The sequence below is a fragment of the Streptomyces sp. NPDC096193 genome, assembly GCF_040302905.1.
In the GTDB taxonomy this organism is placed as follows: Bacteria; Actinomycetota; Actinomycetes; order Streptomycetales; family Streptomycetaceae; genus Streptomyces.
This window is the reverse complement of record NZ_JBEOSJ010000004.1, coordinates 1-112,346: the sequence shown is the minus strand read 5'-3', so window position 1 is coordinate 112,346 and position 112,346 is coordinate 1. Positions and strand designations below refer to the sequence as shown.

At 68.9% G+C, this 112,346-nt stretch carries 99 protein-coding genes and 7 pseudogenes (1 of these 106 running past the window's edge); 55 read left to right on the top strand and 51 right to left on the bottom strand.

What is annotated here, in order from left to right; all coding sequences use genetic code 11:
* Together ABTX78_RS08255 and ABTX78_RS08250 are read right to left on the bottom strand one after the other, a co-directional pair.
* Window positions 1-477, bottom strand: partial view of a response regulator gene (locus ABTX78_RS08255; RefSeq protein ID WP_352205991.1) — the 5' portion only. Its footprint begins 189 nt before the window's first position; the window shows 477 of its 666 coding nt (coding positions 1-477); its start codon is at window positions 475-477; its stop codon lies beyond the left edge, outside the window.
* Between the two features lie 244 nt (window positions 478-721).
* Window positions 722-1,933, bottom strand: coding sequence for a DUF418 domain-containing protein (locus ABTX78_RS08250; protein WP_352205990.1), 1,212 nt, complete (start codon window positions 1,931-1,933; stop codon window positions 722-724).
* Window positions 1,934-2,624: 691 nt separating this feature from the next.
* On the opposite strand from ABTX78_RS08250, the gene ABTX78_RS08245 reads away from it, so the two are divergent.
* Window positions 2,625-5,408 carry a Pls/PosA family non-ribosomal peptide synthetase gene (locus ABTX78_RS08245; protein ID WP_502993831.1) on the top strand — a complete coding sequence of 928 codons (2,784 nt, stop codon included), beginning with the start codon at window positions 2,625-2,627 and terminating at the stop codon, window positions 5,406-5,408.
* Between the two features lie 205 nt (window positions 5,409-5,613).
* Window positions 5,614-6,402: a hypothetical protein gene (locus tag ABTX78_RS08240; RefSeq protein ID WP_352205988.1), complete on the top strand. Its 789-nt coding sequence runs from the start codon at window positions 5,614-5,616 to the stop codon at window positions 6,400-6,402.
* A 157-nt stretch (window positions 6,403-6,559) separates the two neighbouring features.
* On the opposite strand, the pseudogene ABTX78_RS08235 reads toward ABTX78_RS08240, so the two are convergent.
* From ABTX78_RS08235 to ABTX78_RS08225, 3 genes and pseudogenes are all read right to left on the bottom strand, one after another.
* Window positions 6,560-7,204, bottom strand: a pseudogene (locus ABTX78_RS08235) (class I SAM-dependent methyltransferase); the annotation flags it as partial.
* Between the two features lie 92 nt (window positions 7,205-7,296).
* Window positions 7,297-7,659 (bottom strand): hypothetical protein, encoded by a 363-nt coding sequence (locus ABTX78_RS08230; RefSeq protein WP_352205987.1) that lies wholly within the window; start codon window positions 7,657-7,659, stop codon window positions 7,297-7,299.
* An 81-nt stretch (window positions 7,660-7,740) separates the two neighbouring features.
* Window positions 7,741-8,382, bottom strand: coding sequence for a TetR/AcrR family transcriptional regulator (locus ABTX78_RS08225; RefSeq protein ID WP_352205986.1), 642 nt, complete (start codon window positions 8,380-8,382; stop codon window positions 7,741-7,743).
* A 65-nt stretch (window positions 8,383-8,447) separates the two neighbouring features.
* Between ABTX78_RS08225 and ABTX78_RS08220 the strand changes: the two genes are divergently transcribed.
* From ABTX78_RS08220 to ABTX78_RS08175, 10 genes are all read left to right on the top strand, one after another.
* The gene (locus tag ABTX78_RS08220; RefSeq protein ID WP_352205985.1) at window positions 8,448-10,079 is read left to right on the top strand and encodes an FAD-binding oxidoreductase; all 1,632 of its coding nucleotides are present in this window, start codon (window positions 8,448-8,450) and stop codon (window positions 10,077-10,079) included.
* Between the two features lie 210 nt (window positions 10,080-10,289).
* The gene (locus ABTX78_RS08215; protein WP_352205984.1) at window positions 10,290-10,916 is read left to right on the top strand and encodes an NADPH-dependent F420 reductase; all 627 of its coding nucleotides are present in this window, start codon (window positions 10,290-10,292) and stop codon (window positions 10,914-10,916) included.
* A 218-nt stretch (window positions 10,917-11,134) separates the two neighbouring features.
* On the top strand, window positions 11,135-11,713 hold the full coding sequence (locus ABTX78_RS08210; protein WP_352205983.1) for a hypothetical protein: 579 nt from the start codon (window positions 11,135-11,137) through the stop codon (window positions 11,711-11,713).
* Between the two features lie 247 nt (window positions 11,714-11,960).
* A complete protein-coding gene (locus ABTX78_RS08205) occupies window positions 11,961-12,896 on the top strand; it encodes a metal ABC transporter solute-binding protein, Zn/Mn family (protein ID WP_352205982.1) in 936 nt (311 codons plus the stop codon).
* A 9-nt stretch (window positions 12,897-12,905) separates the two neighbouring features.
* Complete coding sequence (locus ABTX78_RS08200) at window positions 12,906-13,796, top strand: metal ABC transporter ATP-binding protein (protein WP_352205981.1); 891 nt, start codon at window positions 12,906-12,908, stop codon at window positions 13,794-13,796.
* Entirely contained in the window at window positions 13,793-14,713 is a 921-nt protein-coding gene (locus ABTX78_RS08195; protein ID WP_352205980.1) for a metal ABC transporter permease, read from the top strand. The genes ABTX78_RS08200 and ABTX78_RS08195 overlap by 4 nt, the downstream gene beginning before the upstream one ends.
* Window positions 14,714-14,810: 97 nt before the next feature.
* Window positions 14,811-15,110: a DUF1490 family protein gene (locus ABTX78_RS08190; RefSeq protein ID WP_352205979.1), complete on the top strand. Its 300-nt coding sequence runs from the start codon at window positions 14,811-14,813 to the stop codon at window positions 15,108-15,110.
* A 2-nt stretch (window positions 15,111-15,112) separates the two neighbouring features.
* Entirely contained in the window at window positions 15,113-17,299 is a 2,187-nt protein-coding gene (locus tag ABTX78_RS08185) for a heavy metal translocating P-type ATPase (RefSeq protein WP_352205978.1), read from the top strand.
* A 72-nt stretch (window positions 17,300-17,371) separates the two neighbouring features.
* Window positions 17,372-17,542 carry a 50S ribosomal protein L32 gene (rpmF, locus tag ABTX78_RS08180; RefSeq protein ID WP_030223410.1) on the top strand — a complete coding sequence of 57 codons (171 nt, stop codon included), beginning with the start codon at window positions 17,372-17,374 and terminating at the stop codon, window positions 17,540-17,542.
* 5 nt (window positions 17,543-17,547) lie between these two features.
* Entirely contained in the window at window positions 17,548-18,738 is a 1,191-nt protein-coding gene (locus ABTX78_RS08175) for a GTP-binding protein (protein ID WP_352205977.1), read from the top strand.
* Between the two features lie 116 nt (window positions 18,739-18,854).
* Here ABTX78_RS08175 and ABTX78_RS08170 read toward each other — a convergent pair whose 3' ends face one another.
* The 3 genes from ABTX78_RS08170 to rpmB form a co-directional block, all read right to left on the bottom strand.
* Window positions 18,855-20,075 (bottom strand): GTP-binding protein, encoded by a 1,221-nt coding sequence (locus tag ABTX78_RS08170; RefSeq protein ID WP_352205976.1) that lies wholly within the window; start codon window positions 20,073-20,075, stop codon window positions 18,855-18,857.
* 575 nt (window positions 20,076-20,650) lie between these two features.
* Window positions 20,651-20,956, bottom strand: a complete 306-nt coding sequence (gene rpsN, locus ABTX78_RS08165) for a 30S ribosomal protein S14 (RefSeq protein ID WP_352205975.1) — start codon at window positions 20,954-20,956, stop codon at window positions 20,651-20,653.
* A complete protein-coding gene (gene rpmB / locus ABTX78_RS08160; protein WP_352205974.1) occupies window positions 20,956-21,192 on the bottom strand; it encodes a 50S ribosomal protein L28 in 237 nt (78 codons plus the stop codon). The genes rpsN and rpmB overlap by 1 nt, the downstream gene beginning before the upstream one ends.
* Before the next feature lie 69 nt (window positions 21,193-21,261).
* Here rpmB and rpmG point away from each other — a divergent pair, with 69 nt between their 5' ends.
* The 4 genes from rpmG (at window position 21,262) to rpsR (ending at window position 23,168) form a co-directional block, all read left to right on the top strand.
* Complete coding sequence (gene rpmG / locus ABTX78_RS08155) at window positions 21,262-21,426, top strand: 50S ribosomal protein L33 (RefSeq protein WP_352205973.1); 165 nt, start codon at window positions 21,262-21,264, stop codon at window positions 21,424-21,426.
* Window positions 21,427-21,463: 37 nt separating this feature from the next.
* A complete protein-coding gene (locus tag ABTX78_RS08150; protein WP_352205972.1) occupies window positions 21,464-21,709 on the top strand; it encodes a type B 50S ribosomal protein L31 in 246 nt (81 codons plus the stop codon).
* Between the two features lie 17 nt (window positions 21,710-21,726).
* Window positions 21,727-22,860, top strand: coding sequence for a CobW family GTP-binding protein (locus tag ABTX78_RS08145; RefSeq protein WP_502993802.1), 1,134 nt, complete (start codon window positions 21,727-21,729; stop codon window positions 22,858-22,860).
* A gap of 71 nt (window positions 22,861-22,931) precedes the next feature.
* Window positions 22,932-23,168, top strand: a complete 237-nt coding sequence (gene rpsR, locus ABTX78_RS08140) for a 30S ribosomal protein S18 (protein ID WP_352205970.1) — start codon at window positions 22,932-22,934, stop codon at window positions 23,166-23,168.
* Between the two features lie 293 nt (window positions 23,169-23,461).
* Here rpsR and ABTX78_RS08135 read toward each other — a convergent pair whose 3' ends face one another.
* The gene (locus ABTX78_RS08135; protein ID WP_352206284.1) at window positions 23,462-23,962 is read right to left on the bottom strand and encodes a DinB family protein; all 501 of its coding nucleotides are present in this window, start codon (window positions 23,960-23,962) and stop codon (window positions 23,462-23,464) included.
* A gap of 36 nt (window positions 23,963-23,998) precedes the next feature.
* Window positions 23,999-24,625 carry a class I SAM-dependent methyltransferase gene (locus ABTX78_RS08130; RefSeq protein ID WP_352205969.1) on the bottom strand — a complete coding sequence of 209 codons (627 nt, stop codon included), beginning with the start codon at window positions 24,623-24,625 and terminating at the stop codon, window positions 23,999-24,001.
* Window positions 24,626-24,723: 98 nt separating this feature from the next.
* On the opposite strand from ABTX78_RS08130, the gene ABTX78_RS08125 reads away from it, so the two are divergent.
* Window positions 24,724-25,317 carry a helix-turn-helix domain-containing protein gene (locus tag ABTX78_RS08125; protein WP_352205968.1) on the top strand — a complete coding sequence of 198 codons (594 nt, stop codon included), beginning with the start codon at window positions 24,724-24,726 and terminating at the stop codon, window positions 25,315-25,317.
* Window positions 25,318-25,437: 120 nt separating this feature from the next.
* Here ABTX78_RS08125 and ABTX78_RS08120 read toward each other — a convergent pair whose 3' ends face one another.
* From ABTX78_RS08120 to ABTX78_RS08100, 5 genes are all read right to left on the bottom strand, one after another.
* Window positions 25,438-26,835: a DUF1996 domain-containing protein gene (locus ABTX78_RS08120; RefSeq protein WP_352205967.1), complete on the bottom strand. Its 1,398-nt coding sequence runs from the start codon at window positions 26,833-26,835 to the stop codon at window positions 25,438-25,440.
* Window positions 26,836-27,165: 330 nt separating this feature from the next.
* A complete protein-coding gene (locus ABTX78_RS08115; RefSeq protein ID WP_352205966.1) occupies window positions 27,166-28,026 on the bottom strand; it encodes a glycosyltransferase family 2 protein in 861 nt (286 codons plus the stop codon).
* Complete coding sequence (locus ABTX78_RS08110; protein WP_352205965.1) at window positions 28,008-29,027, bottom strand: glycosyltransferase; 1,020 nt, start codon at window positions 29,025-29,027, stop codon at window positions 28,008-28,010. Before ABTX78_RS08110 ends, ABTX78_RS08115 begins: the two co-directional genes overlap by 19 nt.
* Window positions 29,024-30,100 (bottom strand): glycosyltransferase family 4 protein, encoded by a 1,077-nt coding sequence (locus tag ABTX78_RS08105; protein ID WP_352205964.1) that lies wholly within the window; start codon window positions 30,098-30,100, stop codon window positions 29,024-29,026. The genes ABTX78_RS08110 and ABTX78_RS08105 overlap by 4 nt, the downstream gene beginning before the upstream one ends.
* Entirely contained in the window at window positions 30,097-30,963 is an 867-nt protein-coding gene (locus ABTX78_RS08100; RefSeq protein ID WP_352205963.1) for a glycosyltransferase family protein, read from the bottom strand. The genes ABTX78_RS08105 and ABTX78_RS08100 overlap by 4 nt, the downstream gene beginning before the upstream one ends.
* Window positions 30,964-32,009: 1,046 nt before the next feature.
* Here ABTX78_RS08100 and ABTX78_RS08095 point away from each other — a divergent pair.
* From ABTX78_RS08095 to ABTX78_RS08075, 5 genes are all read left to right on the top strand, one after another.
* A complete protein-coding gene (locus tag ABTX78_RS08095; protein ID WP_352205962.1) occupies window positions 32,010-32,426 on the top strand; it encodes a CBS domain-containing protein in 417 nt (138 codons plus the stop codon).
* Window positions 32,427-32,645: 219 nt separating this feature from the next.
* Window positions 32,646-34,304 (top strand): catalase, encoded by a 1,659-nt coding sequence (locus tag ABTX78_RS08090; protein ID WP_352205961.1) that lies wholly within the window; start codon window positions 32,646-32,648, stop codon window positions 34,302-34,304.
* 322 nt (window positions 34,305-34,626) lie between these two features.
* On the top strand, window positions 34,627-35,031 hold the full coding sequence (locus ABTX78_RS08085) for a hypothetical protein (RefSeq protein ID WP_352205960.1): 405 nt from the start codon (window positions 34,627-34,629) through the stop codon (window positions 35,029-35,031).
* 245 nt (window positions 35,032-35,276) lie between these two features.
* Window positions 35,277-35,981, top strand: coding sequence for a GAF and ANTAR domain-containing protein (locus ABTX78_RS08080; RefSeq protein ID WP_352206283.1), 705 nt, complete (start codon window positions 35,277-35,279; stop codon window positions 35,979-35,981).
* Window positions 35,982-36,026: 45 nt separating this feature from the next.
* Entirely contained in the window at window positions 36,027-36,767 is a 741-nt protein-coding gene (locus ABTX78_RS08075; RefSeq protein ID WP_352205959.1) for a GAF and ANTAR domain-containing protein, read from the top strand.
* Between the two features lie 23 nt (window positions 36,768-36,790).
* On the opposite strand, the gene ABTX78_RS08070 is transcribed toward ABTX78_RS08075, so the two are convergent.
* The 3 genes and pseudogenes from ABTX78_RS08070 to ABTX78_RS08060 form a co-directional block, all read right to left on the bottom strand.
* On the bottom strand, window positions 36,791-37,021 hold the full coding sequence (locus ABTX78_RS08070) for a DUF6480 family protein (RefSeq protein WP_352205958.1): 231 nt from the start codon (window positions 37,019-37,021) through the stop codon (window positions 36,791-36,793).
* 97 nt (window positions 37,022-37,118) lie between these two features.
* Window positions 37,119-37,808, bottom strand: a pseudogene (locus ABTX78_RS08065) (GAF and ANTAR domain-containing protein).
* 229 nt (window positions 37,809-38,037) lie between these two features.
* Window positions 38,038-38,414: pseudogene (locus ABTX78_RS08060) on the bottom strand (DNA topoisomerase IB-related protein); the annotation flags it as partial.
* Between the two features lie 239 nt (window positions 38,415-38,653).
* Here ABTX78_RS08060 and ABTX78_RS08055 point away from each other — a divergent pair.
* From ABTX78_RS08055 to ABTX78_RS08015, 9 genes and pseudogenes are all read left to right on the top strand, one after another.
* Window positions 38,654-39,469, top strand: a complete 816-nt coding sequence (locus tag ABTX78_RS08055) for an SDR family NAD(P)-dependent oxidoreductase (protein WP_352205957.1) — start codon at window positions 38,654-38,656, stop codon at window positions 39,467-39,469.
* A gap of 106 nt (window positions 39,470-39,575) precedes the next feature.
* Window positions 39,576-40,814: an FUSC family protein gene (locus ABTX78_RS08050; protein WP_352205956.1), complete on the top strand. Its 1,239-nt coding sequence runs from the start codon at window positions 39,576-39,578 to the stop codon at window positions 40,812-40,814.
* A 107-nt stretch (window positions 40,815-40,921) separates the two neighbouring features.
* Complete coding sequence (locus ABTX78_RS08045; protein ID WP_352205955.1) at window positions 40,922-41,122, top strand: hypothetical protein; 201 nt, start codon at window positions 40,922-40,924, stop codon at window positions 41,120-41,122.
* Between the two features lie 202 nt (window positions 41,123-41,324).
* Window positions 41,325-41,651, top strand: coding sequence for a plasmid stabilization protein (locus ABTX78_RS08040; protein WP_352205954.1), 327 nt, complete (start codon window positions 41,325-41,327; stop codon window positions 41,649-41,651).
* A 105-nt stretch (window positions 41,652-41,756) separates the two neighbouring features.
* A pseudogene (locus ABTX78_RS08035) lies at window positions 41,757-44,266 on the top strand (molybdopterin oxidoreductase family protein).
* On the top strand, window positions 44,263-44,757 hold the full coding sequence (locus ABTX78_RS08030; RefSeq protein ID WP_352205953.1) for a hypothetical protein: 495 nt from the start codon (window positions 44,263-44,265) through the stop codon (window positions 44,755-44,757). Before ABTX78_RS08035 ends, ABTX78_RS08030 begins: the two are co-directional and overlap by 4 nt.
* A gap of 577 nt (window positions 44,758-45,334) precedes the next feature.
* Entirely contained in the window at window positions 45,335-47,614 is a 2,280-nt protein-coding gene (locus ABTX78_RS08025; protein ID WP_352205952.1) for a catalase, read from the top strand.
* 292 nt (window positions 47,615-47,906) lie between these two features.
* The gene (locus ABTX78_RS08020) at window positions 47,907-48,137 is read left to right on the top strand and encodes a DUF5133 domain-containing protein (RefSeq protein WP_352205951.1); all 231 of its coding nucleotides are present in this window, start codon (window positions 47,907-47,909) and stop codon (window positions 48,135-48,137) included.
* 128 nt (window positions 48,138-48,265) lie between these two features.
* A complete protein-coding gene (locus ABTX78_RS08015) occupies window positions 48,266-48,802 on the top strand; it encodes a cysteine hydrolase family protein (protein ID WP_352205950.1) in 537 nt (178 codons plus the stop codon).
* Window positions 48,803-48,905: 103 nt separating this feature from the next.
* Here ABTX78_RS08015 and ABTX78_RS08010 read toward each other — a convergent pair whose 3' ends face one another.
* The 3 genes from ABTX78_RS08010 to ABTX78_RS08000 all read right to left on the bottom strand — a co-directional run bounded on the left by ABTX78_RS08010 (window position 48,906) and on the right by ABTX78_RS08000 (window position 56,534).
* A complete protein-coding gene (locus ABTX78_RS08010) occupies window positions 48,906-53,750 on the bottom strand; it encodes a DNA repair ATPase (RefSeq protein WP_352205949.1) in 4,845 nt (1,614 codons plus the stop codon).
* A gap of 82 nt (window positions 53,751-53,832) precedes the next feature.
* On the bottom strand, window positions 53,833-55,878 hold the full coding sequence (locus ABTX78_RS08005) for a flotillin family protein (protein WP_352205948.1): 2,046 nt from the start codon (window positions 55,876-55,878) through the stop codon (window positions 53,833-53,835).
* Window positions 55,879-55,928: 50 nt separating this feature from the next.
* Window positions 55,929-56,534, bottom strand: coding sequence for a hypothetical protein (locus ABTX78_RS08000; protein WP_352205947.1), 606 nt, complete (start codon window positions 56,532-56,534; stop codon window positions 55,929-55,931).
* A gap of 270 nt (window positions 56,535-56,804) precedes the next feature.
* Between ABTX78_RS08000 and ABTX78_RS07995 the strand changes: the two genes are divergently transcribed.
* A complete protein-coding gene (locus ABTX78_RS07995) occupies window positions 56,805-57,866 on the top strand; it encodes a PucR family transcriptional regulator (protein ID WP_352205946.1) in 1,062 nt (353 codons plus the stop codon).
* 96 nt (window positions 57,867-57,962) lie between these two features.
* Here the strand turns inward: ABTX78_RS07995 and ABTX78_RS07990 are convergent, their stop codons facing one another.
* Window positions 57,963-58,730, bottom strand: a complete 768-nt coding sequence (locus ABTX78_RS07990; protein WP_352205945.1) for a GNAT family N-acetyltransferase — start codon at window positions 58,728-58,730, stop codon at window positions 57,963-57,965.
* A gap of 402 nt (window positions 58,731-59,132) precedes the next feature.
* Window positions 59,133-59,444: a hypothetical protein gene (locus ABTX78_RS07985; protein WP_352205944.1), complete on the bottom strand. Its 312-nt coding sequence runs from the start codon at window positions 59,442-59,444 to the stop codon at window positions 59,133-59,135.
* Between the two features lie 335 nt (window positions 59,445-59,779).
* On the opposite strand from ABTX78_RS07985, the gene ABTX78_RS07980 reads away from it, so the two are divergent.
* Complete coding sequence (locus ABTX78_RS07980) at window positions 59,780-60,709, top strand: ADP-ribosylglycohydrolase family protein (protein ID WP_352205943.1); 930 nt, start codon at window positions 59,780-59,782, stop codon at window positions 60,707-60,709.
* Between the two features lie 24 nt (window positions 60,710-60,733).
* Here the strand turns inward: ABTX78_RS07980 and ABTX78_RS07975 are convergent.
* The 3 genes and pseudogenes from ABTX78_RS07975 to ABTX78_RS07965 all read right to left on the bottom strand — a co-directional run.
* A pseudogene (locus ABTX78_RS07975) lies at window positions 60,734-61,036 on the bottom strand (PP2C family protein-serine/threonine phosphatase); the annotation flags it as partial.
* A gap of 796 nt (window positions 61,037-61,832) precedes the next feature.
* Window positions 61,833-62,564, bottom strand: a pseudogene (locus tag ABTX78_RS07970) (GAF domain-containing protein); the annotation flags it as partial.
* Between the two features lie 151 nt (window positions 62,565-62,715).
* On the bottom strand, window positions 62,716-63,231 hold the full coding sequence (locus ABTX78_RS07965) for an STAS domain-containing protein (protein ID WP_352205942.1): 516 nt from the start codon (window positions 63,229-63,231) through the stop codon (window positions 62,716-62,718).
* Between ABTX78_RS07965 and ABTX78_RS07960 the strand changes: the two genes are divergently transcribed.
* The 4 genes from ABTX78_RS07960 to ABTX78_RS07945 all read left to right on the top strand — a co-directional run bounded on the left by ABTX78_RS07960 (window position 63,223) and on the right by ABTX78_RS07945 (window position 66,781).
* On the top strand, window positions 63,223-63,588 hold the full coding sequence (locus ABTX78_RS07960; protein ID WP_352205941.1) for an iron chaperone: 366 nt from the start codon (window positions 63,223-63,225) through the stop codon (window positions 63,586-63,588). The two genes, ABTX78_RS07965 and ABTX78_RS07960, sit on opposite strands and share 9 nt — an antisense overlap.
* A gap of 292 nt (window positions 63,589-63,880) precedes the next feature.
* Complete coding sequence (locus ABTX78_RS07955; RefSeq protein ID WP_352206282.1) at window positions 63,881-64,318, top strand: VOC family protein; 438 nt, start codon at window positions 63,881-63,883, stop codon at window positions 64,316-64,318.
* Window positions 64,319-64,712: 394 nt separating this feature from the next.
* The gene (gene ctaD, locus ABTX78_RS07950) at window positions 64,713-66,437 is read left to right on the top strand and encodes an aa3-type cytochrome oxidase subunit I (RefSeq protein WP_352205940.1); all 1,725 of its coding nucleotides are present in this window, start codon (window positions 64,713-64,715) and stop codon (window positions 66,435-66,437) included.
* Window positions 66,434-66,781: a hypothetical protein gene (locus ABTX78_RS07945; RefSeq protein ID WP_352205939.1), complete on the top strand. Its 348-nt coding sequence runs from the start codon at window positions 66,434-66,436 to the stop codon at window positions 66,779-66,781. Before ctaD ends, ABTX78_RS07945 begins: the two co-directional genes overlap by 4 nt.
* Before the next feature lie 52 nt (window positions 66,782-66,833).
* Here the strand turns inward: ABTX78_RS07945 and ABTX78_RS07940 are convergent, their stop codons facing one another.
* Together ABTX78_RS07940 and ABTX78_RS07935 are read right to left on the bottom strand one after the other, a co-directional pair.
* Window positions 66,834-68,192, bottom strand: a complete 1,359-nt coding sequence (locus ABTX78_RS07940; RefSeq protein WP_352205938.1) for an APC family permease — start codon at window positions 68,190-68,192, stop codon at window positions 66,834-66,836.
* A 457-nt stretch (window positions 68,193-68,649) separates the two neighbouring features.
* Window positions 68,650-68,775 (bottom strand): hypothetical protein, encoded by a 126-nt coding sequence (locus tag ABTX78_RS07935; protein WP_352205937.1) that lies wholly within the window; start codon window positions 68,773-68,775, stop codon window positions 68,650-68,652.
* 485 nt (window positions 68,776-69,260) lie between these two features.
* Between ABTX78_RS07935 and ABTX78_RS07930 the strand changes: the two genes are divergently transcribed.
* Genes ABTX78_RS07930 through ABTX78_RS07920 form a run of 3 tightly spaced genes read left to right on the top strand, consistent with a single transcriptional unit; the run spans window position 69,261 to window position 71,709 of the window.
* Window positions 69,261-70,064, top strand: coding sequence for an alpha/beta fold hydrolase (locus ABTX78_RS07930; RefSeq protein WP_352205936.1), 804 nt, complete (start codon window positions 69,261-69,263; stop codon window positions 70,062-70,064).
* On the top strand, window positions 70,064-71,374 hold the full coding sequence (locus ABTX78_RS07925; protein WP_352206281.1) for a PP2C family protein-serine/threonine phosphatase: 1,311 nt from the start codon (window positions 70,064-70,066) through the stop codon (window positions 71,372-71,374). The genes ABTX78_RS07930 and ABTX78_RS07925 overlap by 1 nt, the downstream gene beginning before the upstream one ends.
* Window positions 71,371-71,709: an STAS domain-containing protein gene (locus ABTX78_RS07920; protein WP_352205935.1), complete on the top strand. Its 339-nt coding sequence runs from the start codon at window positions 71,371-71,373 to the stop codon at window positions 71,707-71,709. Before ABTX78_RS07925 ends, ABTX78_RS07920 begins: the two co-directional genes overlap by 4 nt.
* Before the next feature lie 146 nt (window positions 71,710-71,855).
* Here ABTX78_RS07920 and ABTX78_RS07915 read toward each other — a convergent pair whose 3' ends face one another.
* Window positions 71,856-72,629 (bottom strand): class I SAM-dependent methyltransferase, encoded by a 774-nt coding sequence (locus ABTX78_RS07915; RefSeq protein ID WP_352205934.1) that lies wholly within the window; start codon window positions 72,627-72,629, stop codon window positions 71,856-71,858.
* 1,474 nt (window positions 72,630-74,103) lie between these two features.
* On the opposite strand from ABTX78_RS07915, the gene ABTX78_RS07910 reads away from it, so the two are divergent.
* Both ABTX78_RS07910 and ABTX78_RS07905 read left to right on the top strand, forming a co-directional pair.
* A complete protein-coding gene (locus ABTX78_RS07910) occupies window positions 74,104-74,535 on the top strand; it encodes an Hsp20/alpha crystallin family protein (RefSeq protein ID WP_352205933.1) in 432 nt (143 codons plus the stop codon).
* Window positions 74,536-74,629: 94 nt separating this feature from the next.
* The gene (locus ABTX78_RS07905; RefSeq protein WP_352205932.1) at window positions 74,630-75,025 is read left to right on the top strand and encodes a DUF2267 domain-containing protein; all 396 of its coding nucleotides are present in this window, start codon (window positions 74,630-74,632) and stop codon (window positions 75,023-75,025) included.
* Between the two features lie 472 nt (window positions 75,026-75,497).
* Here ABTX78_RS07905 and ABTX78_RS07900 read toward each other — a convergent pair whose 3' ends face one another.
* The 4 genes from ABTX78_RS07900 to ABTX78_RS07885 form a co-directional block, all read right to left on the bottom strand.
* Entirely contained in the window at window positions 75,498-76,616 is a 1,119-nt protein-coding gene (locus ABTX78_RS07900) for an amidinotransferase (RefSeq protein WP_502993830.1), read from the bottom strand.
* Window positions 76,617-76,889: 273 nt separating this feature from the next.
* Window positions 76,890-77,765, bottom strand: coding sequence for a cytochrome c oxidase assembly protein (locus ABTX78_RS07895; RefSeq protein WP_352205931.1), 876 nt, complete (start codon window positions 77,763-77,765; stop codon window positions 76,890-76,892).
* A gap of 11 nt (window positions 77,766-77,776) precedes the next feature.
* Complete coding sequence (locus ABTX78_RS07890) at window positions 77,777-78,340, bottom strand: DUF2243 domain-containing protein (RefSeq protein WP_352205930.1); 564 nt, start codon at window positions 78,338-78,340, stop codon at window positions 77,777-77,779.
* 311 nt (window positions 78,341-78,651) lie between these two features.
* Window positions 78,652-78,780 (bottom strand): hypothetical protein, encoded by a 129-nt coding sequence (locus ABTX78_RS07885; protein ID WP_352205929.1) that lies wholly within the window; start codon window positions 78,778-78,780, stop codon window positions 78,652-78,654.
* A 137-nt stretch (window positions 78,781-78,917) separates the two neighbouring features.
* On the opposite strand from ABTX78_RS07885, the gene ABTX78_RS07880 reads away from it, so the two are divergent.
* Together ABTX78_RS07880 and ABTX78_RS07875 are read left to right on the top strand one after the other, a co-directional pair.
* On the top strand, window positions 78,918-79,397 hold the full coding sequence (locus tag ABTX78_RS07880; protein ID WP_352205928.1) for an SRPBCC family protein: 480 nt from the start codon (window positions 78,918-78,920) through the stop codon (window positions 79,395-79,397).
* 10 nt (window positions 79,398-79,407) lie between these two features.
* The gene (locus ABTX78_RS07875; protein ID WP_352205927.1) at window positions 79,408-81,030 is read left to right on the top strand and encodes a phytoene desaturase family protein; all 1,623 of its coding nucleotides are present in this window, start codon (window positions 79,408-79,410) and stop codon (window positions 81,028-81,030) included.
* A 65-nt stretch (window positions 81,031-81,095) separates the two neighbouring features.
* On the opposite strand, the gene ABTX78_RS07870 is transcribed toward ABTX78_RS07875, so the two are convergent.
* Window positions 81,096-81,965 (bottom strand): SDR family oxidoreductase, encoded by an 870-nt coding sequence (locus ABTX78_RS07870; protein WP_502993799.1) that lies wholly within the window; start codon window positions 81,963-81,965, stop codon window positions 81,096-81,098.
* Between the two features lie 97 nt (window positions 81,966-82,062).
* Entirely contained in the window at window positions 82,063-83,247 is a 1,185-nt protein-coding gene (locus ABTX78_RS07865) for a zinc-dependent alcohol dehydrogenase (RefSeq protein ID WP_352205925.1), read from the bottom strand.
* Between the two features lie 664 nt (window positions 83,248-83,911).
* Between ABTX78_RS07865 and ABTX78_RS07860 the strand changes: the two genes are divergently transcribed.
* The 3 genes and pseudogenes from ABTX78_RS07860 to ABTX78_RS07850 all read left to right on the top strand — a co-directional run.
* Window positions 83,912-84,517: a flavodoxin family protein gene (locus ABTX78_RS07860; RefSeq protein ID WP_352205924.1), complete on the top strand. Its 606-nt coding sequence runs from the start codon at window positions 83,912-83,914 to the stop codon at window positions 84,515-84,517.
* Window positions 84,518-84,590: 73 nt separating this feature from the next.
* On the top strand, window positions 84,591-84,779 hold the full coding sequence (locus tag ABTX78_RS07855) for a hypothetical protein (RefSeq protein ID WP_352205923.1): 189 nt from the start codon (window positions 84,591-84,593) through the stop codon (window positions 84,777-84,779).
* A 620-nt stretch (window positions 84,780-85,399) separates the two neighbouring features.
* Window positions 85,400-86,059, top strand: a pseudogene (locus tag ABTX78_RS07850) (DUF6766 family protein); the annotation flags it as partial.
* Between the two features lie 561 nt (window positions 86,060-86,620).
* Here ABTX78_RS07850 and ABTX78_RS07845 read toward each other — a convergent pair.
* Window positions 86,621-87,550: an AraC family transcriptional regulator gene (locus ABTX78_RS07845; RefSeq protein WP_352205922.1), complete on the bottom strand. Its 930-nt coding sequence runs from the start codon at window positions 87,548-87,550 to the stop codon at window positions 86,621-86,623.
* A gap of 312 nt (window positions 87,551-87,862) precedes the next feature.
* Window positions 87,863-88,936 (bottom strand): alkene reductase, encoded by a 1,074-nt coding sequence (locus tag ABTX78_RS07840; RefSeq protein WP_352205921.1) that lies wholly within the window; start codon window positions 88,934-88,936, stop codon window positions 87,863-87,865.
* 112 nt (window positions 88,937-89,048) lie between these two features.
* Between ABTX78_RS07840 and ABTX78_RS07835 the strand changes: the two genes are divergently transcribed.
* The gene (locus tag ABTX78_RS07835; protein WP_352206279.1) at window positions 89,049-89,456 is read left to right on the top strand and encodes a MerR family transcriptional regulator; all 408 of its coding nucleotides are present in this window, start codon (window positions 89,049-89,051) and stop codon (window positions 89,454-89,456) included.
* Between the two features lie 61 nt (window positions 89,457-89,517).
* Here the strand turns inward: ABTX78_RS07835 and arsM are convergent, their stop codons facing one another.
* The 7 genes from arsM to ABTX78_RS07800 all read right to left on the bottom strand — a co-directional run bounded on the left by arsM (window position 89,518) and on the right by ABTX78_RS07800 (window position 97,921).
* The gene (gene arsM, locus ABTX78_RS07830) at window positions 89,518-90,282 is read right to left on the bottom strand and encodes an arsenite methyltransferase (RefSeq protein ID WP_352205920.1); all 765 of its coding nucleotides are present in this window, start codon (window positions 90,280-90,282) and stop codon (window positions 89,518-89,520) included.
* A 462-nt stretch (window positions 90,283-90,744) separates the two neighbouring features.
* Window positions 90,745-91,647 carry an anchored repeat-type ABC transporter permease subunit gene (locus ABTX78_RS07825; protein ID WP_352205919.1) on the bottom strand — a complete coding sequence of 301 codons (903 nt, stop codon included), beginning with the start codon at window positions 91,645-91,647 and terminating at the stop codon, window positions 90,745-90,747.
* The gene (locus ABTX78_RS07820) at window positions 91,644-92,399 is read right to left on the bottom strand and encodes an anchored repeat-type ABC transporter ATP-binding subunit (protein WP_352205918.1); all 756 of its coding nucleotides are present in this window, start codon (window positions 92,397-92,399) and stop codon (window positions 91,644-91,646) included. The genes ABTX78_RS07825 and ABTX78_RS07820 overlap by 4 nt, the downstream gene beginning before the upstream one ends.
* Complete coding sequence (locus ABTX78_RS07815) at window positions 92,396-93,943, bottom strand: TIGR03773 family transporter-associated surface protein (protein ID WP_352205917.1); 1,548 nt, start codon at window positions 93,941-93,943, stop codon at window positions 92,396-92,398. Before ABTX78_RS07815 ends, ABTX78_RS07820 begins: the two co-directional genes overlap by 4 nt.
* 5 nt (window positions 93,944-93,948) lie before the next feature.
* Entirely contained in the window at window positions 93,949-95,502 is a 1,554-nt protein-coding gene (locus ABTX78_RS07810; protein WP_352205916.1) for an anchored repeat ABC transporter, substrate-binding protein, read from the bottom strand.
* A 104-nt stretch (window positions 95,503-95,606) separates the two neighbouring features.
* Window positions 95,607-97,274, bottom strand: coding sequence for a choice-of-anchor M domain-containing protein (locus ABTX78_RS07805; protein ID WP_352205915.1), 1,668 nt, complete (start codon window positions 97,272-97,274; stop codon window positions 95,607-95,609).
* Window positions 97,274-97,921: a choice-of-anchor M domain-containing protein gene (locus ABTX78_RS07800; RefSeq protein WP_352205914.1), complete on the bottom strand. Its 648-nt coding sequence runs from the start codon at window positions 97,919-97,921 to the stop codon at window positions 97,274-97,276. Before ABTX78_RS07800 ends, ABTX78_RS07805 begins: the two co-directional genes overlap by 1 nt.
* A 623-nt stretch (window positions 97,922-98,544) precedes the next feature.
* Between ABTX78_RS07800 and ABTX78_RS07795 the strand changes: the two genes are divergently transcribed.
* Entirely contained in the window at window positions 98,545-99,594 is a 1,050-nt protein-coding gene (locus ABTX78_RS07795) for a zinc-binding dehydrogenase (RefSeq protein ID WP_352206278.1), read from the top strand.
* Window positions 99,595-99,860: 266 nt separating this feature from the next.
* Here ABTX78_RS07795 and ABTX78_RS07790 read toward each other — a convergent pair whose 3' ends face one another.
* The 4 genes from ABTX78_RS07790 to ABTX78_RS07775 form a co-directional block, all read right to left on the bottom strand.
* Window positions 99,861-100,253 (bottom strand): SCO5389 family protein, encoded by a 393-nt coding sequence (locus ABTX78_RS07790; RefSeq protein ID WP_352205913.1) that lies wholly within the window; start codon window positions 100,251-100,253, stop codon window positions 99,861-99,863.
* A gap of 68 nt (window positions 100,254-100,321) precedes the next feature.
* Entirely contained in the window at window positions 100,322-101,281 is a 960-nt protein-coding gene (locus tag ABTX78_RS07785) for an ATP-binding protein (protein ID WP_352205912.1), read from the bottom strand.
* Between the two features lie 388 nt (window positions 101,282-101,669).
* On the bottom strand, window positions 101,670-102,497 hold the full coding sequence (locus tag ABTX78_RS07780) for a class I SAM-dependent methyltransferase (protein ID WP_352205911.1): 828 nt from the start codon (window positions 102,495-102,497) through the stop codon (window positions 101,670-101,672).
* A 468-nt stretch (window positions 102,498-102,965) separates the two neighbouring features.
* A complete protein-coding gene (locus ABTX78_RS07775) occupies window positions 102,966-103,415 on the bottom strand; it encodes a DUF1931 family protein (RefSeq protein WP_352205910.1) in 450 nt (149 codons plus the stop codon).
* Between the two features lie 243 nt (window positions 103,416-103,658).
* Here ABTX78_RS07775 and ABTX78_RS07770 point away from each other — a divergent pair, with 243 nt between their 5' ends.
* The gene (locus ABTX78_RS07770; RefSeq protein WP_352205909.1) at window positions 103,659-104,006 is read left to right on the top strand and encodes a hypothetical protein; all 348 of its coding nucleotides are present in this window, start codon (window positions 103,659-103,661) and stop codon (window positions 104,004-104,006) included.
* 183 nt (window positions 104,007-104,189) lie between these two features.
* Here the strand turns inward: ABTX78_RS07770 and ABTX78_RS07765 are convergent, their stop codons facing one another.
* The 3 genes from ABTX78_RS07765 to ABTX78_RS07755 are packed head-to-tail and all read right to left on the bottom strand — an operon-like array spanning window position 104,190 to window position 107,731.
* Window positions 104,190-105,341, bottom strand: a complete 1,152-nt coding sequence (locus ABTX78_RS07765) for an acetate/propionate family kinase (RefSeq protein WP_352205908.1) — start codon at window positions 105,339-105,341, stop codon at window positions 104,190-104,192.
* A gap of 51 nt (window positions 105,342-105,392) precedes the next feature.
* Entirely contained in the window at window positions 105,393-106,031 is a 639-nt protein-coding gene (locus ABTX78_RS07760; protein WP_352205907.1) for an MEDS domain-containing protein, read from the bottom strand.
* Window positions 106,028-107,731, bottom strand: a complete 1,704-nt coding sequence (locus ABTX78_RS07755; RefSeq protein ID WP_352205906.1) for a PucR family transcriptional regulator — start codon at window positions 107,729-107,731, stop codon at window positions 106,028-106,030. Before ABTX78_RS07755 ends, ABTX78_RS07760 begins: the two co-directional genes overlap by 4 nt.
* Before the next feature lie 236 nt (window positions 107,732-107,967).
* Between ABTX78_RS07755 and ABTX78_RS07750 the strand changes: the two genes are divergently transcribed.
* The 5 genes from ABTX78_RS07750 to ABTX78_RS07730 form a co-directional block, all read left to right on the top strand.
* The gene (locus ABTX78_RS07750; RefSeq protein ID WP_352205905.1) at window positions 107,968-108,450 is read left to right on the top strand and encodes a YflT domain-containing protein; all 483 of its coding nucleotides are present in this window, start codon (window positions 107,968-107,970) and stop codon (window positions 108,448-108,450) included.
* Window positions 108,451-108,506: 56 nt separating this feature from the next.
* Entirely contained in the window at window positions 108,507-110,411 is a 1,905-nt protein-coding gene (dnaK, locus tag ABTX78_RS07745; protein WP_352205904.1) for a molecular chaperone DnaK, read from the top strand.
* A 9-nt stretch (window positions 110,412-110,420) separates the two neighbouring features.
* Window positions 110,421-110,996 (top strand): nucleotide exchange factor GrpE, encoded by a 576-nt coding sequence (locus ABTX78_RS07740; protein ID WP_352205903.1) that lies wholly within the window; start codon window positions 110,421-110,423, stop codon window positions 110,994-110,996.
* 6 nt (window positions 110,997-111,002) lie between these two features.
* On the top strand, window positions 111,003-111,989 hold the full coding sequence (locus tag ABTX78_RS07735; protein WP_352205902.1) for a DnaJ C-terminal domain-containing protein: 987 nt from the start codon (window positions 111,003-111,005) through the stop codon (window positions 111,987-111,989).
* Window positions 111,986-112,346, top strand: a 361-nt coding sequence (locus ABTX78_RS07730) for a chaperone modulator CbpM (RefSeq protein WP_352205901.1), incomplete at its 3' end; no start/stop codon positions are given. The genes ABTX78_RS07735 and ABTX78_RS07730, both read left to right, overlap by 4 nt.

The following is a 112,346-nucleotide window of genomic DNA, read 5'->3' as shown; positions in this document are numbered from 1 at the left end:
TACGTCGCGCTCACGGTCGGTCAGCCGGGCCACGCCGCGGGCGGCGTCCTCCTGTGATCCGGCGTCCAGATAGGTGTCGACGACCGTCCGGGTGACCTTGGACGACAGCACCTTGTGGCCGCCCGCGAGGTCGCGCACCAGGAAGGGCAGTTCCTCGGGATCGGTGTCCTTGAGAAGGAAACCGGCGGCACCCGAGCGCAGGGCGGTCGCCACGTATTCGTCCATGTCGAACGTCGTGAGCATCGCCACGACGGGAGGCTCCGGCAGCCGGCGGAGAGCGGCCAGGACGGTGAGTCCGTCCACGTCGGGCATACGGATGTCCAGCAGCACGACGTCGGGACGATGCTCCTGCACGGCCTCGACCGCGTAGGCGCCGGGAACCGCCGCCACGACCGTGATGTCGTCCGCCGCGTCGAGGATGCGCTGGAAGCCCGTACGAATCAGGGCCTCGTCGTCGACCACCATTACCCGGATCACGTGTGCTCCATTCGCCACCGGGCCACTGTCCGATTCGTACCATGCCGAGAGGCGCCGCGCGGGTGCCGGAGGCCGAATGCGGCCACGTGGCGGGGGGCGCCGGCCAGTCGGCGGGGGGTGCTCCGGCGCTCTGCCGTCGTGCGGCGCAACGACGGCAACCGCGTGCTCGACCCGGTGACACCCGGCGATCACGGCCGCCTTCTCCGACCGACAGGCTCCTGCCGTCAGGACGCCCGGCTGTCCATCAGGTGATCCGGCGGGCCGGAGCAGTGGCGGCATGGAGGAGGTACTCCAGCGGTCCACGCCGGTAGAAGCGGGTCCACAGGAGGGCGAACAGCATGGCCGCAACCGTGAAGCCGAGGAACACCGGCAGCGGGACCCAGCCGTCCAGGTCCTCCAACTCGTCGGCACCCAGGAAATGAATCGCCACGATATGGGCGACGTAGGCGGTCAAGGAGATCGACCCGACGGCGGCCAGCGGAGCCAGCAGTCGGGGGTGGTCCTCGGTGAGCTGAACCGTGAGACAGCAGACGGCCAGGACGGCGAGCGCGACACCGGTGTTGCCCACGATGGACCAGGTGGTCTGGCTGTGCGGGACGGCCACCAGCAGCCAGGCCGGATACCCGGAGGCGAACTCCTCACCGACAGCGTCCGACCACCACGCGGAAGCGGGAGGTCCGCCGCCCGCGGCGGCGCTGACCGCTGCTTTGGCTCCCGGGACGCTGTGCAGAGCGAGCCACGATCCCCCGTAGCCGATCACGGTGAGGCCCGCGCCTGCGCAGGCCAGCCTGACGAGGGTGTCACGACGCGAGAGGTCCAACTTGGCCAGCGCCATACCGGCGACGATGAAGGAGAACCAGGTCAGTGCGGGATACTCACCGGTCACGAACAGTTCGAGAATCCCGTCGGAGTCGGTGATCCGGGCCAGCGGGTCGAGGTCGATCAAGGTGACCGCCCAACTTCCCCCGTCGACCGCGGCCCTCAGCAGGTACAGCACCTGAGGCAGGACGAGCGCGGTCGACGCCGCGATGATCGCCAGCGTCCTGGCTCTCAGCCGGTACAGGGGGAGGGCGAGGACGAACAGCAGCCCGTAGAAAGCCAGGATGACGTCGACATCGGTGTCGAGCAGGACCAGCGCGTAGCCCAGGACGATCAGAATGGCGGCGCGGATCACGACACGGCCCGCCGCCTGGCGTCCACTCCGCCCTGTGCGCGGCTGTGGACGGCCCATGAGCAGGATCAGGGTGAATCCGGCAAGGAGCGCGAACAGGGCCGCCGACCGGCCGTGCGCCACCTCCATGAGCCAGCCCACCGGGCCGCCGATCGATGGCTCGGGGCCGATGTGGGCGGCGAACATCCCGAAGATCGCCAGGGCGCGCGCAACATCGAGACCGAGCATCCTCCCTGTCGACGGGGTGCGGCCGGGTACATCGTCCGCGGCTGTCGCGGACGGCATGCCCGGAGCTGAGGCGCGTCTCATTGCGCACCAATCTGCGGGAAATCCGCGGCGTCAGCCATCCGGCAGGTGACCGGAGCGCCCCCGCCGACCGGCGGGGGTGCCTGTCGTCTGTCGGCGATTCGTGCGGGCGTCGACCGGTGGTTCCTCTGCCGCTCGGGGCCGCGATGCGCGACCGCATGCGTTCGCCCTGCCAAGTGCGTTGCAAAGGTGCGTTGCAAGGTGCGATGTCAGGTCCCGAAGTCCTGCACCGGATATATCGAGTCCGGCCGGACTCGATGGGTTGAGAAGTGTTTACACTGGGGAATTGCCTTGACTACCACATCTGTTATCAGCCTCGATATGCACGGTCCGGTGGGGCCGGGGGAAATCTCGGCGTGAACCGCACCGACTGCAGGTGAACGACTATGTACTCGCTGTGCGACGAATCGACAACAGATCATGTCTTCGTGGCAGGAGGATTGCCTGTCCCGGCTCCGGGCCGAGCTCGAATCCGCCTGACGACGGCGGCCCGGGCCGAGGCTTTCCGTACGCCCCGGGAGGAACTGTTGTGAAACGCAACAGCTTTGAGGGGCAGGCTGCTGTATCCGATTCCTCGGCCCGCGCGGACACTTCTGCCAGTGCCAGTGCCAGTGCCGGTGCCGGTGCTAGTGCCAACGGGCAGTCCGGCACCGAGGCTCAGTTGGCCGAGATACTGGCCGGGGTTCTGCATACGGACCGGGTGGCGGTGGACGGTGATTTCTTTGCCGATCTGGGTGCGGATTCGTTGGTGATGGCGCAGTTCTGTGCTCGTGTGCGTAAGCGGGATGATCTTCCGACCGTTTCGATGAAGGACATCTACCGCACCCCGACGATCGAAAGCCTGGCCGCCGAGTTTTCCGCTGCGGACTCCGGTTCGACGGCGGCGGTCTCCCGTGGTGTGACTGATGCGCCGTCACAGGACGTGGAGGCTGAGTTGGCCGAGATACTGGCCGGGGTTCTGCATACGGACCGGGTGGCGGTGGACGGTGATTTCTTTGCCGATCTGGGTGCGGATTCGTTGGTGATGGCGCAGTTCTGTGCTCGTGTGCGTAAGCGGGATGATCTTCCGACCGTTTCGATGAAGGACATCTACCGCACCCCGACGATCGAAAGCCTGGCCGCCGGTCTCGTTGTGCCACAGAACGAACTCGCTCCGCCCGACGTCGCTCCGCAAACCGGTGACGTGAAGGCTGCCGAGCCCTCCCCACCAAGCACCGACGTGCCGGCCGGTGTCATGTCCTCGCGATTCCGTACGGGGAAGTACGTCCTGTGCGGGATGCTGCAACTCCTCTTCTTCCTCGGTGTGTCCGCCCTCGCCGCCCTCGTCGCCGTGCGGGGCTACGAGTGGATCCAGGGCGGCTCCGGAGCCCTCGCCCTCTATCTGCGAGTGACGCTGTTCGTCACCGCCACCTTTGTGGGTGCCTGCGCCCTCTCCGTGCTCGCCAAGTGGCTGCTCGTCGGCCGCTTTCGGCCCCGCCGGATCCCGGTCTGGAGCCTTGCGTATGTGCGTTTCTGGTGTGTGAAAACGCTGATCCGCATCAGTCCGATGCGCCTGTTCGTCGGTACACCCCTGTACGTGCTCTACCTCAGGGCACTTGGCGCGAAGATCGGCCGCAACGTGGCGATCTTCTCGCGCAACGTGCCGGTGTGCACTGACATGCTCACCGTCGAGGAAGGCACCGTCATCCGGAAGGACGTGTTCTTCTCCTGCTACCGGGCGTACGACGGGGTGATCGAGACGGGTCCCGTCACGCTCGGACGGAACGCGACCGTCAGCGAGCAGACCGTTCTCGACATCGACACCGCGATGGGCGACAGTGCTCAACTGGGCCATGTCTCCTCGCTGCACAGCGGCCAGCGAGTACCCGCGGGGGAGGCCTGGCACGGGTCCCCGGCCGAACCCACCACCACCGACTTCCGGGCTGTCGAGCCCACCCCGTGCGGCGGACTGCGCAAGACCCTCTACACCGCTGCCCAACTCCTGCTGCTGCTGGGCGTCTATTTGCCGCTGTCGCTCGGCGGTCTGGCTCTCGTGTTCTCCGCACTCCCGCAGCTGGATGCGCTCCTGAACCCCGAACCGGCTTTCACCAGCCCCGGGTTCTACATCGATGCCCTGCTCGCCTCCCTGGTGGCCTTCTTCGGTGGCCTGCTGGCGGGCCTCGTAGCCGTGAACGCGGTGCCGCGGGCGTTCCGCCCGGTGATCAAGCCGGGCAAGATCTACCCCTTGTACGGCTTCCACCACGGTCTCCAGCGAGCCATGACGCGGTTGACCAACATCCGGTTCTTCGTCCTGCTCTTCGGGGACAGCTCCGCCATCGTCCACTACCTGCGCTGTCTGGGGTACGACCTGTGCCGGATCGAGCAGACCGGCTCGAACTTCGGCTCCCTGGTCAAGCACGACAGCCCGTACATGAGTCGGGTCGGCAGCGGGACGATGGTCGCCGACGGCCTGTCGGTCATCAACGCCGACTTCTCCAGCACGTCCTTCCGCTTCTCCCCGACCTCGATCGGAGCGAACAGCTTCCTCGGCAACAACATCGCCTATCCCACCCGCGGCCGCGTCGGCGACAACTGTCTGCTCGCGACCAAGGTCATGGTGCCCATCGACGGGCCGGTCCGTGAGGGCGTGGGGCTGCTGGGCTCGCCCAGCTTCGAGATCCCTCGCACGGTGATGCGCGACAACCGGTTCAACGATCTGGCGACCGGCGACGAACTGCGCCGCCGCCTGTCGGCCAAGAACAGGCACAACGCGCTCACCGCGACCCTGTACCTGCTGATGCGCTGGTTCCACTTCTATGTCATCGCCCTCATCGCGATGGCCGCCGTCGACCTCTATCACGTCCACGGCGTGGCGCCGATCGCCGTGGCGAGCCTGCTCACCCTGGTGTTCACCGTCCTCTTCTACTCGCTGGTGGAACGGACCATCACCCGGGTGCGGCCGCTGAAACCGCTGTACTGCTCGATCTACGACCTGTCCTTCTGGCGCCACGAACGCTTCTGGAAACTGACGACCCACCGGTACATGCAACTCTTCAACGGCACCCCGTTCAAGAACGTCGTCTGGCGGCTGCTCGGCGTCCGGATCGGCCGCCAGGTTTTCGACGACGGCTGCTCACTGATCGAGCGAGCCCTCGTCACCATCGGCGACCGCTGCACCCTCAACGCCGGAACCGTGATCCAGTGCCACTCCCAGGAGGACGGCGCCTTCAAGTCGGACCAGGCGACACTCGGTGCCGGTGTGACCCTCGGGGTCGGTGCCTTCGTCCACTACGGCACCGCCGTGGGCGACAAGGCGTACCTGGCGGCCGACTCCTTCCTGATGAAGGGCGAGGAAGTGCCTCCGCGAGAGAGGTGGGGCGGCAACCCGGCTCGGGAGGGAGTCGCCGTCATGGGCCGGCCTGAGGGCGGAAAGGCCTCGGTGCCGCAGACGGCGGGGCAGAGGATGTCTGTCTGACCCGCTCCGATGCGGTCTCGGAGCGCCGCGCAGAGGTTGCCCATGCGGCACAGAGCGTAGTGGTCCGCCTGGATCAGCCGTTGCGGGATGCCTGTTTGTGCCCCCTTATGGTGAGTGCGCGTCACCGAGAGTCATAGGTGTGCGTCGCTTCGGTGGGGCACCCGGCGCACGTGGGGCGCCCTTCGGCTACGTGGAAGGACTGAGTGTGAGCACTCGCTTTGGCATGACCCGGGGGAAGGCGCTCGTCATCGCGGCAGTGGCCGCGATCGTCGCCTCGACACTCTCCGCATCGATGTCGACTGCCGCAGACGGAAACGACGGAAACGAAGCGCGCCCTGATCACTGGGGCGTGATCGCCCGCAACACGATCGGCTCTCCCGTCGCCGATCTGCGGAACGGCCCGTACGGCTCGTTCGGCGTGACGGGCACCGCCGCCAGGCCGCCCTACGGACGGGGCAGCCTCGGCATCGAGGTGGCGGACGCATCCACCTCGCTGAGCCCTTCCAGCGAGAAGGTCGACTTCGGCAATGAGGTCGACTTCTTCGGCGATCCGGTGCAGGGGCTGCGGAGGCTCGGGTTCCACGTCTTCCAGACCGGCGAGAACGTGTCGTACGGCGGTGCCGATAACCTGCCGAACATCCGGTTCGAGATCGATCCGAACCTGACCGCGCTGACGACCGACAACTACTCCACGATGGTGTGGGTGCCGGATGCCTCCCCCGTGACGAACGGCTGGAGTCCCTTCCTCGACGCCACCTCGACCGGCTACTGGTACCTCACGGGCAACGAGACGACCTGCAACCCTGCCGCCGAGTGCACGTTGGAGGAGCTCAAGACCTCGCTCAACGACGGTGGCGAGGGAGCGACCATCCTCACGGCCGCGGTGGGCAAGGGCCGCGACAACATGTGGATCGGGGCCGTCGACGGCCTCCGTATCAACCAGACCGTCTATGACTTCGAGACCAGCGGCGTCAGGGGGCGTCGAGCCGGCTGACGCGAACGGCCGAGCCCTGGACCCCGTCGACCATCGGTTGGCCCAGGGCTCGGCCGGCTGTGCGAAGGCGCTGGGTGTGTGTCGGACGATGCGTGTGTGTCGGACGACCGGATGCGCCACCGCGGCAGACCAGCAGTGGACGGGGGCGCCAAGCCCCGGCGATCAGCACGTAGCGTTCGTCGGTCACCGTCCCGCCCCACAAGTCGGCATGGCCGCTGAGGTCTTCGACGCGCAGGTGGGTGACGAGAGGGCTGACGGCGGCAGTGAGGTCGTCGGCGCCGATGCCGCGATGCCACGGCAGGGTGTCGGCGCCGGCCACGTAGGGAACTCCGCTCTGCCCGGCTTCGCGCCACCGTCCCTCGACCAGAACGAGTGTGCCGCCGGGGCGGAGCCGGGCGACCCACTGGCGCAGCGCGGACTGCGGGTCGGGCAGGGTCCACACCAGATGGAGTGAGAGCACGATGTCGAACATGTCGTCGCCGGTGGGCGGAGCGGCGGCATCACCCACCAGGAAGCGGCCGTCCAGGCCCGCCGCGGCGAGCTTGGCCCGGGCCTGTTCGGCCATGCGCGGTGCGAGGTCCACGCCGGTGACCCGGTGTCCGGCCCCGGCCGGCAGCAGCGAGAGGGATCCGGTACCGCAGCCGACGTCCAGCACGTTCGCCGGGCCGGGCGGCAGCCAGGAGGAATGGCACGTCGACCACGCCTCGCGGGTCCTGTCCTGGCGCAGACCGTGATCCGGCTCGTCGTCGAAGGCGGGGGCGGCGGCATCCCAGTAGGCCCTGATGGCAGCGGAGTTGGTCATACAGCCGATGCTTTCACCCGGCACTGACAGCCCCGTGTCCGGTTGGCACGGCTGCCCACCGCCGGCCGACGGTTCGTGCTCGGTCCGGCTCCCTACCGCCGGGCGCCGCGGGTGCGCAGGGCGAACGCGCCGGCCACAGCCAGGGCGCCCACGCCGACCGCGGTGAGCGTGCCGGGCGAGGCGAAGGGGCGGTACGAGCCTGCGGCCATCAGGGACCACCGCGTCTGGACGGACAGCGCGCTCCCGACGCTCTGCAGCGAACCGAACGACAGCACCGACATGCCGGACCCGATCGAGCCGATGGACAGCGAGGAGCCGATGGACCCGATGGACAGCGCGCTGCCCACCGAGCCGATGGACAGCACGGAGCCGACGGAGCTGATCGACAGGAAGGAGTCCTTCGACCACAGGGAGAGAGTGGAACCCCGGACCGCACGGGACGGAAGACGCGTCATACGGCCATTGTGTCGTGAGCCGGCGCGGCTCGCGCCGCATCGCGCGCCGGTGGCCGAAGAACGGCAGGAGCACGGCTGTTGTCAGGATCGCTCGGGGTTCGGGCGGTCCTGACGGAACACGGCCGCCAGGACCCGCTGGAATCGCGAGGTCATCTCGTCGGCGCTCTGCTCGGGATGGTGCCGCCACCATGCGACCGCAGAGCTCACCGTCCCGTACCAGAGGTGCGTGACGAGGTCGGCGTCGAGCGGCTCGGTCGCCTGTGAAGCGCTGAGCACCTCGGCCACGCCGACGGCTCCCATGCGGTTGAACGCGCGCCGGTACTCGATCGCCCTGGCGTGGAGGTCGCTGTTGGCGGCCACGGTGGTGTCGTAGACGAGTTCCCAGTCGTGCAGGCGGGACTCGAGCGCCCGGAAGAGGGCCTCCATGGTGCGTGCGGCTCGCGCGACGTCCGGTGACCCGTCCTGCGCCGATTCGATCGCCGCGGCGAGGCGGGAGCCCGCGCGGTCCAGGCAGGCCAGGTAGAGACCGTCCTTGGACCCGAAGTACTCGTAGATCATGGGCTTGGTGATCCCTGCCCGCGTCGCGATGTCCGCAGTCGAACCGCGCACGTAGCCCTTGGTGCCGAACTCCTCCGCCGCCGCGTCCAGGATCAGTTGTTCCCGGTCCCTGCGGGGCATGCCCTTGGTGCCCACACCGCGCGTGGTCTTGTCCTGCTTGCTCATGGCGGCATCCTATGCCAATCTGACCGCTCGGTAACTTACCCATCATTCAGATCGGTGGTCGGGGGATGCAGAGCAGGACGCGTTCGTGGTGGGGATGGGGCCATGTCGAGGACGCGGTGGCCGGCCCGGAGCGTGACGCACTGACCCGAAGGGTCTCCGATCTGCTGCCCGGAGCGGACCTGAGCGCGCACACGGCGCCGCCGATCGAGGCGTTCGGTGTGGGCGCGAGCAGGGTCCGCGCGCCGCTGGCTCTGGCGCCGATCGTCTCCGAGGGCGTACGCGACCGTTTGGCGCACAGCCACGGACAGGCCTTCCGCGACGTGGTCCGGGCCCTCTTGGGGAAGCTGCCGCACGTGCCGGACCTCGTCGTCCGCCCTACGTCGGAGGCCGAGGTTGTCCAGGTGCTCGACTGGTGCAGTGACGCCGGCATCGCGGTCATCCCGTTCGGTGGCGGCTCCTCGGTCGTGGGAGGTGTCGAGCCGCGCGTCGGCGGAGACTACGCGGGGGCGGTCAGCCTGGACCTCACCGCGATGAACCGCGTCCTCGAGGTCGACCCGACCAGCCGCGCCGCGCTCGTCCAGGCCGGGGTCCTCGGCCCGGACCTCGAGGACCAACTGCGGCCCCACGGTTACACGCTCCGCTTCTTCCCCCAGTCCTTCGAGTTCTCCACGCTCGGCGGTTGGCTGGCCACTCGTGCCGGGGGACACTTCGCGACGGTCCTCACCCATATCGACGACCTCACCGAGTCCCTCCGGGTCGTCACCCCCGCAGGTGTCGTCGAGTCCCGGCGGCTGCCCGCCTCGGGTGCGGGCCCTTCCCCCGACCGGATGTTCCTCGGCTCCGAGGGCTCGCTCGGCGTCATCACCCAGGCATGGGTCCGTCTCCAGGACCGTCCCCGGTGGCGGGCAGGCGCGTCGGTGGCCTTCCGGGACCACGACGCCGGCGTGAACGCCGTGCGCGCGCTGTCCCAGTCCGGCCTGCATCCTTCCAACTGCCGCCTCCTGGACCCCGTGGAGGCTTTCATCAACGCCGGCTCCCCGACGGCCGTCCTGGTGCTCGGTTTCGAATCCGCGGATCATCCCGTCACCTCCTGGATGGAACGCGCGCTGGAACTCTGCCGCGATCACGGAGGCACGCTGCCCGAGCCCGCGCGCTACAGCGACAGCGCCGACCGGTCCGCGCGCAGCGGAGCCGCCGACACCTGGCGGTCCTCGTTCGTACGGATGCCCTATCAGCGCGACGCGCTCGCGGCCCAGAGCATGATCGTGGAAACCTTCGAGACCGCGTGCACATGGGACCGGTTCGAAAGCCTGCGCGCAGCCGTCGACGACGCGGCCCAGGACGCCATGCGCAAGGTCGGCGCCACAGGCGTCGTGACGTGCCGGTTCACGCACGTCTACCCCGATGGACCCGCACCGTATTTCGGGATCTACGCCACCGGTGACTGGGGCAGGACGGTGGAGCAGTGGGACGAGATCAAGGCGGCGGTTTCCGAGGCGCTGATCGCCTCCGGAGGCACGATCACGCATCACCACGCGGTGGGCCGCGACCACCGACCGTGGTACGACCGGCAACGCCCCGACCTGTTCGCCGCCGCCCTGCGGGCAGGCAAGGCGACGCTCGACCCGGCGGGCATCCTCAACCCGGGCGCGGTGATGGACCCTTTGCGTCGGCCGCAGGACCGGCCGCCGGTGTGAGAACAGGTGAAAGTGGTGGGGTACTGACCCGTCGCAGGCGTACCGCTCTGCCTGCTTCGGGAAAGCATGGGCCGCAGCAGAGGCGCGATCCGCGCCCCTCGGGCATCAGCCGCTCACACGCCACGTCCGATGACCCTAGGTCTTAGGTACCGGTCGACCTGGGCCTCAGGCCCGATTCGCAGGGCCTCCGACAACAGTTGGCGTCCCACCATGCGCCTAGGACTGTTTGGCACCGGCAACGTCGCTCGAGCACTGGCCCACGGCTGGAAGGCCGCAGGGCACGACGTGCTCCTCGGTTCACGTCGGCCCGAGGAACGGACCGATCTCGGGCTCCCCGTAGCGAGTCTGGACGAGACAGCCGCCCACGCGGAAGTACTCGTCAACGCAACCCCGGGGACCGTCTCCGTGGACCTGCTGCACTCCATCGGGGCACCGGCGTTGGCCGGCACCCTGCTGATCGATGTCGGGGTCGGCCTCTCCGACGACTTCACCGAGCTCTCACACCCCAACAGCAGCCTGGCGGAACAGATCCAGCACGCCTTCCCCCTGACACCCGTCGTGAAGACGCTGTGCACCATGGACTCCACCGTCATGACCGCGCCGGGCGCTCTGGACGGCCCGAGCACCGTCTTCCTCTCCGGTGACGACGCCGAGGCCAAACGCGCCACCGGGCGGCTGCTCACCGACCTCGGCTGGCCCCCCTCGTCCCAACTGGACATCGGCGGCATCACCACCGCACGCGGACAGGAGCACTTCGCCCTGCTCTTCATGGGCATCGCGGGCGGTCTGGGTTCTCATACCTTCAACATCAACGTGGTCACCCGCCCTCCGGCGTAGAGCTCGCCGTCCACGTGCCACCGTCCCGCGGGTTCATGGTCCGGGACACGACGCCACGACTGCCCGACGGACCCGGCCGGCCGCGAGGAGAGCGGTCATCCGCACATCCGTACAGGGGAGTGGCCTGACCGGTTTCGCGTGCGACCGCCGGCCGCCGGCGCGAGACTGAGCGACAGGCCGCCGGGTGATGGTCGCCGGCCGGACAGAGGGAGAGTCTGATGGGGTGGATCACTGAGGAGTTCGGCGAATCCCACGAGGGCATTACCGGGGCGGTCCTCGCGGACGGCCATGAACCCAAGCCCGTCTACCTGGACTTCGGCAGTGGCAGCGGGTCCGTGCACGAGACCAGCGAGTGGTGGGCCTACAACGGGGAGCTGAACCGACCGAGAGCGGCAGCCGTCCGAGCGGCGTGCGCGTGCGGCTGGCGCAACCCCGACCATCCCATCGCCTGGGACGAGTTGCATGACGGCGGCCTGAACGACGTGGATACGTCGGGTCCGTACCGCGACTGGAGCGGGCACATCGCCACCGTCGACCGCCGTACGGTGCCGCTGCCCGCCGAAGTGGCCGAGTCCATCGAGCGGTTGGACGAGCAACTCACCTCCCTCGCCGAACAGGCGCCGGTGGCCGCGCTGAGGGCGGCGGCCGCTCTGGAGCGCATCACCGCTGCGGTTGGTCTGGAGGCCGCGCACGCGATCCAGGCGGACGAGCTGTCCTTCGACACGATCGCCACCGCCCTCGGCGTCAGCCCGGCGGCCGCCCGCGCCCGCCTGACGCGTTACCTTCTCAGCCGTTGATCCTCAGCCGCGGTTCATGGGGCTCCCAGGACACTGCACCGAGCCGTTCGCGGTCTCACGCGCGTGACCTGCCCGTCCCGGGCCGTGCAGGCGTCGACCAGAGGCCACGGCCCGGCCTCCCGGTCGCAGGCGACTGACGTCTCTGTGCGTCGACCCAGCCATCACGCCGCCGAGTGGAGAGCCCGACGCCCCGGGGGGATAATTCAACTGATTATCGTTTCGTTTTCCCCACCGGCAGGAGGACGGCATGCGAGCGATCCGTGCTCGCGCTCCGAGCGTGGTCATCGGATGCACGGCGGTTCTGGTCCTCGGACTGGGCGGATCCGCCTGTGCCGATCCCGGGACCGGCAGCCGGCTCACGGTCCAGGAACCGCCCGTCCCTGTGGTCGCCTCGACCAATGTCTACGGCGATGTCGTCAAGCAGATCGGGTCGGACAAGGTCGACGTCGTCTCGATCATCAGCGACCCGGCGCAGGACCCTCACTCGTACGAGGCCAGTACCCGCAACCAGCTGGAGCTGGCCAAGGCGAAGGTCGTGGTCGAGAACGGCGGCGGCTACGACGATTTCGTCGGGCGCATGCTGCGCGGTTCCGGCAATTCCTCGGCCGAGGTGGTCGATGCCGTCGATGCCTCCGGGAAGCGGCCCGCTGCCGACGGGGCATTCAACGAGCACGTCTGGTACGACCTCCCCACCATGGGCAAGGTCGCCGACCGGATCGCGGACGCGCTGGCGAAGGCCGCACCGGCCGACGGCGCCGAATTCCGGCAGAACGCCAAGACGTTCAAGGACGACCTGGCCGGTCTCCAGGAGGAGACGAAGCAGATCAACTCCCGTCACGCGGGAACCCCCGTGGCCGTCACCGAGCCCGTCCCCCTCTATCTGACCGAGGCGAGCGGCCTGGTGAACAAGACGCCCGCGGACTTCAGCGAAGCCGTCGAGGAAGGCGACGAGGTGTCCCCGCAGAGCTTGCGGGACACCCTCGCGCTGTTCACCGACAGGCAGGTCGAAGTGCTGGTGTACAACGAACAGACCGCTGGTCCCCAGACGGAGAAGGTCGAGAAGGCCGCCGTGGACAACGACATCCCCGTGGTCGCGGTGACCGAGACCCTCCCGGAGGGGGAGGACTACGTCAGCTGGATGGCGTCCAACATCGACGCGCTCAAGAACGCTCTGGACAGGTGAGAGACCGTGATGGACCGCACGGAGGCTCCCGCACCGCTCTCTCCGCCAGGACCGGTGGATCGCGAGACCGGCCCGGCGGCACCGGTGATCAGCCTGCGGTCGGCGACGCTCGCGTACGGGGGCCGGGTGCTGTGGCGTGACCTCGATCTCGATGTACGGCCGGGGGAGTTCCTGGCGGTCCTGGGGCCCAACGGTTCGGGCAAGACCAGCCTGTTGCGCGTACTGCTGGGCCATCAGCCGCTCACGGCGGGGTCGTTGACCGTTCTGGGCCGCGGCCCGCACCGCGGTGGCAGGCACATCGGCTACGTACCGCAGCACAAGTCCCTTCCCGCGCACACGATGCTCCGCGCCCGGGACCTCGTACGGCTGGGCGTGGACGGCCATCGGTGGGGGCTGCCCCTGGCTCCCGGCGCGGCCCGTCGCCGGGTGGACGAGCTTTTGGAGTCCGTCGGCGCGAGCTCGTACGGGGACGTCGCTGTCGGAAGGCTCTCGGGCGGCGAACAGCAGCGCGTCCGCATCGCCCAGGCCCTGGCCACCGACCCGCAGATCCTGCTCTGCGACGAGCCCCTGCTCTCCCTCGACCTCCAGCACCAGCGCACGGTCACCACCCTGGTGGACCACCGGCGCCGGTCGGCCGGTACCGCCGTGATCTTCGTGACGCACGAGATCAACCCGGTACTCGGCCTGGTGGACCGGGTGTTGTATCTGGCTCCCGGCGGATTCCGGGTCGGGCCCCCGGACGAGGTGATGACCACCGCCTCCCTGTCGGAGCTCTACGGCACCGAGGTCGATGTCCTCCGTGTCCGCGGCCGCGTCGTCGTCGTGGGAGCACCCGACGCGGCCACCGCCCACCACCATTCCCACGAGACGGACGGGACGGACGGAGGGGAAAAGTTGTGAGCGGAAGCCTGCCGATCGCGAACGGGGAGGACGGCGGGTTCTGGCAGCAGATCTTCGACTTCACCAACTACGGTGAGCTGCTGTCCCTCGTGCACAACTCGCTTCTGGCGGGAGTCCTCCTGGGCCTGGTGGGCGGCTTGGTCGGGGTGCTCGTCATCATGCGCGATCTGCCGTTCGCGGTGCACGGGATCAGTGAGCTGTCCTTCGCCGGCGGGGCCGCGGCGCTGCTGGCCGGCGTCAATATCGTCGCCGGTTCCATCGTGGGATCCCTCATGGCGGCGGCCGCGATCGGGATGCTCGGCGTCCGTGCCCGTGACCGGAATTCCGTGATCGGGATCATCATGCCGTTCGGGCTCGGCCTCGGCGTGCTCTTCCTGTCCCTGTACAAGGGGCGGGCCGCAAACAAGTTCGGGATCCTCACCGGTCAGATCGTCGCCGTCGACACCCCGCAGATGGCCTGGCTGCTCGGTACGTCGGCCGTGGTTCTGGTCGCCCTCGCGGTCATCTGGCGACCGCTGACCTTCGTCAGCGCGGATCCGGAGGTCGCCGAGGCGAGGGGCCTCCCCGTCCGTGCGTTGTCCCTGTCGTTCATGCTGGTCCTCGCCCTGGCCGTGGCCCTCTGCGTGCAGATCGTCGGCGCCCTGCTGGTCCTGGCGCTCCTCGTCACGCCCGCGGCCGCGGCCGCCCGGATCACTGCATCCCCTGTGCTGTTGCCGGTGCTGAGCGTCGTGTTCGCGCTCGTGTCGATGGAGGGCGGGATTCTGCTCTCCCTCGGCAGCACTGTCCCCATCAGTCCTTACGTCACCACTCTGTCGTTCCTGATCTACCTGGTCTGCCGGCTGGCCGGTTCGCGCCGCACCGCGAAGACGACCCGGGTGCCTCTCGCCGCGGGGCCGCGGCCCTCCGCGCACGTCTGAACGGGCCCAATGCCCCAGGTCGACCCATCGAGTGGAGAGGGTCACACTGGAAGGGAGGACCGTCGCGCCGACTGGGCGCTGACGGAAGGAGCGGTTCATGCATCCCCTCGCCATCGTCGGCACGGCCGCCGGCAAGTTTGCTCACTACGCGGTGTCCGGCGTGGTGGGCGCTCTGATCATCAAGAAACTCCCGGCCGCGAAGCCGGTCGCGCGCAAAGCCGTCGTCGGCGGGCTCGCAGGCGGGATCGTCGCGAGCCGGTGGCTGAACGAGGCCGCCGAAGAGGCCCGTCTCAAGGCCGGTGACGTGCTGGCCGAGGCCCGTACCTCGCTCGGCGAGGAGGTGCCGCCGCCCTCCGCGGTCAAGGTCGAGGGCGACGATCACGGACACGAGCACTGATCATGCCGACCGTGCTGGTGCGCTCCGTGGCGTCGGGCCGAGCGCGCCTGATCGTTCCGTGGCTGCGTGACCGGCCGGGTTGTGCGGGGCTCGTCGACGAGCGGCTCATGGGGGTCAGCGGCTTCCGCGCCCTGCGGATCTTCCCGCGCACGGGCAGCGTGGTGATCTGGATGGCCCCCGACAAGCTCGACATCGACCGTCTGGTCGCTGCGCTGGAGGAAGCCCCGCCCGCCTCCGTCGTGGCGGCCAAGCCCTCCCGGTCGCTGCCCGACTCCTCCACCGGGGAGGTCGCCCGACTGGTGGTCGGAGGCGCCGTACTGGCGCTCGTGGCACTGCGCCGCCTTCTCGGCCGGCCCCGCATCAGCTTCGGCTCCTCGGGATTCCTCGGAGTGGTCACGCTCTTCACGGGGCTGCCGTTCTTCCGGGGCGCGTTGCGCTCGCTCCGAGGACGCAGCAGCCCGGGCACGGACACCCTGGTCACCGCGGCGACGCTGATCTCTCTGTTCCTGCGCGAGAACGTGGTCGCGCTGATCGTGCTGTGGCTGCTGAACATCGGCGAGTTCCTCCAGACCATGACCCTGCGCCGCACCCGCCGCGCCATCGAGGACCTGCTCACGATCGGCGAGGAGCGCGTCTGGCTCGTACGCGAGGGAACCGAGGCCGAGGTGGCACTGGAGGAACTGGAGCCGGGCGACGTGGTCGCCGTGTACGAGCACCACCGCATCCCCGTCGACGGGCACGTGCTCTCCGGCGAGGCCCTCGTGGACCAGGCGGCCGTCACCGGCGAGGCCCTGCCCGTCTATGCCCGGGAAGGCGCGCATGTCTATGCCGGCACCATCGTCACGTCCGGCTCGCTGACCGTACGCGCGGACTCCGTCGGCGGCGACACCACGGTCGGCCGGATCATCAGCCGGGTCGAGGAGGCCCAGTCCGACCGGGCCCCGATCCAGACCGTGGCCGACCGCTTCACCCGGCGCTTCGTCCCCGTCTCCTTCGCCCTTGCCGCGTTGACCTACGTCGCCACCCGCGACGCCCGCCGAGCCATGACCATGCTGCTGATCGCCTGCCCCTGCGCAGCGGGTCTTGCCACACCGACGGCCATCAGCGCGGCCATCGGCAACGGCGCCCGCCGCGGCACCCTCATCAAGGGCGGCACCCATCTCGAAGGCGTCGGCCGGGTCACCGCGGTCGTCTTCGACAAGACCGGCACCCTCACCTTCGGCAGACCTCTGGTCACCAGCGTCGTCACGCTGACCGACGCCTTCAGCGCCGACGAGGTGCTGAGCCTGGCCGCCTCGGGTGAGCTGCACGCCCGGCACCCGCTGGCGCAGGCCATCGTCGCCCGCACCGAGGAACAGCATCTGCACATTCCGATACACCAGGCGTGCGAGGTCGTCCTCGGGATGGGTATGCGCGCCGAACTCGACGGTACGCGGCTGCTCGTGGGCAGCCCCGCTCTGCTGCGCCAGAACGGCGTGGGGCTGACCGAGGAGGCCCAGGGCTGGACCGATCGCTTGAGGAGCGGTGGCGAGACCGTCATCTGCCTGGCCCACGACCAGGATCTGATCGGCATGCTCGGGGTCTCCGACGCGGTACGCGCCGGAGCCGAGACCGTCATCCAGCAGCTGCGCGAACTCGGCGTCGGCCGCCTGATCCTGCTCACCGGCGACGCGCCGGAGACCGCCCAGGTCGTCGCCGACACGCTCGGTATCACCGAGGTGCACGCGCACGCCCTGCCGGAGGCGAAGCTCCAGTTGATCCGCGACCTCCAGGCGGAGGGGCACACGGTCGCGATGGTCGGCGACGGCACCAACGACGCCCCGGCCCTCGCCCTTGCCGATGTCGGTATCTCCATGGGTGAACACTCCTCGCATGTGGCCCTGGAGACGGCCGACATCGCCCTCGCGGGAAACGATCTGCGCCAGGTCGCCGCCGTGGTCGAACTCAGCCGCCACACCCTGCGCGTCGTACGCCAGAACTACGGCCTCGCGATCGGCGTGAACCTGCTCGGCCTGGTGGCCGGAGCCGGCGGCTCCATGAACCCGGTCCTCGCCGCCCTGCTCCACAACACCAGCAGCATCGCCGTGGTGGGCAATTCAGCGCGGCTGGTCAACCACACCCCGCACCTGCCCCGCGTGGGCGACGACATCCCGAGGGCAGCCCCTCTGGAGGACCGCAGGGTGCGCTGAACCCGTCTTTGGTAATGGAATCCATTTCCATGTACGGTGATGGCCGTTCCTTGCTCCCCTCGGAGGTAGATCATGGCTGTCCCCAAACGGAAGATGTCCCGCAGCAACACCCGCCACCGCCGCGCGCAGTGGAAGGCCACCACTCCCCAGCTCGTGCCCGTGACCGTGGACGGCTCCGTGTACCAGGTACCGCAGCGGCTGGTGAAGGCGTACGAGCGCGGTCTGCTGCGTCCCGAGGGATGAGCGTGATGGGCGATACCGCCGATCGGCGGTTGCCGGTGACCGTGTTGTCGGGCTTCCTCGGGGCAGGCAAGACCACCCTGCTCAACCACGTGTTGAGCAACCGTGAGGGCCTGCGGGTCGCGGTCATCGTCAACGACATGAGCGAGATCAACATCGACGCGGCGCTGGTGCGCGGTGGTGAGGCGGCGCTGTCGCGCACGGAGGAGCGCCTGGTCGAGATGACCAACGGCTGTATCTGCTGCACCCTGCGCGACGACCTCCTCGAGGAAGTCGACCGTCTCGCCCGCGAAGGGCGCTTCGACTATCTGCTCATCGAGTCCAGTGGGATCTCCGAGCCGATGCCGGTCGCCGCCACCTTCGCGTTCCCGCGCGACGACGGAGCGACCCTGGGCGATCTGGCCCGCCTCGACACGATGGTCACCGTCGTCGACGCCGCGAACTTCCTCCCCGAACTGGCGGGCGGCGACGGTCTCGCCGAGCGCGGCCTCGACCAGTACGAGGAGGACGAGCGGACGGTCAGCGATCTGCTGATGGACCAGATCGAGTTCGCCGATGTCATCGTCCTCAACAAACTCGACCTGGTGGACCCGCAGGACGCTTCGCGTCTGCGCGCCGCCCTGACGCGGCTGAATCCGGCGGCCCGCCTGCTGACCGCCGTCCGTGGGCAGGTGGCGCCCGGTGACATCCTGGGGACCGGACTCTTCGACCTGGAGCGCGCGCAGGAGGCGCCGGGGTGGGTCATGGAGCTCAACGGCGACCATGTGCCGGAGACCGAGGAGTACGGGATCTCCAGCATCGTCTTCCGCTCCTCACTGCCGTTCCATCCAGGCCGGTTGTTCACGTTCGTGACCGAGGGTCTCGACAGCGGCGCATTCGGTACGGTCCTCCGTTCGAAGGGCTTCTTCTGGCTCGCCGGCCGACCGCACGTCACGGGGCTCTGGTCGCAGGCCGGCTCCGTCGCCCGCTTCGAACCGTCCGGTGTCCGTGACGCCGACGGTCAGGGGCAGGAACTGGTGTTCATCGGCACGGGATTGCGCGCCGAAGCGCTGCGGGCGGCGCTGGGCGGCTGCCTGATGACCGAGGGCGAGAGCGTGCCGGCCGTGGACCCCTTCCCCGCCTGGGACACGTACGGAATCGAGGACGCCTGCGAGCACGAGCAGGAGCGCGAGCGCTCCGCGCTTGCGCAGTCGGCCTGACAGACTCCGGGTCGGGCGGTGGTCGCAGCCACGGCACCGCCCGACCCGGGCGAAAACATGGAGGCACCTCGCTGTTGCGAGGTGCCTTCAGGCGTTGGCGCGGGCAGCCAACCGGCTCAGTGGTCTTCGGTGTCGCTGAGAAGCGGATCGTTGATGCCGCTCCAGCCCTCGGGGCCGAGCGACAGTTCGGTGTCGGTCAGCAGGGCACTGTCCAGCGCGCCGGCGATACGGTTCAGGTCGAGGCCCGCGCCCGTGAACGCGATCTCGTTACGGCGTTCCCCGTAGTAGTCGTCCCAGAACCAGCAGGCCAGCGTACGCCGTTGTGGTGAGGCGGTCTCCCAGGCCGGGGATGCCGGTGCCTCCAGCCAGCGGTCGGCCTCGCGGATCTCCAGGTGGCTTCCGGCCGAGCGCCAGGTGACGACGGCATCGGGCCGGCTGGCGAGCCAGAGGAAACCTCGGCTGCGCAGTACACCGAACATGGCGTCGACGAGGGCGTCGGCGAGCCGCTCGGGGTGCAGGGGACGCCGGGAACGCCAGACGACGGTGGAGACCGACTGGTGGGTTTCGGGGTACGGGTACGGCGGGGCCACGGCATCGAGCCGCGCCTCCCACGCTTCCCGCGCCTGCGCCGGAACCTGCGGGCGGGTCAGGACCCTGCCCGAGGCCGGCTGCCGGACGGCGACCCGGCCGAGGGTGATCATGCCGGCACGGGGGTTGAGATGCCGCATCAGCGCGGCGGCGGCCTGGCCCGCGCTCTCGATCTCCGGTGAGGCGTCCGTCAGGACGAGGGCATCGGCCGCCTCCACTTGCCGGGCGGCGGCCTCCGCCGGAGTGAGCGGCTCGCCCTGGGCGTCGCCGCCCCAGATGCGGACGGCCCGGTGCACACAGTCGATGTCCGCCAGGAAGACGGCCGGTTCGACGCCGACAAGGACCGGCGCGGCATCGTAGTGGTCCTCCAGGTTGTCGCCGTCGATCCGGACCCGCCACAACTGGTGCAGGAAAGGCAGGACGTCGACGTGCTCGGGCAGAGCCAGGACGACATGGACGTCCTTCCTGGCCCGGCGGAGTGAGACAAGGTCCTGACGCAGAATTACCACGGGGTCGCCGGTCGCGCCCAGGGAGTCCGGCGCCGCCGACCGGGTGCCGGTGGTGGTCATCAGGCGCTGGACCACCGGATAGCCGCCCGAGGGACCGTCCTCGACCGACACGGAGAGGACCACCGCCTCGGGGCTCGTGCGCAGCAGCTGTTCGACCAGACCCCCGCGGATCTCGGGCGAGTTTCCGGCGACCACGCTCAGCAAGCCCTTCGGCGTACCGGTCGCCCGATGGAAGATCATGCGGAGACCCCTCAGTGAAAGTAACGTCCGTACGAATGTCATGTCTTGCCCCGCAGGCTTCTGCGGCAGGCCCGGTCACGCTCGCGGCCACTCGACGAGTGCAGCGGAGCTGAGCAGGACGCCCCCTGCGTACACGCGGCGTTGAAGGCGTTGGCGCGGGAATGGCAGGCAGGCGGCACGGATTCCCGAAGGGGCGGGCACGACCTCGATCACACCGGCGTCCTCGGCGGTTGGCGGGATTCGCTGAAGCGTGGAAGGACCTGTGCGGATCCCTGGATCACGCCGGGAGTGTGGAGTTGGCGGGGCGGGGGGAAGCAGCCGGGCCGTTCGAGGATCTTCCAGGCCCGGTTCGCCGGTCGGCGACCCTCCGGCGGTGGTTGACGCCGAAGCCGCGTAAGAGCAGATCCGCGGCGTGTCGTGCTCATGGCCCCTCTTTGCCTGCCCGATGTCAGGGCGTCCTGCCGGATGGTCGGCATCGGAGCCGGTTCGACCGCGCCTCGGGGCCGATGGCTTCGGCCGGACACCCCAACGGCGTCCTTGCGAAGGGGTGTCCGGCCGTGCTCACCCGGTTGGGGTCACCAGGAGGACTTCGTCACTCCGGGCAGGAAACCGGCGTGAGCCTGCTGCCTGGCACGCACCCGGGAGAGGCCGAACTTGCGCAGGTAGCCGCGGGGGCGTCCGTCGACGCTGTCACGGTTGCGTACGCGCGTGGCGCTGGCGTTGCGCGGCTGCCGGCGCAGTTCCGCCAGCGCGGACCTCCGCTCCTCCGTGGTGGACGAGGGGCGGCGGATGATCTCCTTCAGTGCGGCCCGCCGGGCGGCGTAGCGCTCGACGATCTCCTTGCGCTTCTCGTTCTGCGCGATCTTGCTCTTCTTTGCCATCAGACCTTCCCCCCTCGTGCCCGGATCCGGACCACGGCTGCCTCGATGCCGATTGCGTCGACCGTCTTGATCGCCTTGGTGCTCAGGGTCAGGCGCACGTTGCGCCCCTCGCTGGGCAGCCAGTAGCGCTTGCGCTGGATGTTGGGGTCGAAGCGGCGCGAGGTGCGCCGGTGGGAGTGGGAGATCGTGTTGCCGAAGCCCGGCTTGGCGCCGGTCAGTTGGCAGTGGGCGGACATGGGTGTTACCTGCCTCTCTCGCTGCGGCCCTCATGTTGGTAATGAAAACCGTTCCCATATACTAGCCTCATGGCACGCAACGAACTCCGCCCGGTCATCAAGCTGCGCTCCACCGTGGGCACCGGCTTCACCTACGTCACCCGTAAGAACCGGCGCAACGACCCGGACCGGCTGGTGCTGCGCAAGTACGACCCCGTCGCCGGTCGTCACGTCGATTTCCGCGAAGAGCGCTGACTCAGACCCGCCCCCGACCCCAAAGGACTCCACTGCCATGAAGCCCGGCATCCACCCGGCATACGGCCCCGTCGTCTTCCGCGACACCGCCTCCGGCACCGCTTTCCTCACCCGCTCGACCATGACCAGCCAGAAGTCGGTCGAGTGGGAGGACGGCCACACCTACCCCGTTGTCGACGTGGAGATCTCCTCCGCGAGCCACCCCTTCTACACCGGCACCGCCCGCGTCATGGACACCGCCGGCCGCGTCGAACGCTTCGAGCGCCGCTACGGGGCCCGCTGATGTCGCAGGACCCCCGCATGCCCGTCGTCATCGTTGCCGGGATCCATTCCGACGCCCGCAAGGAGGTCGTCGACCGCCTCCTGCGGGCGGTCCCGGGCAGCGTCGCCCTTCACCACGACCTGACCGGCGCGGCGGACGGTGCGGTGCGCCGACTCGTCCGCGACGCGGGCGGGCCCGTGTCCGAGGACGGTGCGCCCCTGGTCAACGACTGCGCGTGCTGCGCGCTGCGCGAAGACCTCGTACCGGAACTGGAGCGGCTGGCCGCCGGCGGCCTCACCCGGCTCGCCGTGGTCGAACTGTGGGACTCGGTCGAGCCCAAGGGGATGGCCGAGGTCGTGGCCGCACACGGGGGAGACGACCTGGTCCTCACCAACGTGATCACAGCCGTGGACCCGGCGCTCGTCCTGCCCTACCTCGCCAACGGCGACGACCTGGCCGAAGCCGGCCTGGCCGCCGCCCCCACCGATCAGCGCACCGTCGGGGACACCTGGGCCCGTCAACTGGAGTACGCGCCCGTGCTGGCTCTGGTCGACAACGAGGAGGCCGACGGCGAGGACCATGCGCTGCTCGCGCAGTTGCACCCCACCGCCCGCCGCGTGGCCGCCGATTCGGCGGACCTCGCCGCGGCGGCCTTCGCCGGCTTCGACGTGGAAGCCGCTGCCGCGGCGCAGCACCCCGCCTGCGCACTCCTTCCCCAGGACGCGGACGACGCCGGCGTCGCCACACTCGTCTGGCACCGCCGTCGCCCCTTCCACCCCGAGCGCCTGTACCAGGCCCTCGAGGACCTGTGCTGCGCGGCAGCGCGCAGCCGCGGCCGGTTCTGGCTCGCCGACCGCCCCGACACCCTGCTCGCCTGGGACGCTGCCGGCGGAGCGCTGTGCGTCGAGAGCGCCGGGCCCTGGCTCGCCTCACTGCCCGACGCCGCCTGGGAGATGGTCCCGCCGGTGCGCCGCGCCGCCGCGGCTCTGGACTGGCATCCCGAACACGGCGACTGCTGCCAGCACCTCGTCTTCACCTCGCCCGGCCTGGACCGTGACGGATTGGAACGGCTCCTCGAGTCCTGCCTCCTCACGGACCAGGAGTACGCGGCCGGGCGCGACGGCTGGAAGCGCCTCCCCGGCGCCTTCGACTCCCTCCTCGACGCCGTCTGACCCACCCTCTCGTCGCCGCGCCGCGCCGCGCCGCGCAGCGAGTACCGACTACCCGATCAAGGAGAGCCCTCATGGCACGCCGTCAGGAAGCCAGGAAGCCCGTGAAGTCCCGCCCCAACCCGCTCGACGCAGCCAAGATCACGTACATCGACTACAAGGACACCGATCTGCTGCGGAAGTTCATCTCCGATCGCGGCAAGATCCGCAGCCGACGCGTCACCAGGGTCACCGCCCAGCAGCAGCGGAAGATCGCGGCCGCCATCAAGAACGCCCGCGAGATGGCGCTGCTGCCGTACGGCAGCCGGTGAGCCTCGCCTCGTCACCGGCGATCACGTTGCGATGAGGCGGCGCTCCGGCAGGGCGTCGCGGGTCACGCGAAAGGCCCTTGGTAGTGGTCATGCCCACCACCGGGGGCCTTCGTCATCAAGCCGTGCAACCGCGGACATCGCACGGGTCGCGGTTGCTGGGCCTGATGACGAGCGTCCGGTCGCGGACACGCGCGGCTCCGGGTACCGGGCGGCGTCCGGGCGAAGTCGGCCGTTCAAGACGTGCGGGCACACAACGATGGCGGCGGCCGCCCGGCATCCGAAACGCGGTGGAGTCAGCGCCCGGTCGCGCCGTCGATCAGTTCCCGCAGGATGTCCGCGTGGCCGGCGTGGCGGCCGGTCTCCTCGATCATGTGAGTGAGTGCCCAGCGGACGCTGGGGGCGGGGCCGTTCGGCCGCGGGCGGGAAACCGGTGCGCCGAGGTCGGCGCACCCGTCGAGAACGTCGTTCGCGCGCTCGACCGTCGCGCGATAGCGGGCGACGACATCGGCCACGCTGTCCTGCGGCGCGGCCCGGAACGTCCCCGGCCAGTCGGTGACTTTGTCCCCGTGGAACGTCGCGCGCTCGACGAATGTCAGGTGATGGAGCAGGCCGAGCAGGTTCGTGCCCGACGGCACACCGGCTGTTCGGACCTGTGGCTCCGGCGCACCCTCGACCTTCGCGGCAATCGAGGCCCGCAGGTAGTCGAGGAAGCCGCGCAGGGTTTCGAACTCGCTGCCGCCGGTACGGGGTGGCGGGGTGTCGCCGCGTCGGTTGCGGCGGGGGGCGCTCGGCATGACGGTCACCTCTGCATGCGTCGGGGAGTGCGTCGGTCAGGCGGCGCGACTGACGAGCAGGACGTGGTCGGTGACCTCGGCGGTCTGCCCGCCTGGCCCGGTCGCGATCCGGCGCGGTGCGTCGGCCCGCTCGACCGTCCACGTCGCCGGGTCCAGGTCCATGTCCGTGACGACCTCCCGCGGGGTCGGGTATCGGACGTCGGGATCCTGGTTCCACGACCACGGCGCGGTCGAGCCGTGATCGACGACCAGCAGGTGCCCGCCCACGCGCAGCGCGTGCGCGGCTGTGCGCAGGACGGTCGCCCTGTCCAGGGCGAAGGGGGTTTGCAGGTAGTGGGCGCAGATCAGGTCGTACACACCGTGAGGGAACGAGTCCTGGAGATTGTGCCGCTCGGCGACGACCCGGTCGCCGAGACCGCGTGAGCGGGCAAGGCCGGCGAGGCGCTCGACCGCCACGGCCGCGATGTCGACGGCGGTGACGTGCCAACCCTGGCGGGCGAGCCACAGTGCGTCCCCGCCGTCGCCGCATCCGAGGTCCAGCGCCTCGCCGGGTGGCAGGCTCGTGACCGTCTCGGTGAGCCTGGGGTTCGGCCGCGGGTCGGTGGTTGCCGGCCGGCCCGCGTAGACGTCTTCCCAAAAGGTGACCGCATCGGTGGTACTCATGAAGACTCCCTGTATCGGATGCCCTCAGTGTTGGCCGGTGCACCGTGACCTGGCACGGAATCTTGCGGTTCCGGCAAGATGGTCCCGTGGACCCTGGAATGGAAGACGTACTCGATGCCGTGGGCCCGCGGTTGCGTGCGCTGCGTCGCGACCGCCGGATCACTCTCGCCGACCTCGCTGCGACGACGGGGGTGTCGGAGAGCACCCTGTCCCGGTTGGAGAGCGGGCAGCGGCGGGCGACTCTGGAGTTGCTGCTGCCGCTGGCCCGTACCTACGACGTTCCGCTGGACGATCTCGTCGGTGCGCCGCGCACGGGCGATCCGAGGATTCATCTGAAGCCGATCGCGCGGTTCGGGATGATCTTCGTGCCGCTGTCCAGGCGGCCGGGCGGGGTGCACGCCTTCAAGATGATCATTCCCGCACGCCAGAAGCCCCTCGAACCGACCCTGCAGACACACGAAGGCTTCGAATGGCTGTATGTGCTCAACGGCCGCCTGCGGCTGGTGCTCGGCGAGCGCGACCTGACGTTGCCGCCCGGTGAGGCGGCCGAGTTCGACACGTCCATGCCGCACTGGCTGGGCAGTGCCGACGGCGGGGTGGTCGAGCTTCTCATCCTGTTCGGCCTGCAAGGCGTCCGTGCGCACGTACGCGCCGGCAACCATCCGCCGGCTCACGGCGGGAGCGGGCAGTGAGCTCGGCGATCCGACAGCCGGCGCCCCGCCGATCCGAGGAGAGGGCTCTGTGCAGTGCCGGGGGAGCGGAGCGCGTCCCGACCCCCGGGGGTCGGGACGCGCGGAATGCCGTAAGGCTGATCAGCCGCAGCGGCGGCCGGTGTTGATGCAGGCGACGGCCTTCCTCATCAACGGATCGGACATGGCGTTGATGAAGTCACCGTGGTCGGTGATCGGCTTGTGGAACGACTCGGGAAAGCTGTCGAGCGCGAAGCGGGTACTGCCGGCGAGACCGTTGTAGGTGACGCGCTGCACGAGCTGGGGGATCGCGCGGAAGCCCTCGGGGCAGTTGCCCCGGGCGTCGGCGAAGGCGACATGGGAGCGGTGGTTGGCGCTGTCGGTGTTCGCACCGTCCCAGCAGCTCTGGAACTTCGAGATACGTACGACCTTGCTGCCCTGCGGGCAGATCGGGTACTTGTCCCTCAACTCGACCCGGGATTCGAAGCCGGTGCAGCTCCAGCGGGCGTTGGCATTGGCTCCGCCATTGGCGTTCGCCTTGGCGTCTCCGGTGATGATGCGCAGGAACCGGGGCATCGCGGTGACCTTGGTGCGGGGGCTTCCGACGAACCGCAGGCTGACGGATAGCGGTGTCAGGATCTCGCCGACATTGCCCTCGGCTCCACCGCCGGGCCGGTCGGCGTCGGACTGCTCGACGCCGTCGCGGTCGCGCAGGACGGGCCAGTAGTACGTCGACCGGTCTCCGTTGGTGCACGTGGTTCGGCCGGCAGCGAGGGTCTCGTTGGTCGTGAAGGCGTCCACCCCGAGCGCGCCCACGTAGTCATGGGTGTGGTGTGCGCCGTTGCCCACGCCCGGAGCGACGATGACGTTGTCGGAGTTGAACTGCCCCTTCCTGTTCACCCCGCACCGTGACACGAAGCTTCCTGTCGAGGCGTTGCGGCCCTTGCCGATTCGCTGGACGTTGGGCGCGACGCTCGTGATGTCGACGAAGTCCTCCGCCGAGGGGCCGTTGTCGCCCGGCCGCTCACCGCCGTCGGCGTTCCCGCCCGCTTGCTCGCTGCCGTCCGTGTTGTCGCCGGCCGCCCTGACGCGGTTCGCGTCCTGGTCGCCGACCGTGCAGAGGGCCAGGCTCTGAAGCCCTCGGGGACGTTCGGTTCCCGCGCGCTCGATGGCGATCTCGATACGCTCCAGGGCGGCGGCGCGTTCCGTTCCCAGGGGCTGGAGGACGACGCGGATCCTCTTGTCCGCACGGCCCTCGACCCGGGACATCCTCGCGTTGGCGCGCTCGGTCTGCTGGGTCAACAGAGCCAGTTCGCGGTCCACTTCGCCGCGCGCGGGAACAGGTATCCGTGGCAGCCGTTCGGCGACCGACGGGCAGGTGACGGCTTCCGACTGCCTGGTGGCCGTCCCGGCGTTGGCGATGGCGTTGGCCGTCACCAGTCCTCCGCCGCCCAGGAGCAGCCCGGCGACCGCCAACAGGGCGTTGCGTCGGCTGCGTTTCACTTTGTGCCGCTGGTGCATGATGGTCCTCACCTCTCGGGCGGTGCAGGCAGCGCCGCGTGTCCTCGGCCGTCCCCAGGGCGCCCTGATTTCGGGCTCCCGACCGCGCTCACACTGGCAGAGCAGACGCCCCATCAACACCGTTGACCATCTGACGTCACAGAGTGGTAAGGACCCTCCCGCGACGAAAGACGGCCGACAGACAACGGGCATTGACCTGGCGTCAGCACGTCTCGCCGCGGGGCGTAACAGGTATCCGGTGATGCTGTACGCGGCCCGAGTCCGAGGGCCGTTTCACCTCGGTGAGCAGACCGAGCTGGGGCGCGCGCCGGCAGCGGAGCAACCGTCACTTCAGCCGAGCGCGGTGCTGGATCCGGCCGGTTCCGGGAGCTGTTTGACCCATGTGTCCGTCGACTTCTCGTGGCGGACCAGCCCCCGGCGTTCGAACTCCTCCAGCCACCCACGCATCGGCCACGTACCCCACCGCCGTCGGAACAGCTCGCCATTGCGCAGGATGGCGTCGAGATGCTCCACCGGGGGGTGACTGACGGCGTGGTATTGGTGGTACGCGGGTGCACCGCCGAGCCAGGCCACGCCCACACCGGCGCGACGGGCGAGAAGAGCGAAGTCGGTGTCCTCGCCGCCGTAGCCGACGTACTCCTCGCAGAAGCCGCCGATGTCGTGCCAGGTCCGGGCCGTTGTCGCGAAGGAGAGAGACCAGAAGAGTTCGGCGTCGCCGCCGTATACGACTCGTCCCGGAGCCGGATCGGGACGCGCTGCATGCGGTGTGGCCAGGACTGGGAGGTCTTCGAGCCGATAACCACCGACCGGCGGGGGTGGCAGATAGCTCACCGCTCCGCAGAACAGCTCGCCATCTCGTACCGCACTCGCATAGCGGGCGATGGTGTCACGGCCCGGGACGCAGTCGACATCGAGAAAGATCAGGCAGTCAGCCCCCCGCTCCACAGCGCTTCGGGCGCCGGCGTTGCGAGCCGAGGCGAGAGGAAGGCCGGCGGGCGCGCTCGGGCACGGCACGGCAACGACATCAGCCGGCGGCTCGCCTCCTGCCGCGAGCCGGCCCGCGCGCGCGTCGTTCATGGTCACCACGATGTAGTGGTCGGGGCGCAGGCTGCCCGCGGCCAGGCCGTCCTGTTGGAGGGCGAGATGCCCGTGTCGGCCGGAGACCAGTGTGATCACTGCCGTGCGAGGCATGAGGAGGACCCCTTCCGAGCACTGTGCACGAGTTCGTCGAGGCATGCGGCTGCACGTTGCGCGCCGTCACCGGGAGACCATCGCGACCATCCTTCGCCCCCGAGGCGGCGCGCCTCGGCGAGTACCCCGGGCCATTCGTGCGGTGCCGGCCACGACTCACGTACCACTGCCAACCGGCCTCGGGTGAGTGCGCGCCCGGTGGCCAGCTGTTCACCGAACGGCCGCTCCTGGGGGAGCACGACGGTCGGCTTGCGGGCAGCGGCGCACTCGGCGACGGCGTTCTGCCCGGCGTGGGTGACCACGACATCCGCCGCACACAGAGTCGGCCAGGGATCGTCGCTCCAGGCGGTTGAGCCGCCCAGGACCTGCCACTCCCACTGGGGCGTCGCTTGCTGCGCGATGTCGAACTGCCGAGGGCCGATGTGTGAGCCGCCGTTGCCGAGCAGCACGAGTACGCGGGGCCGGGTGCCCGTGCGTACGACGTCGGTCGGGCGCCGGTCGTGTCGGGAGAAGGCGCCGGTGTGGACGGCCTTGCTGCGCCAGGCGTCGGGCCAGCCGGGCTCGGCCAGTTCGGCCGGCCACGGGGCGAGGAGAGCTTGTGCGAGGTCGTAGGCGAAGCGGTGCGCAGCATCGAAACGGTCGCCGCGCATGGCCGCGACCACCACCGGGACGCCGAGCAGGCGCGTCAGGCCCGCTACTTCGACCGATACGTCACTCACCAGAAGGGACGGTCGTGTCTTCGCCACCCACTCGGCGATGCGGCTCATACGGTCCTGATACCCGGGGTGTCGCAGTGGCGCCCAGTGCAACCGTCCGCCGCCTTCGAGGTCTTCGTACGCGGTGGCGCCGGTGTCCAGCGGCAGGTGTACCCACGGGCCGGTCCACTCAGGTGGCCTTTCGAGGCTGGACAGGCCTGTCACCGGGTAGCTCGCATGCGCGGCGATACAGAGCGCGCGGTGCAGATGGCCGCGGCCGTGGTGGTGGATGTAGTAGCCGATCATGCTGGGCCCATCGCCGTGTACACCTCTTCGTACCGGGTGATCATGACGTCCAGGGAGCAGTGCTGTTCGGCCCGGTCACGGCAGGCTCGTCGACTCAGCGCCATGGTCCGCGGAATGACGTCGGCCAGCGCGGCGGCGTCCGTCTGCGGCACGAGGCGCCCGCAGTCCGGCGTGAGGATTTCCGACAGAGCGCCCCGGTCGAAGGCACATACGGGAGTTCCGCACGCCAGCGCCTCTGCCACGACGAGTCCGTAGGGTTCGTCCCAGCAGGGAGTGACGATCGCAGCCGCGGCTTGCCCGACGAGGCGGCTGAGGTCGCTCCGGCCGAGGTGACCGACGTATTCGATCTGGTCGTCGAGGAACGGACGGAGGGCTGTCTCGAAGTATTCGGTGTCCGGTGTCGGTCCGGCCAGGCGCAGGCGGACGCCCGCCTTGCGAGCCGCTTCGATGGCCAGGTGCGGGCCCTTTTCGGGGACCAGCCGACCGAACCAGACCAGGTCCTCGCCTCCAGGCCCCGGCTGCCAGCGCTCGGTGTCGATGCCGTTCAGGACGACCCGGGCGTCGGGGACCACGGGTGCCCACGCCCGGGCGGTGCAGGCGCTGACGGCCGTGTACTGCACAGCTGTGTGCCCGCCGGTCTGGATCGCCGATTCCAACCACGGCGTCGGAGGGGTGTGCAGGGTCGTCACGATGGGCGTACGAACCGCCGGCGCCATGGCAATGGGCAAGTAGTGGAGGCTGTTGTTGTGAATGATGTCGAACGAGCAGTTCTCCTCGCCCTGCGAAAGTTCGATCATCAATTGCAAGTAGGCGTGATGCTCGGCCAGGAAGGTCGGCGCGGTCATGCTCACGTCCGAGCGGGCGGCCGGGCTGAAGTCCGCACGGGCCACGGGCAGTTCGCGGATGCCCAGTGAGGGGTCGGACCCTTCTCCGGCGAAGAGAGTGACATGATGACCGCGCTGCCGCAGTGCTGAGGCGAGAGCCCAGGTGTGTGCCTCGAGTCCTCCTGCGAAGGGCTCGCGAATCGGGTAGCGCGCCGACGCGATGAGGGCCACTCGCAGGGGCCGGGTCATCGAAGGACTTCTTCGTACAGAGCCCGGTGGGCTGCCGCGATCTGCTCGCGTTCGGCCGCGCGTGCCTCGGGCCGCGCGCGAGGGGCGGGGTTCTCGTGCCGAGCGCGGAGTACCGCAGAGCGCAGCGTGTCCGCGTCCGGCCCGTCGTCCTCCATGTGGTAGCTGAAGCAGGGTCGTTGCTGCGCGTAGTAGCCGCAGTCGGGGGCTGCGACGGCGGTCCCGAGGTCGTAGCAGGCCTCCAGCCATCCGGAGTGCGTCCCGAAGGCGTAGGGCAGTACGGATAGGTCGAGGGAACGCAGGTAGTCCCACAGCTGGGTGTCGTCGAAATAGTCGTGGATGCGCAGGTCGATCAGGCCGTCGTCCGCCAGCGATCGCAACGCTTCGAGGGTGTGAGGCGCGTAGGCGTAGGCGTCGGGGTTTCCGGTCTCTGTATGGATGTCGACGCGGAGCGAGGCATCGGGTAGTTGTTCGATGATCTCGGCCAGAGCGTGGATGACGGACAGTGGCCGCATGTTGGGCCGGATGCTTTTGGCGTGGACGCCTACGACGAACCCGTCGTGAGGGGGCCGGGGCATGGAGAGTTCAGGTTCCTCCACGACATGAGGATGGGGGAGCACTCGTGCGGTACGGCTCCACCGGCGTTCGATCTCGTCGGCAGCGCCCCGGGTGAGTGTGATCAAGCGGTCGGCGGCCGGTATCAGCACGTCCAGCGCGGCGTCATGGGGGCCCGGATCGAGATGGTGGGGGTTGCGCAGGTCATGCACTGTCTGGACGAGGGGTTTGCCATGCCGGCGCAAGGCCCTGATCAGGGCGCGCAGTTCGTCGGGGCTCTGAGCGTCGAACCCGAAGTGGAGGTGATACACGTCGAATTCGGTGTGATGTGCCTCTACCCATGCGGGATCGAGCATCACCGGCGGCCACCAACGCTGGGAGGTACTGGGAGCGCCATTGGGGCGGGGGTCCGGGAGCACGAGAACGGCTTCCGGATCCTGCGCCGACCGGAGGTGCGACACGTAGGCGTGACCCGCGGGGACCGACGCAAGGCGTACCGGCAAACGCGTCGGAATCGTACGGTGAAAGGTTCCTCCGGCATTGATGACAGTGCTCATGCACACCTCCGAAGAAGGCCATGGTGCGGTGCGGGTTCTCCGCCCGAGGGAGGTACCCGGGCCGCCCTGATCAACACATTCCCCGGCGAGTGAATCCACGTAGAGCAGGAAGCTGATTTCCGCAAGTTTTCCGGTCGTTCAGCAGGACACGGAACACGACACGGAAGAGGAGAGCGGCGCTTTGCCTCACGCCCTGTATTCCGGGGCAGCGGGCCGCGCCACATGACCTGCCACGGTAATTGAAGGGGGAATTGGCCAGTCGCTCAAAGGCCGGTAACGCATCGCAGTCGCTCGAGCGCCGCTCGAGCGCCGCTCGGGCTCCTGCGGATTCGACACGTCGGTCCCGGCAGGGAGCAGGTCACCTGAGCGCGTCACCCGTACGTGTTACCCCGACGGCCGTGGGTACTCGCCACGCATCAGTTCGGATCTCGGCGCGGAGAACCGAGGGTCCTGCGAAGGAGATGACGGCCGTGGATACGCGGACCGAGAGCCCTGTCGACAGCGGAATCATGATGTCGGGAGAGGACGTCAACCAGCGGATACGTACCTGCCGATCCGCCACGGTGGATGTGAGTGGCCCGGAGCGCCTGGACGAACCGGAACCCGAATGGAACATCGTTCGCGGGGAGGACTGAGGGTTACGGACGCAAGGCGGGTATTCGGAAATTTCTCCCGCAAGTGACTCACAGCGGCCGTTAACGCCGCCGGACACTGGGCACTCGTACATCGTCACCGCGGAGTAGCGGACACATCAGCGGATTCGAATCAGAGCCAGTAACCCACAGACAGGAGGTGTGGTCATGACGACGGCCCGGGAGATCATGACCGGCGGTGCGGAGTGCATCGGCGCGGAGGAAAGTGTGCTGCAGGCGGCGCGGAAGATGACAGACCTCGGTGTTGGCGCCCTGCCGATCTGCGGCACCGACAACAGGCTGAAGGGTGTCCTGACCGACCGGGACATCGTCGTGAAGGTTCTTGGCGCCGGCAAGGACCCGGCCGACTGCAAGGCCGGCGAGCTTGCTCAGGGCGAGGCCGTGACGATCGGAGCGGACGACGACGCGGAGGAGATTCTCCGCACCATGACGGAGCACAAGGTCCGTCGTCTGCCTGTCATCGATGGACACGACCTGGTCGGCATGGTGGCCCTGGCCGACGTCGCTCGCGCCCTGCCCGACCCGAAGGTCGGAGACCTGGTGGCGGCGCTCTCGACCGACTGATGCCCTGACGGCACCGCACGAGCCCGGCCGCCATGCGGCCGGGCCCTCGTGCGGTGCGGAGGAGGCCAGGCGCCACGCGGATTCATCCGAAGCTTCGACCGCAGAGCGGGGCCGCGGTTGCCGAGCCGGGTGGGCATCCGTCCGTGTCCCCACACTCCCGACCATCCACCGTGATATATCGGCAGTAAAGCGAAGATCGAGATCGAAAGGCTGAGAATCGTGACGGACGTGTCGAGCAAAGGGTCCGCTCCCGACGATGACCGCGAGGTCCTCACGAATCGGCAGGGCCATACGGTATACGACAACCAGAATCAGCGCACGGTGGGGGCGCGGGGCCCGGCAACGCTGGAGAACTACCAGTTCCTGGAGAAGATCAGCCACTTCGACCGGGAGCGCATTCCGGAGCGTGTGGTTCACGCGCGCGGAGTGACCGCCTATGGATTCTTCGAGGCGTACGGTTCCTGGGGTGATGAGCCCATCGGCAGGTTCACCCGCGCGAAGTTGTTCCAGGAACGTGGGAAGCGGACTGATCTCGCTGTTCGCTTCTCCACCGTGATCGGTGGTCGTGACTCGTCGGAAGCCGCTCGCGACCCGCGGGGCTTCGCCGTGAAGTTCTACACCGAAGACGGCAATTGGGACCTGGTCGGCAACAACCTGGGCGTGTTCTTCATCCGGGACGCGATCAAGTTCCCCGACGTGATCCACGCGCTGAAGCCGGACCCCGTGACCTTCGAGCAGCAGCCGCGACGCATCTTCGACTTCATGTCGCAGACGCCGGAGTCCATGCACATGCTCGTCAACCTGTTCAGTCCGCGAGGGATCCCGTCGGACTACCGCCACATGCAGGGCTTTGGTGTCAACACCTACAAGTGGGTCAACGACGAGGGAAACACCGTCCTCGTCAAGTACCACTGGATGCCCAAGCAGGGCGTGCGCAGCATGACCGAAGAAGACGCCGCCAATGTCCAGGCCCAAGGGCTCGGTCACGCTACCAAGGACTTGTACGAAGCGGTCGGGCGCGGTGACTTTCCGGAATGGGAACTCCTGGTCCAGATGATGGAGGACCACGACCACCCGGAACTCGACTTCGATCCGCTGGACGACACCAAGACCTGGCCGGAACAGGATTTCCCGCCCAAGCCGGTCGGCAGGATGGTCCTGGACCGGATGCCGGAGAACTTCTTCGCCGAAAACGAGCAGATTTCGTTCGGCACGGGCGTCCTGGTGGACGGCCTGGACTTCTCCGACGACAAGATGCTGGTCGGACGCACCTTCTCCTACAGCGACACGCAGCGGTACCGCGTGGGTCCCAACTACCTGCAACTGCCCGTGAACCACGCGAAGAACGCCGATGTACGCACCAACCAGCGCGACGGCCTGATGACCTATCACGTGGACGGAGCCGGGGAGAACCCCGGCGTCAACTACGAGCCGTCGATCACCGGCGGCCTGCGGGAAGGCCAGTACCCCACACACGACGAGCAGGGGCCGGAGATCCGGGGAAGGCTCACCCGGAAGAGGCTTCCGCGCACCAACGACTATCAGCAGGCGGGCCAGCGCTACTTGCTGATGGAGCAGTGGGAGCGTGACGACCTGGTGAACAATTTCGTCACCCTGCTGGGCCAGTGCGATCGGCCGGTGCAGGAGCGTATGGTGTGGCATTTCCTGCTGGTCGAGAACGAGCTCGGACGCAAGGTCGGTGAGGGGCTCGGCATCGCCCCGCAGGACGTTGCGGGACTTGAGCCCCTGGCGAGTCAGGACCTGACCGAAGAGGACCGCAAGCGGCTGTCGAACCTGGGCGAGAACCCACCGCGGGAGGTCACCGGCCTCACGATGACGCACTGCGTGCCCAATACGCGGCACGTCGTGACCCGCTGAATCCGAAGACGCCCGATGTGAGCCTTCGGGAGGCTGCCCGGTCCTCCCGAAGTGCTCGCTCGGCCGGCGGTCGAGTACGGTTCGGCACCAGCGGCGTCCGCCAATGATCCCCGCGAGGCACGCAGGCGTGGGATCCTGGAAGGGATCGAACAGCCTGGTTCTGTCGATTTGAGGCTTCGGGCGGCTACCGCGTGAGTGGTCCGTCAACGGTATGCGTCGCACGCCCGTCGCGGCTTTGGACGTTGGACTTCGCGCGGATCCCGCGCGCCGGGCAGCGAAACGGCTGCTCAGGGCTGCAACCCCACTCGCTTTGGGGGAGCCCATGACGAAGCCGCTCACCATTCACACCCAGGTTCTGGGCAGTACCGTCCTGGTGACTCTGTGCGGAACATTCCTGACTGCGGACAGCTCGGAGCTTCGGGCGGCATTGTCCGGTCTCCCGCCAGGTATCCGGACGGTTGTCTTGGATGTCGAGTACATGAGGGACATGAGCGGTGACGCGATCTTCTTCGGCTTGATCCATGACTTCGCCGTGGTCCGCGCCGCCTACCTCGTCACCATTGGTCTGAAGGTGTACAAGCGTTCTGGCCCAGCCCTTGAGCACGCGCACTTCGTTCCGTCGGCAATGGCTGGTGAACGAGAGCACGAGGCGCCGGAGGCGTTCCGCCGTCGGTTGAACGCACGTTCGCTCGCCCAGCAAGCTGCGGGAATCCGAGTCGCTCGGTGAGACTGTCACCCCTGCGAGGGCTGAAGGGCAGCCGCGTCGTCGGTTCGGGCCCGTCCGCCTTCCTGCCGGGCTGCAGCCGCGGCGGGCGGGGATCACGGTCGGTCATTGTCGGGGAGAATACGGTGGCGAAGGGGGGAGAATGGGGACTGTGTCGGTGTTGCCGGAGGTGATCACCCGTGAGTTCCGCTCACCCGGAAGAGGATGACGAACGCGACCTTCCTCCCTCTCTCACTGCCGACGATGCCATGAGGCGCCTCGCGCACGTTCTGGGTGACGCAGTCGCGGAAGGTGAGGGCGACCACGTCCCGGCCCGGCTGTGCAGTGCTTGCGTGGATCTCCTCGACATCACCGGGGCCTCCCTCTCGCTGTCAGGCGGCACTGATGCACAGACGCTGTGGTGGTCCAGCGATCCAGTGGCCAGCAGGTTGGCCGAAGCGCAGTACACCCTCGGCGACGGCCCGTGCCGCAGCGCGCTGCGACTCGTGGCGCCGGTCCTGGCCGCCGACCTGACGCAAGGCCAGGACATGCGGCGATGGCCCGTTTTCGCCGGCCAAGCGGTGGATCTGGGTGTTCGGGCAGTCTTCTCGCTCCCCCTGGGCAGCACGGCCGTGGCCATCGGCACTCTCGATCTGTATCGCGACAGGCCCGGCCCGCTGAGTGAGCAGGATCTGGCCTTCGCCCATCCTGTGGCCGAGGCCATCGCCGGAGCGCTGCTTGCCCTGCAGACAGCCTCGGCAGCGACGGACGCGCCCGGGATGGCGTCCTGGCTCGACGCTGCCGAGAGCGACCACGAAGAGGTGCACCATGCGACAGGCATGCTGATGATCCACTTGAACCTGGAGCCGCAGCAGGCCCTTGCCCGGCTGAGAGCTCATGCCTTCGGCGCCGGGAAGAACGTCACCGACGTGGCGCGCGACGTCGTCAGCGGGAAGCTCAGGTTTCATGACTAGGCCCGCAATCCGGATCGGTCTGCAGCAGGGAAACGGTGAACCGGCATGAGTCGCGAACAGCGCATCATCGAGGCGTTCGTCAGCCTCACCGACACGTTCGGCGACGAGGTTGATCCTCTGGTTCTCGTGCACCGTCTGGTCGAGACCTCGGTGCAGCTGACTGCTGCCGACGCCGCAGGCGTCATGCTCGGCACCGCTCGTGGACAGTTGCGCAGCGTAGCGGTGTCGGACCACCGCGCAGGTTTGCTCGAGTTGTTCCAGAACCAGACCGACCAGGGGCCGTGCATCGACTGCTGGCGCACCGGAGAACGCTTGAGTGCTCCGGACTTTTCCCGGCGCCAAAACGAATGGCCCTACTTTGTGCCCCTCGCCCGTGCTGCCGGTTTCGAAGGGGCGTACGCGATTCCCCTCCGCATCCGCCGCCGGACTGTAGGCGCGTTGAATCTGCTGACGTCCGCACCGGCGCCTTTGCCGGCTGAAGAACTGGACCTGATGCAGGCCCTGGGCGACGTCACGGTCACGGCGCTGATGCAATGGAACGGGGATCCGCTGCGGCCGGAGGACATCCTGACCCGGACCCAGGCAGCAGTCTCCGCCAAGGCCACGGTCGATATGGCTGCCGGCATGATCGCAGCCAGTGCCGGTCTGTCCGTCCCACGGGCGGCCATGGCACTGCATGACTACAGCCATCAGCACAGCCGGCGCCCCACGGACGTGGCAAGGGCGCTCATCAGCCGAGAAATGCCTGCCGCCTCGGTACTGGCGGCCAGCGGGCAGAGCGACTGAGAGCGGGCGTCACCGCCGCACGCTCACAGCATCAGAATCAGCGCGTACGCGAGGAAGAAGGCCGCGATGAGGCCGACGACCACGAGGATCGCGATCAGTGGACCCTTGGCCCACCCACGGGGCGGATCCTGACGGGGGCCGGCGCCGGATGCGGTACTCGCCTCGGCCGGCGGGGTCTCACCCGGAGGGACGGACCCTCCGGGATCGAGACCAGGGGTGGTACGGGGGTCGGGATCAGGGGTTTGTGCACTCATATGTGGCGAGTGCCCCCGGACAGGTGTCTCAACAGTCGGAGCCGACGGCGAGTGGACCTGCCGTGTGTGGCGTGCTGCGCCGCGTTCGGGACGAGGGTCAGGGCCGTGGCCGTACCGTGTTGTTGGTGGGCGGCTCGCCGGACAGAGCGGTCAGTAAGTCGGCACACAAGTCCCGCATTTTGATGTTGCGATGCTGCGAAGCGGACCGCAGGAGCGCGAAGGCCTCGTCCGCGGTGCATTGCTGCTGGCCCATGATCACCCCGATCGCCTGATCGATGACCGTGCGTGATTCGAGGGCACTCTGCAGGTCGTGCGTGAACTCCTGCACATCGGCGATGCGCTGCGCGAGGGCCACACCGCCGGTTGCCTGAGCTGCCAAGGACCGAAGGACCTGAAGGTCGACGGTGCCGAACGCGTGCGGCCGGGATGCGTAGAAGTTGAGCGCGCCCGCCGTGTCGGTGTGCTAGGCGATGGGCAGTGACAGTGAGGAAAGCGTTCCGATCCGAACGCCGAACGCCGGGTAGTCGCCCCAGCGCTTCTCGTTGCGCATGTCCGGCACGCTGACTTCCTCTCCCTCGCGAAGGGCCTGCAGACACGGGCCGTCGTCCTGGCCGTACTGCTTCTCGTCAAGTCGGGACGCGCTCAATCCGGCGCTGACCACAGTCACCGGCCGCCCCGTGCGCAGCAGCGTCACTCCACAGCCCTGGGACTGCGAGGCCGCCAATCCGGCTTCCGCGACCGATTGCAGAAAGGTGTCGAGCGAGCCGGTGTCCAGCAGGAGATCCATGACGGAAGGAAAGGTTCGAGGCCGGTCGACCTTGGCGGTGTCCCTTCGGGGCAGCCGAGTCCGTTCCCTCGGCTCGTGGCAGTGCCACCGGGGACCACGGAAACCCCGGCCGTAGCCGTATCTCCAGCGCTTGCGACCGTCCCGCCACACGGACACAGCGGTGATGACGGCCGACTTCCACTATGCCTCGCCCAGTGCACGTATTGGGCCGATGCGCAACCTCAGTTCGTGCCGTTGCCAGAACCCGTCTGCGGGTCAGGCCGCGTTCGCCGAGATCCGCGTCGATGCTCTCGCGCGGGCGTGGCAGTCGCGTGGCGATCTCAAGGACATGTTCGTGTTTTGCCTGCTCCTGCTCGGCGCGGAACTGGGGGTGGTAGAGGTACTGGCGGCGCCCCGCCGAGTCTGTTCCCACCGCCTGCAGATGGCCGTTGGGACTCGGGCAGATCCACACGTCCCGCCAGGCGGAGGAATGACGAGCGCCTTGATGCGGCTCAGCTGCGCGGGATCGTTCATCGCACGTCCCGAGGCGTCGAAGTAGCGGAACCCGCGTCCCTGGCGTCTGCGGACATAGCCGGGGTCCGTGGGCCTGGTATGACGCAATCGCAACTGCTCCTCCTCCGCCCCCGAGGTCACTCGGCACCTGCGTGGCTCGCGCAAGTCAGCGGGTTTCCTGCGCAGACAGGCCGCAAACAACCCCTCGACACCCTGGGTTCCTCTGTCGCGCACGGGGCGGTGGCTGACAGTCCTCCGTGGGCCTTCGACACGTCCGAGGCCTTCATCAGGATGTCTGGCGGCAGCCGCCCGAGGACCGCGTTTGCCCCAGTGCCCACGGGTACCCGGTGGCCATGAACGACATCAAGCCTCTGGCCCTCGTCACGGGTGCCTCGAGCGGCATTGGTTTCGAGCTGGCCAAGCAATTCGCCGAGAACAACCACAACCTCCTGCTGACCGCCGAGGACAACGAGCTGCATCAGGCGGCGGACGAGATCCGCGCCCACGGAGCACAGGTCGAGACCGTTCAGGTCGACCTTGCGGAGCCCGGCGGCGTGGACCGGCTGTACGCCGCCGTCACCGCCATGGGCCGGCCGGTCGCAGCCGCCGCGCTCAACGCCGGTGTGGGGAAGGGCGGCCCGTTCATCGAGACGGAACTGGCCGATGAGATCCGTCTCATCGACCTCAACATCACCGCGACGGTCGCCCTGGCGAAGCGTCTCCTGCCGGACATGGTCGCGCGCGACGAGGGGAAGGTGCTGTTCACCTCCTCGATCGCCTCGACCGTGCCCGGCTCCTTCCAGGCCGTGTACAACGCGTCGAAGTCCTTCATCCAGTCCTTCGCCGAAGCGTTGCAGAACGAGCTGAAGGACACCGACCTGACCATCACCTCGCTGATGCCCGGCGCCACGGAGACAGAGTTCTTCCGGCGCGCCGGCATGGAGGACACCAAGATCGGACAGCAGGAGAAGGACGACCCTGCCAAGGTCGCCAAGGACGGCTTCGAGGCGCTCATGGGCGGCAAGAAGAAGATCGTGGGCGGCTCGGTCAAGACGAAGGTGCAGGGCATCGCGAACAAGGTCCTCCCGGACAGCGTGAAGGCTGCCGCCCACCGGAAGATGGCGGAGCCGGGCTCGGCGGGCGACGGGAACACGTCCGGGAAGCAGTGAGCCGAAAACAGTGAGCAGCAGTGAGCCGAAAGCAGGAGCCGAAGCAGTGAGTCGAAAGCAGTGAGGATGACGCGCCCGCGAAGCACTGATCCCGAGAGGTTGTGAAGTGACAGCCGGTACGCCGACCGACCGCACGGCGGTCCGCCGGACGGAGGCCGTGGTGGCGGCGGAGGGCAGCGTGCTGCGGCGCTCCGTCGAGTGGTTCCGGCGAGCCCGCGACGGAGCCGGCGAAGAGCGGCACGTCCTGCTGACGATCGGTAAGAGCGCGCTGGCGGCCACCGTCGCGTGGGTGCTGGCGAAGGACGTCCTGCACGCGAGTTCCCCGGCGTTCGCGCCGTTCTCGGCCGTCCTGCTCATGCAGGTGACCATCTATCGGTCACTCGCCCAGGCGCTGCGATACGTGGCAGCTGTCACGGCGGGCGTACTGGTGCAGGCGGCGCTCGCCTTCCTCGCCGGTCCGAACCTGCTGACCTTCGTCCTGGTGGCTCTGATCGCGCTGACCATCGGCCGTTGGCCCGCACTCGGTTCGCAGGGCAGCCAGGTCGCCACGGCGGCGTTCTTCGCGTTCGCCACTTTCACCACGGCGGGCGACGAGCGCGACACGGCCGTTCAGGTCGGACAGATCATTTTGCTGGTGCTCCTCGGATCCGGCGTGGCGGTCGTCGTCAACAGCACGATCGCGCCGCCCCTGCGCTACCGCAGCGCCGAGTACGGTATCCGCCTTCTGGCGGACGCCATGAGCGATCTCCTGGATGACATGGCGCCCGTGCTCGACCGCGGCGAGGCCGAACGGGAGGAGACGACGCGCTGGCGCCTGCGTGCCGAGGGCATCGGCGACAGCATCGACCGGGCCCGGACGGACTTGCGGACCGCTGAGGAGAGTCTGCTGTACAACCCGTTGCGCCTCTTCGGCCGCCGCCGGAACCGGGCGCGCGCCCGGTCCTCCTTTCACGGGTACGCCGCCGTCCTGGCGGCATTGGAGCGCGCCCTGTATCAGCTGGCGTCCCTGATTCGCAGTCTGGACCGGTGGCAACAGGAGGAGCACGACTACAGCTATGGGCCCTTCCTGGAGCGATACGGGTCTTTCCTGAACGCGCTCGCGGAGATCACCCGCATCCTCGGGCAGCTCGACGAAGACGCTCTGGGCCGGCAGGCGAAGCAGCTGCACGGTCTCGTCGACCAGGCGGAAGGCTGCCGACGCGAAGTGGCCGAGGAGGCCGAACGCCAGGCTCTTCCGCTGATGGACCCGGCGCGCCCCTACGGTGTGCTCGTGGTCGAGGCAACCCGCCTGATGGAGGAGCTGCGGCACACCACGGACGTCCTGCTGGAGTACGCGGAGAAGTGAGGCTCCGCCGCACGCGCGCACGCAGCGCCGATACCAGGAACGGCGTTTGATGCGTACCGCGACGGGCATCCGGCGGGCGAACCGAACTCGCGCAGGGAGAGATAGCGATGTCGAACCCGCAGCAGCCCGAACAGCGGCGCGACGACAAGGGCGGGGCAACACCCCAGGACAGCGCCGAACTCAAAGCCCGACAGGCCTCGGCCTCGCCCGGTCCCGGCGGGCACGCCCACGGGACGGACAAGGACGGCAGTAAGGGTGGCGGCCCCGGTGGCGGTACGCCGCCCGAGGAGCGCCCCGCTCACCCGTGACCTGCCATCCGTAAGCGCCGGAAGTCGAGTGACGCAGCATTCCGGTCTCCGCATCGCCCGGTACAGGCCGCCGGCCCGCCCGTCAGCCTCCTGCCCTCGTACGGATGCGGGCCGTGTGCGCCGCCACCACGCTGAGAGCGATACGAACGGCCCAGAAGCCAGTGCTGCCGGGTCACTCACGTCTCACAGGAGGACAGACATCATGCCTGCTGGATCGAGTCCCAAGCGGGAGCGTCAGTACGAGCACATCAAGGAGGGCGCAGAGAAGCGCGGAACCTCCACCGGGCGGGCCAAGGAGATCGCGGCCCGGACGGTGAACAAGGAGCGGGCCCGCTCCGGCGAGTCCAAGACGGCGAGCAAGACCTCCACGCGCGACAGCAAGTCCGCCTCCCAGCGCGGCGGTGAACGCTCGCACAGTGGCTCGCAGGGCCCGACGCGCGACCAGTTGTACGAGGAGGCCAAGAAGCGCAACGTCGAGGGCCGCTCCTCGATGAACAAGCAGCAACTGCGCAAGGCGCTCGGCCGCTGAACGCGAGCCGATCGCGGAGGTGCTCCTCGCGCACATGTCGCTGAGCCGTCATCACGACGCGCCCGGGCCGGCGGCGGAACGGGCGCGTTCGACGAGAGGTGAACCGTGGACGCTTCCGTGGACCGGATCGCGCACCCCTGGGGCGGTCGCACCCCGTACGACCGTCACGGCGCATGGCCGGTCCGGGCGGACGTCCACCTGGCCGCAGGGGTCGAGGAAAGCGAGGTGCAGCGCTGGGTGCGCAGCGCCTCACTGCTGCACTCCGATGGCGACGCCATGGACATCGCCGTCCGGGACGGCAGCATCGTCGGCGTCCGCGGACGTGCCGGCGACCGCGTCAACCGCGGCCGGCTCGGGCCCAAGGACCTGTTCGGATGGCAGGCCAACGCCTCAGGTGACCGGCTGCGGCGACCGCTCGTGCGCGAGGGCGACCGGCTCGTGGAAACCGACTGGGCCACCGCGATGAGCCGTGTGGTGGAACGCTCCAAAGGCCTGCTGAGCCGGCGCGGGCCGGGTGCCATCGGCTTCTACACCAGTGGCCAGCTCTTTCTCGAGGAGTACTACACGCTGGCGGTGCTCGCCCGCGCGGGCATCGGCACCAACCACCTCGACGGCAACACCCGCCTGTGCACGGCCACCGCCGCCGAAGCGCTGAAGGAGTCGTTCGGCAGTGACGGGCAGCCGGGCAGCTATGACGACATCGACCACGCCGATGTCATCGCGCTGTTCGGCCACAACATCGCCGAAACCCAGCCGGTCCAGTGGATGCGCGTCCTCGACAGGCTGGAAGGGACAGACCCGCCCCGGCTGGTCTGTGTGGATCCTCGGCCCACGGCCGTCGCCCGCAACGCAGAGGTCCACCTGGCGCCCAGGCCGGGCACCAACGTGGCGCTGCTCAATGCGCTGTTGCACGAGATCATCCGCACCGACCGCGTCGATCACGACTTCGTGGAAGCGCACACCGTCGGTTTCGACGCGCTGGCCCACGGAGTACGGGATTGCACGCCGAGGTGGGCCGCCGCCGTCTGCGACGTGCCCGAAGGCCGTATCGCCGCCGCCGCGGAGATTCTGGGCGGCGCCGACCGGCTGCTCTCGACGGTCCTCCAGGGCGTCTACCAGTCCCACCAGGCCAGTGCCGCTGCCGTACAGGTGAACAATCTCCACCTTCTTCGCGGCATGCTGGGACGTCCCGGGGCCGGCGTCCTGCAGATGAACGGACAGCCGACCGCACAGAACACCCGCGAGTGCGGCGCCAACGGCGACCTGCCCGGCTTCCGTAACTGGCAGAACGACGAACACGTGGCCGACCTGGCGAGGGTGTGGAACGTGGAGCCGGAGGCGATCGCGTACTACGCGCCGCCCACCCATGCCATGCAGATGTTCCGCCACGCCGAGCAGGGCAGGCTGGGCATGCTGTGGATCAGCGGTACGAATCCGGCCGTCTCGTTGCCCGAACTCTCCCGGGTCCGCGCGATTCTCGAACGGGAAAGCCTGTTCGTCGTGTCGCAGGACTTGTTCCTCACCGAGACCGCACAGCTCGCGGATGTCGTGCTGCCGGCCGCCACCTGGGGTGAGAAGACCGGCACCTTCACCAATGCCGACCGTACGGTCCATCTCTCCGAGAAGGCCGTGGAGCCACCTGGCCAGGCCCGCCCCGACCTGGACATCTTCCTCGCTTACGCGGCGGCCATGGACTTCCGGGACAAGGACGGCGGCCCTCTCGTCAGCTGGAACGACCCGGAGTCGGCGTTCGAGGCGTGGAAGCGGTGCAGCGCCGGCCGGCCGTGCGACTACACCGGCCTCAGCTACGACAAGCTGCGGGGCGCGAGCGGCATCCAGTGGCCCTGCACCGCTGAAGCTCCGGACGGCACGGAACGGCTCTACGCCGACGGCATCACCTGGGCCGCCCCCGACGTCTGCGAGACGTACGGGAAGGACCTCGTGACCGGTGCCGCGTACGCCGGGACGGACTACCGCTCCTACAACCCCGGCGGCAAGGCGATGATCCGGGCCGCCGAGTATCTGCCGCCGCACGAAGAGCCGAACGAGGACTACCCGTTCCAGCTGACCACGGGACGGACGATCTACCACTTCCACACCCGCACGAAGACCGGGCGCGCGCCCCAGCTGAACGCAGCGGCACCCGATGTGTGGGTCGAAGCCGCTGTCGAAGACGCTGCTTCGCTCGGCCTCGCGGAAGGAGACCTGGTCGACGTCACCACCCCGCGCGGCACCGTACGGGGAGACTGCGGGTCACCTCGATCCGCGCGGGCCTGCTCTTCGTACCGTTCCACTACGGCTACTGGGACACGCCCTCCGGGCACGGCCCCGATGAGGGAGTCCCGGGACGGGCCGCCAACGAGACGACCGTGACCGACTGGGACCCCGTCTCCAAGCAGCCGCTGTTCAAGACGGCGGCCGCCTCGCTCAGCCTCGTCGAACGCGGGGGAGGAGCACAGTCCCCGGCCCCGACCGTCGGCGCCTCTGCCCCGGCGGGGCCCGGAGCGAAAGCCGTCGCCGTCACGTCGGGAGGACCACGGGCCCACGCCTCACAGTCGACGGGCGGGCAGGCGGCGGGCCACGAACCCGCCCCCTCGCAGGGAGGCCCCGAATGAGCGGCGTCGCAGAGACTCTGTGGGCGCTACGCCTCGGCGAGGACACGCTGGCCCGCGAACTCATGGCGATGGTGGAACGGCACCCGGCCGAGCACGAAGTGGTCCATGTGGGACGCGATCTCGCCCGCTGGTCACAGGAGAACGCAGAGGCGGTCGCCGACGCGAGTGGGCGGTACGGGGTGACCGGCCGGGGCGAACGGCACGACGTCAGCGCCGGCTCTCTTCGGGACCTGAGCGACATCACTGCTCCCGCCGGCAGCGACGAGGGAGCCCTCCTGCTGCAAGGGCTCGGACACCTGCACCTGCGCGCCTCCGAGAACTCGCTGTACTGGGAGATGCTGGCACAGGCCGCGCAAGCACTCCGGGACGGAGCGCTCCTCGACCTGGCCTCGGCGTGCCACTCCCGCAGCCTGCGCCAGATGCGCTGGACGAACACGATGATCAAGAACCTCTCGCCGCAACTGCTCACCGTTGCCGCGGAGACGGCCTGATCACGCGTGTACGAAGCAGGAACCCCTCCGCAGTCAGAAACCCCTCCACAGCAACGTGTGTCGCGGGGTGAGGCCGCCGCGTCTTGGTGTTGCGGACCGCGCGTGGTCGGCCGGTCGACGCGGGCGGGGCGGTATCGCGTCGGTCGGCCGGGTGAATCCTGGTGCCTCCGTTTTCGGCGGGGCGGGGGCGGGGCAAGCGAAGAACGTGCTTCGGACAGGAGGCACGTCCTGGGAGCGGCATGCCGCACCGGACGCGCCACGCTGTGCGTCCGGAAAACGCAACGAGACTCAACTCCCTGGCAGCGATTGCGCGCGCAAGGAATCGAGTGTCTCCATGCATGCCCAGAACCAGGGCTCCGGCGATCCGGACACCGCGCCGACCGGAGACCCGTCCCCACGAGGCTGACCACCGTGCTGATGAGAATCGAGACGCCGCCACACTTCACCTGATCGCAGCCGCCATGGTCATAAACCCGGACGTGGGGGATAGGGCATGGTTCGATCTACGGCCTGCGGGTACCAGCAGGCTTCCGCCAGACCGTGCTCTGCCGCTGTAACCCTGCTGCTAGGAGCTGTTATGAGTGAGAAGAACCCGCTGAAAGCCGCCGCCGACAAGGCCGCCGATGTTCTGGGCGCCCACAGCGGCCCCGAGGAAGGCATCCCGGGCAAGCCGGCACCCGTCTCGCCCCCGGTCGGCGAGCCGACCGATCCGCAGGGCCCGCTGCCGCCCAAGCCCGACCAGAGCGGCCCGACACCGATGAGCCCCACCGGTCAGGACATCGATGCCACCCAGGCGGACATGGCGCAGGGCGGTTCGTACCTGACGACCGCCCAGGGAGCGCGGCTGTACGACACCGATCACTCCCTGAAGGCCGGCCCGCGCGGCCCGGTCCTCATCCAGGACCACCACCTGCGCGAGAAGATCACCCACTTCGACCACGAGCGCATTCCGGAGCGCGTGGTCCACGCCCGGGGAGCGGCCGCACACGGCATTTTCCAGGCGTACGGTACGGCCGCGAGCGTCACCAAGGCGGCATTCCTCGCCAAGGACGTCGAGACACCGGTGTTCGTGCGTTTCTCCACCGTCCTCGGTTCGCGCGGTTCGGCGGACACCGTGCGCGACACCCGCGGCTTCGCGACGAAGTTCTACACCGAGGAGGGAGTCTTCGACCTCGTCGGCAACAACATCCCCGTGTTCTTCATCCAGGACGCGATCAAATTCCCGGACATCATCCACGCCGGGAAGCCCCACCCCGACCGGGAGATCCCGCAGGCGCAGAGCGCGCACGACACGTTCTGGGACTTCGTCAGCCTGCACACCGAGGCGACTCACCACACGCTGTGGAACATGTCCGACCGCGGCATCCCGCGTTCGTACCGGACCATGGAGGGCTTCGGGGTCCACACGTTCCGGCTGGTCGATGCCAAGGGTGGGACCACCCTGGTGAAGTTTCACTGGAAGCCGAAGCTCGGCGTGCACTCCCTCGTCTGGGAGGAGGCCCAGCTCATCAACGGCATGGACCCGGACTTCCACCGCAGGGACCTCGCGGACGCGATCGAGGCGGGCGCGTACCCCCAGTGGGAGCTGGGCATCCAGACGTTCCCGGACACAGCGGACCAGACGTTCGAGGGCATCGACCTGCTCGACCCGACGAAGATCGTCCCGGAGGAACTGGCGCCAGTGCAGCCGGTCGGACTCCTCACGCTCAACGCCAATCCGTCGAACTTCTTCGCCGAGACGGAGCAGGTCGCCTTCCACGTGGGCCACCTCGTCCCGGGTATCGACGTGACCGACGATCCGCTGCTGGCCGGTCGGCTCTTCTCGTACCTGGACACCCAGATCACCCGGCTCGGCGGGCCCAACTTCGGGCAGCTGCCCATCAACCGGACCCACGCCCCGGTCAACGACATGCTGCGGGACGGCATGCACCAGACGGCCGTCCACCGCGGCGTCGCGCCCTACCGGCCGAACTCGCTCGACGGCGGCTGCCCGTTCCAGGCGGGCGCGGACAACGGTGCATACGTCGAGACGCCCGTCCGGGTCCCCGAAGCGAGCAAGGTCCGGGAAGCGCCCGCCTCGTTCGCCGACCACTTCAGCCAGCCACGGCTCTTCTGGCTCAGCATGACCCCGGTCGAACGCGAGCACATCATCGCCGCCTACACCTTCGAGCTGGGGAAGTGTTACGAGCAGTCGATCAAGGAAAGGGCCCTGCGGGCGCTCGCCAACATCGACACCGAGTTGTGCGAGCAGGTCGCCACCGGCCTCGGACTTCCTGCCCCCAAGGCGACGGAGCCGCTGTCCTCCCCGGAGCCGAGTCCGGCGCTGTCCCAACTGGGTCAGGTCTGGCCGACGGACGGCAGGATCATCGGCATCGTCGCGGGCCCGTCCGGTGACCTGGACGGCGTGCGCACCGTGCGCCGGGCCGTCCTCGAAGGGGGGATGGTACCGCTGGTGATCGCCCCGGCCGGAGGCGTGCTCGACGCGGACGGGGACCCGATCACCGTCCAGCGGACCTACGCCACCGCCAGGTCGGTGGAATTCGACGCTCTGCTGGTGGCGGGCGTGCCGGGCCGGGGCGCCGATGCGTACGGAGCACGTGACGCGAAGGCCGGGACCGCTGCCCCGACCGATGGAGCCGGCGGAGACCCGCGGGTGTCGCTGATGCTCGCGGAGGCGTTCCGGCACGGGAAGGCCATCGGCGGTTGGCAGAGCGGTGTGGCGGAACTGGAGCGGGCGGGTGTGCCCACCTCCGCGCCGGGCGTCGTGACGGGTGACCGGGGCGCCGACGTACTGGAGGAGATCGTTGGACTGCTCGGCGCCCACCGGGTGTGGGAGCGGTTTCCGGCCGCCGGCTGAGTGATCGCGAGCCGGCTCATCGGCGGGGCCTCGCAACCGAGGTCCCGCCGATGAGCGGTGCGCGAGACGGGTGCGGGCGTCAGCGACGGCAGCAGGGCGAGATCCCGCGGCAGGATCACCGCAGATCCGGGTCTGCGGGTTCGACCGGAACAGAGGACGGAGGCCCGGCCACGAGCTCGGCCCCCTCTGCCGCCTGCTCCGTGACTGTGGCGGATGCGTGCGCATGTCGGTGACAGGTGGGGGTATTCGCTGCCCTGGTATTGGTGTGTTGGTGGCGGAGGAGGCGCTCATCATGCTGATGGCTCACCCGGTGGTGCTGCAGAATCTGGTCGAGGAGTACGAGGCGCTGCGGGCGCTGCATGCGGAGAAGAGCAGTCCGGACGTTCAGCGGCGGATGGAAGACGTGGCCTACACACTGTGCGTGTCCACCGGAACCCGCGATGTCGAGGCCGCCTTGATCGCCGCCCGACGCCGGCTTCCGGAAACCCGTCCCGAGGAGCAGCCGCTCCTCGATGTCGGCTGATCCACCGGTCCGGTGGCGTCGTCCGGTCCTGCGCCGCGCGACGCCACCGGGCCCGGGGGACTGCTGATCGTCCAGCGCGGCACGTGTGTGACCTGCGAGGTCACCGCGCGAGTGGAAGCATGCAGGACATGAGTAACACGGCAGTCGTCGTGATCGACATGATCAACACCTACGACCATCCGGATGCGCGGACGCTTCTACCGTCCGCGCAGAAGGCGGTCCCTGCGATGGTGCGGCTGATCGAGCGGGCCAGGGAGCGCGACGTCCCGGTCATCTACGTCAACGACAACTTCGGTGAGTGGCGCTCGCACCACGGCGAGATTCTGGAGACGGCGCTGGCCGGCCCGCACGCGGATCTGGTCGAGCCCCTTCGGCCCACCGAGGATTCACTGTTCGTGGTCAAGGCACGGCACTCGATCTTCTACGAGACTCCGTTGGCCTATCTGCTGAGCCGGCTCGATGTCGGGCGCATCGTTCTGTGCGGGCAGGTCACGGAGCAGTGCGTGCTGTATTCGGCGCTGGACGCGCACATCCGGCACCTGCGGGTGACGATCCCCGCTGACGCGGTGGCGCACATTCATGCGGACCTCGCCGACGCGGCGCTGACGATGATGGAGCGGAACATGGGCGCGGACATCCGCGAAGCAGACTCCATCACCTTCTAGGACCGCGATCCGGGCGAGAGGCCCAGGGCGGCGCCCTCGCGATCACCGTTGCCGACCGATCCATCTCGCAGGCGTCCAGGCAGGAGTGGACCGGCCCGGCGTCTCAGCGACCCGCCGCGCCCTCCGCCCGGACCGCAGGTCGGGCAGGCGTCCGGCTTTCCGCCTGGCGCGGATCCGTCGCCCGTGTGATCGCCGTCTCGACCGCCGCGATTCGGTCCGCCAGCAGGCCGAGAGCGGCGACCGCCCGGCCGGCCGCGTCGTCGCCCGAGCTGCCAAGGGCCTGGGCCCGGGTGTACGCCGTGGTGATCGCCGCCCAGCGGTCGGCCTGGTCCTCGGTGAGGTCCCCGCGCAGGGCGGCCAGCTTCAGCAGGTTGGCCTCGGCTCCGGTGGTGAGGGTCTGGGCCTCGGCGGTGTAGTGGTCATCGATCACCGCGGCGAGTTCCGCGTCGTTCATGGCCGGGGAGATGCGTGCCGCGATCTTGTTCATGTTGCGGTACGAGCCCTGAAGCAAGAAGGGCGGGTCCGTGCGGGTGGCCTCGTTCTGGCCGGCGGAGGCGATGTACGACTCGTTGACCGCGAGGACCGTCTCACGGGCCGTCATCAGATGCTCAAGTACCGCGAGGATCCGGTCGAGTTCGGCGCGTGCGTAGGCGTGCGTGATCCGGTCACGGTGGGCCGTCGGGTCGCCGGTGGCGAGTCGTACCAGCAGTTCCAGGTCGGTGCGGTCGCGTCCGGCCAGCGGCGCGAGGTGCGGGTTCGAGGTGAGGGCGTTCTCGACGAAGCTGAACGCGAAGGCGTCCTGCTTGCCGGCCAGGACGTCACCCAGGTTCCACACATCGGCGCGATTGACCAGCATGTCGGGGACGGCGAAGCGTTGTCCTCCCTCGGTGTAGGGGTTTCCTGCCATGCAGACGGCGAAGCGCTTGCCTCGCAGGTCGTGGCCGTTCAGGGTGCGGGTGGTGTCGCACAGAGGGATGAGCTTCTGCAGCAGCTCGGCTGAGGTGTGCTGGATGTCGTCGAGGTACAACAGGACGTTGTTGCCCGCCTCCAGCGCGAAGTTGATCTTCTCGATCTCCTGGCGGGCGGTGGCGCTCGGTGCTTCCGCGGGGTCGAGGGAGGTGACGCCGTGCCCGAGGGCCGGTCCGTCGACCTTGACCAGGAGGAGGCCGAGGCGATCGGCGACGTACTCCATGAGGGTCGTCTTGCCGTACCCGGGCGGCGAGACGAGCAGCAGCAGACCGTGCTGATCCGTCCGCTTGCCGTCCCCGGCCGCGCCCAGTTGCTTGGCGAGATTGTCGCCGACGAGCGGCAGATACACCTCGTCGATGAGGCGGCCCCGTACGAACGAGGACATGACGCGCGGCCGGAACTCGTCCAGGCGCAGTCGTCGGCGCTCAGCCGCGACGAGTGCGCTTCTGTGCCGCTGGTACGCGCGGAAGCCGGGTACCACCTGCTCGGCGAAGTCACCTGTCCTGGCCAGGAATTCGTCGAGCCGCAGGCTCAGCCCCCGGCGCTCGATCCTCGGGTGTGCGCCGAGCAGCGGCTCCACCCGGGTGGCAAGGGGCCCTTCCAGGTCATAGCGATCCAGGTCCGGGCAGACCTCGACGGCCACGGCTTCGGCCAGGTCGCCTGCGGAGACGTCCTCGCCGCAGGACGTGGTGTACGAGAGGAGCCAGCCTTCCACCAGCCGTCGGGCGGAGAGCGGGTCGCCGTCGGCGAGCCGGGTGCGCACGTCCTCGGTGTACGGAGACGAGCCCACCGCCCGGCGGAACTTGTCGAGCAGGGTGCGGGCCGCGGGACCGGTCGCGAAGGACTCGCCGGTCGCCAGTTCCTCGACCAGGTAGTCGGCGGCGCGGCCGGACAGTGATCCGGCCCGGGCCAGCTCGGTACGCAGAGCGTCGAGTGCCGGGACCGGGCCGAACGTCTCCCTGGCCCGTACCAGCGAGGCGGCCTCACCGGCCCACGCCGTTCTCGTCTCCGCTGTGGTGCCGTGGGCCCAGAAGAGCTGGGCCGCCGCACGGTCGGCGGCCGGGTAGCGCAAGAGGCCGGCCTGCTCGCGCAGGGCCAGCAATGCGCTGACGACAGCCGCCGCGTCGTGGTCGTGGACGCCGCGCTCGTACCCCTCGTCGTAGGACGCCTCGGCTGCCTCCCGCACGAGCGCCGCCAGATCCGCTTCCGCCAGAGCGTCCGCTCCGTGCTCGGCCAGCAGCCGCGCGGCGAGGTACTCCGCCCGGTAAACGTCCGCGTTCTCGGAGGGAAGGAGCTGGTCCCAGAAGGCGGTGGTCTCGGCGAACTCGGCATCGGTGACCGGTCGGCGGTAGTCCGTGCCCGTCAGGGCGAACGACATTCCGCCGTCCGCTCCCGGTACGACGGTCAGTTCGGGAGTGCGGGTGTTGACGGCGAACCGGTGGGCGCCGAGGCGAATGGTCTCGCCGTCGTCCGTGAAAAGCTCGGTGCGGTCCCGCAGCGCCCGGCCGGCTTCCTGGCGAGCGGCCTTCAGCCGCCCCTCTAGCTCCTCCGCCCGCACGTGGTCGCCCAGTTCCCGCAGTTCGGCGGCGATACGGCGGACTTTCGTGGCCAGGGGGTCGGAGGCGAAGCAGGTGTTGACCGCGTCGAGACTGTCCAGCCCCGCAGCCCGGCGGGTGATCGTCTCCACGACCCGCCCTGCCGATGCGGCGAGGCGCTCGGCGCGGCGGGCGCGGGCGTCCTGGAGCGTCTGCCTGCGGCCGGAGAGCGCGTCGTTGACCTCGGTGCGCTTGTCGGCGATCGCGGTGAGGTAGGCGTCGTGGTCGGCGAAGCGTGTCTCCAGCGTGTCCAACTGGAGCAGCAGCCGGGCCAGTTGGTCGTCGCATGTCTCCGGGGTGTCCGCCGCGGCCAGCGCGCCGGTGACCGCCAGAGCGAGCAGCGCGAACTCCGCGGCGAACTCCGACCGTCCCTCCTGGTCGAGGAGGTCGCGGCGCCGGGCGGCGAGCGTGGCGCGAGCCCGGTTCAGTCCGCCCATGACCTCCGCGATCCGTTCCAGGATGGCGGTGCGCACTGTGGCGTCGCCGATGTCCAGGCCGGCAACGACCTCGGTCAGCGTCCGGAGGCCGAAAACCTGGGCGTCGAGTCGCTCGGTGACCGGGGCGGCCCCGGCAGCGGTGGTGATCTCCTCGGCAGCCGTGGTGAGCCGCTCGACTTCCGCGTGGTGGGCGGCGAAGGCGTCATCGTGGTGAAGGAAGGCCACGGCCCGCTGTGCGGTGGAGACGATGTGTGCCTCCGCGTCCTGTGCGAGCGTGTCGACGGCGTCCGTGTCCGCGTACCGCATCTCCTTGAGTGTCACCAGGCGGCCCTGCGCCCGGCGCAGGGCGGTGATGCGCTCGATCCACTCCTCGGCGGTGGCGGGGGCCTCCCCACGCACCCGCCTCACCAGGCGCCGGATGTCCTCCGCCGCCTCCGCGAGTGCTTCGGCCGCGTGCGTGGTCAGTGCCTGCACGGACGCGAACTCCGCCAGCACCTGCTCGGCCGTGGTCCGTACCTCGTCCAGCGGACTGCGGAGGTCACCGGCCTCCTGGTCGCCGAGCCAGTGGTAGCGGTCGGCGGCCCGGGTGCAGGCGGCGACCAACGCTGCGTACAGTTCGGCGGTGTCGGCCGTCCCGGCGGCCTGCCGGGCAACGGCGAGACAGTCCGAAATACCGCGTACGAGGTCGGCGTTGCCGATGCGGGTGAGTGCTCCGCCGTCCGCCGGCGCGGTGGACGTGTCGGAAAGGTACGGGGTACGCCACGTCTGTACCGGGTGCACCCGCGCGGGCTCGTCGGAGTCTCCGCGCAGGACCGTGAGGGTCCCGTCGTCGAAGAGGGCATGGCCACGGCAGGCGAGGGGTGGGGCGACCTCCTTTGCGATGAGGTTGTACGAGAGCAGCAGGGTGCGGCCCGTCGTCCGAGCGTGGAAGGCGAACAGCACGTCCTCACCATTGGGTGCGCGGACGGCCCTCTCGAACTCCAGGCCCGAGGTGTCGGTGTCGAAGGTCTTGACCCCGCCGGCGGCGAGACAGTACCCGCCGGGGAAGACGATGCCCTGGGCGTCGGGGAGCCGGCGGCAGGACCGGCCTATGCCGTCCAGCCGGACCACGGTCCTCGTGAGTGTGTGGAAGACCAGATACCGCCAGGCCTCCTCCTTGTAGGGCCGGACCCGCAGCAGGAGCAGATCGCCGATGGCCGCGTACGCCACCTCTGCGTCCGCCAGGGACTGCAGCGGCTCGTCGACCGGCTCGCTGTGGATGCCCTCATCGGTCTCGGTGTCGTCCTCGGTCTTCACGGTGAGTGTCCCGCCGACCGTCGAGACGTAGACCGTGCCGCCCGCGACGGCGATGTGAGGGTGGCGGCCGAGGACGTGGTCGTCGCGGGTCGCCGGCGTCCACGCGAAGTCGTAGGGGTCGGGGAGGACGTGGTCGCGCTCGCCCCGGGCGTCGAGGAAGCGCACCTCGCCCGTCGCGGACAGGGACCAGCGGAGCACCCGGATGTCGTCGGCCTGTTCGCCGGTGCGGAACACGGCCAGCAGCTTGCCCTCCACCCGGCGGAGCCGGAGGAGCCGTGCACCCTGGAAGTAGCGGTGCAGTTGCCCCGCTTCACGTGTGAAGGCGGGATCATCGAGCAGCCCGGGGACCGCGTCGTCCGGAAGACGGTTCAGGTCGCGGTCGTAGAGGCCGAGGGCATCGGTCGCGGGAGCCTCGTGTCCGACGAGCAGCACCTCGCCGACGGCCACGAGGTCGCGGAGTACGACGCCGTGTTCGGTACGGATGTGCTCGGTGCCGGTCAGGGCGAGTTCAGAGCCGCCGAAAGCCTCCACACGTGCGGTGTTGAGGGCGTCGGCCCGCCGGGCCAGCTCGGCGGCCCGTGCTGCGAGGCGGTCGCGCAGCACCTCGTACGTACCGGCGTCCAGCGCGCTCCCTGTACCGGTCCCTGTCACTGTCCCGCTCCCTCGTCTCGTTGCGTGGCACCGGAGTTGCCGCCCCCCGCGCGGCAACTCCGGAGGATGTGGAACCCGGTACTCAGCTCTTCGCGGCACCGTTCAGGCCGGCGAGTTCGGCCACTGGCATGTCCGCCAGGCCCAGTTGCCGCGCTTTGCCGATCAGCTCGTCGAGCTGCCCCGACCCGGCGGGCATGAGCTTCATCAGCAGCGCCGACACCGTCAGGTTCTGCACGTCGGCGGTGGACACCGAGCCGAGCACCTTCGTCAGGTCCTCGGTGAAGGAGGCGGAACCGTCCAGCCACGGCCCGGCGAGCGCTTGCGCGGTGCGTGAGCTGTCCATGAATCCGTCGACACTCCTGCCGAGGGAGATGGACTGCACCAGGCGGTCGAAGAAGACGGACTCGCCGCCGACGATGTTGATGTCGGCGTTCTCCAGGCCGGTGGCGAGCACCGTGGCCTGCGCCTCGGCGATCTGCCGCTGCACGTCGAGCCCGGCGAGCCGGATGTCCTTCTCCGCCTGCAGACGCAGCCGGTACTCCTCATGGGTACGGGACGCTTCGTCCAGTGCGGCCATGGCGGCCGCCTTCTCGGTGAGGCCGGCGGCCTCGGCCTTGAGCTTCTCCCCGATGGCGGTGGCTTCCGCTAGGGCCTTCTCCCTTGTACCGGCGGCCTCGGCGCGCAGCCGTGCCTCGGTCGCACCGGCCTCGGCGCGACCCGCCTTCTCGATGGCGTCCGCCTCCTTCTCGCGGATCTGGACGGCGGCGAGACCGTCGGCGGCTGCTTCGGCCTGCCTGCCCTCGGCCAGGCGGATCTTGGCGTGGGCGTCCATGTCGGCGGTCTTGTTGCGGGCCTCAGCGAGCGTGAGTTCCTCGGCCGCCCGGTGGATCGCGGCCTGCTCGGCGGCCTCAGCGGCCTTGATGTCCTTGACCAGCTTCTCCTGCGCCTCGGCCTCGGCGGCGATGACGACGGCCTGCCGGTTGCGCTCCGCCTCCTCGACGGTGCGCAGCCTTTTGATGGACTCCTCCTGCTCGGCGACCGTGCGGTCCACCGCGACCCGCTCGCGGATGACCTCGGCGATGTCGCGGCGCTCGGCCTCGACCTCCTTCTCGGCGGAGATCCGGGTCAGTTCGGTCTCCCGGTCGCGGGCGATGACTTCGAGCAGCCGGTCCTTCTCGATGCGCTCGCTCTCGACGGCGATGACCCGCTCGCGGTTCTTCTGTGCGACGGCCACCTCCCGCGCCTGGTTCTCCCGCTGAACGCCGAGCGCTTCCTCGGTCTTCAGGAAAGCGCTCTGGGCACGGAGCCGCTCCTCCTCGACCACCCGGGCGGTCTCGGCCTCCTCGCGGGCCCGCACGGTCTCGATCTCCCGCTTCTGCTTGATCTCGGCATCCGCCTGCCTGCGCTCCAGCTCCAGGATCGCCTCACGGGCGTCCACGTTCTGACGCGTGATCTCCTTCTCCTCCGTGCGCTGGAACTCGTTGGTGCGCACGTGCTCGAGGGCCGTCAGCTCGGTGATCTTCCGGATGCCCTGGGCGTCGAGGATGTTGGAGGCCTCGAGCTGTGAAAGCGGCGTCTGCTCCAGATAGTCGATCGCCGCGTCCTCCAGGCTGTAGCCGTTCAGATCGGTGCCGATGACCTGGATGATCCGGTCCCGGAACTCGTCCCGCATCGTGTACAGGTCCGTGAAGTCGAGCTGTTTGCCGACCGTCTTGAGGGCCTCGGAGAATTTGGCGTTGAACAGTTCCTGCAGTGTGGCCTGGTCACTGGCCCGGGCCGTGCCGATGGCCTGGGCGACCTTGATGACGTCCTCGACGGTCTTGTTGACCCGTACGAAGAACGAGATGCGGATGTCGGCGCGGATGTTGTCGCGGCAGATCAGGCCGTCGCGACCGGTCCTGCTGATGTCGATGGTCTTCACCGAGATGTCCATGACCTCGGCCTTGTGCAGGACGGGCAGGACGACCTGGCCGGTGAAGGTGACGTCGACCTTGCGCATCTTCGACACGATCAGTGCCTTGCCCTGTTCCACCTTGCGGAACAGCCGGCTGATGACGAGCAGCAGGGCGATGGTGATGAGGAGGACAACGGCGATGAGCACGCCGATGCCCCAGGTGATGGCATCCATGAGCAATCCCCGGATCGAAGGGTGTTGAGCAGGAGTGGGAGGGCGGCAGGTCAGCCGCGGGGATCCAGCGCCGTGTCGAACGGCGCGACCCAGAAGAACTCTCCGGTGTCGTCGTACGCGTACAGCAGTCCGGTGCTGCCGGGTCCCAACCGGGACCCGTCGTTCTGACGGACCTGGACGACGGCGGCTGAACCGTCCCGGGCAGTGACTTCCGCCTGGCCGAAGTCCGCGTCCACCCGCCCGGTGCGGACGGTGCAGGTCAGACCGACGAAGTCGAGCCGGGACGGCCCGGGTTCATCAGGGAAGAGCTTGGCCAGGGGCCGCACGAGAACGCGGGTCAGCCGCCACGAACCGATGAGTGAGGCGCACAGCACGACAACGTCCAGCAGATCGACCAGGGTGGCGGGCCAGTCCGTCCCGGAGAGGAGCACGGACCCGGTCACGCAGAAGAACCAGGACAGGGCGATCAGCAGCGAGGCAGACACCGATACGGGGACTCCGCCGAGGCCCAGCGCTCCGCTGTCCACGTCCGTGTCGAAGCTGTCGGGGTCGGCTCCGCCGACCAGCACCAGCAGCCAGAAGACGATGACGACGACGAGGGCCGCGGTGAACAGCACAGCAGGGAAGGTCACGGTGGCACGCAGGAACTCGTCCATGTCTCTTCCCCCAGTGTTCTACGGCAGCCATTTTTCTGGGCGGCCTCGTTCCGCGGCGGTGGTGTACTGCTTTCCGTACTCCGGCATGTGTCTCGTTCAGCGACCCCGGCCGGTCCATGCTGACAGGACCGTGCGCCTGATCGCATTGCCGTCGACCGGCAATCCTTACGCCTTCTTGATGCCGGTGGCCGTCCCCTCGAACCCGCGTGCCACGCTGGGCGTCCACGCGTCAAAAGGGTGTCATCGGCGCGTCAGGAAACGGGAGGGTTCGTGGCGGAACGGGAAGCAGTCGACGACTATCTGCAGGGGTACGCCCAGATCCTGGCCGGTGCCGGTGCCACCGGCAGGAAGCTGACCCGGGACGAGCTCGACGCGCTGCGGGCCCAGGGCGAGCGGGCCGCGGAAGCCGGTTTGGGGCTGCGGCTGATGGTCCGTGCCCATCTTTCCGCCGCCCAGGTGGCTCACGCGGAGGCGCGCGGCGCGACCGCCGGCCGTCTTCTCGGGGCGGTCGAGCAGGCGGTGGACGCGTTCGCGGAAGGCCACGAGCGGGCGCAGCGGCTGGCGATCCGCCGACAGGAGGCCACGCGGCGCGAGTTCATCGACGACCTGCTCCACGGCCGCAGCGATCCGGGTCGGCTCGCCGAACGGGCCGCGCGATTCGGACTGTTGCTGTCGCATGCGCACGCCGTCGCCGTCGCCGAGGGCCCGGAGCCGTACGACGACGGGTACTCCGTGACCCGCGGCATCGAGTCGACGCTCGCGGTCCGCTTCGGCGACCGCCGGATCCTGCTGACCACGAAGAACGGCCGGCTGATCTGTATCGCCCCGGGCGATCAGGACGACGTCCTGTCGTTCTTCGCCAAGCAGGCCTATGCCGCGACGGACGGCGGGCGGGTGGCGATCGGCCGCGCCCACGCGGGCGTCGGTGGCGTCGTCCACTCCTACGAAGAGGCGCTCAACGCACTGGACCTTGCCACCCGGATGCATCTGGACGACCCGGTCCTGTACGCGGCGGACCTGCTGGTCTACCCGGTACTCACCCGCGACCGGCAGGCCATGGCCGACCTGGTCTCCACGGTCCTCGGTCCGCTCCAAGACGCCAGGGGCGGCGCCCGGCCGCTGATCGACACCCTCGCGACGTACTTCGACACGGGTTGCGTGGCGGCCGAGGCCGCACGGCGGCTGTCGCTGAGCGTGCGGGCGATGACCTACCGGCTGGAGCGGATCCGCCGGCTGACGGGGGTCGATCCCGGCAACCCTGTGGATCGCTACACCCTGCAGACGGCGGTCATCGGCGCTCGCCTGCTGGACTGGCCGGATGAGCGGCTCTGAGGCTCACCGTCGCTCGGTATGCCCGGGGCTGAGGCCCTGGAACCGAACGGGAGCGTGTGAGGGCGGCCTGGGCCGCCCTCACACGTGCGTCTGCCGCTACGCCTGCTGCTCCGCGGGCAGCGAAAGGTAGAGGCGGGTGCCCTGCGGCCGGAAGCCGATGCGCTCGTAGATGCGGCGGGAGCCGTCGCCGGAGTACTCCAGCCAGACCGATCCGGCCCCCTGCGCGAACATCGCCCCGGTCAGCGCGGCGGTCACCGCAGTGGCGATGCCGCGGCCGCGGTAGCGGGGGCGGGTGCCGACGCCGGCCAGCTCGGCGGTGTCCTCGGCCGGTGGGGAACAGGATGCTCCGCCGAGGCAGCCGCCTTGCGGTGTACGGACGAAACGGACTGCACCGCCGCTCTGCTGGGTATGCCGGAGTCGCTCCGCACCCTGCGGGGAGGGGGCGAAGACGTTTCCGAACGCCTCGGCAAGCGCGGCATCGAGCTCCCAGTACTCCTCGTCGGTGGTCGGCGTCTCCACGTGCGGGAAGCCGGCGGAGTCGGGGGTCGTCAGCGTCTGCGGTGTGCAGAGGAGGTACTCGTGCACCGCCTCGGTGGTGAAGCCCGCCGCCCGCAGAGCCGGTGCCACGCGTGGCGCGGCGTGCGGTGCGAACTCCAGTCGGGGCAGCAGGCTGCGCTCCCGGAAGGCTCCGATCAGCGCCGCGACGTCATGCTCGGTCGGCTCGACGCCGGGCAGCGGGGTCGCGTAGTTGAGGTAGGGACTGTCGGTGTCGGGGTTGAAGCCCGCAACGAAGCCGCCGGTCTCGACGACCACGGGGCGGCGGCGGAGGTTGGCCACGGCAAAGCTCTGGACCTGGTTGTCCATGGTGGTGTTGACCTCACGATGGCTCGGCTGATGCCCCGGCGTACTCGGGTGAGTTCGAGGGGCGGGGGAGAGCGGCGGTGCGTGGGCACCGCGTCGTGGGGCCGCCGCAAAGTGGGCGTGGCAGGCTGCGACTGCTGGGGAGCAGACGTTCAGTGCCGACGGCGGCCGCCGGTGGACGCCGCAATCATTGGCTTCATTCCTCACCGTGAATGTGTCTGCGAAGTCGCAGAGCGCAGGTCACTGTTGCAAGCCCTGAGCGGTGGGGGCAAGCGGTTTTCTGCAGCCGGTCATGGCGGGGGCTGCTCCATCGCGTCGGACACGAGCCCTGCGCCAGCTCCGCCGGCGGAGATGCCACCGACCGGCAGCGAGGCACGCCGCCGGGCTCGGAGCACGCCTTCCAGCTCAGAGCACGACTCCCGCCTCGTCCTCCGGCTGGTAGCCGTGGTCGTCTTCGTCTGTCGCGGGAAGGCAGGAGACCGGGTCCACCGAGCGGGACGGCTCGTCGAGCGGCATCAGGTCGATGGCCGTCCTCACCGGTTCCGGCACACCGAGGGGCCGCGACTTCGCGGGCGCCGGTTCGGACAACGACAGGGCGGCGGCCACGGTGGTCTGTGACACCCGGTTCCGCGTGGCGAGTACGTGGACGGGTAACTCGGGGTTGTTCCGGTGGTCCTGGCGGATCCGGTCGAGGATCCATTCTCGCGACCTGTACACGATGGCTCCAGAGGGTTGCCGGCGCGGGTGTCGTGCTCCGGGAGATCGGCCCAGTTGCGGTGGGCAAGCCGAGCGACACGGCCCTGTCCACCGCCCTTGGAGGCCGAGCTTGTCAGAACACTCGGTCGGTGGTGCGGATATGGGCGCATCGGCAAGCCGCCCCTCCGGCATCACCGATGTTCGCGCTCGGTGACAGCGGCCACGGCGTCGGTGCCCGAACCAGGACCTGGCGACGGGACTGGACTGCGCCCGGGCCAACTGACGGGAACGGCATCGGACTGGCTGTTCGGGCCTCTGGCCAAAACCGATGTACGCGAGTGACCGTGCCCGGCAGCATGGCGACCATGACTGCCACTCCTCATCCGGCCGACCGCGAAGCCGCCCGCCGCAGCCTTGAAGCTCTCGCTCTCGGGGACGCGTTCGGGGAACGCTGGTTCCCTCTCTTTCGTGCGCGGGAACGGGCCGTCGACGAGATCCGGACCCGGCGCACGCCCGATGAACCCGACTGGCACTGGACCGACGACACCGCTATGGCTCTCGCGGTCCATCAGGTGCTCGACCGGTTCGGCGAGATCGACCAGGACCGGTTGGCGGCCTGCTTCGCGCGGACCTTTGAGGCGGATCGTGGTCGGGGGTACGGCCACGGCATGCACATGCTCCTGCCGAGACTCCTGGATGATCCGGCGAGTTGGCGCCGGCACGCGCCCGAACTCTTCGATGGCGGCAGCCTCGGCAACGGCGCCGCCATGCGGGTTGCCCCGCTGGGGGCCTGGTTCGCCGCCGACCTCGAACTGGCCGCGCGTCAGGCCGAGTTGTCGGCCCGTGTGACGCATGCGCATCCCGAGGGCGTGGCCGGCGCGGTGGCAGTGGCCACGGCGGCGGCGCTGTCGTCTCGTGGAGAACTGGCCATCCGGTCGGTCGCCGACCGCACTCCACCCGGTCTGGTCCGTGACGGTCTGCTCCGGGCCGCCCGACTCCCCATCACCACCGTGCCGTGGAAGGCGGCGGACGTTCTCGGCAACGGGCAGCGTATCCGCGCCGACGACACGGTCGCCTTCGCTGTCTGGACGGCCGCGCGCCATCAGAACGACCTGGAGGCGGCGTTGTGGTCCACGGCCGAAGGCTTCGGCGATGTGGACACGACCTGCGCGATCACAGGAGGGATCGTGGGGGCGCGTACGGGCGTGGACAAGGTCCCGCCCGAGTGGCTGGAACGCCGCGAAGCACTTCCGATCGGCTGGGAGGGCCCGATGGTCGCGCGGTAGGGCAGCAGGCCCACCGCCGTCTGTTCAGGCGGTGGTGGTGCGGCTGATCGCAGGAGTCGCAGTCAGGACAAGGGCAGCCTGGTCGTCGTCTATGTCGTTGCCGCCGGTGAAAGCCCGTACGGCCTCGGTGACGGCGTCGATCGCGTCCTGCGCCGTGTATCTGTCGCCGAGCCCGCGCAGGGCGTCCGCAAGGCGTTCTTCGCCGAACTGGTCGTTCGAGGTGCCCCGCGCCTCGGTGATGCCGTCGGTGTAGAGGAGCAGGCTCTCCGACGGCTGGAGGTGCAGGTGGCGGCTCGTCAGATGCAGGTCGGGGGTGATGCCGAGAAGGGAACCGTGGACGTCGACGGTTCGTACGGCGCGCTGACCGTCGACGAGGAGGGCCCAGGGGAAAGACGTCGTATAAGTCGCCGCCGATGTCGAGTCCTTCGCCGGCGGGGTGGTAGTGGACGGCGATCTCGGCGCCGGGCAGGGCCGGTACCTGCGGCAGGAGGAGTCCGGCTTGCAGGTCGCGGGCGAGGGTGACGCGCTGGGTGTACTGACGGGCGTTGAGCGCGGCCGGGGCGGCGCGGCGGGCGAGTTCCTCGGCCAGCGCCACCGTGCGGCCGTCGAGGGAGTGCTCGCCGGTGGACAGCAGCGTCAGGGTGGCGAAGGCGCGGCCCCGGTCCAGCAGAGGGATGCACAGGTATCCGGTCACGCCGAGGCTCTGCCAGGGGCCTGGCCCCGTGGGAGGACGGCGGGCGACCTCGCTCAGGCCCGATGCCAGTACGCGGGCCACGGCATCGTCGTCGGCGTCGTAGACGGGACGGTGCGACGCCAGGACGTCCCTCTGGTCCTCGGTGCGCGCGGCGGCGGCGATACGGCGGACCTGACCGGCCTCCACGATGTCGACCGCGCACAGCGGTGCCAGCGTGGGCACGCAGACGGCGGCCAGGCGCTGAAGGGTCTGGCTGTGGTCCAGGCGGGCCGACAGGGCCGTGCTTGCCTCCAACAGGAAGGCGAGGTCCCTGCGCGCAGCCTCCTCCTTCGCCTCGGCGGCCAGACGGGCCTGTTCCGCCTGATGGCGCTCGATGGCCAGCGCCGCGGTGCCGGCGAAGACCCGGGCCAGAGCGAGGTCGAAGTCCTGCGGGGCACGGGGACTTCGGTGGTACATCGCGAAGGTGCCCAGCAGCGATCCGTCACGGCCCAGGATCGGGGTCGACCAGCAGGCCGCAACACCGGCGGCATCCGCCAGATCACGGAAGTCGTCCCAGAAGGGATCGGTGGCGATGTCGCTGACGATGACCGTCTCGCGACGGTGCGCGGCGGTGCCGCAGGAACCCACGCCCTCACCGGTGGCGATGCCGTCGATCGCCCGGTTGTAGAAGTCGGGCAGGCTGGGTGCGGCGCCGTGGCGCAGGTGGCGGCCGTCTGCGTCGGCGAGCAGCACCGACACCAGGATCTCTCCCGGGTCGAGGTCCTCGATGACGCGGGCCATGCCCTCCAGAACCTGCTCGATCGGCGCCTGGCGGGCGATCTGCTCCAGCAGCGCACGGTGCTCGGCGGTCAGCCGCTGGGCGTGCTTGATCTGCGTGGTCTCCACGCCGACGACGCGGACGCCGATGACGTTGCCACCCGCGTCCGTACGGGGTTCGTAGGTGAAGTCGAAAAACGCCTCCCGTGCGCTGGACCCGGTACCGAGCAAGACACGGACGTCGCGTCCGGTGTGAGGTCGGCCGCTGCGGTACACCCGGTCCAGCAGCGTGAGATAGCCCTGTTCGGCGAGCTCGGGCATCAACTCCCCGAGCGGCAATCCGGTGCGGACCCGTTCGCTTCCGCCGATGGCGGCGAAGAACGTCGGGTTCGCGGCTTCCACCATGTGGGCCGGCCCGACCAAGGACGCGAAGACGGCAGGGGACTGGCCGAACAGATCGCGAAGATCCTGCTCCGCCCCCGTCTCGACGGCCAGAGCGGTGCCGGCTGCCCTGGACTGGAGAGCCTGTCCGTCCGGAACGCGGGGCATCGCCCTGCTACCTCTCACTCGTCGCGTACGACGAGGGCGGTGTGTCCCCGGTCGAAGACCCCCGCACACCGTCGCCGGCGGCGAGGGCCTCCTGAGCCGTGGCGAACACGGCGATCACCTGGTCCAGGCCCGTCAGCTCGAAGACCCGGGCAACCGAGCCGGGCACGGCGCCGAGTCGCAGTACGCCTCCGTGCGCGGACAGCCGCTGGTAGATCCTGATGAGACCGCTGATGCCGGAGGAGTCACAGAAATTGAGGGCGTGCGTACGACGTACTACGACCTCGATGATAGATAGGGCACCGGGCAAGGGGCCGACGGCCTCCTCTCGCGGCTGCGCGACGGTATGGCTCGATCGCCGAGGCCGGTGCGGTGCCTCCTGCCGGCGGAGACAGAGGCCGCGCGTAGCGGCGACTGCCGGCTCCGGTGGCCGGGGTGCAGCACCGGTCGCGGCTCCTGTCAGGCATTGTTCTCCGACGCACTGTTGATCGAGCCGCGTGCCGAATAGGGTCGGGGCATGGTGCAAAGCGCGGCTGAGAATGTGGACTGCTACCTCGCCGAGGTTTCCGAGGAACGCAAAAAGGCTGTGACCCGGTTGCGGGAGCTGTGTCGTGCGGAGCTCCAGGGGTTCAGCGAGGTGATGGCATACGGGATGCCGGTCTACGAGCGAGACGGCACAGGGGAAATCGCCTTCGCGAGCCAGAAGCAGTACATCTCTGTCTATGTGCTGCGCGCCGATGTCCGTGAGGCCTTTGCCGACCGGCTGGCGGGCCACGACATGGGTAAAGGCTGCCTGCGGTTCCGCAAGCCGGAAAAGATCGACTTCGAACTTCTGCGGGACATGCTGCGGGCTACAGCGGCGGGGCCGAGCCAGGCCCGCTGACGGTTGTGACGCGAGGCGCCGCCCCTCCATATGCGCTGATCACGGCCGTGGAACGAGCTTCACGGGTCTCATGACCCCGCACTGTCCACCTCGTCGGCGGCGGCCACCGCATCACCACCACGTGGATGAGGCCGGCACTGCCTCTCCCGCCTCGCGCTTTCGAACGAGGCGGGCTGTGCGACTGGTGGCCGAGAAGGGAGAAAGCGTCACGGCCGACCTCGACGCTTCGCCGGTACTCGGCTGTGTCCTTGGCGGAAGTACTCCATCAGCCCGGCTCGATAGCATGCAACGCATGGCCATCAGACTTGAGAACGTCGGCATCACCGTTCGCGACCTCGAAGCAGCGATCTCCTTTTTCACCGACCTCGGCCTCACGATCGTCGGCCGTGACACGGTCAGTGGTGAGTGGACCGACACCGCCATCGGCCTGGATGGCAATCACGCCAACATCGCGATGCTCCAGACGCCGGACGGTCACGGTCGCCTTGAGCTCTTCGAGTACATCCACCCCGAAGCGATCGAGTCGAAGCCCACTCGTCCCAATGAGATCGGCATGCATCGCGTCGCCTTCTCGGTCGACGACATCGACAAAGCTCTTGAGGCAGCCGCAAAGCACGGATGCCGTCCGCTTCGCGGTGTGGCCACCTATGAGGACGTCTACAAGCTCACGTACCTCCGCGGTCCCAGCGGCATCCTTGTGATGCTCGCCGAGGAACTGAAGAAGGACTGACTAATAATGGGATCAATGAGCCTCGTGCTGACACAAGGCGGGCCGTCCGAGTGACCTTCGCCATTGGTCGTGGCCCGGATCTCGATCCGGCGACGGTGCCGCTTGGTATGGCGAGTTGCCCGTATGTGGGTGACGCCGGTCGCCGTCGCACCCGGCGCGATTGCTTATGACGGTGCGCGCATGATAGCGAGCGGCACCGACCGCACCGAAACTGCGCGTTGCGGACCTCTTTTCCGCTGCCGGGGCCGAGTGTTCCGGATCGACCTGACAATATGTCTTGCCGTCCGTACGGGCTGGTTTCTGGGCTTGATTCCGGCGATCGGCCTAGGGTGTGACGCGGCGTCAGTGGGGTACTTGCTGCGCCGTCCGCCACCTAGTCACGTACGGGGTCCTCATGACCGCATCGACGACAGAACCAACGACTATCATCCCGTCCAAAGGCCGCAAGGCCGGCAGCGTAGTCGTTACGTGGGTCACCACCACCGATCATAAGAAGATCGGCCATCTGTATCTGATGGCGTCGTTCGCCTTCTTCGTCTTCGGCGGGTTGCTCGCGCTGGTGATGCGCGCCGAATTGGCGCGGCCCGGGTTGCAGATCGTCTCCTCCGAGCAGTACAACCAGGCGTTCACCCTCCACGGCACGATCATGCTGTTGTTGTTCGCCACCCCGACGTTCGCCGGCTTCGCCAACGCGATCATGCCCCTGCAGATCGGCGCTCCCGACGTCGCGTTCCCGCGGCTCAACATGTTCTCGTTCTGGTTGTTCCTCTTCGGCGGCCTGATCGTGGTGGGCAGCCTGCTCACTCCGCAGGGCACGGCGGACTTCGGCTGGACCGCCTACACCCCGCTCAGCGGCGGCGAACGCACGCCCTATGTCGGCGGGGACCTGTGGATCATGGGGCTGGCACTCGCCGGCTTCGGTACGATTCTCGGCTCGGTCAACTTCATCACCACGATCCTGTGCATGCGGGCACCGGGAATGACCATGTTCCGGATGCCGATCTTCACATGGAACATCCTGTTCACCTCGGTGCTGGTGCTGCTGGCCTTTCCCGTTCTGGCGGCCGCGTTGCTCGTCCTGGAAGCCGACCGGCGCTTCGGTGCGCAGGTCTTCGACCCGGAGAACGGCGGGGCGATTCTGTGGCAGCACCTGTTCTGGTTCTTCGGTCATCCCGAGGTCTACATCATCGCGCTACCCTTCTTCGGCATCATCACGGAGATCATCCCGGTCTTCTCGCGCAAGCCGATCTTCGGCTATGTGGGACTGATCGGTGCCACGATCGCGATCACCGGCCTGTCCGTGACGGTCTGGGCGCATCACATGTTCGTCACCGGTGCCGTCCTGTTGCCGTTCTTCTCCTTCATGACGTTCCTGATCGCGGTACCGACCGGGGTGAAGTTCTTCAACTGGATCGGCACGATGTGGAAGGGCTCACTGTCCTTCGAGACACCAATGCTATGGACCATCGGATTTCTCGTGACCTTCCTGTTCGGCGGTCTGACCGGCGTTATTCTTGCCTCGCCACCGATGGACTTCCACGTCTCCGACACCTACTTCGTCGTCGCGCACTTCCACTACGTCGTCTTCGGCACTGTCGTGTTCGCCATGTTCGCGGGATTCCACTTCTGGTGGCCCAAGATGACCGGCACGATGCTCGACGAGCGACTGGGGAAGATCCACTTCTGGACGCTGTTCATCGGCTTCCACATGACCTTCCTCATTCAGCACTGGCTGGGAGCAGAGGGCATGCCGCGCCGTTACGCGGACTACCTCGCGGCTGACGGCTTCACCGCACTCAACACGATCTCGACGATCGGCGCATTTCTTCTCGGCAGCTCCACGCTCCCGTTCTTCTACAACGTGTGGAAGACAGCGAAATACGGAAAGAGAATCGAAGTCGACGACCCGTGGGGGTACGGACGTTCGCTGGAATGGGCCACACCCTGCCCGGCGCCGAGGCACAACTTCATCACCCTGCCCAAGATCCGCTCCGAATCGCCCGCCTTCGATCTGCACTACCCGGAGGTCGCAGCCATCGACCAAGCCGCCGCCACCGGCCGCCGGGACGCCATCGAACCCGACCCGGACTCCGCATCCAAGGGTGATTCGTCATCATGACCGCCCGCTCCACGGGTCACTCGGCACCCGACCCGTACGCGGGCATCGAGCGCATCGAGTGCTTCCTGGCGGCGGCAAGTGCGCGCATCATGGCGCAGGAGGCAGCCGAAGCCTTTGCCGATCAGCTGCCAACGCTCACATCCGCCGAGCGGCAGCAGCTCGTGAGCCTGTACGCCGGCGAGCGGCTCGCTGAAGCCGAGCGACGACGAACCCAGATCGCACAGCGGGACGCTGCTCAGGACGTACGCAACCGGCTTCGGCGGCGATGCATCGGAATCGCTCTGCTGCTGAGCCTCTTCAGCGCTTCACTGACCCTGTGGTTGATCGTGGGGATGGTGATGTGACCGAGGAACTCGCCGCCTGTCGGCGTGTCAGGTCGAGATGGGGCGTCCGCGGTCAGACGCGGGTCGACGCGTCCTGCTCAGCGGCGTCGGTGTTCCCGCGCCCCCTGGCTGTGCCGACGGCGGCGAGTACGACGGCTACTGCGAGAACAAGCAGCCCACGGAGCCACACCTGGGCGGTGATCTGCGTGGCGAGCACCAGGCAGGACACTGCCCCCATCACCGGGAGGGCGGTGGGCGCCCGGAAGTGGTCTGCCGTGCCCGGCTCACGTCGCAGCACCAGGACAGCGATGTTGACGATGAAAAAGACCACGAGCAGCAGAAGAACCAGGGTGGACGCCAGGGTCGCGACGCTCCCGGTGAGCGCGAGAAGAGCCGACAGCGCTGTGGTCGTCGCGATCGCGACCCACGGGGTCCGCCGATGGGGTAGCACCTTGGTCAGCCCGGAGGGCAGCAATCCGTCACGCGCCATGCCGTACGTGAGTCGGGAGGACATGATCCCGGTGAGCAGCGCGCCGTTGGCGACCGCGACGAGCGCGATCGCGCTGAAGAGCCAGGACGGCACGCCACCTGCCGCCTTGACGACTTCGAGAAGGGGTCCGCTGGACTCGGCCAGCTTGCTTGTCGGTACTGCCGCGGAAGCGGCGACGCCCACCAGCACGTACACGGCGCCCGCCGTGGTGAGAGCGCCGAACAGCGCGCGCGGGTAGGAGCGGCGCGGATTCCGGGTTTCCTCCGCTACGTTGACCGAGGTCTCGAAGCCGACGAAGGAGTAGTACGCAAGGACGGAGCCGCTGAGGACGGCGGCGGCCGCTCCCTTCTCAGGAGTGCCGAGCTGTGTGAGGCGTCCGGCGTCACCGTCACCACGCAGGAGCAACCAGGCGCCGAGTACGACAATGATGATCAGTCCGGCGACCTCGATGACGGTCGCCACCACGTTTGCGCGAGTCGACTCCTTGATTCCCCGTGCATTGATCAGAGCCAAGGCAGCGAGGAAGATCACTGCCACGAGGCCGACGGGCAGAGTCACGAAATCCGACAGGTAGTCGCCCCCGAAGCCGCGTGCCAGGGCTGCGACCGAGACCACGCCCGCGGCGAGCATGCAGAAACCCGACACGAAACCCGTGAACGGTCCGAAGGCCCGTGTGGCGTAGTGGGCAGCCCCACCTGCCCTCGGGTACTTGGTCGCCAGCTCGGCGTACGACGCAGCCGTCAGCATGGCGAGGACAAGGGCGACGCCGAGAGGCACCCATACGGCACCGCCCGTGTCGGCGGCGACCTGACCCACAAGGACGTATACGCCGGCACCCAGGACATCGCCCAGGATGAAGAAGTAGAGCAGCGGAGTGGTCAGAACCCGCCGAAGAGCGGGGGTGGATGTGGCCGTAGGTTGCTCTCCATTGGATGGCGACATGCAGAACCGAGTCCCCTGAATCGCAGAAATCACGCCCTTGGTGGATGCCGGCGATTGCCCGGGCCGGAGGGTGGCATGCCCTCGCGGCCGGTCAACTGTGCCGCCGGCCGAGCTCGACATGGCGGCCGGTCCCGTCGCCGCGGCACTGATCGGTCGCAACACGAGGACAGCGGTACTCGTCTGCGCTCGATGCCGTGATCAGCGAGGCGCCCGCCCCTGCGAAGAGGGACGGGCGGAGGGGACGGCGCACTCGGTGCGCCGCACGCCCTCTGGACCTGCATCATCATGCGCGTCGAGCCCGGTCACTCGGGCCGAAACTCGACGCATATGTCATGTTCCCGCGAGGAAAGGGGCAAAACGCTCATGGGTGGAGAACCCGCACGCCTACCGACGACAGCTTCAGCCTCCATCGGGCGCGGACCGATGCCGTGCCCGTTGCCTGCCGCGGTCGGCGGGATCACCACTCCGGATGGACTTCATAGCTGTCGTATCGGACACCCTTCGCTGTGATCCAGGGGCGGAAGCGGCTCGGGCCATGGCCGTCGTAGAGATATCGCACGGCGTCCCCGGTCTCATCGGTCACTATGACCGCTCCCGCCTTTTGCGCACTTCGAAGGGCATGCGTCCAATGCGGACCGCGTTTTCCGGACCGGTAATCAGGAGTTTTGCACTCGGCCATGAGGTCACCTCACTACACGCATGAGGTCGCTCACCGCGACTGGATTTCCCTTTACCCCCTATTTGTCCACCGAATCCCGCCGACTCCCGGAGTCGAGGACTGCGACGACGGCCTGATGCCGCACAGCCAGGGGCTCCATGGCTGGGTGCCCGCCCGGGAGGCACCACCACTGCGGCTGCCACGAGGACCGCGCCGGTCATCGACGACGCCGGCGCGCGGTGGCCGACGGCGTGACGGGACCACGAGGAGGGACCCCGTTCAACCGACCTCACGTGACCGCCTGGTCTTGGGGGCATCGTCAGCCAGGCGGTTCGTGAAGGCGTCGGGAGGGGCGTGCAGGATTCGGGCCCCCGTCGGACCCCTGGGTGGAGCCTGAGAGACTGCCCGTCATGGATATCGCTCGCAGGAACAACGTCACCGTCGTCGGCAACCCTCAGGGGCGGACGGTGGTGCTGGCTCATGGGTTCGGTTGCGACCAGAACATGTGGCGGCTGACCGTGCCTGCGCTGGCTGAGGACTACCGGCTGGTGCTGTTCGACTACGTCGGTGCGGGACGCTCGGATTCGTCCGCGTTCTCGGAGGACCGTTACGCGTCCTTGGACGGGTACGCTCGGGACGTGGTGGAGGTCTGTGAGGCGTTGGATCTCCGTGACGCGGTATTTGTAGGCCACTCGGTCAGCGCGATGATCGGTGTACTGGCGGCCGGCATGGCTCCGGAGCGGATCGGGGCACATGTGATGGTCGCGCCGTCTCCGCGGTACATCGATGACGACGGCTACCGGGGAGGATTCAGCGCCGGTGACATCGACGAGCTGCTGGAGTCCCTGGAGTCGAACTATCTGGGATGGTCGGCGGCGATGGCGCCGGTGATCATGGGGAACGCGGAGCGGCCGGAACTCGGTGAGGAGCTGAAGAACAGCTTCTGCGCCACCGATCCGGACATGGCTCGCGTCTTCGCCCGGACGACGTTCCTGTCGGACTCGCGGCAGGATCTGAAGAGGGTGGCAGTGCCGACCCTGGTACTCGAGTGCACCCAGGACGTGATCTCCCCCCGGGAGGTCGGCGCGTTCGTCCACCAGGCGATCCCCGGGTCGAGGCTGGTCACGTTGGACGCGACCGGACACTGCCCGCACCTGTCGGCGCCAGAAGCCACCAATGACGCGGTGCGGAATTTCCTGGCGGACTTGCGATGATGTGCCGGACCGGGCACCATCCCGATCCGCACGAGGCCGACGACGAGAACGCCTCCAGCGCCGCGTTCGCCGCCCTGCTCGAGGACAGCGCCGAGGAACTGTACGAGGGCGCGCCGTGCGGCTATCTGTCCACACTGATGGATGGCACCATCGCCAGGATCAACGCCAGGCTGCTGGACTGGCTCGGTCTGGAGCGTGACGCGGTGGTGGGCCGGATGCGGTTCACCGACCTGCTGACCGTGGGCGGCAAGCTGTACCACGAGACGCACTTCGCGCCGCTGTTGCGCATGCAGGGCGAGATCAGCGGCATCGCGCTGGAGATCAAGCAGACCGACGGCGGCCGGATGCCGGTGCTGGTCTCCGCCGTGGTCAAGCACGGCACTACCGGAGAGCCCCTGCTGATCCGTATCACCACCTTCGACGCCCGGGACCGCCGCGCCTACGAACAGGAACTACTGCGCGGAAGGAAGGCGGCCGAGGAAGCCCGCAAGCAGGCCGAGGAAGCTCGCCGGCAGGCGGAGGCCGACCGCGCGCGGCTGCAGGATGCCCTGGCCGTTCTCCAGCAGTCCCTGCTCCCCGACATTCTGCCGCCGGTACCCGGGGTGGACACGGCCGCGTACTACCACACAGCCCATCCCGACCGGCTCGGCGGCGACTTCTATGACGTCTTCCCCATCGACGGCAAACGTTTCGGCTTCTTCCTCGGTGACGTGTGCGGCAAGGGCCCCCAGGCCGCCGCGGTCACCTCACTGACCCGCTACACGCTGCGCGCCGCCGCCCTGCACGACCCCGATCCCGTCTCCGCTCTGACCACCCTCAACAAGGTGCTCCACGAGCGTTACGCCGCCGGCGGCGACCCGCGCTTCTGCACCGCAGTGTTCGGAATCCTCGAACCCGACCCCGCGACCGGCCACGTCTCCATCCGCATCGCCTCAGGCGGGCACCCCCCGGTCATCATCGTGCGCGCCGACGGTGAGGCCGACTTCCTGCCCACTCCCGGTGGCCTCCTCGTCGGCATCCTGCCGTCTGCTCACCTGACTGCCGCCACGACCGTGCTCGGCCCGGGCGACACGCTTCTGCTCTATACCGACGGCCTGACCGAAGCCCGCACCGGCGAGGACCGCGGCAGTCTGTACGGTGACGAGGCCCTGCTCGCCTTCGCCGCCGACCAGGCCGGCAAGCCCGCGTCCGCCCTGGTCCACGCCCTCACCGGCCTGCTGAGCAGCTTCGGCGACGGCGTGGACGACGACACCGCCCTGCTCGCCCTCGGCGTCCCGGCCCCCGCGCCCCTGACGAAAAGCAACCGATGAGCCCACTGAAGATCACCACCCGAGACGCCGCCACCGGTCCCGTTCTGGAGATTTTCGGCGAGCTCGACTATGACAACGCCCCCGACCTGCGCGAGTTGATCCCCACGATCGCTCTCCGGCCGGGCCAGCGCCTCGTTCTCGACCTGTGCGGTATGGAATTCTGCGACTCCAGCGGTCTCACCGCCCTGATCGCTGCGCACAACCACGCCCAGGCCGCCCGAGCAGACATCGCGCTCGCGGGCGTACCCGCCCACACGCTGCGCATCCTGCGCATTGTCGGCCTGGATCAGATCTTCCCCATCCACCCTGACAGCGCGGCCGCCACCCGTTCCTGACCTGCCCACGCGCTCACCAGACGACGGCCATATTGCGAGCGGGGATGCGTCGGGGCCCGCGGGAGCGTGCCGCAAGTGCCGGGAAAATCGCCCGCCCGGCAGCATCACCCCGACGAGGGACTTGGATGCTTCCGGGGCGCGACCAGCTATTCGTCCGAGCTCGCCGCCGACGGCGGTACCTCGACGATGAAGAACAGGAAGCAGGTTTTGGTCGAGAGGGCATGGAACTCGTCGGGGAACAGCTCGCGGGCGGCCGGGTCGGGCTGCGGTTCGCTGATGACGGAAAGACGGAAACCGGCGGTGGTGAAGGCATCGGTCATCGCGTGCAACGGCCTGCGCCAGAACCTCATCGGAACGGACTGTCCGTTGAACGTCCAGTCGAAGGTATAGCTGGTGGTAGCGGAGTAATCGGGCCGCGGATCCTGGATCGTGTAGGCCACGAAAGGGTGGTCCACCGACGCGATCAGCCGGCCGCCGGGCTTGAGTACTCGCCGTATCTCGGCCAGCGTCGGCCCCCAATCCTCCAGGTAGTGCAGTACCAGCGACGCGACTACGTCGTCGAACGCGCCATCGTCGAAAGGTAAACGGTCGCTCAGGTCGACCACGTGCAGGGCAACGCCGTCACCCAGCCGCCGCCTGGCCAACGCCAGCATCACGGCGCTGGCGTCGACGCCGGTGACGACCGCGCCGCGGTCGCGCAGTGCGGCGGACAGGGAGCCTGAGCCACAGCCGGCGTCCAGGATCCGACGGCCGGCCACGTCTCCGGCGAGGGCCAGCATCCCGGGCCGCTCGTAGTACGCGTTGACGAGGTTGGTCTCGTTCTCCGCCGAGTACGCCTCGGCGAAGCTGTCGTAGTCATTCACCCGGACCGAATCCGCAGACTGGGCGAGACTCTCGGGCACGTCGGTTGCGCGGTCCATCGTCACAGCCTAGTCGTCACATGATCTGCCGGACGTGCCCCAGGTGCAGCGCAATGTGAGGGAGCTTCGGCGATGGTGTGGAACGAATGGAGGGGCCCTGGTGCCGTACCGGCACCAGGGCCCCGAAGGAACTGCTACACCATCTGCCGACCCTGATACTGCGTCGGCCTTCTGTTTCCGCAGGCCCGACCAAGACGCGGTCGGGGGTGCGGGGATCGCGGATGCGTGACCGGAGACCACCTCACTGTCGATGTCCTGCGGTACCCGGACCCAACACTCGGCCCGGGCGCTCCTGATGGCGCTCGATCCTCCGTTCTTCCCTCTGAATCAATCACTTGCCAATTCGAAACTGGATACTGCTGGTGGCCTCGAACAGCGCCACTCGTCGACAGCCCAACCCGACACCGGTCCTGCGTGTGCTCTGGCTAAGGGCCCTGCTGTCGAACTTCCCGGTACGCGCGCGCAGTCGACGCCTTTACCGGGGGAACCACTGACACCGCACTGCTGATGAGACGAACTGCACTTACCTACGGCAGCCCCTGATCCTGCGGGCCGCCCGGTCCGGTCGTCAGTCCCGTCGCCGTCCTGCAACCGCCCTGGCTTCGAAACTCCACCACCGCACCGCACTGCGAACTGCCAATTCACATACTGCTGCCCGGCAGTTCGTGTCTGCCGGGCCTTGCTGTCTCTCTGGGCTACGGGAGAAACCATAACCACGTGGCCCCTCAATGTCTACTCTGGCCGACATAGATTTTTGAGTCTCCGGCAGTGAGGAAGTCGCTCTCAAGCGGAACAGGGCGTGAGGCGGCCTCTATGTGCCAGGTCACTGCTCCGGTAGACACCGGCGCGTCTTGGGGGATGCCGTGCGGTTGTAGGTGTCAGATCGCGTGTGAAGTCGCTGAGTGTCCTGGGGTCACGGCGGGGCCTGCACACTCCACCTGACGGCGCATCACGACGCCATCGACGTGGCCGACTACGACACCGGCATCGAGGCGCCGCTTGGCTCGTGGTGTCACGCAGTGCGTGTCCCCTGCGTGCGGCTCGGAGGGCAGGGCGAGCCCGGCCGCCCGGCCGGCCGGCCGGAGGGGCCTAGCGCAGCGCCAGTCCGCTTGCGATGGGAGGCGGCTCAGGGTGCACGGTGATGTCGCGGCCCAATGTGACGAGGGGGGTGGCGTCGGCGCGGCGGGCGCGTGCTGCCCGGACGTGTGGTTTGGCCGGTGGTAAGTGCGGGGCCGAGGTAGAACCGCAGGGCCCGCCGTTCGGCGACCTGGCCGCCAGCGGCTCCACGCAGCGACGCCCGGCCAGGGGTGCCGGCGGGGGGATGGGCAGCTGCCCGTCCGCGGTCACGAGTGCTCCCACAAGATTGTCATCCTTCCGATGACAGAGTGCTTGTCATCCATTGGATGACATGTTAGAACGGTGACAGTGAAGCGCATTGGCGGGTACAGCCCGAACCTTCTGGAGGTGTTTCGCGATGTTGATGCGCACCGACCCCTTCCGTGAACTCGACCGCCTCGCCCAGCAGCTGACCGGCTCCGGCACTTGGACGCGACCGGCCGCGATGGCGATGGACGCCTACCGGGAGGGCGACGAGTACGTGGTGGCCTTCGATCTTCCCGGCGTCAGCGCGGAGGCGATCGACATCGACGTCGAGCGCAACATGCTGACCGTCAAGGCCGAGCGCAGGCCCGTCGTCAAGGCCGACGACGTTCAGATGGAGCTTTCGGAGCGGCCGCTGGGCGTGTTCTCCCGCCAGCTCGTTCTGGCGGACACCATGGACACCGAGCGCATCCGGGCCGACTACGAAGCCGGTGTGCTCACCCTGCGTATCCCGATCGCCGAGCGCGCAAAGCCCCGCAAGATTGCTGTCGGAGGGGAGTCCTCCCGCAAGGAGATCTCCGGCTGAACCGGGCGACCAAGGGCCGAACAGCGGCGCAGGACGCGCGCCTGATCCCCTCACCCGTCCTGCGCACCCGCAGCCAAGAGAGGTGGCGGCTGACATGACGCTGCGATGGGAAGCGTTCCTCGACCAGGTGAAGGAGCGCGGTGAGTACAAGACCGTTCAGGAAGCGGAACGCGCGGCCCGCGTCGTTCTCGCCCTGCTCGGCGCCCACCTGGTCGGCGGGGTGCGTGCTCAACTGGCCGCATGTCTGCCGGAAGCCTTCGCCCTGATCCTCCTCAACCCGCTGCAGAGCGCCGAGCCGCTCCCGCCCGAGCGGTTCGTGCGCGCCACCGCGGCCTGGATCGAAGGGGCCACGGAAGCGACCGCGACCTGGGACGTCAGCGCCGTCCTCAGTACCGTCGCCGACGCCGCCGGCGACGACCTCATGGAGCAGATTCTGCTCCAGCTGCCCGCCGGCTACGACCTCCTATTCGGCCGCCCGCAGCCCACCTGACCGCCGAACTCAGAGGGTGCCCGGCCCCCGGGCACCCGCCACTCCCGTAAGGCGCGACTTTTGGGGGCCGGCCTGACGGATTGCCGTGACCGCGTAACCCGCACCGGCCCCGAGGCGTTGAGCAGGACCCGGCGAAGTGGGCGGGAGCCCTGGACACCCGTGGTCCAGGGCTTCTGTATGTCTGACCGCAGGCGGTTGCTCGGGCTCCGGTTGGGCACCTGATCAATGCTGATGGTCGCCCGGCGGTCCGGCGAACGAGCGGCCCGCTGCTCGCGGCCGGCTGATCCTTTCCGCCGCCGCGGCAGCGTCCTGTGCCCGTCCGCGCAGCGCGACGCGAGGGCGGGCACGCCGTACCCGTAACGCCGTTCGCAGAGGCGGTACAGCAGCGGCTCGTCGCATGCGCGGCGGCGCTTCGTGGATCTGCCGAGGATCAGAAGACTGACCGCCGTCGAGCGCACCACCTGATGGTTGGCTAGTCGACATAAGACTCGAGCGTGCCGCGACGCCGGATGTCGAGCGTCGCGCAGTGGAAGGATCCGCCGAACGGGGCGTAGTGGATCAGGTCGCACGGGATCGGCTCGAACCCCCACCTTTCGACGGCCCGCAGCATCGCTGTGTGGTGGCGCTCCACGAGGACTCGCCCTTCGTCGATCATGAGGACGTTCATGCTGAGCCACTTACCGCACATGGACGTGACCTTCAGCAGCCGCTCCCCGATGGGATCGGGCTCGGGGGCGACGAGGATGTCCCATGACTTCAGGACGTCCGGCAGCCGGTTGACGTCGATGTATTCGGGATTGACCAGGGCCTTGCCTGGGCCCAGGGGGAGGAACGTCGTGTCGATGTGCATGGGGGTTCGGCAGCGGCTCTCGATCTCGTGAATGCGATAGCCGGATCCGAGATGACGGCGCAGCCACTCGATGCCCATGCGATTGGTGACGTTGCTGCGTGTCACGAACAGGTCGCGTCCGGCACGCACGAAGTCCGCCGCGTCGAAGACGGGCTCGAACTCGGTGAGGATGTAGCGCATGGCCTCGCCGGGCTTCGGTGGGCTGAAATCCGGGTCGAAGAGTGCGTCGGTGAGCTGTGGCTTCGGTGCAGCCGTCCAACGGGCCCCGCGTTGGAAGTAGTCCTTGAGAAGCCTGCGGTAGGAGTGCGTCTCGAAGTACCGGCAGGGCCATGCCATCGGCGTCTCGATGATCTCGTCTCCGACGACGAGAAGGCTGTCCCGCGGACAGGAGTTGCAGAACCCGCGCGATGACCAGTCAGGAGTGGCGAAGCGCTGCCGGTGATCGACCGGGTCCGGCCTCGTTACGGTGACGCCGAGGGACTGCAGGAGGGCGACGAACCCGTCGAGCTCGACCTGTGCCGGTTCGATCAGCCGTCGTGGGTAGGCGCGCCCTGCGGCAAGCGCTTGCAGTCGCGCCGCCCAGGGAGGGATGTTGCAGGTGACGACCGGATGGCCGGAGGGGATGGTGGCGCCGTCGAGGCGACCGACCACAACCTCTTCCAGCGGATCCCACTCATTGTGGGAACTGACCGGCGACACCAGCGGTGTGGCAGCTGTGCCTCGTGTATCCGTTCCCTGCATCGTAGCCATGGCCCACCGCCTCCCCTCTTGACCAGGCGGCGTGCCGTCAGCCGCCACTCCTCACTATGGGTACCCGGGCTCTCGCCTCTCAACGGCCGCGGTACTCGATCGGGTGGCCGGGCGTCTGCCGGACGGACCCCGCGGAAAAGCCGCACGAGCCCACCGCTCGGGCGCATTGCGGCTGCCGCAGCCTCCGGCCTCCTTGGCCGCCCATGTGCTTTCGGTCGGCCATCAACGGGAACGCGCCCGGGTCAGTGGCGGATCCCGGAGACTTCAGCTGCCGCCGCCGGGGTGGAGCACGCCGGCCGGGCTCCCGGGAAACGACGCCGACCGGGCAGCTGCTCTGCCTGGCGCGCCCGCGCTACGGGGTGTCACGCGCCGATCGCGGGGACGCCATGTGCTGACCAGCGCGGCTGCCAGAAGCAGTTCGGCGAAGTCGCCGCCGTAGTACATGATCTCGGCACCTGCCTGGACCTGGTCGACGGGTGCGCGGATGTCCACCCAGAAGCCGCCGTACATGAGCTGAGAAATCACCGCGTGCGCGGCGATGGCGACGCCGAGGTAGACCAGGCGTGCGCGCACGCCGGGCCGTGAGGGAGCGGGGTCGGGACCGGAGATGGCGTAGGCGAACAGGCATCCGGACAGGAGGAAGTGCGCGTGCAGCAGCCAGTGGGCGACCGTGTTGCCCGTGGCCGCGTTGTACAGGGGAGTGAAGTAGAGCACCGCAAGACCGCCGGAGGACAGCAGCAGCGCGATGGCCGGGTGGGCGAGGGCGCGGGCGGGGCGGCTGTGGAGCACCACGGTCAGCTGCCGGCCACGGGCCGTCGGCAGCGTACGCAGCAACAAGGTGAGGGGCGCACCCAGCACCAGGGCCAGCGGCGCGTACATACCGATGAGCATGTGCTGCGTCATGTGGCCGCGGAAGTCGGCGTGCGCGAAGGGCGCCACGGGCGGCAGGAGTGCCACTCCGAGCAGGAGGATTCCGGTCAGGAAGGCCGCTGTGCGCCGTGGACTCCATCCACGGGCGGGATTGCGCCCGCGGGCCCGGACAGCCAGCAGCAGATACGCCCCGGCGGCCACAGCCAACACGAACCCGGGCAGCAGCACCTGCAGAACGCCGCTGCCTACCGCGTGCCCGTGCTCGGACATGTCGTGCCCCATCAGTGCCGTCGGCCTTCGTGCCGACCGTCGGGGGCGTTCGGGTCGAAGGGCTGACCGCTGCGCTGGAGCAGGTAGCCGCCGGCCACCAGCAGGGCTCCCAGGACGAGGAAGCCGATGTCCCACCACACCTGGCCGTCACCGGCGTAGACGTGGTGGATGCCCAGGATGTGATGGTCCAGGACGCCCTCGACGAGGTTGAAAAGGCCCCAGCCCACGAGCACCCAGCCCCACAGCACACGCGAGGTCCACACCCGCAGCCGATGGTCGGTGACCCGCGCATACAGAAGGGCCAGTCCGAGCAGCACCGAGAGCCAGCACACGGTGTGGAAGATCCCGTCCCACACCGTGTTCATCTCCAGGCCGGAGACCGTGTGGGGGTTGTAGTACTTCACACCGATGCGGTCGTGGTTGGTGCTGCTGAGCATGTGGTGCCACTGCAACAGCTGATGCAGCAGGATGCCGTCGACGAACCCGCCCATCCCCACTCCGAGCACGATGCCCGGTGACGTGATACTTCGCGGTTGTGCAAGGTGGTCACGGGCCTCACCCGTCGTGGTGGCCATCGTCGTCTCCGCTTCTTCGCTGCCTGGAGGTGCTTCCAGAGCGGGTTTCCCTCTCGGCGGTACTCATCCCGGTCCCCGTCCTCCGAACAGAGCACCGAGCGTGAGCCACCGGAACCGTTATGGCCGATCATCCGGTCGGATCGGGATACTCGGCTGGAGTCACGTTCATTGCACTGGCGGGCGTCTACGCCCCGCAAGACGACATCGCTCTGCCTGGCTGAAGCCTTGCGTCGCCAAGGCGCCCCTGCCGTGCGCGGAAATGCCATCGGCACCGGTACGGGCGCGCCGACTCTGATCGCTGCGCAGCGGGGCTACCGGGTCACCGCGGTGGATGTGTCCCGGCGCCGACCGCGGAGGTCGACGCCCGGCCGGCCCGACTCCCGGTCCGTGTACTGCACGGAAATCTCCTGGTGAACGAGGAAGAGCCGGTCGTCTTCCATGCCCGGAGCATCTGAGCCCAGCTGCCGACCCGCCGGTAAGCGCGTCACCTCCTGGCCAGTGTGTTCTGCGCATGCTGTGCCGGGAGAGGGGTACTAGGCTGCCGTCGGCCAGTTTGTGATCATGTGAGGGGTTTGTCGTGGCGATTCGGCACCAAGTCATCGAGCACTCGCCCGAAGCGGTCTGGGCGGTCCTGGAGAATCCCGACCTCTATGGCGAGTGGGTGGTGGGCACCACGGCTTCACGGCCGCTCGACGACCGGTGGCCGCACGTCGACGCGGCCCTGGAGTACCAGGTGAGTCTGGGCCCCTGGTCGTACGAAGGTCGTACCACGGTGCGGCGCTTCGAACCTCCCCAGTGGCTGGAACTCGAAGCGCACAGCGGCCGCCTCGGCACAGCCCGCATTGCCATCGAGGTGAGGCCCTGGGGTGCGCACACCCTGGTCATCGTGGATGAGCATCCGCTGCGAGGGCTGGGAGGAACGCTTCATACCGCACCGCTCGACCTCCTCATCCAGTTGCGGCACCGCACCATGCTTCCCCGCCTTGCCGAAACGGTGGAGCGCGCGACGAAGCAGGCAGTTTCCGCCGCCGCCACGTCTCACTCCCACCGGTCGTGAGGGTCTGACCATGCTGGACGCCGTGGTCATCGGAGCAGGGCCGAACGGTCTGGTGGCAGCGAACCTCCTGGCGGACGCGGGCTGGAGCGTCGAGGTCCTCGAAGCACAGGACGAGCCCGGAGGCGCTGTCCGCAGCGACCGCGGTGTGGACCCCGCCTACACGAGCGACATGTTCAGCGCCTTCTACCCGCTCGCCGCGGCGTCGCCCGTCATCCAGGGCATGCAACTCCAGGCCGAGGGCCTGAGCTGGGCTCACGCGCCGTCCGTGCTCGCCCACCCCCTGCCCGACGGGCGGTGCGCCGTCCTCGAACGGTCGATGGAAGCCACCGCCGACGGGCTGGACGCATTCGCCGCGGGAGACGGACCTGCCTGGGCGCGTATGTGCGGCACCTGGAAGGAGATCAGCCGGGACCTCCTGGACGCGCTGTTCACGCCCTTCCCACCGCTCAAGGCGGGCGCCCGCCTCGCGTTGCGCCTGCGCGGGCCGGTCGGTCTGCCCCTTGCCCGGTCTCTCGTGCTTCCCGCGCGTCGCCTGGGTGAGGAGGAGTTCCGTGGTGACGGCGGCAGGCTGCTGCTGGCAGGCAATGCCCTGCATGCGGATCTGGCGCCGGAGGCGGCGGGCAGCGGGGGTTACGGGTGGCTGCTGTGCATGCTGGGGCAGCACTACGGCTTCCCGGTTCCTGTCGGGGGTGCGGGACAGCTGTCGACCGCGCTCGTACGTCGCCTCGAACGCCGTGGCGGCTCAGTGCGTTGCGGCGAACGCGTACGGGAGATCGTCGTACGAGGCGGCAGCGCCGTGGGCGTGCGCACGGCAAGCGGAGAAGCGATCCCGGTGCGCCGCGGTGTGCTGGCGGACGTCTCGGCGCCCGACCTCTACGGGGGACTGGTGGACGAGCGGCATCTGCCGCGCGCACTGCTGGACAGCATGCAGCGCTTCCAGTGGGACTTCGCCACCTTCAAGATCGACTGGGCACTGGCAGGCCGGATTCCCTGGACCGCTGAGGCCGCCGGCGGCGCGGGCACCGTGCACCTGTCCGACAGCGTGGACGAACTCAGCCGCTTCGCGGCCCAGCTCGCCGCCGGCCGGGTACCCGATCGGCCCTTCACCTTGCTGGGGCAGATGACAACCGCCGATCCCTCTCGTTCCCCGGCAGGAACCGAGTCCGCCTGGGCCTACACCCATGTCCCGCAGACCACCACCGGCGACGCGGGTGAGGACGGCATCACCGGCGCGTGGGACGAACGGGAACAGGACGCCATGGCCGACCGCGTGGAACGGCAGGTGGAGCGCTTCGCCCCCGGATTCCGCTCGCTCATCCGGGCTCGCCGGATTCTTGCGCCGCCGACCCTCCAGGCCCTCGATGCCAACCTGCACGGTGGGGCGATCAACGGAGGTACGGCCAGCCTGCATCAGCAGCTCGTCTTCCGGCCGGTGCCGGGCACCGGGCGCCCCGAAACTCCGGTGCGGGGTCTGTATCTCGCGTCGGCGTCCGCGCACCCGGGCGGCGGAGTGCATGGCGCCTGCGGCGCCAACGCGGCGCGCGCGGCGATCCGCAGCACCGCGGGTGCGGCTCGCGTGCTCACCTCGGCGCAGCGGCTTCTTGCCGGTCGGCTCCGCATTCAGCAGCGCTGAAGGCGGAGCCAACCAGTATTCGGCCGTCTCGCTGATCGGAGGAGCGAGCTCTGCGAGCGGCCGGATCAGGCCGCGTCGCTGCGCTCCGCGGCCGCGCGGCCGCCTGCCCCGAGCGGGCCGGTCGCGGTGAAGGGGGAGCTGGTGAGGCTCCGACGGGCGAGGTGGGTCACCGGGCCCGGCAGAGCTGCGCGTACGGCCTGCACACAGCGGAGCCAGGCGGGGGCGTAGACGGTGGGCGAACGCCGCTCCACGGCCGTGACCAGCCGCGCGGCGACGGTGTCGACAGGGTAGATCTTGCGGGCGGGTCCGGGCATATGGGCCCGTAGCTCTCGCAACACCGCGTGCTGGTCCGCGTCGCGGATCATGTCGGTGTCGGTCCAGTTCAGGTAGGCGATACCGACGCCGACCCCTGAGGGGTCCAGTTCGGCGCGCATCGCGTGCGCGAAGGACTCGACGCCGGCCTTGGAGGCGCAGTAGGCGCTCATCATGGGCGCGGCGCCCATGGAGGCGAGTGATGCGATCTGCAGGTAGTAGCCGTGCGTCGCCGTCAACGCGGGCAGGAAGGCACGGAGGGTGAGCGAACTGCCGATCAGGTTCACCTCGATGACGCGCCGCCACAGTGCCGGATCGGATTCGGCGAACGGGCCGCCTTCCGCGAGGCCGGCATTGGCCACCACCACCGACGGCGGACCGAGGGAACTGCTCACGTCCTCGGCGACCCGCCTCAACGCGCCGGCGTCGGTGACATCCACTGCCCAGTGCTTCGCCGTCGTGGGAAGGGAGGCTGCCACAGCGGCCAGTCGTTCTTCCTCGAGGCCGACAAGAGCCAGACGGGCACCGCGCCGGGCCAGGTGCCGGGCGATGCCCTCGCCCAGACCGCGGGCGGCGCCCGTCACGACGGCGACGCGGCCTTCCAGCGGGTTCCGGTGGTTCATCACTGCGCGCTCCAGATGCTGCGATTGCGTTGGCCGCCTGCCCAGCGGCAGCGACGAGAGCCGCCGTCCGCCGCGGGCAGGCGCCGTCTGCGGCGGGTCAGGGAGTGAAGACGACCTTCACCGCGCCGTCCTGCTTCTTCTGGAACATCTCGTAGGCATCCGGGGCCTGCTCCAGCGGAAGTCGGTGGGTGGCGAAGCCCTCGACGCCGAGCGGGTCGTTGTCGGTGAGGAGGGGCAGGAGGTCGTCCACCCAGCGCCAGACATTGGCCTGGCCCATGCGCAGCTGGATCTGCTTGTCGAACATGGTCAGCAGGGGCATGGGGTCGGCCATACCGCCGTACACGCCGGACAGCGAGATGGTCCCGCCCCGTCGCACGAGGTCGATGGCCAGATACAGGGCGGAGAGGCGGTCCACACCGGCGCGCTGCATCATCTTGGCGGCCAGGGCATTGGGCAGGAGCGTGGTCATGTGCTGGGCGGCCTTGGCAGCGGAAGCGCCGTGCGCTTCCATGCCGACGGCGTCGATGACGGAGTCGGCGCCCCGGCCGTCCGTCAGGTCGCGCACGGCTTCCACGATCTTGTCGCCGTGCTCCTGGAGGTCGAGCACGTGCACGCCGTTCGCCTTGGCCCGCTCCAGCCGCTCCGGCACCAGGTCGATGCCGATGACCTTGCCGGCGCCGCGATGGGCGGCGATACGGGTGGACATGTCGCCGATGGGGCCGAGACCCAGCACCACCACGGTGCCGCCGGGAGGGACGGCCGCGTAGTCGACGGCCTGCCAGGCGGTCGGCAGGACGTCGGAGAGGTAGACGAACCGCTCGTCCGGAGGGCCCGGCGGGACGGCGATGGGCAGGGTGTTCCCGAACGGTACGCGCAGGTATTCGGCCTGCCCGCCTGGCACCTGCCCGTAGAGCTTCGTGTAGCCGAACAGCGAGGCGCCGGTGCCATGTTCGTGGACCTGAGTCGTTTCACACTGCGATTGCAGGCCCTGCTCGCACATGAAGCAGGTGCCGCAGGAGACGTTGAAGGGGACGACGACACGATCACCCGTCCGCACATTGGTGACCTCGGGGCCGACTTCCTCCACGATGCCCATCGGTTCGTGGCCCAGGATGTCGCCGGCGTCGAGGAACGGGCCGAGCACTTCGTACAGGTGGAGGTCGGAACCGCACAGGCCGGTGGTGGTCACCTTGATGATCACGTCGGTCGGATCCTGGATGGTGGGATCGGGGACCGTGTCGACCCGTACGTCCCGCTTGCCGTGCCATGTCAGCGCCTTCATACGTCCATCCCTTTCTTCATGGGGTCGTACGGACCGGTCCGCATTCCCTCGCCCGTTCCCCGGGCGGCCCTGCTGCGGGCGGCCTCGGCTTTCGCCCTTCAGACAGCACCGTGACGGCCGGTTCTTGCGCCGTGGTCCCCGCCGAACCACCGACGATCTTGTCCTCGCCGACGCACGGGCGTGGAGGCCTTTCGTGGATCTCGGCAGGGCTGACCAGGTCGGAGCCTCGGCCGGTTGTCGCCAGGGCCGTCTCGAAGCCGATGGCGATGGCCGCACCGGTCACGATGCCAGAGGGCTGCCCGGGAATCATGCTGTGCCGAGTACCCCCATTGCCCGGTTCATGCACAGCGGTCAGAACGGCATCTTCCGGTACCCGGTTTACGGGGAGCCGCAACCGGAGCCGCCGACAACCGCGGCGGGGGAGTGGCGCTCCGGGCGCGGCACTGGTCTCCGATCGCTCGGGAGAGGTTCACACACCGTAACGGTGCTGTGGTAGGGCCTCAGGACGGCGGGGCGCCCGCGGTCCACCGGCTGGTCCGTTCGGAGGTGCTGCGGCGACTTCGCCGGGGTAGTCGGCGAACCGAGGAACCCTCTACGGGTGGTGTCATGACGGCTGCCGCCGGTGGAGACGAAGCTGTCCATTGGTCCGAAGGAGTAATTCTCGATGCGCGCACTTTCGCTCGTCTGTTCGCTGAACGCCTCGCCCACGTCCTCCAGCAGTCAGTTGCTCGCCGAGCAGGTGATGACGGAATTCCGTGAGCTCGGCGTGGAGGGTGAACTCGTGCGGGTGGCGGACTTCGACGTGCGGCCTGGGGTGGCGACCGACATGGGCGAGGGTGACGAATGGCCCGGGTTGCGGGAGAAGGTCATGCAGGCCGACATCCTGCTCATCGCCACACCGATCTGGCTGGGGCATCCCTCCAGCATCTGCCAGCGCGTCCTGGAGCGCCTGAACGCGGAGATGTCCGAGACGGACGACGAGGGCCGACCGCTCGTGTACAACAAGGTCGCGGCCGTGGCGGTGGTGGGCAACGAGGACGGCGCGCACAACGTGAGCGCCAATGTCTTCCAAGGGCTGAACGACATCGGCTTCTCACTTGCCCCGGGAGCGGTCACGTACTGGGTCGGCGAGGCGCAGCAGGGAACCGACTACCAGGAGCTGAAGGAGACACCCGAAGCCGTGAAGGCGACGACGCACACGCTCGCCGTCAACGCCGTCCACCTGGCCCGACGACTCGCCGACCACCCGTACCCGCCCAGCGGACAGTGAGCTGACTGGGCAACCGACGCAGGGCTCCGGTCGCAGGGGCAGCCGGCGCGGGGCATCGAGAGAGGACATGTTCATGAAGGACAAGAAGCACGACACCGAGACGGCGGCGGACGAGGTTCTGCGCGAGTTCGAGGACGCCGAGACGAACCTGGACGACGGAGAGCGTGACAGCAACGACCGGGAAGCGGCGGACGCCCTGTCGACCAGTGAGGAGGCTCAGGAGTCGGCCCGCAAGGACCGGGGCCCGAGCACCGGACACTGAGCGACCGAGGTGTCGGAGACGTTGAGGACCGCGACGTACCCGCGCCGGGCGGGCATTCGGCCGACGCCGGTACGTCGGGCGATGGCTGCTCGACGGGCGCCGGCCGTCGGGTCATGGCCCTCCTGGTCCTGGCGGCGGTGCTGACCGGCTGCGGCAGCCTGGACGAACGTGAGGCGCAGGTGAGGACGGCAGCCGAACGCTTCACGGAAGCGGTGGCCTCGAAGAACGCCGTGGCCGTGTGCTCGGCGCTGGCGCCGGGGACCCGCAGCGAGATCGAGGACTCCGCGCATCAGCCGTGTGCCGGAGCTGTCTCCGGCCTCGGGCTGCCGTCGGCCGGGGCCCTCGGCCGGGTCGATGCCCAAGGTCGACAGGCCGGGTCGTCGCGGAGGGCGACACGCTGTTCCTGTCGCAGGTCTCCGGTGGGTGGAAGGTCGTCGCCGCCGGGTGCCGGCCCGAACACGGCCGCCCCTATCAGTGCGTCGTCAAGGGCGGGTGAGTGCGATGCGGCTGATGTTCGTGCTCTGCCTCGCCGTCGTCTACGGCGGCCTGGCCTACTTCATCGCGATCGGGCTGATGCGACGATGACATCCGCCCAGGCACACCACGAGGGAAGGCGGCTGATGCGCCGCTGGCTGCGCGACAACAGTCTCGGACTCGCCTTCGGCTTTGCGTTCCTGCTGACTCTCGCCGGTCAGGCTGTCGCGGGACGAGCCGAATTCAATCAGCAGCTCTCAGTCGACGGGCTCCAGCACATCGGGTTCGTCGCCTACTTGACGTCCTCAGACTTCGCGGTCGATGTGACGGAGAACTGGCAGTCCGAGTATTTGCAGTTCTTCCTCTACATCTTCGGCACCGTGTAGCTGCTCCAGCGGGGTTCCCCGGAGTCGAAGGAACTGGGCAAGGCCGGCACCGAGTCCGACGAGGAACAGCAGGTCGGTGAGCATGCCACTGATCAGTCACCTCGCTGGGCTGCCGCCGATGGCTGGCGGCGCGCGCTCTACTCCCGCTCCCTCGGCCTGGTGATGGCCTCGATATTCCTTCTGTCGTGGGTGGCACAGTCCGTCGCCGGCACGGCGGCCTACAACGAACAGCGTCTGCGACAACTGCAGGCCCCGGTTTCCTGGAACGAGTACGTGGCTTCAGCGGACTTCTGGAGTCGCAGCCTGCAGAACTGGCAGTCCGAACTCCACGCCGTCGCGTCCATGGCCATCCTGTCGGTCTACCTCCGCCAGCGCGGTTCCCCGGAATCAAAACCGGTCGGCGCGCCGCATCACTCGACCCGCCGCATCACTCGACCGGCGTCGAAGGCTGACGTTCATGGAGGTCGCCTCGGGGTGAGCCGAGACAGGCCCCGCGAACGTCGAGAACACCCGCTCTGAATATCGGCCGGGTGTCACAGGCTGGGCGAGGTGCTGGTGCAAGCTCCTCGGGGACGGTCGCGCCGGGGGCGCGACATTCCGTCGAGGCTGTCGTGAGGAATTGCGCCGCAGGTTGCCTTCGCGTGGCAAGGTCCGGGCCGGCACCGACACCGGCCCGGACCTTCTCCCGCGAATGCAGAACACCACGGCCGTGTCCAGACCGCTGTGTGCTGCTGTCCGCCCGCGAGTTACTGGGCGCCGACGGGCGGTGACCGGCCCGGCGGGGTAGTGCCGGGCCGGCCGCTGTCCGCGCGTCGACGGGCCTGCGCGCGAACATCGGAAACACTAGATCGCGGTGGCCGCCGGCACGATCCACCTTGCGCGGTCATTGTCCGCGCAGCGCGGGACGATGGTCGGCAACGGCGAAGGCCCCGGAGACCTTTCGGGTCTCCGGGGCCTTCGGTCCGGGGGGCGGGGCCGAACTCACCCGGAACGCAGTGTCTGCGACGGCAGCTCGCCGAAGCGCGCCCGGTAGCGCGCCGAGAAACGGCCCAGGTGGCCAAACCCCCAGCGATACGCCACCTCGCTCACGCTCACTTCGCCCGGAGCGCTGCGGCGCAACTCGTCGTGGATGCAGGTGAGTCGGATGTCGGTGAGATAGGCGAGCGGGGCCATGCCGACGTACTGCTGGAACGCCTCCTGCAGGCGCCGCACGCTCACCCCGGCGAGCACCGCCAACTCGCCGGTGGTGAAGGGGTGTTCGGGCATTCCGTGTATGGCTTCGAGGGCTCGTTTGACGGGTCCCGGTCGCAGGGCGGGGGCCGGGCGGTCGAGTTCCTCGCGGTAGCGGTGTCCGGCGGCGAGAAGAAGCCCGGTGAGCAGGGCCTCCTGGAGCGGACGGGCCACTACGGGCCGCGCCGGCAGCCCGCCTGACTGCATCTCGTCGGACACCGTGCGGATCATGCGTACCCAGCTCAGGCCGGCACCTTTCCCGATGTCCAGTTCGGGTGCGAGAACGAGGGGGCCGCGTACGGTTCGGCCGAGCAATCGCTCCAACTGGCCGTGCAATGCCTTGGCGTTGACTTTCACGGCCAGCAGCGGATGACCGCCGCTCACGCGGTCGAGGGTCGTGTCGCCATAGGGCTGAAAGACCGCCGCGCGTGTGGGCGTTGCCACGGATTCGGTGTGCGGGCCCTGGCGCCATGCCATTTGGCCGCCCAGAGGGACGTCCACGTGATACGACCCCAGTTCGCCGAACCGTATGCGCACATCCGCGCCGAAATCGAGCCGGCCCAAGGTGAACGGGCCGAACGCGGCAATGCCGTACCGGGCCGTGAACTTGGTGTTACCGCCGAGGACGTCGATAAAGTTGGAGTAGAAGCGTTCTCCGATGACCTGCCGGGCTTCGTCCACGTCCGTGGTTCGGAACCTCAGTGGATCTTGACTCCGGAGAGACGACTGCTGCATGCCGCAACCTCCTGCTCCTGGGGGCCGGTGCGATGGGTGATGATGTACATCATCGTCCATCGCGACCCGTGGTAGCTGCCATATCCACCGATCTACCGGCGAATTGGGTCGGAACGGGACGCATGTGCGTATTTCAGGTAGGCCCTTTCTGTCGGCGGAGTCATGACTGTCGGCAGTTCCGGCCGAGGCCGGGGTTTCGCGCTGGGCGGTCTGCGCAATCCGCGTCAGCGGCTTTCCCCTGCCTCACTGCCCCGAACATCAGGCCGCGTGCTGGTACGTTGGATACGTGAGGTAGCCGCTGTCACCGCCCTGGTAGTACGTGGCCTCGTTCACGGGGGCGATGGGCAGGCCGCCCCGGAGCCGCTCGACGAAGTCGGGGTTGGCGAGGAAGCCGCGGCCGAAGCTGATCAGGTCGGCGCCCAGGCCCAGCCAGTGTTCGCCTTCCGTGCGTCCGGCCTGCTTGGGGCCCATGGGGAGCACCGGGTTCATGATCAGGGTGCCGGGCCAGGTGCGGCGCAGACCGATGAGAACCGGCTCCGCGGCGGTCGCCTCGATGTGGACGTAGGCCAGGCCGAACCGAGCCAGCTCGGTGAGCAGTGCCGCGTACAACTCCGGCACGTCGGTCTCCTCGACGCCCCAGAAGCCGCCACCGGGCGAGAGCCGGATGCCCGTCCTGTCGGCGCCCACCGCGTCAACGGTCGCGGCGACGGATTCCACGGCGAACCGGATCCGGCCGGCGATCGTGCCCCCGTAGCGGTCCGTACGCAGGTTGGCGTTGGAGGACAGGAACTGGGAGATCAAGTACCCGTTGGCGCCGTGCAGTTCGACGCCGTCGAAGCCGGCGTCCATGGCGCGTCGGGCGGCTTCGGCGAAGGAGCGGGCGTGTTCGGGCACCTCCTCGGTCTCCAGCGCGCGGGGAAGCGGGGCAGGCTGCGGGCCGGTCGGCGTGAAGACGTCGCCGACGGCTGCGACAGCCGAGGGACCGACCGGCTGCGAACCGGTGGTGTCCTGGTGCGAGACGCGGCCGCCGTGCATGAGCTGAGCGAAGATCCGGCCGCCGTTGACGTGCACGGCATCGGTCACTGCCCTCCAGGACACGGTCTGGGTATCGGTGTGCAGGCCCGGGGTTCCGGGGTTGGACTGGCCGATCAGGCTGGGCTGGACGCCCTCCGAGATGATCAGCCCGGCTGTCGACCGCTGGGCGTAGTAGGCGGCCATCGAGGAGGTCGCGAGGCCCCCGGCGGCGGCTCTGACACGGGTCATCGGGGCCATCACCGTCCTGTTGGGAAGGGTTAGTTCGCCGAGCCGATGGCCGCTGAACAGAGATGTCATGTCAGGCTCCTACGTCGATCGCATCGCCCGGATCCCGGGCTCGGAGCTACGCTAGAACCTGACATTGATGTCAGAGGCAAGTGATCCGATGTGGTTGACCGGGGAGGGCGTCGTGCGGATCGGAGTGCTCGCCGAGCGGGCCGGGGTCAGCGTCCGGTCGTTGCGCTACTACGAGGAGCAAGGACTGTTGGCCAGCAGTCGTAGCGCCAGTGGGCAGCGGCACTACACGGACGACGGGGTGGCGCGTGTGCGGTTCATCCAACGCCTGTACGCCGCCGGGCTGTCCAGCAGGACGATCGCCGAGCTTATGCCGTGCGTGGACGCGCCCAGCGAGCGCAACTCCGATGCCGCTCTCGATCGAATGGCGCTGGAGCGCGACCGGCTCTCCGAACACATCGACGAACTCCTGCGGACCCGGGACACACTCGACCGCACCATAGCCTCGGCCAGGGCCCATCGCGAGAGCCTGCGGACCGCGGCGGCCACCGGCGGTCAGGGAGGCGAACGGCGACGCTCCTGAACGCTGCCTGGCAACCAGGCGGAACGGAGTGGCCCCCTGCGTCAGTCGCTGACAAGCACGGTCAGTTGGGGGCTCGCATGGGCGGCTTGACGGCGCGGACGATGGCGGAGTGCATTCCGTCGGCGACGCCGTGGGTCGGGGTGAGGTCGATGTCCGTGAAGCCGGCTGCCGTGAGTCCCTGCCGGTACTCGGCGAACGACAGAGCGCCCGCGATGCAGCCGACGTGGTCTCCGCGCTCGGCGCGCTGGGCGGGGGTGAGGGTGTCGTCGGCGACGACGTCGGAGATGCCGATGCGCCCGCCTGGGGTGAGGACGCGGAACATCTCGGCGAAAACGGCGGGCTTGTCGGTGGACAGGTTGATGACGCAGTTGGAGATGATGACGTCGATGGTGTTCGCGGGGAGCGGGATGGCTTCGATGGCGCCCTTGAGGAACTCGACGTTGGTGGCGCCGGCCTTCACCTGATTGGCGAGGGCGAGTGCGAGCATCTCCTCGGTCATGTCGAGGCCGTATGCCTTGCCGCTGGGGCCGACCCGGCGGGCGGACAGCAGGACGTCGATGCCGCCGCCGGACCCGAGGTCCAACACCCTTTCGCCGTCATGGAGTTCGGCCACCGCGAGGGGGTTTCCGCAGCCGAGTGAGGCCGCGACGGCCTCCGCGGGCAGACTGCCGCGCTCGTCGGCCGCGTACAGGGTGGAGCCGAAGTTGTCGTCGACCTCGATGGCCGCCGGTCCGCAACAGGCGGTGCCGCCTCCGGCAACCTGGACGGCCGCGGCCGCGTAGCGCCGACGGACGGTCTCGCGCATGTCAGTGGACTGATCACTCACGATGTGCCTCCTCAGGTGGCGACGGACCTGCTTGCTTCGAAGCCTTTCGATTCAACCTTGCACCCTGAATTGAAGTTCGTCAACATAGAGGCACATCGAAACAGGCGCTCGTGGTGCTCGGTCAGGACGCGCTGGCGGATGCTGTCCGACCTTGCCGGCAGCGCCCGTGCGCGCGGATCAGGCCGTCGAGCCGGCAAGGGTCCTCAGGGCCCTGGGAGATCCGTTCCGGTCGCGTGTGCTGTCAGGGATCGCCGCACGCGAGGGCGGTGAGATGCCGAGGAAAGCTCCAAGATCCAAGCTGTCGCCGAGGCCCAGTTGGCGGCGGCAGCGACACCGCAGGCGTACGCCGCGCCTTCACGCCCTCGTAGAGCGTGGAGATTCATCAGTTCGCGGGAGCCGGCCGCTGATGAGTGACGACGCGCGTAGCGGTAGGGCGGCCGCCACGCAGAGGTCGGCGTGCGCTTACGTCGAAACCGCCTGGTCTCCGGTCGTGCCTCGCCAGCTCTCGGCGCGGCGCCGCAGGGCACGTGCCAGGAGCCCGTGGCGGGGCGCCAGGCACCAGGTCAGGGCGAACAAAACGGTCAGGACGCACACGATGGAGCCGCCGGCCGCGAGGTCGTAGGCGTAGGACACGTACAGGCCGGCCAACGCGCCGGTGCCGCCGAACACCGAGGCCAGCAGGGTCATGGCCCACAGGCGTTCGGTGAGCATGCGGGCGGCGGCGGCCGGGGTGATGAGCAGGGACAGGACGAGGACGTTGCCGACGGCCTCCAGGGACAGCACGATCGTGGCGGTCACGACCGTGTAGAGGATCAGGTCGAGGCGCAGGACGGGCAGCCCGGCCGCCCGGGCGGTTTCGCGGTCCAGGCTGACCGCGACCAGTTCCTTGCTCAACAGCAGTACGACCGTCACCAGGACCGCGCCACCGATGGCCGCCGTCCACACGTCCTCCGGACCGACAGCCAGCACTTGGCCGAACAGGAAGGACGAGAGATCCGTGGACCAGGTGTCCTGTGTGGACACCAGCACGATGCCCAGCCCGAACGCGCAGGAGAAGAAGACACCGATGACGGTGTCCTCCTTGAGCCGGCGGTTCTGTGAGACGAGGGCGATGAGAAGCGAGGTGGTGAGGCCGGCGAGTGCTCCGCCGAGGAGCAGGTTGCCCTGGAAGGCGTAGGCGAGGGCGACACCGGGGAACGCCGAGTGGGAGACCGCCTCGCCGATGAAGGCCATGCCGCGCAGGACGACGTACACGCCCACGACACCGCACACCAGGCCGGTGATCGCCGCCACCGCGAAGGCCCGCTGCATGAAGGGGAGTTGCCAGGGGTCGGTGAAGAACCCCGCGAGGGCCACAGAGGTCACGCGGCCGCCCCGATCACGGTGTCCAGTCCGAACGCCCGCAGCATCTGCCCAGGGTCGGCGAGCAGTTCGGGGCCGCCCTCGGCGACGACCGTGCGGTTGAGCAGCGCCACCCGTGTGCAGGTGCGGGCGGCGGCGGCCAGGTCGTGGGTGGTCATCAGCAGGCCCTTGCCGTCGGCGGCCAGTCGGCCGAAGAGGTCGTTCAGCAGCTCCTGAGTGGGGGCGTCCACGCCGGTGAACGGCTCATCGAGGAGCAGCAGCCGGGGATCGCCCGCGAGGGCACGGGCCACCAGCACCCGTTGCCGCTGTCCGCCGGACAGTTCACCGATGGGGCGCCGGCGCAGGTCGCTGAGTCCGACCAGCTCCAGCGCCTCGTCGACAGCTGCACGGTCCGCGGGCTTCGGCCGGCGAAGCCAGCCGATGGCGCGGGTGCGGCCGGACAGCACCGCGCCCGTGATGTCGATGGGAAAATCCCAGGCGAACTCGTGGCGCTGCGGCACGTATCCGACGAGGTGGCGGGCGCGCGCCGGGGGCAGGCCGTCGACCAGAACATCGCCGCCGGAGAGCGGGACCAGCCCGAGGGCGGCACGCAGCAGAGTGGTCTTGCCCGCGCCGTTCGGACCCAGCAGGCCCAGCAAGTCGCCCGGGCGCAAGGACAGTCGGGCCCGCTCGACGGCGGGCCGGCCGCCGAGCGAGACGCTCACGTCATGCACCCGGAGCAGTGGCGACGGCTCGGACTCGGTGCCCTCGTTCACGCGGGCTTCCTCCCAGGCGTACGAGCCGCGCGCCGGCGCGTCGTGACGACGGCCGCCGCCCCGAGCGCGGCGAGCGCGGCAGCGGCGCCGCCCAACATCACGGCGTTGCCCGCGCCGGTGGAGGCCATGGAGCCGCCGTCCCCCTTCGCCGAGTCGCCGGACGACGCCGTGCCCTCGGAGCCGGATCCGGTGCCCGAGGTACCGTCGCCGGGTCCGGGTCCGGATCCCCCCGAGCCAGGGCCAGCTCCGTCGCCGGGCTTGACACCGGCTGGGTCCTTGTCGCCCACGACGAACGTCACGGTCTCGGTGTCGCTGACCGCTCGCCCGTCGGCGAGCGTGCCGCTCATCCTGAACGTCAGCCGGTAGGTGCCCTCCTTGGTGAAGGCCCAGCCGCCGTGGGCGTGCGTGTTCGCGGGCACCTCGAAGGAATCCGGCATCCCGTCCTTGCTGTTGAACAGCACGTTCGCGCCGGACATGGCGTCGTACGTGTAGAGCGCGTACGCCCCGGGGCCCGTCACCTTGGTCAGCGAGAACGTCACCCCGCCCTTGGCCGCCCCGGCTTCGATGTTGTCGGTGGACCAACCGGGCCACAGCAGGCCCTCCTGCTGCACTTGGTCCAGCAGCCAGACGGGGTCGCCGCCCTTGCCGAGAAAGGCGAACTGGTCGCCGTCCGGCAGGGCGTTTTTCGCCGCGGGCTTCACATGCAGGACCACGGAGGACGGCTCGCGCCACGTGGTTTTGCCGGAGACCGTGCCATCCTTGACCTGGATCTGGAGCTTGCCGCCGACGACTCGTGCGGCGAAGTCGATGTGGCCTTGGTCGAGGACCTTCGAGGTGGACACCGCGGCAACCGGCGGGGAGGAGGCGGGCGTGGACGCGGCCCGTGCCGCTCGCTCGGCAGGAATCTTCGTGCCGGTCACCACCGGGGCCGCTTCGTTGTCGTCCGGGGCCTCGGCAGGGACGGTCTCCGGTGGCCGGGCCGTTTCCGGCGCCCCTGCGATCGCCTCGTCCCCGACGAGCACCGTGTACACGGTCCCGACCGACAGACGCCGCCCGTCGACCGCCGTGGCCTCCGCCGTGAAGACGGCCTGGTACGTGCCTTTGGCGGTGAACTCCCACCGGGTGGCGCCTCGCCGGCCTACCGGCAGGTCGTACCCGTCGGGCAGCCCGTCCGCGCTGTCGAACAGCGGCGCTTCGCGTTCACCGGCCGCGTGCACGCGCAGCTCGCCCGGCCCGTCAAGCCCGGTCAGTGACCACCTCACCGTGTCCTGGTCCACCGTCTCCGCGGCGATCCCGGTGGTGTCCCAGCCGGGTGCGGGGGCGTTCCCCAGCTCGGCGTCGGCGATCTCGATGACGTGCGCGGCAGCACCCTCCGCGTCCTTGGCCGCGTCGAGGCTCAACCCCCCTTCGTCATAAGCGATCCGGCCCAGTTCCAGCCCTGTGCCGACGCCACCTCCGTCGGCGGCGGCAGCGACACCGCCGCCCGCGAGGGTGGCCGCGAGCGCCACCGCCACGGTGATCCGTTCCGTATGCGTGCTTCGCATGGCCCTCATCGGGCGTCCTCCCCAAGGCACTTCGCGAGTTCGTTCGCGTTGTGCCGCATCATCGATACGTAGTCATGGACCTTGTCGTCGAACGAGTCGCCGTAGATCGTGCACACGGCGACTCCCTGGTCCTGGGCGACCCGGCGCAGCACGTCCGAGCGGGCCGCAAGGTTGGGTTCGAGGAACACCGCAGGAACCCGCCGCTCGCGGATGGTGTCGCCGAGTTCCTCGATCTGGGCCGCGCTCGGCTCCCGGTTGGGTACGGGTACGACGAAGCCCGCGATGTCCATGCCGTACGCCTTGGCGAGGTAGCCGAAGGCGTCGTGCGTGGTGATGAGTTTCCGGTTCCGCTCGGGAACGGTCGCGAGCTTTGCGGCGACCTCCGCGTCCAACTCTCCGAGGGTCTTCAGATACGCCTCGGCGTTCTTCTCGTACGTGGCCTTCCCCGCGGGATCGGCCTTGATCAGCTCCGCCTCGATCCGCCGGACGTAGGCCTCGGCGTTGGCGACGTCCTCCCAGGCGTGCGGGTCCATGTCGCCATGCACGTGCTTGCCGATGACGGCCTGGGGGAGCACCCACAGCTCTGCGCCCGGCTCGCCGAGGAAGCCGTACGCCGCCTCCTTCGGCACCGTCTCCTTCGCCCGGTCGGGCACGTTGAGGACGACGTCGTCGGCCGGCAGACGTGTGCGTGCCCCGCTCTTCTCGTCGTCGGCGCGGACGTAGACCTTCCCGGTCTCGGCGTTCAGCGCCACGTCGGCGTGGCCGGCGTCGAGCACGGTGGCGCCTTTCGGCGCCTTGGTCGCGTCACCGACGGTGAAGGTGAAGGTCCCGCTTCCGATGCTGCCGTTCGGATGGGCCGTTCCGTCGATCGTCTCCGTCCGCCCCTGGACGGTCAGCCGGTATGTACCGGGCTTGCTGAATGCCCAGTTGACGTGGGTGTGGGCCTCGGGCGGCAGGGTGAAGGAGTCCTTGTCGTCAAGGCCGTCGGCGGAGTCGACGTACACCTGGGGTCTGCCGAGGGTGTCGGTGAGGTAGACGCGAAGCTCGCCCGGCCCCTCCACGGCGGTGGCGGTCGTACGTACCTGGGAGCCGGCGCCCGCGACCTCGCCCTCGACGGCCCAGCCGAGCCAGAGGACGTTGAGACCGAGGTCCTCCTCCAGTTTCATGACCGTGCCGCCGTACTGCTCCAGCTTCCCGGCGATCTCGATCTTCGGCGCGGACGTGGGCGCGTTGTTGTGGACCATCTTCATGATCCCGGGTTCTTCGAGCAGTAGGCCGTTGCCGAACACGACATCCGCCTTGGTGACCTTGGTCGCGTCGCCGGGGCTGGGTTCGTAGGAGTGGGGGTCGCCGTTGCGCGGCACGATCGAGGTGACGTCGACACGGTCGCCACCCACCCGCTCGACCAGGTCCGCGACGATCGCGGTGGTCGTCGACACCGTCAACGCGGCGTCGGACGACCCCGCCCCGGAGCCGTTGCATCCGGCCGCCGCCGTGGCGAGCAGTGCGCAGGCGGCGGCGAGGGCCTTGGTGCTGGTGCGTCTGGCGTGGCCCCGCATGGGGGATCCTTCCTTCTCTGATGCCTCCCTTAGGAGGGGTGGGGCTGAGGCGCGTACGACGGACCCGGCGGCTGCCGGGCCCGAGACCGCCGTACGCGGAGTTGTCATCCGGCGGTACGCCGACGGCGCAGGCGTACGACGAGGATCGCGCCGACGCCCCCGAGCAGCGCGGCCACCGCGGCACCCGCCAGCACGGCGGCGCCGGTACCGGTCGCGGCGAGTCCGCCGGTCGGTGTGGTGTCGGAGCCCGAACCCCCGCTCGTGCTGGCGCCGTTGGATCCGCCGCCGGCCGACACTCCGCCCGAGCCGGAGGAGTCCGTGGCCGACGGCGTGGCAGTCGGGTCCGGAGTGGAGGGAGAGACCGACAGGGTCGGCGACACGGATGGTGTGGTCGTCGGTGTCGCGGTGGGTTCGTCGCCCGTGCCCGGTGTCACGGTCCCGGGATCCACGTCGTCGCCGACGACCCACGCCATGGTCTCGGTGTCGCTGACCTTCGTGCCGTCGGCGAGGGTGGCGCTCCAGGTCCAGGTGGTGCGGTAGACGCCCTCGGCGGTGAACGCCCAGTAGGTGTGCCGGTGGGTGTCCGCGGCGATGGTCGAGGCGTCGGGCAGGCCGTCGCCGCTGTTGATCTGGATGTCCGTCCCGCCCAATGCGCCGTCGCCGAACAGCGCGACGTTTCCGGGACCTTGTACGGAGTCGAGCCGGTAGGTCAGCTTGCCGTCGACTTCGCTCTTGGGCCAGTCCGTGGTGGACCATCCCGGCCACACGATGTCGGGGTGCTGACTCATGGGCAGCCACCACACCGGTTCGCCGGGGGTGCCGAGGAAGCCGTACCCCTCGGGAATCTTCCGCCGCGCGACGGGAGTCACATGGAAGACGACCTCGCCGGGCTCGTACCAGTCGTAGTCCGTGAGGGAACCTTCCTTGATTTGGAACTCCAGATCCCCGTCCACCTCGCGGGCCGCCATGTCGACGTGGCCCTTGGCGATGACGTGCGCGGCCGGTCCGGTGGGCGTCGGGCTCACGGAGTCCGTCGGGCTCCCGGTCGGTGTCGCCGTCGGCGTGGAGCCGTCGCCGGGCAGTACACCCGCCGGATCGATGTCGTCACCGACGACCACGGCGAGCGTCTCGGTGTCGGTGGCGGTGCCGCTGGTGACGGTGAAGGTGAGGCGGTAGACGCCTTCGGCGTCGAAGAACCACAGGGGCGCGAAGCGCTCCGCGCCCCCGTCCAGTGTGAAGGCTCGCGGTGCGGGGTCGACACTGCCGAGATGGGGGACGGGCGGCTCGTCCGCGTTCTCCATCTCGAAGGTGAAGGTGGCCATGCCGAAGAGGGCGGGGCCTTCGAACCCCGACAGTCGCACCTCGGTGGGGCCGCCGGCCTCGGACCCGATCCAGCCGGGCTCCGGCGCGAACAGACCCTCCGACTGCTGGCCTCCCAGCTGCCAGTTGTCGTGACCGGACATGCCGTACGCCTGGGCGAGCGGGTCGGGGAAGTTCTGCAGCGTCGCCGCGGGGACGTGCAGGACCACCTCGGACGGTTCGTGTACGACCGCCGTGGCGCCGGAGCGGTCGTCGATCTGCAACGTCATTGTGCCGTCGGCCAGTCGGGGCACGAAGTCCAGCTCGCCCTCGTCGAGCACGACGGCACCGCCGGCGGCGCGGGCGTCCCCGCTGCCGCCGGCGACGAGCCCTGCCGCGCCCAGGAGCACCGCGGTCGCCACGGTGAGAGCAGCGGCCGTGAAGGCGCGTCTTCCGCGCGTCAGGGCTGTCATCACGAGCTGACGACCACGGTGTACGTCTCGGTGGCGGACTCGACGGCCCCGTTGACCGTGCCCTGGACGCGGAAGGTCAGCCGGTAGGTCCCGGCCTCCTCGAAGGCCCAGTTGGCGTGGTTGTGGGTGGCGACGCCGAAGGAGCGGGACTTGAAGGTGGTGATGCCGGTGTTGCTGTCGAACCAGCGGCTGCCGCTGCCCGCGTAGATGCTGAAGTCCTCGGTGGTGGCGCCGTTGCGGGTGGCACTGACGAGTCTGTAGGTCACCGCGTTGTTCGCGAAGACGCCGGTGGTGAGGTGCTCGGTGGAGATGCCCGGGAACAGGACACCCCGGCTCTCCGCCACCGCCTCGTTGTCGGGCAGCAGCCAGATCTGGCTGCCGGAGCCCAGGAAGCCGTAGCCGGGGTTGGCGACCTTGGCGGCGGCCGGAACGGACAGGGTCACGTCCGCCGGCTCGTATTCGGTGGCGGTTTCCTCGTCGTGGACGTGCAGGTGCAGGTCGGCGCCGTCCCATTCGGCGTCGAGGACGTCGACGTGTCCGCTGCCGAGCGTGGTGGCGGCGATGGCCGGGCTGGCCGCGAGACCGGCCACGGCCAGCGCGGCGGCGAGTGAACCGGTGACGGTCAGAGCGCGGTTGAAGGCACGCAAGGTGATCCCCCCTGGATCAGAGGCGCACGCACTTGAGCGTGCGCAGACAAGTCACATGGTAATCATTTTCATAAACTCGTCAACGGGGTGTGTGTGACCTGTGGGGATTCAAGGGACGGGGATCCGGTTCTGGCGATGGCGCCACTCGGGTGCCGGCGGGCAGGGAGATGCGCGGGAACGTCCTGGATCGGCCCGCCGGGGATGCCGCATTCCCGCCCCTGCCCGGGTCGGCGTGGAGGCGACGTCCGGACGCTGCTGCAACACGCGCAGTGCGAAGGCCCGTTGCTCGCGTCGGCGGCAACTGCGGCAACTGCGGCAACGGTGGACGGCGGCACGGACAAGTGGCCGCCGGTGCCGGTCGCGTGCCGTGGGACGGGTCGCCGCGAGATGGTCTTCCGACCCGAACGGGGTTGTGCGGGGTCCGCTCGTGACGTCGAGCCCAGCAGTCGGATCCGCGCCGGCCGCTGTGGTGCCGCGATGGTGGAGCAACTCCTCGGCGGCGGCCGCGATGCGGGGGGCCGGCCGCGTCATGGGCCGCGCTTCCTCCACGATGCCCGCCTCGACCGAGCGGTGTACGGTGCGAGGTGTTAACAGATCGGTATACTTGCGAGGAGGTGCAAGCGATGAGTGCATCCCAGTCGATGCGGGCGGTGCGCATCACAGCGCACGGAGGACCGGAGGTCCTTGAGCTGACGGAGATTGCCGTCCCTGACCCGCAGGGACGCGAGGTGCTGGTCAAGGTCAGCGCCGTAGCACTGAACAACACCGACCTGTGGACCCGGGAAGGCGCCTACGGACGTCCGGGAGCCCCGAAGACGCAGTCGGGCTGGCGCGGCCCGATCGACTTCCCGCGTATCCAGGGCGCCGACGTAGCCGGCCATGTCGTGGCCGTCGGGACCGGCGTGGAAGCAAGTCTCGTCGGACGCCGAGTGGTCGTCGATCCCGCGATCTACGACGCCGAAGGACCGGATGCCAACCCGGTGGGGCTGATGGGGAGCGAACGCGACGGGGGCTACGCCGAGTACGTGACAGCCCCGGTAGAGCGTGTGCATGACGTGACGGAATCCCCCCTCACGGACGACCAGCTCGCGACGTTGCCGACCGCCTACGGCACGGCGCTGGGCATGATCGAGCGAGGCCGGCTGCACAAGGGAGAAACCGCCCTGGTCTCGGGAGCGTCCGGCGGCGTCGGCCTCGCGCTGGTGCAGATCGCCCGGGCGCGCGGCGCAAGAGTCCTCGCCATCACCAGCGGACCCAAGATCGACGCGGTGCGCGAAGCAGGCGCGCACGAAGTCATCGACCGCGCAGGAGACATTGCCGGGCAGATCCGCACCCATGCCCCGCAGGGCGTCGATGTCGCACTCGACGTCGTGGCCGGCGAGCTGGTGACCGAAGGGCTGCCATTGCTGCGTGAAGGGGGCCGATGGGTCATCGCCGGCGCACTCGGCGGATACGACGTGACCTTCGATGTGCGCCGTCTCTACCTGCACAACGCACAGGTCATCGGGTCAGCGATGCACACACCCGCACACTTCGACCTCCTCATGGACCTGGCTCGTCGAGGCGAAGTGCAACCCGTCATCGCCGCGACCTTCCGACTGGACCAGGCTGCTCAGGCACAGGAAGAACTCTCCCGCAGAGGGCACGTGGGAAAGATCGTCATGCACCCCTGAGCGCCGTCCCAGGATCAAGGCCGAGCCGGGCGGACCCGCCGCGGCGGTGACCGTTGGTGGAAGACGTAGGCTCTCATGTCGTATCGGGGTCCACGGCTCGGGACCTGGTGCGGCGGACGGCCCCGAGCACTTCGCGGACGGCCCCGAGCGCTTCGCGGACGGGCCCGCGCGTGGACCGCCCGGGCCTGTGGTCACCACAGGCCCGACGCCGGCGGCAGCCGTGCTTCTCACGCCCGCACCACGTTCGCCGAGCAGCCGCCGCGGTCTCAGCAGTCGCGGAACTCCGGTGACTGGTTGAGGATCTGGGCCCGCAGGGACGTGAAACGGGAGTACTTCTCTCCGCCTCGGGCCTCCGGGCGGAAGGCCGCTACCCGGTGACAGTTCTGGAAGGCCAGCGCCACGCCGAAGTGCCGTTCCAGGCTTCCGCGGATGGCATCGCTGGACAGCGCCCGCAGCAGCTGGCCGCGTTCCCTCTCGGAGGGCGGCGGCGTCTGGTTGTCCGCGAACTCGGCGGCCCCGGAACGGAGTTCGTCTGTCAGTCGGGCGACGAGGTCATAGGCGTACGGCAGGGAGGTGCGGACTGTTTCCAAGAAGTCCTTCTCCCGCACCTCGTCGTTTTCGGCGTCGGCGAGCAGCTGTGGGGTGACATCGAGCGACATGAGGGGTGTCCTGTTCTCTGGCTCTGGCAGTCGTGTGGTTTGCGTGCTGTGCGTGCGACCGTCGGCGGTCAGGCGAAGGCCGTCATTGCCGCGGGCCCGTGCCGGAACTCGAAGTCGACCTGGGCGGCGAGATCATGGCCCGTGGCCTCGTTGGCCCAAGCGGTGGCGTTGCGCAGGTGGAAGTCGACGGCGTGCTGCTGAAAAGTCGTCCAGTCCTTGGCGCGGGCATCCAGAGCCTCGCGCAGTCGGTCGAGCGTACGGATGTTGTGCGGCTCCAACTCGCCGCGCCCACGGCCCTGTTCGTGAGCACGCACGAAGGGGGACTGCTCGCAGTGGGCGATGAGGTCCTCGCCGACCTCGGCGCGGAGGAAGGCGAGGTCGTCCTCGCAGGTGACCTTGTTACCAACCACGGCGACCGGGATTCCGAACTCCGCTGCGTGGTCGCGGTACTGGCGGTAGACGTTGACGCTCTTGCGGGTCGGCTCCACGACCAGGAAGGTCATGTCGAAGCGGGTGAACAGGCCGGATGCGAAGGCGTCGGCACCGGCCGTCATGTCGACGACGACATACTCGCCGGGCCCGTCGACGAGGTGGTTGAGGTAGAGCTCGACCGCGCCGAGCTTGGAGTGGTAGCAGGACACCCCGAGATCGCTCTCGTCGAAGGCGCCGGTCACCATCAGCGGTACGCCGCCGACCTCTTGGACGTGATGGGCGTGGATCTCGTCGTCGCCCAGCAGCCGCAGCAGCCGCGAGCCGCGACCCGGCGGCGTGGTCTTGACCATGGCGTCGCGGGACGGAATCCGCGGGTTCGTGCCCCGGAGGTGGTCCTTGATCTCGTCGGTCCGCGCGCTGAGCGGCGGGGCGGCGAAGACCTCGTCCTCGTCGAGACCGAGGGAGTACGCCAGGTGCTGGTTGATGTCGCCGTCGATGGCGACGAGCGGTGCGCCCGAGTGTGCCAGGTGACGGGAGAAGAGGGAGGCCAGTGTCGTCTTGCCGCTACCGCCCTTGCCGACGAAAGCCGCGCGCATCGCTAGCTGCTCCTATTGGAAATGGATGTCATGAGCATAGGGTGGTTGGCGGGGGGTGGGGTGTCAAATCACCTGACGCCCAACTGGGCGGCTGCGAAAGCCGGTTGGGAATTCGTGGATCGTGTGTCCGTTCGGTTGGCGGGTGCCCGGTACCGGTAGCGGCGCACGAATCTGCGGTAAAGGCTGCCGCTCGGTGGCGGGTGCACGCCTGCCGTGCCCGCCCGACGAGGCCGTGGTGCGACTCGGCTCGTCACCGAGTCGTCACTGAAGTCGTCACCGTAGGGGGCGGTGCCTGGCTGCGGCCGGGACAACCGGCGACGGCACGCTGCACAAGGCTGTGCGCGGCGGCCGCCTTTGCGGTGGCGCACCTCGACGGATGTTTCCGATGTCAGGAGAGCCGGACGAGGTTGAGTCGGTACTCCTCGACCTGGGGCATGCGCAGGGCTCCGAGACCGGTCAGCATCTCCTGGTAGGACGGCGAAAGCTCGTCGAACATCGGGCCGGGCAGATTGCTGAGTGTGTGCGAGGTGAGGAGCTGAACTCCCGCTCGCCCCTCGGTGAGTTGCGCCGGGTCGGCGCAGGCCCACTGCATCCGTGCCTCGACCTTGCTGAGCGCGTCGTGCTCGTCCTGGGTGCCGATGATGCCGGGGCCCGCGGTGTCGAGGGCCAGCAGGGAGCCGGGGAAGCGGTCGGCCAAGAGGTGGATGACGTGGTGGACGTCCGCTTCGGCGAGGAAGGGGAGGACGGCCTCGGCGGCGAAGAAGTACGGTCCGGTGGAGTGCGCGGCGACCGTCTCCACCCACGCGTCGTCGGTCACCGACGCTGCGATCATCGAACGGCGTTCGGTGTGGGTGAAGAAGGCCCGCCGCAGTTCGACGACATCGGGAAGATCGAGGTCGAACCAGCGGGCCCGGCCGTTGTCGACGCGCTCGAAACGGGTGTTGAGGCCGGTACCGATCTCCACCACGGTGCCGCCGGGGTGGGCCGCGAGGAAGTCGGCCACCCATCGGTCGAACAGCGCGGTGCGCAGCACCGTCCCGATCAGGCTCTGCAGACCGTCGAAGCGGGCGAAGTCGTAGTCGATCGACGCGACGATCTCCTCGGCTCGGGGGTCACGTAGGATCGCGTCTTTCTTGCGGTTCTCCGCCGCCCGCCCGTACAGGGGGATCAGAAGAGTCTCTTGGATCGTGCCCAGGCGTACGCCGTGCTCGGTCATGACTGCCTCCACAAGCCCTCGGGCGCCATGACGCTATATGAAAATGGTAGCCATTAACAAGAGTTGGCTCGGCAGTCCGCCGCGTAGCCGTGCCGGATCGGCTGAGGGCGTGGGGGATGGAGCCCGCCGTGTTTTCGTGGTGTCCAGCCGTCGGCCCCCCAACTTCGGTGGCGCCAAGCACCGACCCCACCGAAAAAGGGCCTGTGCCGGCCGGCGCCCGGCTGGGTGCGGCCTGCGCATTGGGCGGGCTGACGCAGACGAAGAGGCCCGGACCGCAGGTCCTCACGGTCGCGAGGAGCAATACCCGCAGCCCGCACGCCAAGACGTGCGGTGACAGCGTCCCGGTGGACCCCGGCCATCGCGACACCTGCGGTGAGATCACCCACCTTGCGGCGACGCGCGACTGCGAGCCGACTCGTCGTCAGCGTCGCTCTGCCGTAAGCCGTACGGGACTTGCCGCCCCGAAAGCTACAGCAGGAGGTCGAAGACCTTCGTGACGGTCTCCCAGTGCTTGGTCTGCGGATTCTTCAGGTCCGGGAAGACGATCTTGAACGTCTCGGCCAGAGCCACAGTCAGCCCGCCGAGGATTTCCGGATATCGCGCCTCGGTCTCCTCGGTCGGAGCCCTGTCGAGCGGCGGGTGCTTGGCCAGCTGTTCGAGAATGGGCTTGGCCTCGACTTCCTGGTCCAGCCGCCGGAACCGGTGGATGCTCTCCTGGAGTCCCTTGGTGATCGGCAGGTCCCATGGTTCGACGGTGTCCCGGCCGTTCGCCTTGGCCGCGGCCTGTGCGACGGTCAGGAGATCGTAGAGCTTGTCGTCCACGAAGTCGCTGTAACGCTTCAGGTCGTCCTTGTCCACGTCGAGGCTCGCGGCTGCGCGGAAGAATCGTTCGAATGTGGACACCCCGATGACGGTCATGCTTCTCGCCCTCCTCGTCGACGGGTGATCAGGTGGTCAAGGCTCGCAGAGAGCGCCATGGTTCCGCCTGCGCATGCCAGGACGAATGCGATGGCTGGTATGTGACCTGCCAGGACAAAACCGCATGTATTCGTCGAGGTTTTCCGTGCGTGGCCGCGGTGGCGGGCTTTCGGTCGCGTAGAGTCGATTGAAGGGGAATTCGTACCTGCGGTACGCGACGATGCGGGAGGTGCCGACCTCGTCATGGTAAAGCTGAACAAGCAGGCTCTCGAACACGCGAAGAAGCTTGTCAAGGAGAAGCAGGTGGTCCTTGACGACCGGGACGCCTGGAGTCGGGACCGACCCTCCGCGGAAAAGGAGAATCGCTTTCTGGAGGAATACGGCCTGGCCGAATACCAGAAGTGGTACCTCGGTGTGGACGAGAGTCAGAACGAGGGAAACAAAAGCCGGTACAAGTTCCCCTACGGTGACTTCGAGAAAGTGCACCGCTGCGGGATCCTTTCCGCGGAGTCACGTGCAGGCCAATACAAGTACAACGACATAGAACTCGCCGTGGCGCATGTGCACGGAATGCTGGACGAACTCGCATGAGGAATGGCGGTTCGTCATGCGCACAGGAGCCGATGACGCCCGACCGCTGTTCGAACGGACGAGTGCGGAGCGGGTTCCGCCCCTGCGTCACGACCCTGCGCCACAACGCCGTCCCCCGCCCTCGCCGTCGGGGCCCGATCTCCTGGCGCTGCACAACGAGCCGAATCGTGCGGCAGCACCTGATCATGCGTCAGGCGACGTGAGGACGCGCCGGGTCTCGACCGCGATCTGCTGCGTCTCACCGGTCGCGACGACAATCACGGGTACGCCTGGGCCCGGCCCGTCGATCCTGCGTACGCCCTCTCGGTACAGCTCCTCCAGTGGGGGAACGGCCAGACCCGCGCGCACGCCGAGGACCCCGAGCCCCGCGCACACCTCTTCGCGCACCTCGGGCTGGTCCTCTCCGATCTCGCCGGTGAAGACGAGCACGTCGAGGCGGTCCAACGAGGCCGACATGGCGGCGATGCCGCGCCGGCAGCTGTGGACGAACACGGCGAGTGCCGCTTCGGCGGCGGTGTCTCCCCGCTTGCGTGCCCGCACCAGGTCCCGGGTGTCCCCGGAGGTGCCGGAGAGGCCGAGCAGACCGGACCGCCGGTGGAGATCCTCCTCCACCTCGCGAGCGGTCAGGCCGTGGCGCCGCTGGAGCCACAGCAGGGCTCCCGGATCGACGCTGCCGCTGCGGCGGCTCATCACCAGTCCCTCCAGCGGGGTGAGGCCCATGGTGGTGTCCATGCTGCGGCCGTCGCGAACGGCGCACGCGGAGCAGCCGCCACCCAGGTGGACGAGCACGGCACGGAGGCCGTCGGCAGGCCGTTCCAGCACTTCGGCGGTCCGTTCCAGGCACCACGCGTAGGACAGTCCGTGGAAGCCGTAGCGCCGCATCCCGTACTCGGTGCGCCACCGCTCCGGCACGGCGTACTCACGGGCGGCGGCCGGCAGACCGCGGTGGAAGACGGTGTCGAAACACGCCACGTGGGGCACGTCCGGCAGCAGCTCCCGAGCCGCGTCGGCCACGGCGAGAGCGGGCGGCAGGTGGAGGGGCGCCAGGGTCCTGACCTCGTCCAGCAGTTGACGGACCCGTTCGTCGATCACCGTGTGACGGGTCAGATGCGGCCCGCCGTGGACGAGACGGTGTCCGACGGTGTCGGGCCGGGGCACGGTGGTCAGGAAGTCCCGCAGGTCCCCGGCCGACTCGGGACCGGGCGGTCCCGCCGAATGCCTGGCCGCGATCCGGGTGCCGTCGGCGGAGCACAGGGTGATGTGCAGGCTGGAGGATCCGGCGTCGAGGACCAGGACGCCTTCAGGGGAAGGCTCGTCGGACCGGACGGGACTCATCGCTGCCTCCCTCGCCCCCGAGTTCGATTCACCTGGGCCCCGGCCGAGTACCTAGGCCACCTCGTCCGGCTCCAGGTAGTAGGGGTTCTCCAGCACCGTGCCGTTGAGCCAGACCCGCGGATGTGCCTTGATCAGCGGGATGATCATGTCGCCGCCGAACTTGTCCAGGTCGTACATGCAGACGCCCACCTGTGGATAGGACCGCAGCCAGTGCGTCGCCCTTGCCTCGTACCGGATCAGCTCGTGCGTGAAGGTGGGGCGGACGAGGGGGAGCGCCCAGCTCATGTCGGCGGCCAGGCGGGCGCATGTGCCGTCGCTCTCGGAGAACGTGCCGTGGGACCAGTCGTACAGCAGGTCCAGCATGCGGTCGCCGTCGAAGCTGCCGCCCTGCAGGTAGCTCTCATCCGGGGGCTTGATCTGCAGGTTCTCGCACACGCGGCGGACTTCGGGCACGGTCGTGGCGAGCCGGTCGCGAAACGCTTTCCCCTCTCCTGTGGGAACCAGGAAGACGCAGGCCTGGCCCTCGTACAGTCCGTCCGCGAAGAACGGGGTGATGAGCCTGTCGCGCTCCTCCTGTCCCCGGTGGAGGGCGCAGACGTGATCGCCCGGGGCGAGCGGTATACCCCCCACTGAGATGACGGCGGGTCCGCGGGAGTCCACGCTCCGGTCGTACATGACTCTTCCGTTCATTGGGGTGAGCCTCCCAGGATCTTCCAGGCCCGGGTGGCGACGTGCAGGTTCAGGCGGCTGTCGACGTCCTTGAGGTCGCTGCCGCTGATCTCGCGGATGCGCTGCAGGCGGTAGCGCAGTGTGCTGCGGTGAATGGCGAGCTCGGCGGCCGTGCCGTCGTAGTTGCCACCGCATTCGAAGTACTGGAACAGTGTCTGGACCAGTTCGGAGTGGTGGGCGGCGTCGTAGGCCATGAGCGGGCCGAGCCATTCGCGGACGAACGTCTCCACCTGCTGGTAATCACCCCCCGACCCGAGCATGCGGAAGAGGCCGAGGTCCTCGTAGCTGGTTACTCCGTGCGGTTCTCGGGAGAGCCGGCGAACCTCCAAGGCGCGGAGCGCCTCCCTGTACGACCTCGGGATCTTTGCCGGGGCGTCGCAGCGGCCGCCGATCCCGATGGAACCGATGCCCGGGCCCAGCTCGCGGGCCACCGCCAGGTGCAGCGCTTCGGAACGCGGCTGCCCCTCCAGGACGAGGACGGCCGTGCCCGACCGTCTGGCGAACAGAGACCGTATCCGCAGGCCGGCGGCGGCTCGGCCCACCGCCTGGACGAAGATGTCGTCCGTCCGGCCCTCCCACTCCACGACGGCCATCCAATGAGGGCCGTGGAGATCGTGGCCGACGGCAGCGGCACGGGCGTACGCGCTCTCGTCGTCAGTGCCGGAGATCAGGTCGTCCACCAGCTCACGGCGGAGCCGCAACTCGACTTCCGCGAGGTTCCGGAGATGGGCCAGCTCGAGAGCGAGGGCGTTGCAGGCGTGGTCGAGGACGAATTTCTCCTCCTCGGCGGTGTGCCCGTCACCGACGACCAGAGCCATGGAGCCGAGGACTTCGCCGCGATGCTGGGCCAGCGCGACGAGACGGTCACCCACCCTCAGAGGAAGCAGCCGTCGGGCCACGTCCTGCAACAGCTCCTCGTGCCGCGCCGCGTCCGGCTTCGGGTACGGGTCGGGCCGTCCCGGGCCCGTCCAGGCGATCAGGTTGCCGAATTGGTCCTCGACGGCGACTGAGCAACCGGTGAGGCCGCGCACTGCCCTGGCGATGCCCGGAACGCCGCTGTCGCTGGCCGCGACCTCGCTGAGCACTTCGTGGACGCTCCGCTGGTGCTCGAGCTCGGCGACGGAGGTGGCCAGGCGTCCGTTCACGGCCTTCCGGTCCTCATTGAGCCGCCGCAGCTCCCCGGCGTTCTTGCGGGCCCTGCGGCGGGCCACCGCGTTGGCGAGGGCCACGGACGTCTGCTGGGCAAGGGCCTGGACCAGGAAGTGTTCGTCCCTGGCAGGCTGTGACGCTGCGCCCACGACGAGATAGCCGACTCCGTCGCCGCTGTTGAGCGGGAAGGCCCAGCCCCACTCCCGGCCGGGCACCGGGACCTGTCCCTCGGAGCCGCGCAGGTGTCGGAGCCGGTCCTCGAGCCCGGACGTGTCCGGTGCGCCCTGCGCCGGAGTGCGGACCAGGCGGTCGCCCGAGGGCAGGTAACCGGCCTCCGAACGGCACGGCCCGAGCGGTGCGACGGAGGTCAGTGCCAGATGCAGGATGCCCGCCTCGTCGCGGCCGTCGTTCATGATCATGGAGAGAACGAACAAGCTGAAGAGGTTCGCCACATGTTCCCGGCTCCAGGCCTCGGGGCGCACCTGGTAGGTCCAGTCGGCTGTAGCGGTCATCGACACAGGCCCCATTTCTGGTGGAAGCCCCCCTCTGCAGATCACCGCAATGCGAATGATTCATGCATCACCTGCGCCTGTTTCCACATATTTGGATCTTTTGCACTCCCAGGGCGAGAGTCCATGCCGATTTGGACACGGCAGGGGCAGGCCGCGGCCCCGGCGCACCGCGACCCTGGGAGGCGTCATCGTGAAACGGACGGCACTGCGATGTGCCCCGTCCGGAGAGGGCCACCATGGACGAGCACCGTCGAAGCATTGCTTCGTACCGCACATACGCCGAGGCGGAACGCGCGGTCGACCACCTGTCCGACCTGGGATTCCCCGTCGAACGGGTGGCCATCATCGGGCAGGACCTGCAACTCGTCGAGCAAGTGGTCGGACGCCTCACCTACGGCAGGGCCGCGCTGAGCGGAGCCGCGTCGGGGGCGCTCCCGGGCGCTCTGATCGGCTGGCTCTTCGGACTCCTCAACTGGGTCGACCCGGTGCTGTCGGCCCTGCTCCTCGCCCTCTACGGTCTCCTGTTCGGCGCCGTGGTCGGCGCGATCATCGGATTGATCGCGTACGCCATGCAGCGCGGCCGCCGCGACTTCAGCTCGGTCCAGAGCGTCCAGCCCACCCGTTACGAAGTGGTGGTCGGCGCCGACGTGGCCGACAGGGCTGCCGAGCTGCTGGAACGGCTGGGAACCCCGGCGACCGGCACCGCGGCCGAGGGATGACGGATCCGGGCAGGCGCGCGCACCTCTCCTCAAGCTTCCACAAGGAGTAACAGCTCATGGCTAAGGCAGTCGGAATCGACCTCGGGACCACCAACTCGGTGATCGCGGCGTGGGAGGGCGGGGAGGCGACGGTCATACCCAACTCCGAGGGCAGTCGCACGACCCCTTCGGTCGTCGGATTCACCGACACCGGCGAGCGGCTCGTCGGCCAACTGGCCCGCCGTCAGGCGATCCTCAACCCCAAGGGCACCATCTACTCGGCCAAGCGGTTCATCGGCCGCCGCTACGACGAGATCTCCGACGAGGCCAAGGCCGTCGGCTTCGACGTCGTCCCCGATGAACACGGCAACGCGCGCTTCAAGGTGCGCGACAAGTTGTACGCGCCGGAGGAGATCAGCGCCCTGGTGCTGCGCAAGCTCGCCGACGACGCGGGAAAGCAGCTGGGGGAGCGGGTGACGGAGGCTGTCATCACGGTGCCCGCGTACTTCAATGACGCCCAGCGCCAGGCGACGAAGGACGCCGGAAAGATCGCCGGCCTGGACGTGCTGCGCATCATCAACGAGCCGACCGCCGCCGCCCTCGCCTACGGGATGGACAAGAAGGGGCACGAGACCGTGCTCGTCTTCGACCTCGGCGGCGGCACCTTCGACGTCAGCATCCTCGACGTCGGCGACGGGGTCGTCGAGGTCCGGTCCACCGCGGGTGACAGTCATCTCGGCGGCGACGACTTCGACCGGCGTCTGGTGGACCACCTCGCGGACAAGTTCCAGAACGAGAACGGCATCGATCTGCGTAACGACCCGCAGGCGCTGCAACGGCTGTTCGAGGCCGCGGAGAAGGCCAAGACCGAGCTGAGTTCGGTGACCCAGACCCAGGTCAACCTGCCGTTCATCACCGCGGACGCCTCCGGCCCGAAGCACCTGACCGAGACGGTTATGCGGTCCACGTTCGAGCAGATCACGGCGGATCTGGTCGAGCGGACCCTGGAGCCCGTCAAGCAGGCGATGGCCGACGCCAAGGTCGGCGAGAACGACATCGACGAGGTCATCCTGGTCGGTGGATCGACGCGTATCCCGGCCGTGCAGAACCTGGTCCGCCGTCTCACCGGTGGCAAGGACCCGAACATGAGCGTCAACCCGGACGAGGTCGTGGCCATGGGCGCCGCGATCCAGGCCGGGGTGCTCAAGGGCGAGGTCGAAGACGTCCTGCTGCTCGACGTCATCCCGCTGTCGCTGGGTGTGGAGACCCGTGGCGGGGTGATGACGAAGATCATCGAGCGGAACACCACGATCCCGGTCCGCCGCACGGAGACGTTCTCCACCGCAGAGGACAACCAGCCCGCCGTCGATGTCGTCGTGCTGCAGGGTGAGCGCGAGAGGGCATCGGAGAATCGGGTTCTCGGCCGTTTCCAGCTCACCGACATCCGCCCCGCACCGCGTGGCGAGCCGCAGATCGAGGTCATCTTCGACGTCGACGCCAACGGCATTCTGAACGTTACAGCGCGTGACAAGGACACCGGCGCCGAACAGGGCATCACCATCAGCGAGGCCTCCAACCTCGACCAGAGCGAGGTCGAGCGGATGATCCAGGAGGCCGAGCGCAACCGCGGGGAGGACAAGGCGCTGCGCGAGGCCGTCGATGCCCGCAACGAGCTGGACGCCGTCGCGTACCAGGTGGAGCGGAAGGTGAACGAGCTGGGCGACGCCGCACCGGCGCACGAGAAGGCACGGGCCGAGATGCTCGTCAACGACGCGCGGCAGGCCATCGACGAAGAGGCGCCGGTGGACAAGGTCAGGTCGCTGACCTCCGAACTCCAGCAGATCCACGCCGCTTTGTCCGCCCACCGGCCGGGCGCGGCCGAGGAGGGCCCGCCGGCCCCTGGAACCGAGACAGCAGGCGCCACCGCCGGCACCGGCGGAGGGGACGACGACGTCATCGACGCCGAATTCGACAAGGGCTGAGGGGCTTACATGACCACCGAACGGGACCCGGTGAGTCCCCAGGAAGAGCCGGGTGGGGGCCCACCGCGTGAGGATGGGTCCCACGACCAGGGCCCTCAGGTCCGGACGCCGCAGGACGAGGGGGCACCCGAGCAGAGCGCCGTGGACGAGCAGGCCGCAGAGCTCGAGGAAGTGCGCGACCGCTGGCGTCGCGCCCTCGCCGACCTGGACAACCTCCGCAAACGCCACGCCAAAGAGCTGGTGACGGTGCGCGGCGACGAGCGCGCCCGCACCGCCGCCTCCTGGCTCCCCGTCCTCGACAACCTGGAACTGGCCCTCTCCCACGCGGTGTCCGAACGGACCGCTGTACTGGAGGGTGTCAAGGCCGTACGGGACCAGGCGGTGGAGGTGCTCCGCGGTCTCGGATACGCCCGCTACGAAGAGACCGGGGTGCCGTTCGATCCGGCCAAGCACGAGGTCGTCGGCCTCGTCGAGGATCCGTCGGCAGAGCCGAACACCGTCGCTCAGGTGGTGCGCCCAGGCTACGGCGAGGACGAAATGCAGCTCCGGCCCGCATCCGTCGTGGTCAGCAAGCGTCAGGAGTGACACCCCATGGCACGGGACTTCTACGACGTGCTCGGACTGCAGCGCGAAGCGAGCGAGGAGGAGATCCAGCAGGCGTTCCGCACACTGGCCCGCAAGTACCACCCCGACGTCAACAAGGACCCGCAGGCGGAGGAGCGCTTCAAGGAGATCAACGAGGCGTACAGCGTGCTCTCCGACCCCAAGACGCGGCAGCGCTACGACCGCTTCGGCGAAGACTTCCGCAGGGTGCCGGAGGACTGGGAAGAGCAGATGGCCGGTGCCGGAGTCGGGGCCCGCGGCGCCGGTGGCGCCGGCCGGTCGGCCTGGGGCACGGGGGACGGGGGCGGCCGGGTTCGGTTCGTGTCGGATTACGGCGAGGGATTCGAGGGATTCGAGGACTCCGGCATCGACTTCGAGGACCTGTTCGGCGGGATGTTCGGACGCGGCGGTGTGAGGGGCGGGCCGCGAGGCCCGATACCCGGCGCCGACCAAGAGGCCGAGCTGCCCCTCACCGTCGAGGAGGCATACCGGGGCGGTAAACGCAGTGTCACCCTCACCGGACCTCAGGGAGAACGCACCTACGACGTCAACATCCCGCGCGGAGTGGTCGACGGTCAGCGCATCCGGCTCGCCGGGGAAGGCGGCCACGGGGGCGGCGGAGGCCCGCGCGGCGATCTCTACCTGCTCGTGCGGATCAAGCCGGACTCGCGCTTCCGCCTGGAGGGCCGCGATATCCATGTCGTGGTGCCTGTCACGCCGTGGGAGGCGGCGTTGGGTGCGAGTGTGCCGGTTCCGACCCCGGGTGGGAGTGCCAAGGTCACTGTCCCGGGCGGTTCGTCGAGCGGTCGTCGGTTGCGGTTGCGGGGTGAGGGCATGCCCAATCCGCGTGGACCCGACGGGGACCTGTATGCGGAGGTCCGCATCATGGTGCCGCCCGACCTCAGTGAACGTGAACGCGAGCTGTTCGAGCAGCTGGCGACCGTGTCCACCTTCGACCCGAGGAAGCCAGGATGACCCAGCAGCCACGGTTCACCGCCGACACCGACACCGACACGGTGACGAGACGGCAGCCCGCCGTCGTCGTCCGTCGTTACGCGTTGGTGCCGGTGCGGCGGTTGAGTCTGGATGCTGTGGCTCGGCGGAGTGGTTTGCATCCCGATCTTGTGCGGCGGTTTGTGGCGTTGGGGTTGGTGGAGGCGTCGCGTGACAGTCGTGGGGAGCTGGGGTTCGCGGCGTCTGCTCCGGCGACGTTGGCTCGTGTGCAGCGGCTTCGGGTGGGGCTTTGCCTGAACTATGCGTCCATCGGTCTGGTGCTGGATCTGCTGGATCGGATCAGTGAACTCGAGGACATGCTGCGGCGCAGCAATTCCG

Excerpts from the sequence above, each read along its gene's own strand:
- ABTX78_RS07960 (WP_352205941.1), top strand. The coding sequence starts at position 63,223 with ATGGTGCAAAGCGCGGCTGAGAATGTGGACTGCTACCTCGCCGAGGTT.
- ABTX78_RS08230 (WP_352205987.1), bottom strand. The coding sequence starts at position 7,659 with ATGACGCGTCTTCCGTCCCGTGCGGTCCGGGGTTCCACTCTCTCCCTG.
- ABTX78_RS07740 (WP_352205903.1), top strand. The coding sequence starts at position 110,421 with ATGACCACCGAACGGGACCCGGTGAGTCCCCAGGAAGAGCCGGGTGGG.
- ABTX78_RS07815 (WP_352205917.1), bottom strand. The coding sequence starts at position 93,943 with ATGCGAAGCACGCATACGGAACGGATCACCGTGGCGGTGGCGCTCGCG.
- ABTX78_RS07775 (WP_352205910.1), bottom strand. The coding sequence starts at position 103,415 with ATGACCGTCATCGGGGTGTCCACATTCGAACGATTCTTCCGCGCAGCC.
- ABTX78_RS08115 (WP_352205966.1), bottom strand. The coding sequence starts at position 28,026 with ATGCCTCGCACGGCAGTGATCACACTGGTCTCCGGCCGACACGGGCAT.
- ABTX78_RS08120 (WP_352205967.1), bottom strand. The coding sequence starts at position 26,835 with ATGCACCAGCGGCACAAAGTGAAACGCAGCCGACGCAACGCCCTGTTG.
- ABTX78_RS07925 (WP_352206281.1), top strand. The coding sequence starts at position 70,064 with ATGTGCCGGACCGGGCACCATCCCGATCCGCACGAGGCCGACGACGAG.
- ABTX78_RS08250 (WP_352205990.1), bottom strand. The coding sequence starts at position 1,933 with ATGCCGTCCGCGACAGCCGCGGACGATGTACCCGGCCGCACCCCGTCG.
- ABTX78_RS07990 (WP_352205945.1), bottom strand. The coding sequence starts at position 58,730 with ATGGACAACCAGGTCCAGAGCTTTGCCGTGGCCAACCTCCGCCGCCGC.
- ABTX78_RS08200 (WP_352205981.1), top strand. The coding sequence starts at position 12,906 with ATGGACCGCACGGAGGCTCCCGCACCGCTCTCTCCGCCAGGACCGGTG.
- ABTX78_RS07915 (WP_352205934.1), bottom strand. The coding sequence starts at position 72,629 with ATGGACCGCGCAACCGACGTGCCCGAGAGTCTCGCCCAGTCTGCGGAT.
- ABTX78_RS08145 (WP_502993802.1), top strand. The coding sequence starts at position 21,727 with ATGCCCGTCGTCATCGTTGCCGGGATCCATTCCGACGCCCGCAAGGAG.
- ABTX78_RS07980 (WP_352205943.1), top strand. The coding sequence starts at position 59,780 with ATGGCGACCATGACTGCCACTCCTCATCCGGCCGACCGCGAAGCCGCC.
- ABTX78_RS08135 (WP_352206284.1), bottom strand. The coding sequence starts at position 23,962 with ATGCCGAGCGCCCCCCGCCGCAACCGACGCGGCGACACCCCGCCACCC.
- ABTX78_RS08075 (WP_352205959.1), top strand. The coding sequence starts at position 36,027 with ATGAGTCGCGAACAGCGCATCATCGAGGCGTTCGTCAGCCTCACCGAC.
- ABTX78_RS08110 (WP_352205965.1), bottom strand. The coding sequence starts at position 29,027 with ATGATCGGCTACTACATCCACCACCACGGCCGCGGCCATCTGCACCGC.
- rpsR (WP_352205970.1), top strand. The coding sequence starts at position 22,932 with ATGGCACGCCGTCAGGAAGCCAGGAAGCCCGTGAAGTCCCGCCCCAAC.
- ABTX78_RS07840 (WP_352205921.1), bottom strand. The coding sequence starts at position 88,936 with ATGACATCTCTGTTCAGCGGCCATCGGCTCGGCGAACTAACCCTTCCC.
- ABTX78_RS07875 (WP_352205927.1), top strand. The coding sequence starts at position 79,408 with ATGCTGGACGCCGTGGTCATCGGAGCAGGGCCGAACGGTCTGGTGGCA.
- ABTX78_RS07735 (WP_352205902.1), top strand. The coding sequence starts at position 111,003 with ATGGCACGGGACTTCTACGACGTGCTCGGACTGCAGCGCGAAGCGAGC.
- ABTX78_RS07855 (WP_352205923.1), top strand. The coding sequence starts at position 84,591 with ATGAAGGACAAGAAGCACGACACCGAGACGGCGGCGGACGAGGTTCTG.
- ABTX78_RS08105 (WP_352205964.1), bottom strand. The coding sequence starts at position 30,100 with ATGACCCGGCCCCTGCGAGTGGCCCTCATCGCGTCGGCGCGCTACCCG.
- ABTX78_RS07805 (WP_352205915.1), bottom strand. The coding sequence starts at position 97,274 with ATGACAGCCCTGACGCGCGGAAGACGCGCCTTCACGGCCGCTGCTCTC.
- ABTX78_RS07760 (WP_352205907.1), bottom strand. The coding sequence starts at position 106,031 with ATGAACGGAAGAGTCATGTACGACCGGAGCGTGGACTCCCGCGGACCC.
- ABTX78_RS07920 (WP_352205935.1), top strand. The coding sequence starts at position 71,371 with ATGAGCCCACTGAAGATCACCACCCGAGACGCCGCCACCGGTCCCGTT.
- rpsN (WP_352205975.1), bottom strand. The coding sequence starts at position 20,956 with ATGGCAAAGAAGAGCAAGATCGCGCAGAACGAGAAGCGCAAGGAGATC.
- ABTX78_RS07895 (WP_352205931.1), bottom strand. The coding sequence starts at position 77,765 with ATGTCCGAGCACGGGCACGCGGTAGGCAGCGGCGTTCTGCAGGTGCTG.
- ABTX78_RS07945 (WP_352205939.1), top strand. The coding sequence starts at position 66,434 with ATGACCGCCCGCTCCACGGGTCACTCGGCACCCGACCCGTACGCGGGC.
- ABTX78_RS07900 (WP_502993830.1), bottom strand. The coding sequence starts at position 76,616 with ATGCAGGGAACGGATACACGAGGCACAGCTGCCACACCGCTGGTGTCG.
- ABTX78_RS08215 (WP_352205984.1), top strand. The coding sequence starts at position 10,290 with ATGCGCCTAGGACTGTTTGGCACCGGCAACGTCGCTCGAGCACTGGCC.
- ABTX78_RS08015 (WP_352205950.1), top strand. The coding sequence starts at position 48,266 with ATGAGTAACACGGCAGTCGTCGTGATCGACATGATCAACACCTACGAC.
- ctaD (WP_352205940.1), top strand. The coding sequence starts at position 64,713 with ATGACCGCATCGACGACAGAACCAACGACTATCATCCCGTCCAAAGGC.
- ABTX78_RS08040 (WP_352205954.1), top strand. The coding sequence starts at position 41,325 with ATGCCTGCTGGATCGAGTCCCAAGCGGGAGCGTCAGTACGAGCACATC.
- ABTX78_RS08190 (WP_352205979.1), top strand. The coding sequence starts at position 14,811 with ATGCATCCCCTCGCCATCGTCGGCACGGCCGCCGGCAAGTTTGCTCAC.
- ABTX78_RS07865 (WP_352205925.1), bottom strand. The coding sequence starts at position 83,247 with ATGAAGGCGCTGACATGGCACGGCAAGCGGGACGTACGGGTCGACACG.
- ABTX78_RS08080 (WP_352206283.1), top strand. The coding sequence starts at position 35,277 with ATGAGGCGCCTCGCGCACGTTCTGGGTGACGCAGTCGCGGAAGGTGAG.
- dnaK (WP_352205904.1), top strand. The coding sequence starts at position 108,507 with ATGGCTAAGGCAGTCGGAATCGACCTCGGGACCACCAACTCGGTGATC.
- ABTX78_RS07940 (WP_352205938.1), bottom strand. The coding sequence starts at position 68,192 with ATGTCGCCATCCAATGGAGAGCAACCTACGGCCACATCCACCCCCGCT.
- ABTX78_RS07890 (WP_352205930.1), bottom strand. The coding sequence starts at position 78,340 with ATGGCCACCACGACGGGTGAGGCCCGTGACCACCTTGCACAACCGCGA.
- ABTX78_RS08170 (WP_352205976.1), bottom strand. The coding sequence starts at position 20,075 with ATGATCTTCCATCGGGCGACCGGTACGCCGAAGGGCTTGCTGAGCGTG.
- ABTX78_RS08175 (WP_352205977.1), top strand. The coding sequence starts at position 17,548 with ATGGGCGATACCGCCGATCGGCGGTTGCCGGTGACCGTGTTGTCGGGC.
- ABTX78_RS08055 (WP_352205957.1), top strand. The coding sequence starts at position 38,654 with ATGAACGACATCAAGCCTCTGGCCCTCGTCACGGGTGCCTCGAGCGGC.
- ABTX78_RS07905 (WP_352205932.1), top strand. The coding sequence starts at position 74,630 with ATGACGCTGCGATGGGAAGCGTTCCTCGACCAGGTGAAGGAGCGCGGT.
- ABTX78_RS08205 (WP_352205982.1), top strand. The coding sequence starts at position 11,961 with ATGCGAGCGATCCGTGCTCGCGCTCCGAGCGTGGTCATCGGATGCACG.
- ABTX78_RS07755 (WP_352205906.1), bottom strand. The coding sequence starts at position 107,731 with ATGACCGCTACAGCCGACTGGACCTACCAGGTGCGCCCCGAGGCCTGG.
- ABTX78_RS07870 (WP_502993799.1), bottom strand. The coding sequence starts at position 81,965 with ATGAACCACCGGAACCCGCTGGAAGGCCGCGTCGCCGTCGTGACGGGC.
- ABTX78_RS07765 (WP_352205908.1), bottom strand. The coding sequence starts at position 105,341 with ATGAGTCCCGTCCGGTCCGACGAGCCTTCCCCTGAAGGCGTCCTGGTC.
- ABTX78_RS07910 (WP_352205933.1), top strand. The coding sequence starts at position 74,104 with ATGTTGATGCGCACCGACCCCTTCCGTGAACTCGACCGCCTCGCCCAG.
- ABTX78_RS07860 (WP_352205924.1), top strand. The coding sequence starts at position 83,912 with ATGCGCGCACTTTCGCTCGTCTGTTCGCTGAACGCCTCGCCCACGTCC.
- ABTX78_RS08020 (WP_352205951.1), top strand. The coding sequence starts at position 47,907 with ATGCTGATGGCTCACCCGGTGGTGCTGCAGAATCTGGTCGAGGAGTAC.
- ABTX78_RS07810 (WP_352205916.1), bottom strand. The coding sequence starts at position 95,502 with ATGCGGGGCCACGCCAGACGCACCAGCACCAAGGCCCTCGCCGCCGCC.
- ABTX78_RS07770 (WP_352205909.1), top strand. The coding sequence starts at position 103,659 with ATGGTAAAGCTGAACAAGCAGGCTCTCGAACACGCGAAGAAGCTTGTC.
- ABTX78_RS07955 (WP_352206282.1), top strand. The coding sequence starts at position 63,881 with ATGGCCATCAGACTTGAGAACGTCGGCATCACCGTTCGCGACCTCGAA.
- ABTX78_RS08005 (WP_352205948.1), bottom strand. The coding sequence starts at position 55,878 with ATGGATGCCATCACCTGGGGCATCGGCGTGCTCATCGCCGTTGTCCTC.
- ABTX78_RS07885 (WP_352205929.1), bottom strand. The coding sequence starts at position 78,780 with ATGGAAGACGACCGGCTCTTCCTCGTTCACCAGGAGATTTCCGTGCAG.
- ABTX78_RS08185 (WP_352205978.1), top strand. The coding sequence starts at position 15,113 with ATGCCGACCGTGCTGGTGCGCTCCGTGGCGTCGGGCCGAGCGCGCCTG.
- ABTX78_RS08125 (WP_352205968.1), top strand. The coding sequence starts at position 24,724 with ATGGAAGACGTACTCGATGCCGTGGGCCCGCGGTTGCGTGCGCTGCGT.
- ABTX78_RS07790 (WP_352205913.1), bottom strand. The coding sequence starts at position 100,253 with ATGTCGCTCGATGTCACCCCACAGCTGCTCGCCGACGCCGAAAACGAC.
- ABTX78_RS08025 (WP_352205952.1), top strand. The coding sequence starts at position 45,335 with ATGAGTGAGAAGAACCCGCTGAAAGCCGCCGCCGACAAGGCCGCCGAT.
- rpmF (WP_030223410.1), top strand. The coding sequence starts at position 17,372 with ATGGCTGTCCCCAAACGGAAGATGTCCCGCAGCAACACCCGCCACCGC.
- ABTX78_RS08095 (WP_352205962.1), top strand. The coding sequence starts at position 32,010 with ATGACGACGGCCCGGGAGATCATGACCGGCGGTGCGGAGTGCATCGGC.
- ABTX78_RS07795 (WP_352206278.1), top strand. The coding sequence starts at position 98,545 with ATGAGTGCATCCCAGTCGATGCGGGCGGTGCGCATCACAGCGCACGGA.
- ABTX78_RS08045 (WP_352205955.1), top strand. The coding sequence starts at position 40,922 with ATGTCGAACCCGCAGCAGCCCGAACAGCGGCGCGACGACAAGGGCGGG.
- ABTX78_RS07930 (WP_352205936.1), top strand. The coding sequence starts at position 69,261 with ATGGATATCGCTCGCAGGAACAACGTCACCGTCGTCGGCAACCCTCAG.
- ABTX78_RS08220 (WP_352205985.1), top strand. The coding sequence starts at position 8,448 with ATGCAGAGCAGGACGCGTTCGTGGTGGGGATGGGGCCATGTCGAGGAC.
- ABTX78_RS08225 (WP_352205986.1), bottom strand. The coding sequence starts at position 8,382 with ATGAGCAAGCAGGACAAGACCACGCGCGGTGTGGGCACCAAGGGCATG.
- ABTX78_RS08085 (WP_352205960.1), top strand. The coding sequence starts at position 34,627 with ATGACGAAGCCGCTCACCATTCACACCCAGGTTCTGGGCAGTACCGTC.
- ABTX78_RS08210 (WP_352205983.1), top strand. The coding sequence starts at position 11,135 with ATGGGGTGGATCACTGAGGAGTTCGGCGAATCCCACGAGGGCATTACC.
- ABTX78_RS08150 (WP_352205972.1), top strand. The coding sequence starts at position 21,464 with ATGAAGCCCGGCATCCACCCGGCATACGGCCCCGTCGTCTTCCGCGAC.
- ABTX78_RS07785 (WP_352205912.1), bottom strand. The coding sequence starts at position 101,281 with ATGCGCGCGGCTTTCGTCGGCAAGGGCGGTAGCGGCAAGACGACACTG.
- ABTX78_RS08030 (WP_352205953.1), top strand. The coding sequence starts at position 44,263 with ATGAGCGGCGTCGCAGAGACTCTGTGGGCGCTACGCCTCGGCGAGGAC.
- ABTX78_RS08000 (WP_352205947.1), bottom strand. The coding sequence starts at position 56,534 with ATGGACGAGTTCCTGCGTGCCACCGTGACCTTCCCTGCTGTGCTGTTC.
- ABTX78_RS07750 (WP_352205905.1), top strand. The coding sequence starts at position 107,968 with ATGGACGAGCACCGTCGAAGCATTGCTTCGTACCGCACATACGCCGAG.
- ABTX78_RS08130 (WP_352205969.1), bottom strand. The coding sequence starts at position 24,625 with ATGAGTACCACCGATGCGGTCACCTTTTGGGAAGACGTCTACGCGGGC.
- rpmG (WP_352205973.1), top strand. The coding sequence starts at position 21,262 with ATGGCACGCAACGAACTCCGCCCGGTCATCAAGCTGCGCTCCACCGTG.
- ABTX78_RS07780 (WP_352205911.1), bottom strand. The coding sequence starts at position 102,497 with ATGACCGAGCACGGCGTACGCCTGGGCACGATCCAAGAGACTCTTCTG.
- rpmB (WP_352205974.1), bottom strand. The coding sequence starts at position 21,192 with ATGTCCGCCCACTGCCAACTGACCGGCGCCAAGCCGGGCTTCGGCAAC.
- ABTX78_RS08070 (WP_352205958.1), bottom strand. The coding sequence starts at position 37,021 with ATGAGTGCACAAACCCCTGATCCCGACCCCCGTACCACCCCTGGTCTC.